The 109691-nt window shown below is 73.8% G+C and carries 110 protein-coding genes, 3 tRNA genes, 3 pseudogenes and 1 riboswitch (2 of these 117 cut by a window edge); of the genes and pseudogenes, 53 read left to right on the top strand and 63 right to left on the bottom strand.

The features are described from left to right. A protein-coding gene (locus tag OU787_RS17995) for a universal stress protein (RefSeq protein ID WP_268659983.1) crosses the window boundary here: on the bottom strand, window positions 1–257 show its 5' portion. It extends 241 nt beyond the left edge of the window; only the first 257 of its 498 coding nucleotides appear in the window; the start codon lies at window positions 255–257; the stop codon falls past the left edge of the window. A gap of 79 nt (window positions 258–336) precedes the next feature. Next, window positions 337–2423: pseudogene (locus OU787_RS17990) on the bottom strand (asparagine synthase-related protein). A 660-nt stretch (window positions 2424–3083) separates the two neighbouring features. Here OU787_RS17990 and OU787_RS17985 point away from each other — a divergent pair. The 3 genes from OU787_RS17985 (at window position 3084) to trmB (ending at window position 6692) form a co-directional block, all read left to right on the top strand. Beyond that, a complete protein-coding gene (locus OU787_RS17985; RefSeq protein ID WP_030463479.1) occupies window positions 3084–4499 on the top strand; it encodes a hypothetical protein in 1416 nt (471 codons plus the stop codon). 74 nt (window positions 4500–4573) lie between these two features. Next, window positions 4574–5806: an L-2-hydroxyglutarate oxidase gene (gene lhgO, locus OU787_RS17980; RefSeq protein ID WP_268659982.1), complete on the top strand. Its 1233-nt coding sequence runs from the start codon at window positions 4574–4576 to the stop codon at window positions 5804–5806. A 55-nt stretch (window positions 5807–5861) separates the two neighbouring features. Next, window positions 5862–6692, top strand: coding sequence for a tRNA (guanosine(46)-N7)-methyltransferase TrmB (trmB, locus tag OU787_RS17975; protein ID WP_442788490.1), 831 nt, complete (start codon window positions 5862–5864; stop codon window positions 6690–6692). Between the two features lie 38 nt (window positions 6693–6730). Here trmB and OU787_RS17970 read toward each other — a convergent pair whose 3' ends face one another. Then, on the bottom strand, window positions 6731–7258 hold the full coding sequence (locus OU787_RS17970; protein ID WP_268659981.1) for a hypothetical protein: 528 nt from the start codon (window positions 7256–7258) through the stop codon (window positions 6731–6733). A 237-nt stretch (window positions 7259–7495) separates the two neighbouring features. Between OU787_RS17970 and OU787_RS17965 the strand changes: the two genes are divergently transcribed. The 3 genes from OU787_RS17965 to OU787_RS17955 all read left to right on the top strand — a co-directional run bounded on the left by OU787_RS17965 (window position 7496) and on the right by OU787_RS17955 (window position 9126). Next, window positions 7496–8725, top strand: coding sequence for a PrsW family intramembrane metalloprotease (locus tag OU787_RS17965; protein WP_268659980.1), 1230 nt, complete (start codon window positions 7496–7498; stop codon window positions 8723–8725). A 112-nt stretch (window positions 8726–8837) separates the two neighbouring features. Continuing rightward, window positions 8838–8911, top strand: a tRNA-Met gene (locus tag OU787_RS17960). 141 nt (window positions 8912–9052) lie between these two features. Beyond that, window positions 9053–9126, top strand: a tRNA-Met gene (locus OU787_RS17955). Window positions 9127–9389: 263 nt separating this feature from the next. On the opposite strand, the gene OU787_RS17950 is transcribed toward OU787_RS17955, so the two are convergent. Then, window positions 9390–10652 (bottom strand): MFS transporter, encoded by a 1263-nt coding sequence (locus tag OU787_RS17950; RefSeq protein ID WP_268659979.1) that lies wholly within the window; start codon window positions 10650–10652, stop codon window positions 9390–9392. 89 nt (window positions 10653–10741) lie between these two features. On the opposite strand from OU787_RS17950, the gene OU787_RS17945 reads away from it, so the two are divergent. After that, on the top strand, window positions 10742–11113 hold the full coding sequence (locus tag OU787_RS17945) for a MerR family transcriptional regulator (RefSeq protein WP_030463485.1): 372 nt from the start codon (window positions 10742–10744) through the stop codon (window positions 11111–11113). Here OU787_RS17945 and OU787_RS17940 read toward each other — a convergent pair. The 3 genes from OU787_RS17940 to OU787_RS17930 form a co-directional block, all read right to left on the bottom strand. Further along, window positions 11071–11835 (bottom strand): class I SAM-dependent methyltransferase, encoded by a 765-nt coding sequence (locus OU787_RS17940; protein WP_051817780.1) that lies wholly within the window; start codon window positions 11833–11835, stop codon window positions 11071–11073. The genes OU787_RS17945 and OU787_RS17940 overlap by 43 nt on opposite strands. A 116-nt stretch (window positions 11836–11951) precedes the next feature. Beyond that, window positions 11952–12653: a sensor domain-containing protein gene (locus OU787_RS17935; RefSeq protein ID WP_268659978.1), complete on the bottom strand. Its 702-nt coding sequence runs from the start codon at window positions 12651–12653 to the stop codon at window positions 11952–11954. A gap of 117 nt (window positions 12654–12770) precedes the next feature. Beyond that, complete coding sequence (locus OU787_RS17930; RefSeq protein ID WP_268659977.1) at window positions 12771–13364, bottom strand: GNAT family N-acetyltransferase; 594 nt, start codon at window positions 13362–13364, stop codon at window positions 12771–12773. A 50-nt stretch (window positions 13365–13414) separates the two neighbouring features. Here OU787_RS17930 and OU787_RS17925 point away from each other — a divergent pair, with 50 nt between their 5' ends. Further along, window positions 13415–14227 carry a hypothetical protein gene (locus OU787_RS17925; protein ID WP_268659976.1) on the top strand — a complete coding sequence of 271 codons (813 nt, stop codon included), beginning with the start codon at window positions 13415–13417 and terminating at the stop codon, window positions 14225–14227. Between the two features lie 23 nt (window positions 14228–14250). Here OU787_RS17925 and OU787_RS17920 read toward each other — a convergent pair whose 3' ends face one another. After that, window positions 14251–15099: a helix-turn-helix domain-containing protein gene (locus tag OU787_RS17920; protein ID WP_030463489.1), complete on the bottom strand. Its 849-nt coding sequence runs from the start codon at window positions 15097–15099 to the stop codon at window positions 14251–14253. 173 nt (window positions 15100–15272) lie between these two features. On the opposite strand from OU787_RS17920, the gene OU787_RS17915 reads away from it, so the two are divergent. Continuing rightward, window positions 15273–16046 carry an SDR family oxidoreductase gene (locus OU787_RS17915; protein ID WP_268659975.1) on the top strand — a complete coding sequence of 258 codons (774 nt, stop codon included), beginning with the start codon at window positions 15273–15275 and terminating at the stop codon, window positions 16044–16046. 9 nt (window positions 16047–16055) lie between these two features. Here the strand turns inward: OU787_RS17915 and OU787_RS17910 are convergent, their stop codons facing one another. Beyond that, window positions 16056–16838, bottom strand: a complete 783-nt coding sequence (locus tag OU787_RS17910) for a M23 family metallopeptidase (RefSeq protein ID WP_268659974.1) — start codon at window positions 16836–16838, stop codon at window positions 16056–16058. Between the two features lie 10 nt (window positions 16839–16848). Beyond that, a riboswitch (cyclic di-AMP (ydaO/yuaA leader) is annotated at window positions 16849–17013 on the bottom strand. Between the two features lie 226 nt (window positions 17014–17239). Between OU787_RS17910 and OU787_RS17905 the strand changes: the two genes are divergently transcribed. The 15 genes from OU787_RS17905 to OU787_RS17835 all read left to right on the top strand — a co-directional run bounded on the left by OU787_RS17905 (window position 17240) and on the right by OU787_RS17835 (window position 30525). Continuing rightward, on the top strand, window positions 17240–17530 hold the full coding sequence (locus tag OU787_RS17905) for a YiaA/YiaB family inner membrane protein (protein ID WP_268659973.1): 291 nt from the start codon (window positions 17240–17242) through the stop codon (window positions 17528–17530). A gap of 136 nt (window positions 17531–17666) precedes the next feature. Beyond that, window positions 17667–18512, top strand: coding sequence for an alpha/beta fold hydrolase (locus tag OU787_RS17900; RefSeq protein WP_268659972.1), 846 nt, complete (start codon window positions 17667–17669; stop codon window positions 18510–18512). Next, complete coding sequence (locus tag OU787_RS17895) at window positions 18512–19096, top strand: TetR-like C-terminal domain-containing protein (RefSeq protein ID WP_268659971.1); 585 nt, start codon at window positions 18512–18514, stop codon at window positions 19094–19096. Before OU787_RS17900 ends, OU787_RS17895 begins: the two co-directional genes overlap by 1 nt. A gap of 30 nt (window positions 19097–19126) precedes the next feature. Further along, window positions 19127–19318 carry a hypothetical protein gene (locus OU787_RS17890; RefSeq protein WP_268659970.1) on the top strand — a complete coding sequence of 64 codons (192 nt, stop codon included), beginning with the start codon at window positions 19127–19129 and terminating at the stop codon, window positions 19316–19318. 178 nt (window positions 19319–19496) lie between these two features. After that, on the top strand, window positions 19497–19721 hold the full coding sequence (locus OU787_RS17885) for a hypothetical protein (RefSeq protein ID WP_268659969.1): 225 nt from the start codon (window positions 19497–19499) through the stop codon (window positions 19719–19721). Window positions 19722–19845: 124 nt separating this feature from the next. Continuing rightward, complete coding sequence (locus OU787_RS17880; protein ID WP_268659968.1) at window positions 19846–22023, top strand: SpoIIE family protein phosphatase; 2178 nt, start codon at window positions 19846–19848, stop codon at window positions 22021–22023. 103 nt (window positions 22024–22126) lie between these two features. Further along, window positions 22127–23776, top strand: coding sequence for a roadblock/LC7 domain-containing protein (locus tag OU787_RS17875; protein ID WP_268659967.1), 1650 nt, complete (start codon window positions 22127–22129; stop codon window positions 23774–23776). Next, the gene (locus OU787_RS17870) at window positions 23773–24117 is read left to right on the top strand and encodes a DUF742 domain-containing protein (RefSeq protein ID WP_030463500.1); all 345 of its coding nucleotides are present in this window, start codon (window positions 23773–23775) and stop codon (window positions 24115–24117) included. Before OU787_RS17875 ends, OU787_RS17870 begins: the two co-directional genes overlap by 4 nt. Then, window positions 24095–24691 carry a GTP-binding protein gene (locus OU787_RS17865; protein WP_268659966.1) on the top strand — a complete coding sequence of 199 codons (597 nt, stop codon included), beginning with the start codon at window positions 24095–24097 and terminating at the stop codon, window positions 24689–24691. The genes OU787_RS17870 and OU787_RS17865 overlap by 23 nt, the downstream gene beginning before the upstream one ends. Beyond that, window positions 24688–26100: a cytochrome P450 gene (locus OU787_RS17860; RefSeq protein ID WP_268659965.1), complete on the top strand. Its 1413-nt coding sequence runs from the start codon at window positions 24688–24690 to the stop codon at window positions 26098–26100. Before OU787_RS17865 ends, OU787_RS17860 begins: the two co-directional genes overlap by 4 nt. Continuing rightward, entirely contained in the window at window positions 26097–27185 is a 1089-nt protein-coding gene (locus OU787_RS17855) for a cytochrome P450 family protein (RefSeq protein ID WP_232795178.1), read from the top strand. The genes OU787_RS17860 and OU787_RS17855 overlap by 4 nt, the downstream gene beginning before the upstream one ends. 72 nt (window positions 27186–27257) lie before the next feature. Beyond that, window positions 27258–27515 carry a hypothetical protein gene (locus OU787_RS17850; protein WP_030463504.1) on the top strand — a complete coding sequence of 86 codons (258 nt, stop codon included), beginning with the start codon at window positions 27258–27260 and terminating at the stop codon, window positions 27513–27515. Window positions 27516–27617: 102 nt separating this feature from the next. After that, window positions 27618–29351: a pyruvate dehydrogenase gene (locus tag OU787_RS17845; protein ID WP_268659964.1), complete on the top strand. Its 1734-nt coding sequence runs from the start codon at window positions 27618–27620 to the stop codon at window positions 29349–29351. A 335-nt stretch (window positions 29352–29686) separates the two neighbouring features. Continuing rightward, window positions 29687–30292 (top strand): helix-turn-helix domain-containing protein, encoded by a 606-nt coding sequence (locus OU787_RS17840; protein WP_030460334.1) that lies wholly within the window; start codon window positions 29687–29689, stop codon window positions 30290–30292. A gap of 41 nt (window positions 30293–30333) precedes the next feature. Next, the gene (locus tag OU787_RS17835) at window positions 30334–30525 is read left to right on the top strand and encodes a DUF6126 family protein (protein ID WP_030460333.1); all 192 of its coding nucleotides are present in this window, start codon (window positions 30334–30336) and stop codon (window positions 30523–30525) included. Here the strand turns inward: OU787_RS17835 and pdxR are convergent. Continuing rightward, the gene (pdxR, locus tag OU787_RS17830) at window positions 30513–31943 is read right to left on the bottom strand and encodes a MocR-like pyridoxine biosynthesis transcription factor PdxR (RefSeq protein WP_268659963.1); all 1431 of its coding nucleotides are present in this window, start codon (window positions 31941–31943) and stop codon (window positions 30513–30515) included. The genes OU787_RS17835 and pdxR overlap by 13 nt on opposite strands. A gap of 49 nt (window positions 31944–31992) precedes the next feature. On the opposite strand from pdxR, the gene OU787_RS17825 reads away from it, so the two are divergent. From OU787_RS17825 to OU787_RS17800, 6 genes are all read left to right on the top strand, one after another. After that, window positions 31993–32460: a carboxymuconolactone decarboxylase family protein gene (locus tag OU787_RS17825; protein WP_051816972.1), complete on the top strand. Its 468-nt coding sequence runs from the start codon at window positions 31993–31995 to the stop codon at window positions 32458–32460. A 49-nt stretch (window positions 32461–32509) separates the two neighbouring features. Continuing rightward, complete coding sequence (locus tag OU787_RS17820; RefSeq protein WP_030460330.1) at window positions 32510–33127, top strand: SDR family oxidoreductase; 618 nt, start codon at window positions 32510–32512, stop codon at window positions 33125–33127. Window positions 33128–33182: 55 nt separating this feature from the next. Beyond that, window positions 33183–33650, top strand: a complete 468-nt coding sequence (locus OU787_RS17815) for an SRPBCC domain-containing protein (RefSeq protein ID WP_268659962.1) — start codon at window positions 33183–33185, stop codon at window positions 33648–33650. Window positions 33651–33726: 76 nt separating this feature from the next. Then, entirely contained in the window at window positions 33727–34473 is a 747-nt protein-coding gene (locus tag OU787_RS17810) for an HAD family hydrolase (protein ID WP_268659961.1), read from the top strand. Then, complete coding sequence (locus OU787_RS17805; protein WP_268659960.1) at window positions 34470–36872, top strand: glycoside hydrolase family 65 protein; 2403 nt, start codon at window positions 34470–34472, stop codon at window positions 36870–36872. Before OU787_RS17810 ends, OU787_RS17805 begins: the two co-directional genes overlap by 4 nt. Before the next feature lie 239 nt (window positions 36873–37111). Next, window positions 37112–38287 carry a S53 family peptidase gene (locus OU787_RS17800; protein WP_268659959.1) on the top strand — a complete coding sequence of 392 codons (1176 nt, stop codon included), beginning with the start codon at window positions 37112–37114 and terminating at the stop codon, window positions 38285–38287. A 205-nt stretch (window positions 38288–38492) separates the two neighbouring features. Here the strand turns inward: OU787_RS17800 and OU787_RS17795 are convergent, their stop codons facing one another. Continuing rightward, window positions 38493–39038: a GNAT family N-acetyltransferase gene (locus OU787_RS17795; RefSeq protein WP_268659958.1), complete on the bottom strand. Its 546-nt coding sequence runs from the start codon at window positions 39036–39038 to the stop codon at window positions 38493–38495. Between the two features lie 31 nt (window positions 39039–39069). Next, window positions 39070–40836, bottom strand: coding sequence for an ABC transporter ATP-binding protein (locus OU787_RS17790; RefSeq protein WP_268659957.1), 1767 nt, complete (start codon window positions 40834–40836; stop codon window positions 39070–39072). A gap of 224 nt (window positions 40837–41060) precedes the next feature. Between OU787_RS17790 and OU787_RS17785 the strand changes: the two genes are divergently transcribed. Continuing rightward, window positions 41061–41573 (top strand): SigE family RNA polymerase sigma factor, encoded by a 513-nt coding sequence (locus OU787_RS17785; protein WP_030460323.1) that lies wholly within the window; start codon window positions 41061–41063, stop codon window positions 41571–41573. Window positions 41574–41602: 29 nt separating this feature from the next. Continuing rightward, on the top strand, window positions 41603–42880 hold the full coding sequence (locus OU787_RS17780) for an LCP family protein (RefSeq protein ID WP_268659956.1): 1278 nt from the start codon (window positions 41603–41605) through the stop codon (window positions 42878–42880). A gap of 7 nt (window positions 42881–42887) precedes the next feature. Here the strand turns inward: OU787_RS17780 and OU787_RS17775 are convergent, their stop codons facing one another. Beyond that, entirely contained in the window at window positions 42888–43769 is an 882-nt protein-coding gene (locus tag OU787_RS17775; protein ID WP_268659955.1) for a phosphotransferase family protein, read from the bottom strand. Window positions 43770–44157: 388 nt separating this feature from the next. Between OU787_RS17775 and OU787_RS17770 the strand changes: the two are divergent. Together OU787_RS17770 and OU787_RS17765 are read left to right on the top strand one after the other, a co-directional pair. After that, window positions 44158–44664, top strand: a pseudogene (locus OU787_RS17770) (carbohydrate binding domain-containing protein); the annotation flags it as partial. 225 nt (window positions 44665–44889) lie between these two features. Further along, a pseudogene (locus OU787_RS17765) lies at window positions 44890–45846 on the top strand (chitinase); the annotation flags it as partial. A gap of 86 nt (window positions 45847–45932) precedes the next feature. Here the strand turns inward: OU787_RS17765 and OU787_RS17760 are convergent. The 6 genes from OU787_RS17760 to OU787_RS17735 form a co-directional block, all read right to left on the bottom strand. Beyond that, window positions 45933–46478, bottom strand: a complete 546-nt coding sequence (locus OU787_RS17760) for a hypothetical protein (RefSeq protein ID WP_268659954.1) — start codon at window positions 46476–46478, stop codon at window positions 45933–45935. Then, window positions 46475–47569 carry a helix-turn-helix domain-containing protein gene (locus OU787_RS17755; RefSeq protein WP_268659953.1) on the bottom strand — a complete coding sequence of 365 codons (1095 nt, stop codon included), beginning with the start codon at window positions 47567–47569 and terminating at the stop codon, window positions 46475–46477. The genes OU787_RS17760 and OU787_RS17755 overlap by 4 nt, the downstream gene beginning before the upstream one ends. Before the next feature lie 71 nt (window positions 47570–47640). Further along, window positions 47641–48570, bottom strand: coding sequence for a hypothetical protein (locus OU787_RS17750; protein ID WP_268659952.1), 930 nt, complete (start codon window positions 48568–48570; stop codon window positions 47641–47643). Between the two features lie 332 nt (window positions 48571–48902). Next, on the bottom strand, window positions 48903–49184 hold the full coding sequence (locus OU787_RS17745) for a hypothetical protein (protein WP_268659951.1): 282 nt from the start codon (window positions 49182–49184) through the stop codon (window positions 48903–48905). Window positions 49185–49243: 59 nt separating this feature from the next. Further along, entirely contained in the window at window positions 49244–49807 is a 564-nt protein-coding gene (locus tag OU787_RS17740; RefSeq protein ID WP_030460315.1) for a peptide deformylase, read from the bottom strand. Between the two features lie 17 nt (window positions 49808–49824). Next, a complete protein-coding gene (locus OU787_RS17735) occupies window positions 49825–50772 on the bottom strand; it encodes a helix-turn-helix domain-containing protein (protein ID WP_268659950.1) in 948 nt (315 codons plus the stop codon). Window positions 50773–50908: 136 nt separating this feature from the next. On the opposite strand from OU787_RS17735, the gene OU787_RS17730 reads away from it, so the two are divergent. From OU787_RS17730 to OU787_RS17715, 4 genes are read left to right on the top strand one after another with little or no spacing between them, the layout of a single operon-like run. Then, a complete protein-coding gene (locus OU787_RS17730) occupies window positions 50909–52060 on the top strand; it encodes a glycosyltransferase family 1 protein (protein ID WP_268659949.1) in 1152 nt (383 codons plus the stop codon). Beyond that, window positions 52057–52776 (top strand): hypothetical protein, encoded by a 720-nt coding sequence (locus OU787_RS17725; RefSeq protein ID WP_268659948.1) that lies wholly within the window; start codon window positions 52057–52059, stop codon window positions 52774–52776. The genes OU787_RS17730 and OU787_RS17725 overlap by 4 nt, the downstream gene beginning before the upstream one ends. Beyond that, a complete protein-coding gene (locus tag OU787_RS17720) occupies window positions 52773–54011 on the top strand; it encodes a hypothetical protein (RefSeq protein ID WP_268659947.1) in 1239 nt (412 codons plus the stop codon). The genes OU787_RS17725 and OU787_RS17720 overlap by 4 nt, the downstream gene beginning before the upstream one ends. Beyond that, a complete protein-coding gene (locus OU787_RS17715) occupies window positions 54008–54865 on the top strand; it encodes a hypothetical protein (protein ID WP_268659946.1) in 858 nt (285 codons plus the stop codon). Before OU787_RS17720 ends, OU787_RS17715 begins: the two co-directional genes overlap by 4 nt. On the opposite strand, the gene OU787_RS17710 is transcribed toward OU787_RS17715, so the two are convergent. The 5 genes from OU787_RS17710 to OU787_RS17690 all read right to left on the bottom strand — a co-directional run bounded on the left by OU787_RS17710 (window position 54862) and on the right by OU787_RS17690 (window position 60141). Next, window positions 54862–55404, bottom strand: a complete 543-nt coding sequence (locus tag OU787_RS17710) for an AAA family ATPase (RefSeq protein ID WP_268659945.1) — start codon at window positions 55402–55404, stop codon at window positions 54862–54864. The genes OU787_RS17715 and OU787_RS17710 overlap by 4 nt on opposite strands. Window positions 55405–55592: 188 nt before the next feature. Continuing rightward, window positions 55593–56936 (bottom strand): GH1 family beta-glucosidase, encoded by a 1344-nt coding sequence (locus OU787_RS17705; RefSeq protein WP_268659944.1) that lies wholly within the window; start codon window positions 56934–56936, stop codon window positions 55593–55595. Window positions 56937–56993: 57 nt separating this feature from the next. Then, window positions 56994–57836, bottom strand: coding sequence for a carbohydrate ABC transporter permease (locus OU787_RS17700; RefSeq protein ID WP_030460308.1), 843 nt, complete (start codon window positions 57834–57836; stop codon window positions 56994–56996). Further along, window positions 57833–58813: a carbohydrate ABC transporter permease gene (locus OU787_RS17695; RefSeq protein WP_268661883.1), complete on the bottom strand. Its 981-nt coding sequence runs from the start codon at window positions 58811–58813 to the stop codon at window positions 57833–57835. The genes OU787_RS17700 and OU787_RS17695 overlap by 4 nt, the downstream gene beginning before the upstream one ends. A gap of 17 nt (window positions 58814–58830) precedes the next feature. Continuing rightward, window positions 58831–60141 carry an ABC transporter substrate-binding protein gene (locus OU787_RS17690; protein WP_268659943.1) on the bottom strand — a complete coding sequence of 437 codons (1311 nt, stop codon included), beginning with the start codon at window positions 60139–60141 and terminating at the stop codon, window positions 58831–58833. A gap of 143 nt (window positions 60142–60284) precedes the next feature. Between OU787_RS17690 and OU787_RS17685 the strand changes: the two genes are divergently transcribed. The 6 genes from OU787_RS17685 (at window position 60285) to OU787_RS17660 (ending at window position 65393) form a co-directional block, all read left to right on the top strand. Then, complete coding sequence (locus OU787_RS17685) at window positions 60285–61514, top strand: ROK family transcriptional regulator (RefSeq protein ID WP_268659942.1); 1230 nt, start codon at window positions 60285–60287, stop codon at window positions 61512–61514. Window positions 61515–61662: 148 nt separating this feature from the next. Further along, the gene (locus OU787_RS17680) at window positions 61663–61965 is read left to right on the top strand and encodes a hypothetical protein (RefSeq protein ID WP_030460304.1); all 303 of its coding nucleotides are present in this window, start codon (window positions 61663–61665) and stop codon (window positions 61963–61965) included. A 165-nt stretch (window positions 61966–62130) separates the two neighbouring features. Then, window positions 62131–62331 carry a hypothetical protein gene (locus OU787_RS17675; protein ID WP_030460303.1) on the top strand — a complete coding sequence of 67 codons (201 nt, stop codon included), beginning with the start codon at window positions 62131–62133 and terminating at the stop codon, window positions 62329–62331. Between the two features lie 60 nt (window positions 62332–62391). Then, the gene (locus OU787_RS17670; RefSeq protein WP_268659941.1) at window positions 62392–63300 is read left to right on the top strand and encodes an AfsR/SARP family transcriptional regulator; all 909 of its coding nucleotides are present in this window, start codon (window positions 62392–62394) and stop codon (window positions 63298–63300) included. After that, window positions 63207–64247, top strand: coding sequence for an NB-ARC domain-containing protein (locus OU787_RS17665; RefSeq protein WP_442788634.1), 1041 nt, complete (start codon window positions 63207–63209; stop codon window positions 64245–64247). The genes OU787_RS17670 and OU787_RS17665 overlap by 94 nt, the downstream gene beginning before the upstream one ends. Before the next feature lie 150 nt (window positions 64248–64397). Further along, complete coding sequence (locus tag OU787_RS17660; protein WP_268659939.1) at window positions 64398–65393, top strand: helix-turn-helix domain-containing protein; 996 nt, start codon at window positions 64398–64400, stop codon at window positions 65391–65393. A 25-nt stretch (window positions 65394–65418) separates the two neighbouring features. Here OU787_RS17660 and OU787_RS17655 read toward each other — a convergent pair whose 3' ends face one another. From OU787_RS17655 to OU787_RS17560, 20 genes are all read right to left on the bottom strand, one after another. Further along, on the bottom strand, window positions 65419–67185 hold the full coding sequence (locus tag OU787_RS17655) for a DHA2 family efflux MFS transporter permease subunit (RefSeq protein ID WP_268659938.1): 1767 nt from the start codon (window positions 67183–67185) through the stop codon (window positions 65419–65421). Between the two features lie 43 nt (window positions 67186–67228). Then, a complete protein-coding gene (locus OU787_RS17650) occupies window positions 67229–68404 on the bottom strand; it encodes a hypothetical protein (protein ID WP_030460299.1) in 1176 nt (391 codons plus the stop codon). Then, window positions 68401–69036 (bottom strand): hypothetical protein, encoded by a 636-nt coding sequence (locus OU787_RS17645; RefSeq protein ID WP_198545000.1) that lies wholly within the window; start codon window positions 69034–69036, stop codon window positions 68401–68403. Before OU787_RS17645 ends, OU787_RS17650 begins: the two co-directional genes overlap by 4 nt. Before the next feature lie 707 nt (window positions 69037–69743). Beyond that, window positions 69744–72068, bottom strand: a complete 2325-nt coding sequence (locus tag OU787_RS17640) for a beta-ketoacyl-[acyl-carrier-protein] synthase family protein (RefSeq protein WP_268659937.1) — start codon at window positions 72066–72068, stop codon at window positions 69744–69746. Next, the gene (locus OU787_RS17635) at window positions 72068–73096 is read right to left on the bottom strand and encodes an aminomethyltransferase family protein (protein WP_030460296.1); all 1029 of its coding nucleotides are present in this window, start codon (window positions 73094–73096) and stop codon (window positions 72068–72070) included. Before OU787_RS17635 ends, OU787_RS17640 begins: the two co-directional genes overlap by 1 nt. A 35-nt stretch (window positions 73097–73131) precedes the next feature. Beyond that, window positions 73132–75156 (bottom strand): GNAT family N-acetyltransferase, encoded by a 2025-nt coding sequence (locus OU787_RS17630; RefSeq protein ID WP_030460295.1) that lies wholly within the window; start codon window positions 75154–75156, stop codon window positions 73132–73134. Between the two features lie 44 nt (window positions 75157–75200). Further along, the gene (fabZ, locus tag OU787_RS17625) at window positions 75201–75746 is read right to left on the bottom strand and encodes a 3-hydroxyacyl-ACP dehydratase FabZ (protein WP_232794961.1); all 546 of its coding nucleotides are present in this window, start codon (window positions 75744–75746) and stop codon (window positions 75201–75203) included. A gap of 2 nt (window positions 75747–75748) precedes the next feature. Beyond that, on the bottom strand, window positions 75749–76039 hold the full coding sequence (locus tag OU787_RS17620) for an acyl carrier protein (protein WP_030460294.1): 291 nt from the start codon (window positions 76037–76039) through the stop codon (window positions 75749–75751). Between the two features lie 54 nt (window positions 76040–76093). After that, window positions 76094–76846, bottom strand: a complete 753-nt coding sequence (gene fabG / locus OU787_RS17615; RefSeq protein WP_030460293.1) for a 3-oxoacyl-ACP reductase FabG — start codon at window positions 76844–76846, stop codon at window positions 76094–76096. Then, window positions 76843–77874 carry a 2,3-diaminopropionate biosynthesis protein SbnB gene (gene sbnB / locus OU787_RS17610; RefSeq protein ID WP_030460292.1) on the bottom strand — a complete coding sequence of 344 codons (1032 nt, stop codon included), beginning with the start codon at window positions 77872–77874 and terminating at the stop codon, window positions 76843–76845. The genes fabG and sbnB overlap by 4 nt, the downstream gene beginning before the upstream one ends. Continuing rightward, a complete protein-coding gene (sbnA, locus tag OU787_RS17605) occupies window positions 77871–78926 on the bottom strand; it encodes a 2,3-diaminopropionate biosynthesis protein SbnA (RefSeq protein ID WP_030460291.1) in 1056 nt (351 codons plus the stop codon). Before sbnA ends, sbnB begins: the two co-directional genes overlap by 4 nt. Then, a complete protein-coding gene (locus tag OU787_RS17600; protein WP_268659936.1) occupies window positions 78923–81262 on the bottom strand; it encodes a lantibiotic dehydratase in 2340 nt (779 codons plus the stop codon). Before OU787_RS17600 ends, sbnA begins: the two co-directional genes overlap by 4 nt. Beyond that, the gene (locus OU787_RS17595; RefSeq protein ID WP_268659935.1) at window positions 81259–82464 is read right to left on the bottom strand and encodes an aminotransferase-like domain-containing protein; all 1206 of its coding nucleotides are present in this window, start codon (window positions 82462–82464) and stop codon (window positions 81259–81261) included. Before OU787_RS17595 ends, OU787_RS17600 begins: the two co-directional genes overlap by 4 nt. 13 nt (window positions 82465–82477) lie before the next feature. Continuing rightward, complete coding sequence (locus OU787_RS17590; RefSeq protein ID WP_030460288.1) at window positions 82478–82720, bottom strand: acyl carrier protein; 243 nt, start codon at window positions 82718–82720, stop codon at window positions 82478–82480. Then, window positions 82701–84239, bottom strand: coding sequence for a class I adenylate-forming enzyme family protein (locus OU787_RS17585; RefSeq protein ID WP_030460287.1), 1539 nt, complete (start codon window positions 84237–84239; stop codon window positions 82701–82703). The genes OU787_RS17590 and OU787_RS17585 overlap by 20 nt, the downstream gene beginning before the upstream one ends. Beyond that, the gene (locus tag OU787_RS17580; protein WP_030460286.1) at window positions 84226–85173 is read right to left on the bottom strand and encodes an ACP S-malonyltransferase; all 948 of its coding nucleotides are present in this window, start codon (window positions 85171–85173) and stop codon (window positions 84226–84228) included. The genes OU787_RS17585 and OU787_RS17580 overlap by 14 nt, the downstream gene beginning before the upstream one ends. Window positions 85174–85263: 90 nt before the next feature. Beyond that, on the bottom strand, window positions 85264–86061 hold the full coding sequence (locus OU787_RS17575; protein WP_035955325.1) for an ABC transporter permease: 798 nt from the start codon (window positions 86059–86061) through the stop codon (window positions 85264–85266). Then, window positions 86061–87041, bottom strand: coding sequence for an ABC transporter ATP-binding protein (locus OU787_RS17570; protein WP_030460284.1), 981 nt, complete (start codon window positions 87039–87041; stop codon window positions 86061–86063). The genes OU787_RS17575 and OU787_RS17570 overlap by 1 nt, the downstream gene beginning before the upstream one ends. A gap of 207 nt (window positions 87042–87248) precedes the next feature. Further along, window positions 87249–87653: a PIN domain-containing protein gene (locus OU787_RS17565; RefSeq protein ID WP_268659934.1), complete on the bottom strand. Its 405-nt coding sequence runs from the start codon at window positions 87651–87653 to the stop codon at window positions 87249–87251. Further along, entirely contained in the window at window positions 87650–87922 is a 273-nt protein-coding gene (locus OU787_RS17560) for a type II toxin-antitoxin system Phd/YefM family antitoxin (RefSeq protein ID WP_268659933.1), read from the bottom strand. The genes OU787_RS17565 and OU787_RS17560 overlap by 4 nt, the downstream gene beginning before the upstream one ends. Window positions 87923–88113: 191 nt before the next feature. Here OU787_RS17560 and OU787_RS17555 point away from each other — a divergent pair, with 191 nt between their 5' ends. After that, the gene (locus OU787_RS17555; protein ID WP_268659932.1) at window positions 88114–88368 is read left to right on the top strand and encodes a hypothetical protein; all 255 of its coding nucleotides are present in this window, start codon (window positions 88114–88116) and stop codon (window positions 88366–88368) included. After that, complete coding sequence (locus OU787_RS17550) at window positions 88368–88760, top strand: DNA-binding protein (RefSeq protein ID WP_268659931.1); 393 nt, start codon at window positions 88368–88370, stop codon at window positions 88758–88760. The genes OU787_RS17555 and OU787_RS17550 overlap by 1 nt, the downstream gene beginning before the upstream one ends. A 23-nt stretch (window positions 88761–88783) precedes the next feature. On the opposite strand, the gene OU787_RS17545 is transcribed toward OU787_RS17550, so the two are convergent. The 3 genes from OU787_RS17545 to OU787_RS17535 form a co-directional block, all read right to left on the bottom strand. After that, entirely contained in the window at window positions 88784–90334 is a 1551-nt protein-coding gene (locus OU787_RS17545; RefSeq protein ID WP_268659930.1) for an LCP family protein, read from the bottom strand. A 466-nt stretch (window positions 90335–90800) separates the two neighbouring features. Beyond that, window positions 90801–92030, bottom strand: coding sequence for an arginine deiminase (locus tag OU787_RS17540; protein WP_268661882.1), 1230 nt, complete (start codon window positions 92028–92030; stop codon window positions 90801–90803). Window positions 92031–92147: 117 nt separating this feature from the next. Further along, window positions 92148–93506, bottom strand: a complete 1359-nt coding sequence (locus OU787_RS17535) for a basic amino acid/polyamine antiporter (protein ID WP_442788632.1) — start codon at window positions 93504–93506, stop codon at window positions 92148–92150. Window positions 93507–93765: 259 nt separating this feature from the next. Here OU787_RS17535 and OU787_RS17530 point away from each other — a divergent pair, with 259 nt between their 5' ends. Further along, window positions 93766–94938, top strand: coding sequence for a UDP-N-acetylglucosamine--N-acetylmuramyl-(pentapeptide) pyrophosphoryl-undecaprenol N-acetylglucosamine transferase (locus OU787_RS17530; protein WP_268659928.1), 1173 nt, complete (start codon window positions 93766–93768; stop codon window positions 94936–94938). Window positions 94939–95075: 137 nt separating this feature from the next. Here the strand turns inward: OU787_RS17530 and OU787_RS17525 are convergent, their stop codons facing one another. The 5 genes from OU787_RS17525 to OU787_RS17505 form a co-directional block, all read right to left on the bottom strand. Then, window positions 95076–95549: a hypothetical protein gene (locus OU787_RS17525; protein ID WP_268659927.1), complete on the bottom strand. Its 474-nt coding sequence runs from the start codon at window positions 95547–95549 to the stop codon at window positions 95076–95078. A gap of 8 nt (window positions 95550–95557) precedes the next feature. After that, on the bottom strand, window positions 95558–95884 hold the full coding sequence (locus tag OU787_RS17520; protein ID WP_268659926.1) for a ribbon-helix-helix protein, CopG family: 327 nt from the start codon (window positions 95882–95884) through the stop codon (window positions 95558–95560). Between the two features lie 270 nt (window positions 95885–96154). Continuing rightward, window positions 96155–96227 (bottom strand) — tRNA-Lys (locus OU787_RS17515). A 121-nt stretch (window positions 96228–96348) separates the two neighbouring features. Beyond that, the gene (locus OU787_RS17510; RefSeq protein ID WP_442788486.1) at window positions 96349–97020 is read right to left on the bottom strand and encodes a nucleotidyltransferase domain-containing protein; all 672 of its coding nucleotides are present in this window, start codon (window positions 97018–97020) and stop codon (window positions 96349–96351) included. Window positions 97021–97209: 189 nt separating this feature from the next. Next, window positions 97210–97824: a transglutaminase-like domain-containing protein gene (locus OU787_RS17505; protein WP_268659925.1), complete on the bottom strand. Its 615-nt coding sequence runs from the start codon at window positions 97822–97824 to the stop codon at window positions 97210–97212. A 100-nt stretch (window positions 97825–97924) separates the two neighbouring features. On the opposite strand from OU787_RS17505, the gene OU787_RS17500 reads away from it, so the two are divergent. The 4 genes from OU787_RS17500 to OU787_RS17485 all read left to right on the top strand — a co-directional run bounded on the left by OU787_RS17500 (window position 97925) and on the right by OU787_RS17485 (window position 100928). Next, window positions 97925–98692, top strand: a complete 768-nt coding sequence (locus OU787_RS17500) for an SDR family oxidoreductase (RefSeq protein WP_268659924.1) — start codon at window positions 97925–97927, stop codon at window positions 98690–98692. A 134-nt stretch (window positions 98693–98826) separates the two neighbouring features. After that, window positions 98827–99525: a tyrosine-protein phosphatase gene (locus tag OU787_RS17495; RefSeq protein WP_268659923.1), complete on the top strand. Its 699-nt coding sequence runs from the start codon at window positions 98827–98829 to the stop codon at window positions 99523–99525. After that, window positions 99522–100457 carry a phosphorothioated DNA-binding restriction endonuclease gene (locus OU787_RS17490; RefSeq protein ID WP_268659922.1) on the top strand — a complete coding sequence of 312 codons (936 nt, stop codon included), beginning with the start codon at window positions 99522–99524 and terminating at the stop codon, window positions 100455–100457. Before OU787_RS17495 ends, OU787_RS17490 begins: the two co-directional genes overlap by 4 nt. A gap of 228 nt (window positions 100458–100685) precedes the next feature. Continuing rightward, a complete protein-coding gene (locus tag OU787_RS17485; protein ID WP_327059393.1) occupies window positions 100686–100928 on the top strand; it encodes a hypothetical protein in 243 nt (80 codons plus the stop codon). 19 nt (window positions 100929–100947) lie between these two features. Here OU787_RS17485 and OU787_RS17480 read toward each other — a convergent pair whose 3' ends face one another. The 8 genes from OU787_RS17480 to OU787_RS17445 all read right to left on the bottom strand — a co-directional run bounded on the left by OU787_RS17480 (window position 100948) and on the right by OU787_RS17445 (window position 106334). Next, complete coding sequence (locus tag OU787_RS17480; protein ID WP_268659921.1) at window positions 100948–101562, bottom strand: hypothetical protein; 615 nt, start codon at window positions 101560–101562, stop codon at window positions 100948–100950. Window positions 101563–101699: 137 nt separating this feature from the next. Then, window positions 101700–101825, bottom strand: a complete 126-nt coding sequence (locus OU787_RS17475; RefSeq protein WP_268659920.1) for a hypothetical protein — start codon at window positions 101823–101825, stop codon at window positions 101700–101702. A 144-nt stretch (window positions 101826–101969) separates the two neighbouring features. Further along, complete coding sequence (locus OU787_RS17470; RefSeq protein WP_268659919.1) at window positions 101970–103106, bottom strand: 50S ribosomal protein L11 methyltransferase; 1137 nt, start codon at window positions 103104–103106, stop codon at window positions 101970–101972. A gap of 13 nt (window positions 103107–103119) precedes the next feature. Then, window positions 103120–104172, bottom strand: coding sequence for a radical SAM/SPASM domain-containing protein (locus OU787_RS17465; RefSeq protein WP_268659918.1), 1053 nt, complete (start codon window positions 104170–104172; stop codon window positions 103120–103122). A gap of 78 nt (window positions 104173–104250) precedes the next feature. Continuing rightward, window positions 104251–104763, bottom strand: a complete 513-nt coding sequence (locus OU787_RS17460; RefSeq protein WP_268659917.1) for a hypothetical protein — start codon at window positions 104761–104763, stop codon at window positions 104251–104253. A gap of 140 nt (window positions 104764–104903) precedes the next feature. Beyond that, window positions 104904–105395 carry an NUDIX domain-containing protein gene (locus OU787_RS17455; protein WP_268659916.1) on the bottom strand — a complete coding sequence of 164 codons (492 nt, stop codon included), beginning with the start codon at window positions 105393–105395 and terminating at the stop codon, window positions 104904–104906. 379 nt (window positions 105396–105774) lie between these two features. Further along, window positions 105775–105978 (bottom strand): hypothetical protein, encoded by a 204-nt coding sequence (locus OU787_RS17450; RefSeq protein WP_268659915.1) that lies wholly within the window; start codon window positions 105976–105978, stop codon window positions 105775–105777. Between the two features lie 26 nt (window positions 105979–106004). Then, entirely contained in the window at window positions 106005–106334 is a 330-nt protein-coding gene (locus OU787_RS17445) for a hypothetical protein (protein WP_268659914.1), read from the bottom strand. A gap of 160 nt (window positions 106335–106494) precedes the next feature. Here OU787_RS17445 and OU787_RS17440 point away from each other — a divergent pair, with 160 nt between their 5' ends. Together OU787_RS17440 and OU787_RS17435 are read left to right on the top strand one after the other, a co-directional pair. Then, complete coding sequence (locus OU787_RS17440) at window positions 106495–107325, top strand: helix-turn-helix domain-containing protein (protein WP_268659913.1); 831 nt, start codon at window positions 106495–106497, stop codon at window positions 107323–107325. Then, on the top strand, window positions 107322–107570 hold the full coding sequence (locus tag OU787_RS17435) for a DUF397 domain-containing protein (RefSeq protein ID WP_268659912.1): 249 nt from the start codon (window positions 107322–107324) through the stop codon (window positions 107568–107570). Before OU787_RS17440 ends, OU787_RS17435 begins: the two co-directional genes overlap by 4 nt. Before the next feature lie 65 nt (window positions 107571–107635). On the opposite strand, the gene OU787_RS17430 is transcribed toward OU787_RS17435, so the two are convergent. From OU787_RS17430 to OU787_RS17420, 3 genes are all read right to left on the bottom strand, one after another. Then, window positions 107636–108049, bottom strand: coding sequence for a hypothetical protein (locus OU787_RS17430; RefSeq protein ID WP_268659911.1), 414 nt, complete (start codon window positions 108047–108049; stop codon window positions 107636–107638). A 448-nt stretch (window positions 108050–108497) separates the two neighbouring features. Further along, window positions 108498–109289 (bottom strand): sigma-70 family RNA polymerase sigma factor, encoded by a 792-nt coding sequence (locus tag OU787_RS17425; protein ID WP_268659910.1) that lies wholly within the window; start codon window positions 109287–109289, stop codon window positions 108498–108500. A 372-nt stretch (window positions 109290–109661) separates the two neighbouring features. Beyond that, window positions 109662–109691: the final stretch of a DNA polymerase gene (locus OU787_RS17420; protein ID WP_268659909.1), read on the bottom strand. Its footprint extends 1818 nt past the window's final position; 30 of the gene's 1848 nt are visible here — the last part of the coding sequence; its start codon lies off the right edge, out of view; its stop codon occupies window positions 109662–109664.

Here is a 109691-nt window from a genome sequence, read left to right as displayed (position 1 = left end):
ACGGCCCGGCACAGGCCGTCCGCCATGCTCTCGGTCAGCCGCTCGACGCTCTCCTGGACCAGGTCGGCCATGCCGGGCGGGTAGCCGGTCGGCGAGGGGTTGACCACGGCCAGGACGTACAGCGGGAGGTGGTGCGCCTCGGCCTCGGTCATGGCGCGGTCGAGCGCCCAGAGCGCGGCGTCGGAGCCGTCGCAGCCGGTGAGGACCGCGGCGCCGGGCGGCGGCGCCTCGTACTGCACGGGGAGGGTGGCGGTCATGGCGCGCGCTCCAGGGGCCGGGGTTCCCGACGCTAGCGGGCGGGCGGGCGGCGGCGGTGCAGGCGCACCCCGGGCCGGGTCAGGTTTCCAGGGCGGTGCGGCGGGGGGCGGGCAGGCCGGTCCAGGAGGAGCCGGGGCGGCGGGCGGCCAGGCGGCGCAGCCAGAGTTCGGTGGCGACCAGGTCGGCGAGGGCGGCGAGGGTGCCGGGCGGGACGTGCTGGGCGGGGTCGGTGGCGGCGGCGAGGGTCTTGCGGGCGGCGGGGGCGTCGAGCAGTCCGGCTTCGGCGAGCAGCGGGCGGTCGAACAGGTCGGTGAGGGCGGGGGCGGCGGCGCGCAGGCCGCGGCGGGCCGGTTCGTGCGGGTCGGGGCCGGGGGCGCGGCCCCAGTCGGCGGGCAGGTCGGTGCGGCCGGCGCCGGCCAGCACGGTGGCGAGCAGGGCGTGCCGGGCGCCGGGTTGCAGGCGCAGGTCGTCGGGGAGCAGGCGGGCGGCGCGGACCACCTGGTTGTCCAGGAAGGGGGCGTGCAGGCGCTGGCCGTGCTGTTCGGTGGCGTGCACCAGGGTGCGGTAGTGGGCGGCGTGCCGGTGCAGGGCGAGGCGGGCGCGGCGGGCGCCGGGGGCCTCGGTGGGGGCGCCGTCGCGGGCGGCGGTGCGCAGGTGCTGGGCGAGGGCGGCGAGCGGTTCGTCGGCGAGCAGGTGGGCGGCCGGGCCGGGCCGGTGCCAGGTGAGGTCGGCGGCCAGGGCGCGGCCCATCGTCCGCCCCGGTACGGGTTCCTGACGGAGCGTCAGTTTCAGGGCCAGGTCGTCGAGGGCGTCGGCGTAGCGGGCGCGGGCCAGTCGGCGGGCGGCGCGCAGCACGGTGACGGGGGTGTGCAGGGTGCCGGTGAGGGCGCCGGCGGTGGCGCGGTCGGCGCCGGCCAGGGCGGCGAGCGGGGCGAGCAGGTCGAGGAGCGGCCGGAGCGGACCAGGTCGGCGAGCCGGGCGGGGTGGCCGTCGAGGACCTGGCGGGCGCCGTGGCCGGTGAGGTGGTCGGCGCCGCCGGCCCGGTGGGCGGCGGCGTACCGGGCGGCGTCCGCCAGGACCGGGCCGGGCTCGTCGGTGAGCGGCCCGGCCAGGGGGTCGGCGAGGTCGGCGTACGGGGCGGCGGGCGGGACGACCAGGTGGCGCAGGCGGGGGGCGTGGACGGCGAGGGCGAGTCCGTCGTGGTCGGCGAGGGTGACGGCGGGGACGGTCTCGGGTTCGGGCGGTTCGGCGCGGCGGGCCCAGGAGCCCTTGACGGCGCCGGTGCGGGCGGCGGGCCGTTCGGGTCCGGCGCCCGCGCCGGGGCCGCCGGGCGGCAGCGGGACGGCGGCGGCGAGCAGGGCGACGGTGGCGGAGGCGGTGCCGTAGGAGAGGTCGACGCCGAGCCGGGGCCGGTCGGCGGGCCCGGTGGCGCGGACCCGGCAGCGGACGGCCTCCAGCAGGGCGCGGGTGAGTTCGCGGACGGCGGGGGCCTCGGCGCCGCCCGGCTCGGCGGGCTGGTCGTCGTACGGGGTGCAGTCGGCGCGCCCGCCGCGGATGCCGAGCGCGTGCCCGGGCGGGACGCGGCGCACGCCCCGGTAGGGGGTGCGGTCGCCGAGCGTCTCGGGGGTCTCGGGGGTGGCGAGCCGGGCGGCCAAGTGGGCGGCGTCGACGGGGGCGCCGACCAGGTCGGCGAGCGGGAGGGCGGCGGTGGCGTAGGCGGTGCCGCCGGCGAACGGGGTGTGGAAGCCGGGCTGGGCGCCGGACAGGTCGGGCAGCAGCACGGTGGAGCGGGTGCCGGTGCGTAGCACGACGGTGTAGCTGCCGGGCCAGTGGGTGAGGTGGCGCAGCGCGCCGCCGCGGGCGGCGGCCAGGCCGTCGGCGATCTCGCGGTCGGTGGCGCCGCAGCGGCCGGCGACGGCGAGGCGCAGGGTGGCGGGGGTGTCCCGGTCGGCGCTGTCGGCGGGGTCGTGCGGGTCGAGGCCGCCGCGGACGGTGGCCGGGCCGCCGGGCCGGAGCACGGCGAGGCGCAGCTCGTCGGGGCGCCAGTCGCCGACCGCCCAGAGCGGGTTGGGGCCGCCCCAGAGCAGGGTGCCGGCGATCGGGCGGACCGCGGCGAGGGTCGGGTCGGCGGCGGTCAGGCCGCTCCAGCCGGTGAGCCACCGCATCGCGCCTCCACCTGTGGTGCTGCGGCGCGCGACGAACCACCGGGCGGACGTACGGGGTTGGCGCGCCGTCAGGAGACATCGTGCCACCGATGGGGCGGGTGAGCGCCGGGCTTGCCGGGAGGAGGGCGCACGGACCGGGCCTCCCCCTCCGGGGCCCGGACCGTGCGGGTCTCGAACTCCCGTCCGGCGCACGGGCGGTGGCGGGGCGCGGCGGTGCGGCGGAGGGACGGGTCCGCCGCGGTCCGGCCGAAGTTGGCCGAAAGCCGTCGCACGGACCGGGAGGGCATCCGCATGCCCTCCCGGACGCGCAGCTGCCCGCGGGGAATTGAGGCAGCGTTTCCCCCGGCCCGCCGGGTCCTCGGCGGCGGGCCGATCCACAGGCTTTAGCGAATCGCCCACCTGCCGCTGCGGCCAGGGAGCACGGGTGGCGCACGCGGGCACGGGACCGGAGCACGGGCGTCCGGCAACTGCCCGCGGGCCCCGCGGCGGGCCTCCGGGCGCCCGCTCCGGACGCGGCGCGTTCCCGCCAACCGGAATGCGGCCTCTTAACCGTCGGAACGCGGGCGACTACGCTAGGTGCAGCAGTCCGGTGACGCACCGCGGTTCGCCGCGGCCCGCCGCCATCCGCGCACGACGTCGCCAGGGGGTGCCACCGCCACCATGACCGTCAGCTCACGAGGGCCGAACGACCGGCTCGGGGCCCTCCTCGCGCTCGCCCAGATCAGCAACGCGGGGCTCGCCCGCCGGGTCAACGACCTGGGCGCGCAACGCGGCCTGACCCTCCGTTACGACAAGACCTCGGTGGCCCGCTGGGTGACCAAGGGCATGGTCCCGCAGCGCCCGGTGCCGCACCTGATCGCCACCGCGCTCGGCAACAAGCTCGGCCGCCCCGTCCCGCTGGAGGAGATCGGCCTCGCCGACTCGCACCCCACGCCCGAACTCGGCCTGGAGTTCCCGCGCGAGGTCCCGGAGGCGGTCCGCTCCGCCACCGAGCTGTGGCGGGTCGACCTGGACCTGCGGCGCGGCCCCGGCGGCGGCCGGTGGAGCGACAGCCTGGCCGGCACCTTCTCGGTCGCCGCGTACGCCACGCCCGTCTCGCGCTGGCTGATCACGCCCGCCGACGGCTCGGTGGCCCGCGAGGCGGTCCCCGACCTGACCGGCTACCGGGTCGGGCACACGGACGCCGCGAAGCTCCGCGAGGCCGCCCAGGAGGCCCGCCGCTGGGACTCCAAGTACGGCGGCGGCGACTGGCGCTCCTCGATGGTCCCGGAGTGCCTGCGGGTCGAGGCCGCCCCGCTGCTGCTCGCCTCGTACAGCGACGCGGTCGGCCGGGCGCTGTTCGGCGCCACCGCCGAACTGACCCGGCTGGCGGGCTGGATGGCGTTCGACACCGGCCAGCACGAGGCCGCCCAGCGCTACTACATCCAGGCCCTGCGGCTGGCCCGCGCCGCCGGGGACGTGCCGCTCGGCGGGTACGTGCTGGCCTCGATGAGCCTGCAGGCCGCCTACCGCTCCTTCCCGGACGAGGCGGTCGACCTCGCCCAGGCCGCCCTGGAGCGCAACCGGGGCCTGGCCACCGCCCGCACCATGAGCTTCTTCCACCTGGTCGAGGCCCGGGCACACGCCAAGGCCGGCAACGCCGCGGCCTGCGGCGCCGCGCTGGCCGCCGCCGAGACCGCGCTGGACCGCTCCCGCCCCGGCGACCCGGACCCGACCTGGATCGACTTCTTCGCCTACGACCGCCTCGCCGCCGACGCCGCCGAGTGCTTCCGCGACCTGGGCGTCCCGTCCAAGGTCCGGCAGTTCACCCGGGAGGCGCTGGCCCGCCCGACCGAGGGCTACGTCCGCTCGCACGGCCTGCGGCTGGTGGTCTCCGCGATGGCCGAGGCCGAAGCCGGGGACCTGGACGCCGCGGTGGCCGCCGGGGAGCGCGCGGTCGAGGTGGCCGGGCGGATCTCCTCGCACCGCAGCCGCGAGTACATGGTCGAACTGCTGCGCCGCCTGGAGCCCTACCAGAACGAGCAGCGGGTCAAGGAGCTCACCGAGCGCGCCCGCACGGTCCTGGCCACTTCCTGAACTCCCCCGCCGCCCCGGCCCGGCCGTGACACCATCCGGTCGGAGCGGTCTCACACAGCCGAGGGGTGGCCGGGTTGAAGCACGACGTCCAGGTCCTGGTGGTCGGCGGCGGCATCGTCGGCCTGTCCACCGCGTACGCGCTGACCCGCGAGCACCCCGGCACCGGCGTCGCCGTGCTGGAGAAGGAGGACGCGCTCGCCGCCCACCAGACCGGCCGCAACAGCGGGGTGATCCACAGCGGCGTCTACTACCGGCCCGGCTCGCTCAAGGCCCGGTACGCCACCGGCGGGGCCCGCGAGATGGTCGCGTTCTGCCGCGAGCAGGGCATCGCCCACGAGGTCACCGGCAAGCTGATCGTCGCCACCGACCCCGCCGAACTCCCCCGCCTCGCCGCCCTCGCCGAACGCGGCCGGGCCAACGGCATCCCGCTCACCGAGCTCGACCCGGCCGGCCTCCGCGCCCACGAGCCCGAGGTCACCGGCATCGCCGGACTGCACCTGGCCACCACCGGCATCTGCGACTACCCCGCGGTGGCCCGCCGCTACGCCGCCCTGGCGGGCGAGCGCGGGGCCGAACTGCGGCTCGGCACACCGGTCCTGGACATCGCCCGGCGCGCCGACGGCGTCACCGTCACCACCCCGCACGGCGAGATCCGCTGCGCGGTGCTGGTCAACTGCGCCGGACTGCACAGCGACCGGATCGCCCGGCTGGCCGGCGACGACCCGGGGGTGCGGATCGTCCCGTTCCGCGGCGAGTACTACGAACTGGCCGAGGGGCGACGGGAGTTGGTGCGCGGCCTGGTCTACCCCGTCCCCGACCCGGCGTTCCCGTTCCTCGGCGTCCACCTCACCCGGGGCATCCACGGCGACGTCCACGTCGGACCGAACGCGGTGCCCGCGCTGGCCCGCGAGGGCTACGACTGGCACACCCTGAACGTCCGCGACCTGGCCGAGACCGCGCGCTTCCCCGGCACCTGGACGATCGCCCGCCGGCACTGGCGCTACGAACTCGGCGAGCTGCACCGCTCGCTCTCCAAGCGCGCCTTCACCGCCGCCGTCCGCCGCCTGCTCCCCGCCGTCACCGCCGCCGACCTCGTCCCCGCCACCGCGGGCGTCCGCGCCCAGGCCGTCGCCCGCGACGGCACCCTCCTCGACGACTTCGCCTTCGCCGGCTTCGACCCCGCCGACCCGCGCTCCGCCCGCCGGGTCGTCCACGTCCTCAACGCCCCCTCCCCGGCGGCGACGGCCTCGCTCGGCATCGGCCGCGAGGTCGCCCGCCGGGCGGTGGCGGCGCTGCGGGCGGGCTGAAGGGGCGCCCGACGGAAGCCGGCTCTCGCGGGGCCTCCCTTAGACTGGTGCGATTGTGACCTCCTCCGCCCCCAGCACCCAGTTGTCCGCGTCGGCCCGGCTCTCCGCCGCCCCGGCGGCGTACCCCGCGCCGATGTACCCGCACAAGGCCACCGAGGCCCAGCACCGCGAGCAGCGGATCCGCAGCTTCCAGCCGCGCCGCGGCCGGATGACCAAGGCCCAGGCGGGCGCGCTGGACCGCGGGTGGGAGCGGTTCGGGCTGGCCATCGACGGGACTCCGCTGGACCTGCCGGAGCTGTTCGCGGGCCGTCCGGTGACGCTGGAGATCGGCTTCGGGATGGGTGACACCACGGCCGCGATGGCGGCCGCGGACCCGTCCGCGGGGATCCTCGCGGCGGACGTGCACACCCCGGGCCACGGCAACCTGCTGCAGTTCCTGGAGCGGGACGGCTCGGAGAACGTCCGGCTGGCGGCGGGCGACGCGGTGATCCTGCTGCGCGACATGCTGCCGGACGCCTCGCTGGCCGGTCTGCGGGTGTACTTCCCGGACCCGTGGCCGAAGCCGAAGCACCACAAGCGCCGCCTGGTCCAGGCGTCGTTCCTGGACCTGGTGCTGCCCCGGCTGGCCCCGGGCGCGCTGGTGCACTGCGCGACCGACTGGGAGCCGTACGCGGAGCAGATGCTGGAGGTGCTGGGGGCCTCGCCGGAGCTGGAGAACCTGCACCCGGAGGGCGACGGCTCGGGCTGGCTGGAGCCGGACGGGCACCCGGCGGGCAGCGTGCCCGGGTACGCGCCGCGGCCCGACTGGCGTCCGGTGACCAAGTTCGAGCGGGCCGGCCTGGCCAAGGGCCACGTGGTGCACGACCTGCTGTTCCGGCGCCGCTGAGCCCTGCCGGGCCCGGGCGCCGAGCCCGGGCGCCGGGCTCAGGCGGTGGCCTTGCCCGCGGCGACCAGCGCGCCGAGCGCGGTGCGCTGGACGTAGGCCAGCAGTGCGACCGTCACCGTGCTCATCACCAGCGCGAACAGCACGTGCCCGAGGGCGGTGTCGACCGCCGTGCCGAGCAGGCCGAGCACCAGGTGGCTGCCCAGCCGCAGGCCGATCAGGCCGAAGGCCACGTTGCGGGTGCCCTTGCCGCGCCACAGCAGCTTGGCGAGCTTGAGGCGCCGGCGCATCAGGGTCAGCGAGACGCCGATGTTGACGGCGGCCAGCACGACCAGCGCGGGCCAGGCCGAGGGGACGGCCCGCAGCAGGTCGAAGGCCCCGGCCAGGACGCCTTCGAAGCCGAAGAACCAGACCGGCAGCCGCATCTCCGCGACGCTCGGCCGCTCGTCGACCGGCCCCGCGACCGGCCCCGCGACCGGCTCTGCGACCGGCTCCACGACCGCGACGGTCGCTGCGGCGGGCGCCGCGAAGGTGCTGGTGGCGGCCGTCCCGAAGCCGATGCTGCCCATGGTGTCTCCCCCGTGTCGTCCCCGGCCGCCCGGTGGTCCCCCGGCGGTGTCACCACTGTGCCCGCCGGGACCGGTCGCGGCCCAGGACCTGCCGTCACCGACCCGGCATGACGGATGTCACGGGCCCGGCCGGGTGCGGTGGGCGGCATTCCGTTCTGCTGACGATCAGTCACCTTGCGGGTACGGATTGTTCCGACCACTCCCCCCGGGGCGGGGGATTCGCCTACGCTGCTGCAGGTGAGCAGTCCGCCCAGCGGCGTGCCTTCCCCCGGGCCGCCCGTAGGGGCCGCCGCCCTGGCCGCCGATTCCCCGACGCCCCCCACCGGATTTCGGTCGCTCCCGGATCCGAGCGCGCGCCGGTCCGGCGGCCTGCTCCCGGAGCGGCCGCCGCGGCCGGTGCTGAGCGGGCGGATCCCGGGTCAGCAGGGCGGCCGGGTCGCGGGCGCCGCAACGGTGTCGCTGTGGCACCGGGTGTGGCCGTTCCGCCGGCCGGCGCTCTCCTCGGCGGCACTGGCCCTGGGCCTGGCGGGTTCGGGGGTGCTGATCCTGCGCCTGGTGCAGCGGCAGACCGGGACGACCGGCCTGCTGGTCGGGCTGGGCCTGGCGCTGCTGCCGCTGCCGTTCGTGCTGGGGGCGCTGGCCTGGCTGAACCAGACCGCCCGGGTCCCGCTGCAGCACCTGCTGTTCTGCCTGGCCTGGGGGGCGTGCGCGGCGACCACGATGGCGATCCTGGCGAACGGGTGGGCGAGCGACTTCCTGATCGCCCACCAGGGGGTGCGCGGGGAGACGCTGGGCGCGGAGTTCGCCACCCCGCTGATCGAGGAACTGGCGAAGGGCGCGGCCCTGCTGGTCCTGCTGCTGCCGCTGCGGCGGCGGCACCGCTGCGAGCAGGACCGCCCGTGCGGCCGCCTGCGCCGCCTGCTGTGGCACCGGCCCGGCCGCCCCGCGCACTTCCGCCCGGCCCCGGCGGGCCGCCAGCGGGCCCGCTCCTCCCCGCGCACCCTGGCGGCGGGGACGGTGCTGGGCGGGGTGACGGCCTGCGGCTTCGCCTTCACCGAGAACGCGCTGTACCTGGGGCGGGCCTTCACCGCGGACCGGCAGGCCCGGCTGGACGCGATCGGCCAGGGCGAGGCGCCGAGCCTGCGGGACTTCGACGGCACGGTGCACACCTTCGTCCTGCGGGCCCTGCTCTCCCCGTTCGCGCACCCGCTGTTCACCGCGCTGACCGGCCTGGGCCTGGCCGTCACCCTGACCACCGGCCGCCGCTGGCTGGCCCGCCTGGGCGCCCCGCTGGGCGCCCTGCTGGCGATGGGCCTGCACGGGGCGTGGAACGCCGCCGCCGGGCTGGGCACCGACGGCTTCCTGCTGGTGTACGGGCTGGTGATGGTCCCCTGCTTCGCCGCCCTGGTCAGCTTCTCGGTCTGGGCGCAGACCCGCCGCACCCGGCAGCCGTCCGGCCCGGACTGACCCGGGCCGACCCGGACCGACCCGGACCGGCCCGGCCGCGAGCTGCCCGGACGCCCCGGCGGGAAACGGATTTCCCTTTCCCGCGGGCCTCACGTAGAGTCGTGTTCACCGACGCGGGGTGGAGCAGCTCGGTAGCTCGCTGGGCTCATAACCCAGAGGTCGCAGGTTCAAATCCTGTCCCCGCTACTCAGTAGCACGAAGGCCCGGAAGCACTGCTTCCGGGCCTTCGTCGTACCCGGCACCGGGCCCGGTCCGGGCGCCCCGGCGGGCGTCCCGCCGCCGGTGCGACACCCACCCCTCGCGGTGGGGTAGGGTGGTGTTCACCGACGCGGGGTGGAGCAGCTCGGTAGCTCGCTGGGCTCATAACCCAGAGGTCGCAGGTTCAAATCCTGTCCCCGCTACTCAGTAGCACGAAGGCCCGGAGGCATCGCCTCCGGGCCTTCGTCGTACCCGGCACCGGGCCCGGACGGAAGCCGGACGGAACGGGGTCGAATAAATCCGTTGCCTCCCCCGGCGGGCGGTGCCTATGGTGGCGGCACACTGAAAGGAGGTGATCCTGAGTTGAGTTCCTTCAGGATGCGTGAGGTGGCTGCTCGCTAGAGCCGCCCCTGCCTGTGCAGCGGTGAGGCCGTTCCGGTCTCCGGCTCAGGCTAATTCCCAGCAGTCACCCGGCCCGTGGGCTCACCGGTACATCCCCGGTGCCTCGGTCGCCGTCCCCCAGGGGGGCGGCCCGAGGAGCAGCCCACGGGCCGTCTGCGTTCCCGGGGGCGGTGGGGCGGCGCCGGGGCGGGAAGCCGTGGCGGCGGGCCAGTGCGGTGACGGCGAGGACGGGGAGCAGCAGGGCGAGGGCGGACCAGGGCAGGGTGCCCGGGCCGTGCAGGTCGAGCAGCAGTCCGCCGGTGGCGCCGCCGAGGCCCATCGCGGTGTTCCAGGTGGCGACCAGCAGGGTCTGGCCGGGTTCGCCGCCGGCGTCGGCCACCGCGGTCTGGAACAGCGGGGCGACACTGCCCCAGCCGAGGCCCCAGAGTCCGGCGGCGAGCAGCAGCGGGGGTGCGGGCAGCAGCAGGAGGACGGCGGCGGTGAGAAACGCGGCGGTGGCGGCGAGCGTGAGGTGCCGCAGCCGCCGGTCGATCAGCGTGCCGGTGGCGGCGAGTCCGGCGACGGCGGCGAGGCCGAGGACGAGCAGCAGCAGGTCGCGGCGGCCGCCCGCGCCGTAGTCGTCGAGCAGGGCGGCGACGTAGGTGTAGAGCACGTTGTGGGCGAGGACGTACGCGGCGGTGACGAACAGCACCGGCCGCACGCCGGGCCGGCGCAGCGCGGTGCGGACGGGGGCGGGGCGGCCGGGGTGGCCGGGGGCGTCGGGGACGGCGAGGGCGATCCACAGCAGCAGGGCGGCGGCGAGGGCGGCGACCAGCGCGAAGGTGGGGCGCCAGCCGAGCAGCCGGCCGGACCAGGTGCCGAGCGGGATGCCGAGGGAGAGGGCGAGCGGGACGCCGACGCCGGTGACGGCGATCGCCCGGCCGTGCAGGGCGGGCGGGGTCAACCGGCGGGCGTAGCCGACGAGTTCGGACCAGATCGCGGCGACGGCGACCCCGGCGGCGATCCGGACGGCCATGGTGAGCGGGTAGGACGGGGAGAGCGCGGTGACGGCGTCGGCCAGCAGCAGCACGGCGACGGCGGCCAGCACCAGGCGCTTGCGGGGCCAGTGGGCGGTGGCCCGGGCCAGCGGGATCGCGGACAGGCCGGTGGCCAGCGCGTAGCCGGTCAGCGACTGGCCCATCGCGGCCTCGCCGACCCGCAGGTCGCGGGCCATCTCGGGGAGGACGCCGGCGGGCAGCGCCTCGGTGACGATGCCGAGGAAGGCCGCGGTGGCGAGGGCGAGCAGCGGGGACCAGCGCAGCCGGGGTCCGGGTGGGGTGGTTGCCATGCGGGTATGGTCGAACCCTCACACCGGTGTGAGAGTCAAGTCCTTCCGGCGAACGGCCAACGGCGGACGGCAGGCAGCGGGAGGGCGCGGTGCGGATCGGCGAGCTGGCGGGCCGGACGGGGGTGGCGCCCCGGCTGCTGCGCTACTACGAGGAGCAGGGGCTGCTGAAGCCGGAGCGGTCGGCGAACGGCTACCGGGAGTACGGGGAGCCGCTGGTGGAGCGGGTCCGGCAGATCCGTTCGCTGCTGGCCTCGGGCCTGTCCACCCGGACCATCCGGACCGTGCTGCCCTGCCTGGCGGACGGCCAGTTCCACGTCCGGGACGCGGCGCCGGAGACGCTGGCGGCGCTGGAGCACGAGTACCGGCAGCTGGTGGAGCGGGCGGAGTGCCTGTCCCGCAGCCGGGACGCGGTGGGGGCCTACCTGGGTGCGGTGCGCTCGCTGCGGGCGGCCGGGCGGTAGGTGCCGGGGCGCGGCGGGCGGGCGGGGCGCAGGGTCAGGACGCGGGTGGTCGGGCCGGTGCGCAGGACGCGGCTGGCGATCCGGTGGTGGCGCAGGGCGGCGCGCAGTTCGGTCAGGTGCGGGCAGTGGCGGCCGCGTTCGTCGTGCAGCGGCAGGACCCGGACCTCGCCGTCGGGGGCGGTGACCCGGACGAGTTCGCGCAGGGCGCGGAGCTGCTCGGCGGGGCCGAAGACGGCCGGGTAGGCGAACAGCAGGTAGGAGCTGAGGGTGAGGGCGAAGGTGCCGTCGGCGAACGGGAGCCGGGGCAGGGCGGCGGCCACGTAGCGGTCGGGGTGGGCGGTGGCGTCGGCGGTGAACAGCCCGCGGGCGCGGTCCCAGCTGCGCAGGTACTTCTCGGGGCGGCGGTGGCGGTCGGCGGGCAGGTGGCGGCGGGGGTCGCGGTGGATCGCGGCGGCCATGGCCGCCCGGCCGTCGGCGGCGAGCGCGGCGAGGCGGTGCGGGCCGAGCGCGTAGCCCGGGTCGGCGGCGACCACCTCGCAGCCGAGCCCGCGGGCCTCGGCGGCGAGCGCGGCGGCCCCGCCCGGGCAGTCCAGGACGGGGCCGGGCAGGCGGCCCAGCGCGGCGCGGGTGAGGCCGAAGCAGGCGCAGTACTCGTCCAGCGGCCGGGAGGTGACCAGGACCGGCGGGCCGTCCCCGGGCCGGGGCTGGGTGGTCGGGCGCATGCGGGCCTCCGGGCGTTCGGCGGGCCCGGGGTGCGGCCCGGGCCCGTGGTCATCCGACCACGGGCCCGGGGGTGTCGCACGTCCGGTCGGCGGCGGGTGCCCGGCCGCGGGGAGGGTCAGTCGTCGGCGGAGAGCAGGGCCCGGGCGGCGAACCGGTTGATGCCGTTGAGGCCGCGGACCAGCTGCGGGGTGAGGAAGAGGATGACCAGGCCGAGCGCGCAGACGCCGGCGATCTGCCAGGGCGAGGTCAGCTCGTAGACGTGCTGGACGCCGTTCGAGTCGCGCCAGTCGGCGACCCGGTAGCCGCCCCAGGAGGTGTAGTGGCGGAACACCCACTGGTAGACCGGGAACAGGGCGAGCGCCCAGCCCAGGCAGAAGAAGGTGATCGAGAGCGTGAAGCTGAGGATCGCCCAGGGGAGCATGGCGAACTGGTGCAGCACGGCCTTCCAGCCGGGCGGGTCGGCGAGCCGGGCGGTGATCCGGCCCCAGACGCCCTCGCGGCGGACCACGACCGCCGACGGGGCGGGCAGTTCCTCGCCGATCAGGGTGCGGATCCGCAGCCGCTCGGCGGCGCCGAGGCCGCGGGCGACGGCCAGCAGCAGGGCGAGGACGGGCAGGCCGAGCATGGTGAGCGAGAGGCCGAGGCCGGCGCAGAACAGCGGGACGACCAAGGAGAAGCCGAGCACCGCCATCGGCAGCCCGCTGAGCGCGTAGCCGAACTGCCGGAAGGTGTACCGGGAGAACGGGGCGCGCCAGAACCCGGGCTGGTCGAGGGGGCCGACGGAGCGGTCGGTGGCGGGGTACGCAGCGGTGGACATCCGCGGTCCTTCGGTCGTCGGGCGGCCCCGTCGGTCGGCGGGGCCGGGCACGTGCTCCAATCTGCCGCAGCGGCCCGGACCGGGGTAATGACGCCTGCTGCCGAATCCGTGGTGGGGTTAACCCCCCGTCCCGCCCTGCGGGCCGGTCCACCCCGGGCCGGACCACGGCGGGCCGGGCCACTCGGGGGCGAGCAGCGCGTACTGCAGCGCGTCGTGCCACCGGCCGTCCCGGTGGGAGTCGGCCCGGATCCGGCCCTCGTACTGGAACCCGGCCCGTTCCAGCACCCGGACCGCGGCGGTGTTGGCGGGGTCGCAGCGGGCCGCCAGCCGGTACAGGCCCAGCGTCCCGAAGCCGAGCGCGCACAGCAGCGCGGTGGCCTCGGCCGCGTAGCCGCGGCCCCAGGTGTCGCGGCGCAGCACGCAGCCCAGCTGGGCGGCGTGCCCGTCCTCGCGGGTGAGCGCGGCCTGGCCGACCGGGTCGCCCGCCGGGTCGTCGACGGCCAGCCGGTAGTGCGTCCGGGGCTCCTCCTCGGCGGCCTCCAGGTACAGCTCCAGCTGGTCGGCGCAGTCCTCGAAGTCCCGTGGCCCGAACGGGAGGTGGCGGACGGTCTCGGGGTCGCCGTGCACGGCGTGCAGGGCGGCCGCCTCCTCCGGGGTGTGCCGGTACTCGCGCAGGGTGAGCCGGGGGCCGCGCAGCCGGAGGGTTTCCATGCCGGCCGACCCTACCCGGCGGCCGTCCGGGGACCGGCTACCGTACCGGGGTGGACGACGACGACCTGCACCTGCTGCCCCGTACCCGTGCCGCCGACCTGCTGGACTGGGCGGCCGAGGCGGGGCTCGACCCCGTCCCCGAACCGGCGGTGCGGACGGTCCTGACCCTGCTGGAGCTGGGCGGGGCCCGGCTGCACGACGGCATGCCGGAGCTCACCTCCCCCGTGCTGGAGCACCTGCTCTACGAGCAGCTCCACCTGTACGTGCAGCCGGACGGCGACCCGGCGGCCTACCCGGCGGCGGTGCGGCTGCTGATCGAGTGGCAGCGGGCGGCCCGGCGGCTGAACGCCAAGCGGGCGGAGAAGCTCCGCGCGGAGGCCGACTGGCAGGGCGAGGTGCTGCTCTCGCTGCTGCGCCGCGCCGACCTGGTGACCTGGCCCCGACTGTACGCGCTGCTGCTGCGCGCGGACGGGGTGCCGACCGACGACCCGGGCCCGGTCCGGGAGTGGCTGTCGGCGTTCCGCGAACGGCCCGAGCCGGAGCGGTTCGCGGCCTTCGACCGGGTGCCGGGCCTGGACGGGGACGGCCACTGGGACCAGCCCGGGCGGCCGCTGCTGATCGGCGTCTCCACCGACGGGGCGCGGCGGCTGCTGGAGCAGGGCCTGATGCGGCGCAGCTACCGCAACCTGGCCGAGCTGAACGCTCTCGGGCTGCCGATGCCGGCCGAACTCGCCGGCGCGTTCGAGGAGTTCGAGGAGGCGGTGGCGCAGGCCGCGATCGACCTGTGCGGCGAGTGGACCGTCCCGGGGCTGCCGCGGCTGCTGCTGGAGGAGTTCCCGGAGCTGGCCCCCGAGGAGTACTGAGGGCCCGGGGGCGGCCCCGCCGGTCAGGTGGCGGCGGGGGCGTTCCAGCCGGCCAGCAGGCGCAGGGCGTCGGCGGTGGGGGAGGCGGGTTCCACGGAGTAGACGCACAGCGTCTGGTCCGGATCGCCGGGGGCCTGGAAGGACTCGTAGGAGAAGTGCAGGTCGCCCACCAGCGGGTGGACGTAGTGCTTGGCGCCGTGGGTGCGGCGGAGCACCCGGTGGTCGTTCCACCAGGTGGTGAACTCCGGGCAGCGCAGGGTGAGTTCGCCGATCAGCTCGGCGAGCCTGCGGTCGTCGGGGTGGCGGCCGGCCTCCAGCCGGAGCATGGCCACGGTCTCGGCGGCGATCGTCGCCCAGTCGCCGACCCGTTCGCGGGCCTGCGGGTCGAGCAGGTAGTAGCGGGCCATGTTCCGGCGGGTGGCCGGGAGCGCGTCGAAGTCGGTGAGGACCTCCCGGGCGAGGCGGTTGGCGGCCAGGACGTCGGTGCGCCGGCCGAGGACGAACGCCGGGACGTGCGCCAGGGTCTCCAGCATCAGGTGCAGCCCCGGCCTGACCCGCTGCGGCCGTTCCGGGGCGCGGCGGGCCGCGTGCTCGGCGGGGAGCAGCAGGTCGGCCAGGTGCTCGCGCTCGGAGGGGTCGAGCCGCAGGGCCCGGGCCAGCGCCTGGACCACCTCGGTGGACGGGCGCCCGGCCCGGCCCTGTTCGAGGCGGGTGTAGTACTCGGTGCTGACGCCGGCCAGCCGGGCCACCTCGTCGCGGCGCAGACCGGGCACCCGCCGCACCCGGCCGTCCGCGGGCAGCCCGGTCAGCTCCGGGGCGATCGCGGCGCGCCGGGTGCGGAGGAAGTCGGCGATTTCCCTGCTGCGTTCCATGGACCAAGTGTGCGGGCTGCGGAGGTGCGCCGGCGGGCCGTGGGTGGCCCTGGCGGTACCAGTCGGCGCAGGGTCCGCCCGGGGCCGTCCGCGGGGCCGCCGGGCTGGTCTGCTGGAACTGCGGCCGGAGCCTCCGGTGCCGCAACTCCCGTTTCCTGCAAGGAAGGTCCACCATGTCCACGCTCACCTCCCTGCCCCTGGCCGGCCGCACCGCCGTGATCACCGGCGCCTCCAGCGGCATCGGCGAGGCCACCGCCGAGGAGCTCGCCGGGCTCGGTGCCCGGGTCGTCGTCCTGGCCCGCCGCGCCGAGCGGCTGGCCGCGCTGGCCGACCGGATCGAGCGGGCCGGCGGGTCCGCCCTGGCGATCGCCGCGGACGTCACCGACCGGGCCGCGGTGCGGGCGGCCGCCGACCGGGTCGCCGCCGAACTGGGCGGCGCGGACCTGCTGTTCAACAACGCCGGGGTGATGCTCCCGGCGCCGGTCGAGGAGGTGGCCGTGGACCAGTGGCAGCGGCAGATCGACCTCAACGTCTCCGGGCTGATGAACGTCATCGGCGCGTTCACCCCGCAGCTGGTCGCGGCCGCGGCCGAGCGCGGCGTCGCCGACCTGGTCAACACCTCGTCGATCGCGGCGCAGAACATCTTCCCGACCTTCGCCGTCTACTCCGCGACCAAGGCCTACGTCACCCACCTCTCGCGCCACCTGCGGGCCGAGCTGGGCGCCAAGAACGTCCGGGTCTCGACGATCGAGCCCGGCATCGTCGGGACGGAGCTCCAGGACCACGTCACCGACCGGGGCGCGCTCGACTGGCTGGCCGGTTCCAGGGAGACGGTGGAGTGGCTCGTTCCCGGCGACATCGCCAGGACGGTCGGGTTCCTGGCCGCCCTGCCGCCGCGCGTCAACCTCCAGCAGGTCACCGTCATGCCGACCGGCCAGGCGAGCTGAGGACGGCCCCTACGGCTGGAGGCCGAGCTGCCGGAGCCAGGGCAGCGGGTCGACGGGGGCGGCGCCGTCGGGGCGGACCTCGAGGTGCAGGTGCGGGCCGGTGACGTTGCCGGTGGCGCCGACCGCGCCGAGGACGGTGCCGGGGGCGACCGGGCCGGAGGCGGTGGCGATCCGGGAGAGGTGGCAGTACCAGAGCTCGGTGCCGTCGGGGAGGGTCTGGATGACCCGGTAGCCGTAGGCGCCGGACCAGCCGGCCGAGGTGACGGTGCCGCCGGTGACGGCGGTGACGGGGGTGCCGGTGCGGGCGGCGAAGTCCAGGCCGGTGTGCAGGTGGGCCCAGTGCTCCCCGGCCTGGGCGAACGGCGCGGTCAGCCGGTACCCAGCCACCGGCAGGGCGGGCGCGGACCGGTCGGACTCGGCCTCGGCCTGCCGCTCGGCGCGCTTGGCCTGGGCCTCCTGCGCGGCGGCGACCCGGGCCGACTCTTCGACCGCGGTGCGCTGCCCGTCGGCCTGCTGCAGGATGCGGGCGGCCAGGGCGAGGCCGGGGTCGGCGGCGAGCAGGCCGTCGGAGGCTTCGTCGGCGGCGGTGACGGGGGCCGGGGCCGGCGCGGCGGCGGCCTGGGCGGGGGCGGCGGCGAGGCCGGTGGCGCCGAGGGCGGCGGTCATCGCGGTGACGCCCAGCAGGGGCGCGCCGGTCCGGGTCTGACGGGGCAGCCGGTGCCGGACGGCCTCGGTCCCGACCGGGTGGTCGAGGAGCTGGGTGCCGGTGCTCTCGGTGTGGGTCGACGCCACGGGGGCGCGCTCCTTCCTTCCCTGCCGCCGACCGGGTTAGCTGACGGGTTCGGAGGTGGAAGGTCTCCTACGGTCGGGCCCAGGGCCGTTCCGATTCACCCCGGTGGAACGTGGTTCCCCGGCTCCTGGACCGGCCCCGGGGGGCAGGTCCGGATGGATTAGGCGTGGCGCACGGTGCCGCATGGTTACGGCGTTGCCGACCGCGCTGCGTTATCAAACGTTAATCCTATGGACCCCATGATTCCAAGCGCCTACCGAGGTGCAGTGAAACTTTCCTGACGCCCTATGGGCGATTTGTGACGGTTCGCCAAGGTGCTCGGTTTCGGACATGACGGACCGTGACGGGGCGGTTGAGTATCCGTACTCACGACCTCCTCCCGCCCCGGCGGGACCCTGGGCGCATGACCGCATCCGTGCCGCACCGCACCACCTCCGCCTACTACCTGCAGGCCGTCGCCTCCTTCGGGTTCGCCACCGCCGCGCTCGCCCTCGGGATCGCGTACCTCCCGGCCAGCGCCTGGATGCGCGCCTTCCTCGGGGTCGGGCTGCTGTACGTGATCACCTCCGCGTTCACGCTGGCCAAGGTGGTCCGCGACCGCCAGGACGAGGGCGCGATCACCAGCCGGGTCGACCAGGCCCGGCTGGAGAAGCTGCTCGCCGAGCACGACCCGTTCAAGGTGGACGGGATCTGAGGGCGGGGGGCGGTGGCGGGAACCGGGGCCGGGGCGGGGGGTTGACGGCTAAGGCTATTAGCCTTAGCTTTATGGCTATCGGCAGCAGCCGGGCCCGGAGAGCCCGGAGCGCCGGACGCCCGCCAGGAGGCCCGCGATGAACAGCACCCTCGGCACTACCACCCGGTACCTCGACGTCACCGGCGGCCGGATCGCCTACGACGACGCCCCCGGCGCCGGCGTCCCGGTCGTCCTGCTGCCCGGCATGCTCGACAAGCGCGCCGTCTACCGCCACCTCGCCCCGCTGCTGAGCGCCGCCGGGCACCGGGTGGTCACCATGGACCTGCGCGGCATGGGCGAGTCCTCGACCGGCTTCACCGACCACACCCCGGCCGCGATCGCCGAGGACCTGGCGGCCCTGCTGGCCCACCTGGACCTGCGCGGCGCCGTCCTGGTCGGCAGCTCGTACACCGGCGCCACCGTGGTCCGGGCCGCCGCGCTCGCCCCCGAGCGCACCGGCGGCGTGGTGCTGATCGACGCGTTCATCGAGAACCTGCCGCTGAACGGCTTCCAGAAGGCGCTGTTCGGCCTGGCCGCCCCGCTGGTCACCGCGTTCCCCGGCCTGTGGGGCACGATGCAGAAGTTCTACTACCCGGCCGGCAGCAGGCCCGCCGACTTCGAGGACTACCGGGCCGGGCTGGCCGCGATGCTCCGCGAGCCCGCCCGCAAGGCGGCGCTGCGCGGCTACCTGAAGGGCGACTCGGCGCCGGTCGGCTGGTGCGCGGCCGTCGACGTGCCCGCGCTGGTGCTGATGGGCGACCGGGACCCGGACTTCCCGAAGCCGGAGCTGGTCGCCGACCGGCAGGCCGCCGCGCTGCGCGGCCGCAAGGTGATGATCGGGGGCGCCGGCCACTACCCGATGGCCGGTCACCCGCAGGCCGTCGCCGACACCCTGCTGCCCTTCCTGGCCGAGCTGCCCGGCACCGGCGGGAGCGCCCGCTGATGCCCCGCGCCGGACTCTCCACCGCCGCCGTGGTGGACCACGCCCTCGAACTGATCGACGAGCGCGGCGCCGAGGCGCTCACCCTGGCCGCGGTCGCCGCCAGGGCGGGCGTCGCCACCCCCTCGCTGTACAAGCACGTCCCCGGGGGCCTGCCCGAGCTGCGCCGGCTGGTCGCCGTCCGCACCACCGGGGAGCTGGCCGACCACCTGGCCGCCGCCGTCCTCGGCCGCTCCCGGGACGGGGCGGTGCGCGCCCTGCTCGCCGCGTACGCCGGGTACGCGCTGAGCCACCCCCTCCGGTACGCGGCGCTGCCGCAGGTGCCGGACCCGGATCCGGGCCCGGAGCTGACCGCGGCGGCCGAGCGGCTGGTGGGCGTGCTGTTCGCGGTGCTGCGCGGCTACGGGCTGGCGGGCTCGGAGGCGGTGCACGCGGTGCGGACGCTGCGCGCCGCGGCCCACGGGTACGCCTCGTTGACCACGGCGGGGGCGTTCCAGCTCGCCGAGGGGACGGACGTCACGCTGGAGCGGCTGACCGGGGTGCTGGTCGAGGGCCTGGCCAACTGGCCCGGTGCGGAAGGCGCGTGACCTCCGGGGCGTTGCCGCGTTCTCCACGGTATGAAGAAGCGCAGCCTGCTCGCCTTTGCCTCGCTCGCCGTCGGGGTGGTCGCCTCCCTCGCCACCCCCAGCGCGCACGCCGCGCCGGAGCACCGCACCGGTCCCGGCCCGCTGAAGGACGCCGTCTCCGCCCCGGACCTGCCGGTGGAGCAGGACTCCGCGCGGGCCGCCGCGGAGCAGACCGGGCCCTGAGCCCCGCGGGGGCGCCGACCAGGGTGGGAACGCGCCGGTGGCGCGCCGTCCACACCTTTTCGCAACCTGTCCCCCACCATTCCGACACCGCCGGTGCGTAACACTGTCCTTCGGTCGGGAAGTCATACCGCGTGGAGACCTTCCACGGGTGTGGCCGACAAGCACGGAGGATCAGGACATGCCGCAGGCGACTCAGCACATCGAGCCCGGCACGGGGCTGATCCCCGCTCCCCGGACGGCGCCGGACGGCGCCCTGGGTGCCGCGCGGCCGGCGGCCGCCCCGCCGCGGGAGGGCTGGGGCAGCGCGCTGCGGCGCGGGATCGCGGTGGCGCGCGGGCTGCGCTCGCTGCGGCCGGTCGCCGCGGGCCCGCAGCGCGGGTACGGCGAGGTCGACGGCCAGTGAGGCCTCCGGGCGGGGTGTCGGAAATGCCCGTGTTGCCCGACGTGTCGTGAAAGCGGCCGGTTGCCCGGTGCGTCCATAAGATGGTCAGCACTGGCACGTCGACCGGAAGGGCCGGGCGCCTCCCATGGACCAGGACCGGAACTCCCCGCGCCGCGCCAGCCGTTCCGAGCTGCGGTGCGTGCGGGCGCTGCTCCGGGCGTCGAGCGCGGCGGAACTGCTGGCGGCGCTGCTGGCCGAGGGCCCGGCCTGGATCACCGGCGAGGGCTCGGCGCTGTACCTGCTGGACGGCGGCGGGATGCTGCGGCTGACCGCCTCGCACGAGCTGCCCGAGTGGGCGCACCGCAAGTACGGGGTGGTCGACCCGGCGAGCGGGCTGCCCGCGGCGCTGGCGCTGCGGCGGCGGGAGCCGGTGCTGCTGAGCCCGCAGCAGACCAGCGCGGACTACCCGAACACGGCGGCGGGCCTGGGCACCGGCCTGGTCGCGCTGGCGGTGCTGCCGCTGGTGGTGGACGGGGACCCGGTGGGTTCGCTGGCGCTCGCGCTGGCCCACCGCGGGGCCGTCCCGCGGCGGGACGTGGAGCTGCTGGAGACCTTCGCCGACGTGGTCGCGCACCGGCTCGCGCACCTGCTGGACCACGTGCACGCGGCCGACCCCGCCTCGGACGGGCCGCGCACCGAACTGCCTTCCCCGGACGGCGAGTTGCTGTCGCTGGCGGTGCGCTCGGCGGGGGTCGGGGCGTTCGAGCGGGACCTGGTCACCGGCGAGACGCTGTGGGACGCGCAGGCGTACCGGCTGGTGGGCCTGCCGCCGCCGGGGGCGACCGGGCGGGCGCCGGACCTGGCGGACGTGGTGCACCCGGAGGACCTGCCGGACGTGCAGGCCGCGCTGGCGGACGCGCTGGCGGTCGGCGGCCCGTACCGGATCTCGTACCGGGTGGTGCGGCCGGACGGGACGGCCTGGCAGGTGGACGAGGCCGGCGAGGTGATGCTGGACGTGCACCGGCGGCCGGTGCGGACGGCGGGGCTGCTGACCGGGCGGGAGTGGCGGCCGGGCCCGGCGGGCGGCCTCGCGGCGGCCGCGGCGGCGGGGGCCCGCTCGACCCTGCTGCTGGCGCTGACCAGGGCGCTGTCCCGGGCGGTGACGGTGCGCGAGGTGACCGCGGCGCTGACCGACGTGGCCCGGCCGGCGCTGGGCGCGGCCGGCGTGGTGCTGGACCTGGTGGACGAGGGGCGGCTGATGCCGGTGTCGCCCGCGCTGTTCGGCGGCCCGCACCGGGCGGAGCTGAACCGGCTGCACGACCTGGCGGGCGGGGTGATGGAGCACGTGCTGGCCCGGGCCACCCCGCTGTTCAGCGAGCCGGGCGGGCCGGGGCGGGGCCCGGGGGCGCCGGCCGCCTGGACGGTGCTGCCGCTGGTGGCCTCCGGGCGGCAGGTCGGCTCCTGCCTGATCACCTTCGCCACCGAGCGGTCCTTCAGCCGCGAGGACCGCACCATGTACTCGGCGTTCGCGGGCATCCTGGCGCAGTCGCTGGAGCGGGCCCGGCTGTACGACGTGCACCACGAGCGGGCCAGCGAGCTGCAGCGGGCGATGCTGCCGCGCTCGCTGCCGGTGCTGCCGGGGATCGCCTCGGCGGCGCGCTACCTGCCGTCCACCGAGGGGATGCAGATCGGCGGCGACTGGTACGACCTGCTGCGGCTGCCGGACGGCCTGGTCGGGCTGGTGATCGGCGACGTGCAGGGCCACAACGCGGAGGCCACCGCGGTGATGGGGCAGCTGCGTTCGGGCCTGTGGGCGTACGCGACGGACGGCAACGACCCGGCGGCGGCGCTGGAGCGGACCAGCCGGCTGCTGGCCGAGATGGAGACCGAGCTGTTCGCCACCTGCCTGTACGTGGTGCTGGACCCGGCGAGCGGGCTGCTGCGGGCGGCCCGGGCCGGGCACCCGCCGCCGGTGCGGATCGGGGCGGGCGGGGCGGCCGAGCTGGAGCTGCCGGGCGGCCCGCCGCTGGGGGTGCTGCCGGATGTGCGCTACCCGCCGGCGGAGGCCCGGCTGGAGCCGGGCGAGACGCTGCTGGCCTACACGGACGGGCTGGTGGAGGTCCGGGACGAGGACTACGACGAGTCGGTGCAGCGGATGCTGGGCGGGCTGGAGCTGTGGACGGCGGAGGCCGGCGGGGCCCGGCGGCTGGGGCGGCCGGAGGCGCTGGAGCGGCTGGCCGACCTGCTGACGCTGAACGTGACGGAGCGCGAAGTCCGGCAGGACGACGTGGCGTTGCTCCTGCTTCACCGGATCTCTACCTGAGCGCCGACCCGTCCCGCCCGGCTTGTCCGAAATTGACGGAATCTGAACAGCCGAAGTTGGAACCGTTCATACGCAAGTAGTAACACCACCATAAACTCCGCGTGTGACGACCACTCAATGGTGCCTGGCAGCAACCGCCTTGCTCGCCCTCTCCAGCCTCGCGGCCGCTGCCCGCTCCCGTGCCGTCACCCGGGCACTGCGCTCCCGGCTGGCCCGAAGCGAGGGCGAACTCGCGGACGTCCGGGCGCAGTTGGCCGCCGAACTGGCCGACCGCCGGGCCGGGGCCGAGGCCGCCCTGCAGGAGCAGGAGATGAACGCGGCGACCCGCCGGGCCTTCCTCAACGTGGCCCGCCGGATCCTGGTGATGGCGCACGACCAGCAGGCCGGGCTGGACGAGATGGAGCGCACCCACGACGACCCGGTGCTGCTCGACGGCCTGCTGCGGGCCGACCACGCCGCCGCCCAGCAGGCCCGCCTGGCCCAGACCCTGGCCGTGCTCTGCGGCTCCCGGGCCGGCCGGACCTGGCCCGAGCCCGTCCCGCTGGAGGACGTGGTGCGCGGCGCCCAGGGCCGGATCCTGCCGTTCCAGCGGGTGGTCGTGCACAACCGGGTGGACACCGCGGTGCTCGGCGCGGCCGCCGAGGCGCTGATCCACGCGGTGGCCGAACTGCTGGACAACGCCACCCGCTACTCGCCGCCCAGCTCGCAGGTGTACGTGACGCTGATGCCGGTGCACAACGGCGCGGTGATCGAGATCGACGACTGCGGCGTCGGGATGACCGACGTGACGGTCACCAAGGCCGCCGCCGCGCTGGCCGGCGGCGGCTCGCTGGAGGTCTCCCGGATCGGCGAGGTCCCGCAGCTGGGCCTGGCCGCCGTCGGCCGGCTCGCCCAGCAGTACGGCTTCCGGGTCACCGTGCACTCCACGCCGTCCCCGTACGGCGGCGTGCGGGTGGTGGTGCTGCTGCCGCACGCGCTGCTCACCGACCCGCTGCCGAGCGGCCTGCCCGGCACCGTCCGCCCGCCGGCCGCCGAGCCGCAGCCCCGGGCGGCCGACCCGCTGCCCGTCCGCCCGGTCTCCCCCGGACCGCGGCGGCCCAGCGGCCCGCGGTGCCGCCGCAGGGCGGCGCGCTGCCCCGCCGCACCAACCGCCGGGGCAGCGCCCCGCGCGACCCGTTCCCCGCGGAACCGGCGGTGTCGCCGCGCTCCGCACGCGAGGCCCAGGCCTTCATGTCGCTGTTCCAGAGCGGCACCGCCGACGGCCGCCTCGCCGCCCAGCAGGACCGGCGGTCCGACGCGGACCGCCCCGACGTATTCCCCGCTTCCCCCCAGGGAGACTCCCATGACGACCAACCCTGATCTCGGCTGGCTGCTGGCCGACATCGTCTCGGTACCGGAGGTCCGGCACGCCCTCGTGGTGTCCAACGACGGACTGGAGATCGGCCGCAGCGCGCAGATCGACCGGGACGACGCCGAACGGCTGGCCGCCGCCTGCTCCGGGCTGCAGTCGCTGTCCCGGGGGGTGGCTACCGGCTTCGGCGACGGCAGCACCCGGCAGATCGTCATCGAGTACGGCGGCGGCTACCTGTTCGTGGTCGCCGCCGGGGCCGGCGCGCACCTCGCAGTGGTCACCGGGGAGACGGTGGACGCGGGCCTGGTCGCCTACCAGATGCAGATGCTGGTCGGGCGGATCGGCGAGCACCTGACGGCCGCGCCCCGGCAGGAGACCACCGCCGCCGGGGACCTCCGGTGAGCCGCGGACCGGTACGCCCGTACGTCATCACCGGCGGGCGCAGCCGGGCCGGACGGAACGTGCTGGAGTTCGAGAGCCTGGTGCGGACCGTGTCGGGGGTCGCGGTCGATCCGATGGTGGTGAACCGGGAGCAGCTGGAGATCCTGGAGATCTGCCGGGAGCTGCTGTCGATCGCCGAGGTGGCAGCCCACCTCGGCCTGCCGATCAGCGTGCTGAAGGTGCTGGTGGGCGACCTGTGGGAACTGGGCGCGGTCCAGGTGCTGCCGCCCGCACGGCCGGCCGAGCGGGCACCGCTCGCCCTGATCGAGGAGGTGCTGGTTGGCCTCCGCCAGCTCCGTTGAGCCCGCCTACCTGCCGCCCGGTGTGCAGGGCGCGGTGAAGATCCTGGTCACCGGCCCGTTCGGGGTGGGCAAGACCACCCTGGTCGGGGCGCTGAGCGAGATCGACCCGCTGCGCACCGAGGAGACGATGACCGCGGCCGGCGAGGACGTGGACGACCTGACCGGGCGTCCGCACAAGTCGACCACCACGGTGGCGCTGGACTTCGGCCGGATCACGCTCAGCGGCCGGCTCGCGCTGTACCTGTTCGGCACGCCCGGGCAGCAGCGGTTCTGGCCGCTGTGGGAGGACCTGTCGCGCGGGGCGCTGGGCGCGATCGCGCTGGTCGACTCGCGGCGGATCGAGGAGTCCTTCGACGTGCTCGGGCTGCTGGAGGAGCAGCGCATCCCGTTCGCGGTGGCGGTCAACCTGTTCCCGGACACCCCGCCGTACCCGGAGGAGGAACTGCGGGCGGCGCTCGACCTGCTGCCCGGCGTGCCGATCCTGACCTGCGACGTCCGCGACGAGGGCGCCGCGCACCGCCTGCTGATCGATTTCGTCGACCACCTGCGGGTCGGCGCCCTGGAGCTGTCATGACCGTTCCCGAACACCTGGCGGCCACCGGCTGTCCCTACACCGGCCGCCCGGCCGGTGTCCCGCTGTACGGCTCGGCGCTCGTCGCCGACCCGCACGGCCTGTACGCCCGGCTGCGCGCCGAGCACGGCCCGGTCGCGCCGATCGAGCTGGAGCCCGGGGTGGAGGCGTGGCTGGTCATCGGGTACCAGGAGATGCTCGAACTGACCCGCAACGAGCAGCAGTTCTCCAAGGACTCGCGGGGCTGGCGGGTGCCCCGGGAGGGCCGGCTGCGCCCGGACTCGCACCTGGTGCCGATGACCACCTGGCGGCCCACCCTGCAGAGCGCGGACGGCGCCGAGCACCAGCGGCTGAGCACCGCGGTCGGCGACACGCTGGCCCGGATCGACCACAAGCGGCTCCGGGAGACCACCGAGGCGGCCGCGATGGCGCTGATCGAGAGCTGGGGGCCGGACGGCACCGCCGACCTGGTGGCCCAGTTCACCCGGCGGCTGCCGCTGCTGGTCTTCACCCAGCTGCTGGACCTGCCCGAGGAGGACGGTCCGCCGCTGCTGGAGCTGATCACCGGGGTGGTGGACAGCACCGCCGACTCGCAGCGCTCGGCCGCCGCGCTGGCCGGGCTGCTGGCCTCGCTGGTGCGGCGGCGGCGCGAGCGGCCCGGCGACGACCTGACCTCCTGGCTGCTGACCCACCCGGTCGGGCTGACCGACGAGGAGGTGGTGCACCACCTGGTGGTGCTGCTGGTGGCGGGCAACGAGCCGACCATCAACTGGATCGGCAACACGGTGCGGCTGCTGCTGACCGACCGCCGCTTCCGCACCAGCCTGACCGGCGGCCGGGCGACCGTCGCGGACGCCCTGGACGAGGTGCTGTGGCGCGACCCGCCGGTGCAGAACTTCCCCGGACGGTGGGCCACTTCGGACACCGTGCTGGGCGGCCAGTACATCAGCGCGGGTGACCTGCTGGTGCTCGGCCTGGCCGGGGCCAACGACGACCCGTCGGCGCACGGCCCGGACGGCCTCAGCGGCAACCGGGCCCACCTGGCCTGGGGCGCGGGCCGGCACGTCTGCCCGGCCAAGGACCCGGCCCGGCTGGTCGTGGAGACCGCGATCGAGACCCTGCTGCACTGCCTGCCGGATCTCCAACTCGCCGTTCCTGCACATGAGTTGACCTGGCGCCCGTCGCCCTGGTCGCGCGCCCTGACCAGCCTGCCGGTGCTGTACAGCGCCTTCACCCCGCCCCGCTCCGCCCCGCCCGAGAGGACCGCATGGACACCGCAGCCGCAGACCGGGTCTGCCCCTACAGACTCGACCCCGTCGGAGCCGACCAGCACGCCGAGAACCGCCGGCTCCGCGCTCTCGGACCTGCGACGCAGGTTGAGCTCCCTGGTGGGGTGGTGGTCTGGGCGGTGACCGGCCACGACGCCCTGCAGCAGTTGCTGGCCGACCCCCGGGTCGGCAAGGGCGTCGAGCACTGGTCGCTGTACCGGGAGGGCCGGCTGCCGGAGGGCTGGCCGCTGCTGACCTTCGTCACCGTCCCCGGGATGACCACCTCCGACGGTGCCGACCACCGCCGGCTGCGCGCGCTGTCCGCCCAGGCGCTCACCCCGCGCCGGATCGCCGAGCTGGCCCCGGCGATCGAGCGGCGGGTCGCCGAACTGCTGGACGGCCTGGCCGCCGCGGAGGACCCGGCGGACGGGGTGGACCTGCGCAGCCGGTTCGCCTACCCGCTGCCGATGCACGTCATCGGCCGGCTGCTGGGCCTGACCCCGGAGCAGCAGGACCGGCTGCACGAGCTGTCCGACGTCGTGGTCAGCTCCTCCGCGGCGCCCGGCGCCGGCGCCGCGGCCGCCCGCGACATCGGGGCGCTGCTGGCCGGGGTCGCCGCCGCGAAGCGGGCCGCGCCCGCCGACGACCTGACCAGCGCGCTGATCGCCGCCCGCGAGGACCAGGACCGCCTCACCGAGCCCGAGTTGATCGGCGTCCTGCTGCAGCTGGTGGTGGCGGGCCACGAGACCACCCTCAACCTGATCTGCAACGCGGTGCACGCCCTGCTCACCCACCCCGAGCAGCTGCGGCTGGTGCGGGACGGCGCGGTGCCGTGGTCCGCGGTGGTCGAGGAGACGCTGCGCTGGAACTCCCCGGTCGGCCAGTTCCCGATGCGCTACGCGCTGGAGGACATCGACCTCGGCGGGGGCGTGGTGATCCGCAAGGGCGACGGGATGCTCGCCTCGTACGCGGCCGCCGGGCGCGACCCGGAGCACTGGGCGGACCCGGACCGCTTCGACCTGACCCGCTCCCCCGTCCGGCACCTCTCGCTCGGGCACGGGCCGCACTTCTGCATCGGCTCCGCGCTGGCCCGGCTGGAGGCGGAGACCGCGCTGCGCGAGCTGTTCGCCCGCTTCCCCGGACTGCGGCCGGCCGAGGGCGCGGACCCGCGCCCGATCCCCTCGTTCGTCAGCAACGGCATCAGCAGCCTGCGCGTCCGGCTCGGCTGACGGGGCGTCGGCCGCCGCCCCCGCCGGGTCGCTCCACGTGACCGGGCGGGGGTCGGCCTCGTTGCACCTGCCATGAAGAAGCTCACCGCACTCGCCGTCCTCTCCGTGGCCGGGCTGGCGCTCGCCCAGGCCCCCGCCCAGGCCGCCCCGATCGCCTCGGCCGGCGGCCTCGGCCAGGCCCAGGGCCTGGACACCGGCTACCACGGCCCGCTGCCCTCCACCGCCGAACTGTGCCACCGCGACCTGGCCCAGTACCCGGTGGTCGGCCCGCTCACCGACTCCGCCACCGGCGCCTGCGAGGCCCTCGGCGCGACCGTCGACGGGAAGTAGCCACGCCCCGACCCCCGACGGTCAGGAGCCACACCCCGGACAGGCGAACCGCTATGGTGCGAATGTCCGTTTCTTCCGTGGTTCCTGGCGTGAGGTGATCCCGTGGGCAGCGTGGCCGACCAGATGGTGGAAGTGCTCCAGCAGGCCGGGGTCGAACGCGTCTACGGGGTGGTCGGCGACAGCCTCAACCCGGTCGTCGACGCGATCCGCCGCGCCGAGGGCATCTCCTGGGTGCACGTCAGGAACGAGGAGGCCGGGGCGTTCGCGGCCGCCGCCGAGGCCGAGCTGACCGGGCGCCTGGCGGTCTGCGCGGGCAGCTGCGGCCCCGGCAACACCCACCTCATCCAGGGCCTGTACGACGCCCAGCGCAGCGGGGTGCCCGTACTGGCCCTGGCCTCGCACATCCCGTCCGCGCAGATCGGCACCGGCTTCTTCCAGGAGACCCACCCCGAGCGGGTGTTCACCGACTGCAGCTCCTGGTGCGAGATGCTCTCCAACCCGGTCCAGCTGCCCCGGCTGCTGCGGGTCGGCATCCAGCACGCGCTCGGCTCCCCCGGCGTCTCGGTGCTGGCCTTCCCCGGCGACGTCGCCGCGCTCACCGCCCCCTCCCCCACCGGCCGCAGCAGCTTCCTCACCGAGCAGGCCGTCGCCGCCCCGCCCTGGTCCCAGGTCCAGGCCCTCGCCGAGGCGCTCAACTCCGCCCGCACGGTGACCGTCTTCGCCGGCGCGGGCGTCCGCGGCGCGCACGAGGAGCTGATGCACCTCGCCGAGGTGCTGCACGCCCCGATCGGGCACTCGCTGCGCGGCAAGGAATGGGTGCAGTACGACAACCCCTACGACGTCGGGATGAGCGGCCTGCTCGGCTACGGCGCCTGCCACGAGGCCCTGCACGAGGCCGAGTTGGTGCTGCTGCTGGGCACCGACTTCCCGTACGACTCCTTCCTCCCGCAGGCCCGCACCGTCCAGGTCGACCACGACGCGACCCGGCTCGGCCGCCGCACTCCGCTCGAACTCGCCGTGCACGGCGACGTCGCCGCCACCCTGCGGGCCGTGCTGCCGCTGCTGGAGCGCAAGACCGACCGCCGCTTCCTGGACGGCCTGCTGGACCGGCACTGCAAGGCGCTGGAGACGGTGGTCGGCGCGTACACCAGGGGCATCGAGAAGCACCGGCCGATCCACCCCGAGTACGTCGCCTCGGTCCTCGACGACGTCGCCGACCAGGACGCCGTCTTCACCGTCGACACCGGCATGTGCAACGTCTGGGCCGCCCGCTACCTCACCCCCAACGGGCGCCGCCGGGTCATCGGCTCCTTCCTGCACGGCTCGATGGCCAACGCCCTGCCGCACGCGATCGGTGCCCAACTCGCCTTCCCCGGACGGCAGGTGGTCTCGATGTCCGGCGACGGCGGGATCGGCATGCTGCTCGGCGAACTGCTCACCGTGGCGAAGTACCGGCTGCCGGTGAAGACCGTGGTGTTCAACAACGGGGCGCTCGGCATGATCAAGCTGGAGATGCTGGTCTCCGGCTACCCCGAGTCCGAGATCGACAACGGCGACGTCGACTACGCGGCGATCGCCCGTGCCTGCGGCATCGCCGCGAAGCGGGTCACCGACCCGGCGAAGGTCCGCGAGGTCCTCGCCGACGCGCTGGAACGCCCCGGCCCCGCCCTGGTCGACGTCGTCACCGACCCCAACGCCCTCTCCATCCCCCCGCACATCACCGCCGCCCAGCTCAAGGGCTTCGCCCTGGCCGCCGGCCGCACCGTCCTGACCGGCGGCGTCGGCAAGATGATCGACCTGGCGCGCTCCAACCTCCGCAACATCCCGCGCCCCTGACGGGAACCTCGGGGCAGGGGGAGGGCCCTAGCGGGCGGCCGAGGAGAGGGAGAGGAAACCGGGAAGAGGACGGCCGGGGCCGAAGGGGCCCTGGCGGGCGGCGGGGAAGGGGGCTAGGCAAGCGGCTTCGCCGGGGCAGGGAAGGTGGAGGGGAGGCCCTGGCGGGCGCAGGGTGCGGGGGCGCCCTGGCGGGCGGCCGGGGGGCGCCCTGGGGAGGGGCCGGTCGGCCCTGGTGGGGGTGGGGGGTGGGGCGGGAGGATGGGGGTGCGGGAGAGGGGGTTTGCCTGTGGGGCAAGTTTGTTGCCTCTGGGGCAGGGAGGGTGTGGACTTGCCCCATGACGGACAGCCCTCTCGGTGAGGACCAGGAAGTCGCGGGCCTCGGTGCGCGGCTGCGGGAGCAGCGGGTCTCCAGTCGGTTGACGCTGGAGGTCGCGGCGTCCCGGGTCGGACTCTCGCCAGCTTACTTGTCGCGGTTGGAGACCGGGCGGCGGCAGCCTTCGCTGCCGGTGCTGCTGGGCCTGGCCCGGGCGTACGGGACGAGCGTGGCCGAGCTGCTCGGGGAGCAGCCGGGCGAGCCGGACCCGGTGATCCGGGGCGGGCGGGTCGAGCCGGGGCGGGCCGGCGGCTGGGGGTACCGGCGGGCCGGTGCGCAGGGCCGGGCGATGCAGGCGCTGCGGGTGCACGTGCCGCCGGACACGCAGGACGCGGTGGTGCGGGTGCACCCGGGCGAGGAGTGGCTGTACGTCACCGGGGGCCGGATGCGGCTGACCCTGGGCGACCGGGTCCACCTGCTGGACGAGGGCGACTCGGCGCACTTCGACTCGATGACCCCGCACGTGATCGCCGCGGACTCGGCGGCCGGTCTCGACCTGGTCTTCGTCCACACGCTGCTGCAGAGCCCCGGCGGCGACCTGTGCCTGGGCGACGCCCCGCGCATCTAGACCGTCACACCCCCGTCCGCCACCACCGTCAGGAGACCGCCATGGCCGACACCCCGAAGCCCGCCGCCCACGCCCCCGCCCACGCCCCCGTCCCGAAGTACGCCGAGACCATCGACGCGGGCTACCGGGCCTCGAACCGGGTGTGGATCCGGGTGTGGATCTACATCGTGTCGGGCCACGTCTTCGTGGCCTTCCTGTTCCTGCTGTTCTACGTGGGCAGTCACAAGGGCTGACCGAGCAGGGTGCACAGCGCGTCGAGGGCGGCCTCGAAGGCGTGCTCGGGTGGGGTGCCGTAGCCGATCACCAGCCCGGGGGGCCGGCCGGGCGCGGGGTCCGCGCCGGGGGCGAGGCTCCAGCCCAGGGTGTTCAGGGCGAGGCCGGACTGCCGTGCGCGGTGCAGGAGTTCGTCCTCGCCGGGGCCGTCGGCGGGGAGTTCCAGGACGGCGTGCAGGCCGGCGTTCAGGCCGGTGACCCGGACGTCCGGGGCGCGGGCGGCGAGCACCTCGACCAGCCGGTCGCGGCGGCGGCGCAGCAGGTGCCGGCTGCGCCGGACGTGCCGGTCGTAGCCGCCGGAGTCGATCAGTTCGGCCAGGGTGAGCTGCTCCAGGGCGCCGCTCTGCCCGTCGGCGAGGCGCTTGTGCCGGGTGACCGGTTCGACCAGGGCGGCGGGCAGCGCCAGCCAGGCCAGCCGCAGGCCGGGGGCGAGCGACTTGGCGGCGGTGCCCGCGTACACCACCCGTTCGGGGTCGAGGGCCTGCATCGCGCCGATCGCGTGCCGGTCGTAGCGGAACTCGCCGTCGTAGTCGTCCTCCAGCAGGTAGCCGCCGGTCTGCCGGGCCCAGTCGACGGCGGCGGCCCGCCGGGAGGCCCGCAGCGGGACGCCGGTGGGGAACTGGTGGGCGGGGGTGAGCACCGCCAACCCGGCTTCGGTGCGGTCGAGTTCGGCGGTGCGGGCGCCGCCCTCGTCCAGCGGGAGCGGGCGCAGGGCCAGGCCGCGGGCGGCGATCGCGGCGTGCTGCGGGGGCAGTCCGTACTCCTCCACGGCGACCTCGGTCAGGCCGTGTTCGCGCAGCGCGGCGCAGAGCAGGCCGAGGCCCTGGAGGTAGCCGGTGCAGACCAGCAGCCGTTCCGGGTCGGTGCGCACGCCGCGGGCCCGGGCCAGGTAGCCGGCCAGGGCGCGGCGCAGTTCGATCCGGCCGCGCGGGTCGCCGTAGCCGAACGCCTCGTGCGGGGCGGCGGCCAGGGCGCGGCGGGCGGCGGAGAGCCAGGCGCTGCGCGGGAAGCGGCTGAGGTCGGGCGAGCCGGGGCGCAGGTTGTGCACGGGCGCGGGCCGGGCGTGCAGGCCGGGCGGCGGCGCGGCGGGGGACGGCTGCGGGCCGCGTTCGGCGACCACGGTGCCGGAGCCCTGGCGGGAGGCCAGCCAGCCCTCGGCGGCGAGTTGGGTGTACGCCTCGGCGACGGTGTTGCGGGCGATGCCGAGGTCGGCGGCGAGCGCCCGGGAGGACGGCAGCCGGGTGCCGGCGGTGAGCCGGCCGTCGCGGACGGCGGTGCGCAGCGCGTCCTCCAGGGCGGCGCGCAGGCCGAGGCCGCGGGTGCGTCCGGCGTCCAGGTCGAGGTGCAGGTCGCCGCCGAAAGTGGCCCAGGAATCCATCCCTCAAATGAACCACGCCGCCGGTCCACCGCGCGCCTACGGTGGCGGTATGACCGACGAATCCACCGTTCCCGCCCCTGCTCCGCGCATCCTGTTGCACCGCAGCGCCCCCGAGTTCCACCGCGCCCTGCTGGAGGCCTCCCGGGCCGCCACGGCCGGCCTGGCGGACCCGGTGGTCACCGAACTGGTCAACCTGCGCGCCTCGCAGATCAACGGCTGCGCGTTCTGCCTGGACCGGCACGCGGCCGACGCCCGGGCGAACGGCGAGCGCGAGCACCGCCTCGACACCCTGGCCGCGTGGCGGGAGACCCCGTACTTCACCGCCCGCGAGCGGGCCGCGCTGGCCCTCACCGAGTCGGTCACCCTGCTCGCCGACACGCACGTCCCGGACGAGGTGTTCGACGAGGCCGCCGAGCACTTCGCGGAGGCCGAACTGGCCCACCTGATCGGCCTGATCAGCGCGATCAACGCGCTCAACCGGGTCGGCGTGACCAGTCGGCTCACGCCGCGCCGGTAGCGCGCCCTGCGCGTGCCCGGGCCCGCGGGCCCGGGTAGCGTCGCGTTCCATGGACGTGGTGATCGCAGGTGGACACGGCAAGATCGCGCTGCGGCTCTCGAAGCTGCTCTCCGAACGGGGGGACGCGGTGGCCGGGTTGATCCGGAACCCGGCCCAGGCCGGGGACCTCGCCGAGGCGGGGGCCCGGGCGGTGGTGTGCGACCTGGAGCGGGTCTCGGCGGAGGAGCTGGCCGGGCACCTGGCCGGGGCGGACGCGGTGGTGTTCGCGGCCGGGGCCGGGCCGGGCAGCGGGGCGGCCCGGAAGGAGACCGTGGACCGGGACGGGGCGGTGCTGCTCGCGGAAGCGGCCCGGCGGGCCGGGGTGCGGCGGTACCTGCTGGTGTCCTCGATGGGGCTGGACCGGATCGGCGACCCGGAGGTCACCCCGGAGTTCGACGCCTACCTGCGGGCGAAGCAGGCCGCCGAGGAGGCGGTGAAGGAACGCCCGCTGGACTGGACGGTGCTGCGCCCGGGCGGCCTGACCGACACCCCCACCGAGCGGCACGCGCACCTCGCGCCGCCGCCGAACCGGTTCGGGCAGGTCTCCCGGGACGAGGTCGCGCACACCCTGGTGCGGCTGCTGGACGACCCGTCGACCGTCCACCAGACGCTCGAACTGACGACCTGAGCCGCGGTTGCCCGGCGCCGGGACGGGCGGGATCGTGGGGGTTGAGGTGAGTGCGATGGCCGAGATCGCCCTGCAGGTCGACGTCGCGGCCTCCCGGGAGCGCCTGCTGGCGGCGCTGGACACCCGGGAGGGGCTGGCGTCCTGGTGGACCACCGAGGTGGACCGGGACGGCGAGGACCTGCTGTTCACGGTGCCGGACACCCCGCAGCCGTTCCGGCTGCGCCGGGAGCGGGCCGATCTGGAACGGGTGGCCTGGCGCAGCGTCGGGGTGTTCCCGCCGGCCTGGCAGGGCACCACGGTGACCTGGGACTTCTTCGACCACCCGGACGGTCCGCGGCAGTCGATGCTGCTGCTGCGCCACCTCGGCTGGGCGCCGGACACCGGCCCGGCGGTGCCGGTGGCGGCCGGCCGCTGGGCGGAGCTGGTGGTGCGGTTGAAGGACTACGCGCAGAGCGGCCGCCCGCAGCCGCTGTTCGTGCCGTCCGGCCACCCGCACCCGGGGGTGCACGCGCAGGCGGAGTGAGGGCGGGCGCCGGGTGCGACGCGCCGGTCCGGAGGATGACCGGCATGGAGCGGCGCGGACGGGTGAGACTGGCTGCATGTTGGGACTTCCGGACCGCATCAAGGCCTTCCTGTTCGACCTGGACGGGGTGTTGACCCAGACCGCGAAGGTGCACGCCGCAGCGTGGAAGGACATGTTCGACGACTTCCTGCGCGCCGAGGCGGTGCGCACCGGCGGGCCGTTCGTGCCGTTCGACCCGGTCGGCGAGTACGACCGGTACGTGGACGGGCGGCCCCGGCTGGACGGCACCCGGTCGTTCCTGGCCTCGCGCGGCATCGAGCTGCCGGAGGGGGCGCCGGACGACCCGCCGGGCACCCGGACGGTCAACGGCCTGTCGAGCGCGAAGAACGCGACGGTGCTGCGGATGATCCACGAGCAGGGCGTGCAGCCGTACCCCGGGTCGGTGGCGTACCTGCACCGGCTGCGCGAACTCGGGCTGCCGCGCGCGGTGGTGTCCTCCAGCGCGAACTGCCGGGACGTGCTGCGGGCCGCCGGGATCGACGACCTGTTCGAGGTGGTGGTGGACGGGATCACCGCGGCCCGCGACCACCTGGCGGGCAAGCCCGCGCCGGACACCTTCCTGGCGGCGGCGGCGCGGCTGGGGGTGGCCCCGGAGCACGCGGTGGTGTTCGAGGACGCGCTGGCGGGCGTCGCGGCCGGACGGGCCGGCGGGTTCGGCGCGGTGGTCGGCGTGAACCGCACCGGGCAGGCCGACGCGCTGCGCGAGCACGGCGCGTCCGTCGTGGTGGACGACCTGGCGGAGTTGATCGAGGAGCGGCGATGAGCCCGTCCGAGGCGTTCACCGTCGACCCGTGGGGCATCACCGAGCACGGCCTGGACCTGCCCGGGCAGGCCCGCGCGGAGTCGGTGTTCGCGCTGTCCAACGGCCACATCGGGCTGCGCGGCAACCTGGACGAGGGCGAGCCGCACGGGCTGCCCGGCACCTACCTGAACGGCGTGTTCGAGCTGCGGCCGCTGCCGTACGCGGAGAGCGGCTACGGGTTCCCGGAGTCCGGGCAGAGCGTCATCAACATCACCAACGGCAAGCTGATCCGGCTGCTGGTCGACGACGAGCCGTTCGACCTGCGCTACGGCGAACTGCGCAGCCACCGGCGGACGTTGGACTTCCGGGACGGCATCCTGCGCCGGGAGGCCGAGTGGACCTCGCCGGCCGGGCGGACGGTGCGGGTCACCTCCGCGCGGATGGTGTCGCTGACCCAGCGGGCGGTGTGCGCCGTCGACTACACGGTGGAGGCCGTGGACGGGCCGGTGCGGATCGTGCTGCAGTCCGAGCTGGTCGCCAACGAGCAGCTGCCGGGCGGCGCGGGCGACGGCGACCCGCGGGCGGCGGCGGTGCTGGAGGCGCCGCTGGCGGCCGAGTTGCAGCACGCCGACGGCACCAAGGGCGTGCTGGTCCACCGCACCCGGTTCTCCGGGCTGCGGGTGGCCGCCGCGATGGACCACGTGATCGACGGGCCGGAGCGGATCGACACCACCGCCGAGTGCTCCGAGGACCAGGCCCGGACCACCGCCACCACGGTGCTGAACGCCGGGCAGAAGCTGCGGCTGGTCAAGTACCTGGCGTACGGCTGGTCGGCGACCCGCTCGCTGCCCGCCGTCCGGGACCAGGTGGAGGCCGCGCTGACCGCCGCCCGGTACACCGGCTGGGACGGGCTGGTGGCCGAGCAGAAGGAGTTCCTGGGCCGGTTCTGGAGCGACAACGACATCGAGCTGGAGGGCGACGTCGAACTCCAGCAGGCCGTCCGGTTCGCGCTGTTCCACGTGCTGCAGGCGGGCGCCCGCAGCGAGGAGCGGGCCATCCCCGCCAAGGGCCTGACCGGGCCCGGCTACGACGGGCACTCGTTCTGGGACACCGAGACCTTCGTGCTGCCGGTGCTCACCTACTGCCTGCCGGACGCGGTCAAGCAGGCGCTGCGCTGGCGGCACACCACGCTGCCGATGGCCCGCGAGCGGGCGGCCCAACTCGGCCTGGCCGGCGCGGTGTTCCCGTGGCGGACGATCCGCGGCGAGGAGTGCTCCGGGTACTGGCCGGCCGGCACCGCCGCGTTCCACATCGGCGCGGACATCGCGGCCGCCGCGGCGCGCTACGTCCGGGCCACCGGGGACACCGAGTTCGAGCGCACCCACGGCCTGGAGCTGCTGGTGGAGACCGCCCGGATGTGGCGCTCGCTCGGCCACCACGACGCCAAGGGCAACTTCCGGATCGAGGGCGTCACCGGCCCCGACGAGTACTCGGCGGTCGCCGACAACAACGTGTTCACCAACGTGATGGCGCAGGCCAACCTGTGGAACGCGGCGGACACCGCGCTGAAGTACCGGCACGAGTCCGGGCTGCTCGGGGTGGACACCGAGGAGGCCGCGGCCTGGCGCGACGCCGCCGACAAGATGTTCATCCCGTACGACGAGCAGATCGGCGTGCACCCGCAGGCCGACGGCTTCACCGACCACCAGATGTGGGACTTCGACACCACCCCGCCGGAGAAGTACCCGCTGCTGCTGCACTACCCGTACTTCGACCTGTACCGCAAGCAGGTCGTCAAGCAGGCCGACCTGGTGCTCGCCATGCAGGTCCGCGGCGACGTGTTCACCCCCGAGCAGAAGGCCCGCAACTTCGCCTACTACGAGCGCCTCACCGTCCGCGACTCCTCGCTCTCCGCCTGCACCCAGGCCGTCATCGCCGCCGAGGTCGGACAGCTCGACCTCGCCTACGACTACACCGCCGAAGCCGCCCTGATGGACCTGCACGACCTCGGCGGCAACACCCGCGACGGCCTGCACATGGCCTCGCTGGCCGGCGCCTGCATCGCCCTGGTGGCCGGGTTCGGCGGGCTGCGCGACCACACCGAGCAGCTCTCCTTCCGGCCCCGGCTGCCCGCCGGGCTCCAGCGGCTGTGCTTCTCGATGAACGTGCGCGAGCACCTGCTGCGGGTCGACATCACCCACGCCACCACCACGTACACGCTGCGGCGCGGCAGCGTGCTGCCGGTCCTGCACGACGACGAACCGCTGCGGGTCGAGGCCGGGAAGAGCGTCAGCCGCCCCACCGCGAAGCTCGGCGACCCCGGCGAACGCCCCACCCAGCCCCCCGGCCGGGCCCCCGCCCGGCGGCACGGCCAGGCCGGCATCAAGGTCGGGTCGGTCGACCATCTGGCCGCCGAATAGTCGCTGCGCTCGGCGCGCGTCGGTGCGCGTCGGTGCGCGTCGGCGGCCGGTGTACGCCGGTGCGCGTCGGCGCTCGGGGTACGTCGGCGGCCGGCGTTCCGGGTGTGCCCTCCCCCGGGCGGGTGACCGTACGTGTACCGATCTGACGGTGCGTCAACACTCCCTGCACCCCCGTGAACCGGCGGGTGCGGGGAGTCCGCCTTCCGCCTCCGGTTCCGACCCCTCGAACGGAGGCCCCGTTGCGCCCCCTCGCGCTCACCGCCGCCCTGCTCACCGCACTCACCGCCACCGCCGCCACCGCACCCGCCGCACCCGCCCACGCCGGGCCGCGCTGGGTGCACAGCTGCGCCGCCCCCGCCCGGGCCGACACCGCCTCCTGCGACGCGCTGCGCGTCATCGGCACCGCCGCGGCGGCGGGCGACGGCGGGTACGGGCCCGCCGAACTCCGCGCCGCGTACGGGCTGCCCGCGGACGGCGGCGGCGACGCCGTCATCGCCGTCGTCGACGCCTACGACCACCCGCGCGCCGAAGCCGACCTCGGCGTCTACCGCGACCACTACGGACTGCCCGCCTGCACCACCGACAGCGGCTGCTTCCGCAAGACCGACCAGCGCGGCGGCACCCGCCTCCCGCGCGGCAACACCGCCTGGGCCGGGGAGACCGCACTCGACCTCGCCATGGTCTCCGCGATCGCGCCGCGCGCCCGGATCCTGCTGGTCGAAGCCGACAGCGCCGCCGTCTCCGACCTCGGCGCCGCCGTCAACACCGCGGTCGCGCTCGGCGCCCAGTACGTGTCGATCAGCTGGGGCACCGCCGAGAACGCCAACGCGGCGACGTACGACAGCCGGTACTTCGACCACCCCGGCGTGGTGATCGCTGCCGCCTCCGGCGACGGCGGCTACGGCGTCAACTTCCCCGCCTCCTCCCCGCACGTGGTCGCCGTCGGCGGCACCACCCTGCGACCCGACGGCACCACCGCCCGCGGCTGGAACGAGACCGCCTGGTCCACCGGCCCCGACGAAGGCACCGCGAGCGGCTGCTCCGGCCGACTCCCCAAACCCGCCTGGCAGAACGACACCGGCTGCGACCACCGCACCGTCGCCGACGTGGCCGCCGTCGCCGACCCGGCGACCGGCGTCGCCGTCTACCAGAGCTACGGCGGAAACGGCTGGTACACCTACGGCGGCACCTCCGCCGCCGCGCCCCTCATCGCCGCGACCTACGCCCTCGCCGGACACCCCTCGGCCGGCAGCCGGCCCGCGTCCTTCCCGTACCGGCACCCGGAGGCGCTGCACGACATCACCTCCGGTGCGACGGCCTCCTGCGAACCGGCGTACCTGTGCACGGCGGGGGCGGGGTACGACGGACCGACGGGGCTCGGCAGCCCGGCGGGGGTGGGGGCGTTCCGGGAGTAGGGGCACGAGAGCGGATGGATGCGAAAGCGGGGGCGCGGGGAACTGCGCGCAGCGGAGTCGCACGTCGGTGCGGTCGCGGGACAGTGCAAGTGGCTGTCCTGCGAGGCGATCTGGCTGTGCGTGCTCGGTTGGCCGCGCAGTTCCCCGCGCCCCTGGTTTCGTACCTCCCCGCGCGCCTGGTTTCGTAGCGTCTGGCGTTACCGGGTCAGATGTCCTCGTGCCATTCGGTGCTGAGGACGCCCATCTGGACCTGGTCGTGCCAGCTGCCGGCGCGGAAGACGGCTTCGCGGCGGCGGCCCTCTTCGGTGAAGCCGGCTCGGCGGTAGGCGGCGAGGGCGCGGGTGTTGTAGCTGTTGACGGTGAGTTCGATGCGGTGGAGGCCGAGTTCGGCGAAGCCGTAGCGGATGGTGGTGCGCAGGACGTCGGTGCCGAGGCCGCGGTCCTGGTGGGGCGGGCCGATGATGATGGCGAGGGTGGCGCAGCGGTCCTTGGGGGTGGCGCCGTAGAGGGTGACGTGGCCGGCCAGGTCTCCGGTGTCGAGGGTTTCGACGGAGAGGCCGAGGTCGGTGCCGGTGTTCTGGCTCCAGGAGCGGAACATGTCGGCGAGCCGGGCTTCGGGCTGGGGGTGGACGGGGCCGGCCGACTGCTGGATGGCGAGGCCGGGTTCGCGCCACCAGGAGGTGAGTTTGGGGAGGTCGGTCTCGCGGAGTTCCCGGAGCCGGACGAGTCTGCCGCTGAGCGGGTCGGTCATGCGGGGGTGTCCTGTTCGTGGCGAGGGCGGGTCAGGCGAGCTGGGCGGCCTGCAGGCCGGCGTAGGGGCCGCCGGTGCGCAGGAGTTCGGCGTGCGAGCCGATCTCGGCGATCCGGCCGTCGTGCATGACGACGATCCGGTCGGCGCCGCGGATGGTGGACAGGCGGTGGGCGACGACGAAGACGGTGCGGCCGCGGACCAGCCGGGCGAGGGCCTGCTGGACGAGTGCCTCGGAGCGGGAGTCGAGGGCGGAGGTGGCCTCGTCGAGGATCAGGATGCGCGGGTCGCGGATCAGGGCGCGGGCGATGGCCAGGCGCTGCTTCTGGCCGCCGGACAGGCGGGCGCCGCGTTCGCCGACCACGGTGTCGAGGCCGTCGGGGAGGCGGTCGATGAACTCCAGGGCGTTGGCGTCGCGCAGGGCGGTCAGGACGGTGTCCTCGGGGACGTCCTTCATGCCGTAGGTGACGTTCTCCCGGATGCTGCCCTCGAACAGGATGGACTCCTGCGGGACGACGGAGAGGAACGTGCGGTAGGAGCGCAGGTCGAGCTCCTCCATGTCGCGGCCGTCGAGCAGGATCCGGCCCTCGGTGGGGCGCAGGAAGCCGATCACCAGGTTGAGGACGGTGGACTTGCCCGCGCCGGACGCGCCGACCAGGGCGATGGTCTCGCCGGGGCGGACCGAGAGGTCGAAGCCGGTGACGGACGGGGCGTCCGCGCCGGGGTAGCTGTGGCCGACGCCCTGGAAGTCGATCCGGCCGGTGACGGCGGCGACGTCGGCCTTGCCGGCGTTCTCCTCCAGGTCGGGGGCCTGCAGCACCTCGCCGGCCGAGCGGACCGAGGCCAGGCCCTTGCCGAGCTGCGGGGTGAGGGTGAGCAGGGTGGTGACGGAGCCGGTGAGGGAGGAGAAGTAGGCGCTGAGCATGACGACGGCGCCGGGGGTGACGTCCATCCAGCCGTAGTAGGCGACCAGTGCGGAACCGGCCAGGCAGCCGACGCCGATCGCGTTGAGCAGGATCCAGGACATCGAGCCGAAGCGGCCGTTGAGCAGGTCCAGGCGCAGGCCCTCGTCGAGGACCCGGCCCAGGGTGCGGTCGACCCGGCGCAGCGCGGTGCGCTCCAGGCCGTGCGCCCGGGTGATCGGGATCAGGGTGGTCATCTCGCCGATGCGGGAGGAGAGTTGCTCGACCTCGCGGCGGAAGGACTCGTTCTGGGTGCGCAGCCGCTCGCGCAGCCGGACCACCAGCAGGGCGCTGGCGGGGACGAGGACCAGGAAGACCGGCAGGAAGGCGGGGGTCTGGATGGCGATCACGACCAGGCCGCCGAGCAGGGTGGCGATCGCGGCGAGGCCGTTGTCGGCGGTCTGCTGGGAGGCGGTCTCGATGCCCTCGACGTCGCGGATCACCTTGGCCTGCAGGACGCCGGCGCTGACCCGGGAGTGGTAGCCGATGGAGAGCTGCTGCATCCGGTGGCACAGGGCGGAGCGCAGCCGGGTGCCCATCCGGCGGATGGAGCCGTGCATCCAGTGCACGTACAGCATGTGCAGGGGGAGGTTGAGCAGCAGGATGACCAGCAGGACGGCGGAGTTCCACCACAGCACGGATATGTCGCGGTGCTTGACCACGACGTCGACGATGTTGGCGGTGATCAGGGGCAGCAGCCAGACGGGGGCGTGCTTGGCGAAGAAGACGCCGACCGCGCCGAGCACCCGGGCGCGGTCGGGTCGGAAGAGGAAGAGCAGGGTGCGGACGGGGTGCTCGCCTCGGTAGCGGTGGCTGAGCGATCCGTCGGGCAGGGCCATGGGGGGACTCCAGTACGGGGTACGAGCAGGCGGTGCCGTCCCATCCTTCCAGCGGGCGGGGGCCCGCGGACTGTCCGCAACCGGACAGGGATACTCCGTTGTCGGACGACTTTTCGAACCGGTCCGAACGCGGGTGAAACATTGCGGGGGCCCCGGGTCGTCATAGGGCGGACCAGGTCGAGGGGAGACGGAACGTGGGCACTGCTGCCGGACGGCGGGCCGCCATGGAGGAGGAGTTCGTCGCGTTCGCCACGGCCCGGTCCGGGCAGCTCTACCGCTCCGCGTACTTCCTCACCGGCGGGGACTCCCACCTGTCGGAGGACCTGGTGCAGGACACGCTGGGGCAGATGTACGCGCACTGGCACCGGCTGCACCGGCCGAGCTGGGCCGGCCGGATCGACAACCCGGCCGGGTACGCGCAGACCGTGCTGGTGCGGGCGTACCTGACGCACCAGCGGCGGCGCAGCAGCAGCGAGCGGCCCAGCCAGGCGCTGCCGGAGCTCGCCGAGGACGGGCCGGACTCGGCGCTGCGCCTGGCCCTGGTCGAGGCGCTGGCCCAACTGCCGCCGCGGGACCGGGCGGTGGTGGTGCTCAGGTACTGGGAGGACCGCAGCGTGGAGGAGACCGCGGCGATCGTGAAGGACAGTTCGGCGGCGGTGCGGACCAGGTGCTCGCGGGCGCTGGCCAAGCTGCGCGGGCTGCTGGGCGGGGACCTGGCGGAACTGGTGGCGCGATGAACCCGGGGCGCGACGGACGGAGTGGTGCGGTGGACGGCGGGGCGAGCGGGGCGAACGGCGACGGGGAGGGGGAGTTCGAGGTGCAGTTGGGGGCGGCCTTCGGGCTGACGGGCAGCGGGCCGGGGCCGGAGGTGACGGCCCGGCTGGTCGACGGCGGACTGGCGGCCGGCCGGCGGCGCACCCGGGCCAGGCGGCGGCGCACGGTGCTGCTGGCGGGGGCGCTGACCGCGGCGGTCGCGGTCGGGGCGGGGCTGCTGACCGCGCCCCGGGACGTGCCCGGGGAGCGGACCCCGGTGGTGGAGCTGGCCCACTCCGGGCCGGACCCGGCGCCGCCGCCGCTGGCCGACGGGGTGACGGTCCTGCTGGTCGGCACCGACTCCTCGGTCGACGCCCGGGGCGAGCAGGCCCCGGACGGGCTGCGCCACGGCGACCTGCACAGCGGCGGGGCCAACCAGCTGGACGCCACCGACACCGTGATGCTGGTGCACGTCCCGGCGGGCGGCGGCGAGGTGCGGCAGCTCTCGCTGCCCCGGGACGTGCTGGTGCGGGACGGCAACGGCCACGAGGTGCCGCTGGGCCACGTCTACCTGGACGCGGAGACCGCCGAGATCCAGCGGCTGGACGCCCAGGGCCTGCCGGCGCCGGAGCTGCGCGAGCGGGGCCGGGAGGCCGGGCGGCGGGCGCTGTTCCAGGCCGTCGAGATGCTCACTCTGGTCCGGGTCAACCACTACGCGGAACTGTCGATGACCGGCTTCTACCGCACCGCCCAGGCCCTCGGCGGGATCCCGGTCTGCCTGAACCACGCCGTGGACGACCCGGCCAGCGGGGCCCGGCTGCCCGCCGGGCGGCAGGAGCTGGGGCCCGCCCAGGCGCTCGCCTTCGTCCGGCAGCGGCACGGCGTCGGCGACGGCTCCGACCTGGGGCGGACCCGGCGCGCCCAGGCGTTCCTGGCCGGCGTGGTGGAGAAGCTGCGCGGCGGCGGGGTGCTGGCCGACCCGGGGAAGCTCGGTGCGCTGTACCGGGCGATGGCCGACGAGCTGGTGGTGGACCAGGACTGGAGCCCGGTGGACTTCGTCCGCCAGGTCCCGGCGCTGGCCGCCGGGCGGGGCACCCTGACCACGCTGCCGGTGACGCGGGAGGGCACCCGGCTGCGGGCGGTGGAGGGCGCGGCCCGGCGGATCCTGGCCGACGGCGCGGAGCCGTCCGGCTCCGCCTCCCCGGCCGCGTCCGGCCCCGGTGCCACCGCCCCGGCGGCGGACCCGGGGCCGGAGCCGGTCGAGCTGGGCGGGGCGCCCTGCGTGGACTGACGATCCGTCAGCCGAGGGCGGTCCAGCCCCAGGGGCGGGGGCCGTGCTCGCCGAACAGGCAGGCCAGCCGGTAGTCGGCCTGGGCGCGGTGGCGGGGGTCGGCGCCGGACTGCTGGAGGGCGTAGCAGGTGAGCCGGAGTTCGCGGATGTCGCGGAGCACCGGGTAGCCGGGCCACTCGGTGACGTCGGCGCCGTAGGCCGCGCAGAACGCGGCGTACGTCCGGGGCGGGACGGTGCCGAAGGTGTGGCGGCCGACGGCGGTGGTGGTCAGGTCCCACTCGGCCGGGCCGAGCGCGGTGCGTTCGAAGTCCAGCAGGTGGGCGGTGGTGGCGGTGACCGCGAGGTTGCCGCTCCAGGCGTCGCCGTGCACGACGTGCGGCGGCCGGGCGGGGAGCGCGAGTTCGCGCCAGGCGGTGCGCAGGTCGTCGAGGCGGGCGTGCAGGCGGCGGCGGTCCGGGCCGTCGAGGGCGGCCGCGGCGATCCGCTCCGGGAGCCGGACGAACGGATCGAGGACGCCCAGCCCGCCCTCCGGCGGGGGCAGCCCGTGCAGGCGGCGCAGCGCGGTGGCCAACTCGACGGCGGTGCCGGGGCGGTGCGGCGGCAGCTCGTGCCAGAAGGTGGCCGGGCGGCCGCGCACGGCCAGCGGCACCGGCGGGTGGCCGAGCGGTCGGACGGCCGGCACCCGGTGCCGGTGCAGCCACCTGGCTACGGTCAACTCGCGTTCGGCGACGTGCAGTTGGCCGGGCCGACCGATCCGGGCGACCACTCCGCCGGGCAGCCGCCACAGGGTGTTCTCGCCGGCCCGGATCAGTTCGGCGCCGGCGCTCGGGCGGCCGGCGGCGGCGCAGGCCTCGGCGAGCAGGGCGGCGGCGGGGCTGCGGCAGTCCACGTCTCGGGCTCCCTCCGTTCGGCGTGCGGGGCGGGGCGGGGCGGGTCGTGCGGCGTGCGGGGGCCGGCGTGCGGGGCCGCGGCCAGTCTGCCCCGCCCGGGGGCGGGCAGGAAGGGCGTACGGGGGCACGGGGTGCGGCTCCGGCCGTTCATGCCCTCGCGGAGGGCCGGCCGGCAACTCCCGTGCTCCGGGCGGCGATCGGCGACCCTTCCCGGGAGTGGTCCAGACCCTCGCTATTGGTCCAGACCTATTGACGCCCCTTGCCCCCGCTCCTACGATCCGGCTGGGCACAACCCCCCACATGTCCCCACCTCACCCACAGCCGGGCATCGCGCCCCCACAGCGCTGGTCATGGTCATGACCAGGTGTTCGGCGGGAAGGGATCACGATGTTCCGTCGAAGGTCGTACACGCCCGTGGAGCGCGCCGCCCAGGCGCCCCGGGTCAGCCACGCCCGGTCCGGCCCGAGCGCCGCCAAGCGCACCCTGGCCGGCGTCAGCGCCGCCGCCGTGATCGGCGCCGGCCTCGCCGTGGCCGGCTCGGTCACCGCGTCCGCCGACGTCGCCAACCTGATCGCCAACCCCGGCTTCGAGAGCGGGCTCGCCAACTGGACCTGCACCGGCGGCAGCGCGATCGTCGGCAGCCCCGTGCACGGCGGCACCGCCGCGCTCCAGGCCACCCCCAGCGGCCAGGACACCGCGCAGTGCTCGCAGACCGTCAGCGTGCAGCCCAACTCGCAGTACACCCTGAGCGGCTTCGTCCAGGGCAGCTACGTCTACCTCGGCGCCACCGGCACCGGCGTGAACGCCTCCACCTGGGCCCCGGGCAACGCCTCCTACGGCCAGCTCAGCACCACCTTCTCCACCGGCGCGTCCACCACCTCGGTGACCGTCTTCGTGCACGGCTGGTACGGCCAGCCCGCGTTCTACGCCGACGACCTGGTGCTCAGCGGCCCCGGCGGCAGCGGCAGCCCGTCGCCCTCCAGCAGCGCGCCGACCTCGCAGCCGCCCACCTCGCAGCCGCCGACGTCCCAGCCCCCGACGTCCCAGCCGCCCACCTCGCAGCCCCCGACGTCCCAGCCCCCGACCTCGCAGCCGCCCACCAGCAACCCGCCCGGTGACGCCACCTGCGCGACCAAGCCCCGGCCGACCGGCAAGGTGCTCCAGGGCTACTGGGAGAACTGGGACGGCGCCTCCAACGGCGTGCACCCGGGCCTCGGCTGGACCCCGATCACCGACAGCCGGATCGCCCAGCACGGCTACAACGTCCTCAACACCGCCTTCCCGGTGATCCTCTCCGACGGCACCGTGCTCTGGCAGGACGGCATGGACACCGGCGTCAAGGTGGCCACCCCCGCCGAGATGTGCCAGGCCAAGGCCAACGGCGCGACCATCCTGATGTCGATCGGCGGCGCCGCCGCGGGCATCGACCTCAGCTCCTCCGCCGTCGCCGACAAGTTCGTGGCGACCATCGTGCCGATCCTGAAGAAGTACAACTTCGACGGCATCGACATCGACATCGAGACCGGCCTGTCCGGCAGCGGCAGCATCGGCACGCTGTCCGCCTCGCAGTCCAACCTGATCCGGATCATCGACGGCGTCCTCGCCCAGATGCCGGCCGGCTTCGGCCTCACCATGGCCCCCGAGACCGCGTACGTCACCGGCGGCAGCGTCACCTACGGCTCCATCTGGGGCTCGTACCTGCCGATCATCAAGAAGTACGTCGACAACGGCCGGCTCTGGTGGCTGAACATGCAGTACTACAACGGCTCCATGTACGGCTGCTCCGGCGACTCCTACTCGGCCGGCACCGTCCAGGGCTTCACCGCCCAGACCACCTGCCTCAACAACGGCCTGACCATCCAGGGCACCACCATCAAGGTCCCCTACGACAAGCAGGTCCCCGGCCTCCCCGCCCAGCCCGGCGCGGGCGGCGGCTACATGGCCCCCAGCCTGGTCTCCCAGGCCTACGGCTCCTACAGCGGCCAGCTGAAGGGCCTGATGACCTGGTCCCTCAACTGGGACGGCTCGAAGGGCTGGACCTTCGGCGACAACGTCAAGTCCCTCCAGGGCCGCTGACGCCCCGCCGGCACCGAAGCACCGAAGCACCGCAGGGCCCCGGGAGCACCCACCGCTCCCGGGGCCCTGCCCGCTCCACTCGGCAGTCAGAGCAGTTTCATCCGACGCACCCATGGCAGGAACCCACCGGACCCGAACGGGTAGCGTGCCCCGGTGTCGACCATCGCGTCGGCGAAGGCGTTCGCCGGGTACTCGGTGATCCGGCCTTCCCGCAGAGCATCGGCGAGGACCCGAAGCGAACCCTGGACCGGCATCCCGTGCTTCTGGGCGGCCCGGCGGGCATCCGCATCGTCGATGACCGCCGTCGCCCCGTGCACCTCGGCCCAGGCGAGGACGGTCGCTTCGCCGTGGTTCGAGCGTTCGCCGGAGACCACTTCCATCCAGCGGACCAACGCACCGAGTTCGTCGAGGCCGTCCACGTGGACCTTTTCCAGCCAGCCGAGACCCGAAATATCCAGGTTCGCGTAGACGAGCTCATCAACAACGGTTGCCGTCGTCACGTTACGGCAGAGGGTCCCCTGCCGTTCCCGAGCGAAGTCGGCCAAGAGGTCGATGCGGTCGGCCTTGATCGCATGGAACAGGGGCGAGGTGTCCCAGACCGGGATGGACGCGCCGGGCGCGGCAGTCGTCACGGGGCGGGTTCCTCCAGCCTGCGCAACGGCAGGTCATCGACGGTGATCGCGCCGTGCAACAGTTCCACCGCGCGCGGACCGGTCACGTCACCACCGGCCCAGGCGTCGAGGACGGCTCTGCGCCACTGGGGTCCGGTGGTGCCGACGGTCAGGTCTTCAACCGGCTCCGCCCCGTGCACGGAGAGAAGATCGCCGCGGGTCGGGGTGTCGGCCCGCAACTGGCGTGCCTGTGCGCTCGAAACCAGCCCGAGCCTGGCGGCCTTGTGCACGACGGCTCCCCACGAGACCCGGTACCGGGCCGCGATCTCGATGAGGAAGGTCCGCGGTCCGACGTCCTGTCCTCGGTTCCGCCACTCCTCCCGGAGGTCCGCGTCCCGGATCAGCAGTTCCTCGGCGAACCGGTCGATGAGTTCTTCCCGTTCGTCCCGGCCGGCCGCCACCGAAAGATCCGAGTGGTACTCGTCCTGAAGCAGGTGGTGTCCGAGCTCGTGCGCCGCAGTCCAACGACGTCGGCCCGGGGCCGCCCTGCCGCCCACGACAGCCACCCCGAAGCCGTCGAGAAGCAGGGAGGCCCCCTCCCCCTCCGCGTCAACGCTGAGGAGGTACAACCCGAACTGCTCTGCAACGCGTGCGACACCGCCCAGGGGCCCGCCGGGTCTGCCGATCGTTGCGCGTGCTGCCTGGGCGAGCGCTCCTGGATCGACCAGGCCCTCCGGCCTGGTGGGAGCCGGCGGAGGGACGAGGAAACCCTCTCCGATCAGCCACTGCGCGTCCCGCGCATGTGCTTCGAGAAGGGCATCGAAACGAAATCTGGCGCGGGACGCACCATCCGCGTCCTCGTCCAGGCTGTGTCGGCGCGAGACCAACGGGGCCGGCGGGCGGGTGACGAAGTGCGCAGCAGGAACGCCCAGCGCTTCCGCCAGGCGAAACAGCTCCACGGCAGAAATCTTGCGCTCGCCGGACTCGATGCGTACCAGCATGGTGCGGTCCAGACCGAGTCGTACGGCGAGCTCTCCCTGGCTCATCCCTGCGGCTCGTCGTGCTTCCGCAACTCGCTCGCCGATCTCGCTCCAGTTCCCGATCGTCTCCATGTGTGCGATTTTTGCACACCTCGGACACGAACGCGGGTCCTCCCGCCACCGACCAGGACGCGGTGCGCTCCTCAGGCCCACGGGGGCGCACCGGGGGCGACGGGTCGGGACGTTCGGAACGGCACCAGCAGCTCGGAGCGGCGGGGATTGGCAGCCCGCAGGGTCGCGCGAAGGTCGTTCCACTCAGGGGTGCCCGGCCGGACCACCGGGTGGCCGTCGGAGGTGAATCGCTTCGTGACCGGGTGCTGCTCGACGGCTGCGCGCGGACGCGGAATGACGACCGGATGCCGGGGGCGGGGCGGGTGCTCCGGGCGGGTCGGTGGTCGGCCGTCGTACGGGGCTCGCGCGCGCGGAGTGGTCACTGTCCCAACTACCTCAGCCATCCCCGTGTCCAGACGTGTGAGACGTGTCGTGTCCGCACGTGCGGACGAGCCGCTCGTCACGTGCGGACCAGTGACGTCGTCACGTGCGGACGAGTCGGTGTCCTCCGGCGGCGTCAACTCGTCCGCAGGTGCGGACGAGTGAACCTGTCCGCACTCGTCCGCACGTGAGGACGAGCAGGTGCGCACCCGCCCCCGTGCCCGCCCCTGCGCCCGCTCGTGCTCGCGCTTCTCCTGTTGCTTGACCCGCCGGGCGTCCGAACGCAGCACGTCGAGGCACCCCCGCCAGTCCGGCAGGTCGCCGAAGGGCATCAGCAGCCGGTAGCCCGCGATCCGGCCGCCCTGGTCACGCCGTAAGAAAACCAGACCCGCCGCCTCGGCGGCTTCGTAGTAGCGCTGGACCGTCTCCTTCGAGCAGCGCACGAACGCGGCGACGGTGTCCCGGGAGGGCGGCGTGCGCAGGTTGGTGCCGTCCTCGTCGGCCATGTCGCCGAGGTACAGCAGGAACCCGGTGAAGTCACCGGAGAGGGAGCGCCATTGCGACTGCCCCCGGGAGGCCCGGGGGATCTGCTTGACCCACCGGTTCCGCAGACCGTTGCGCCAGGCCAGCCGGACGGACACGGACGCGTCCCGGCGGGGCGGGGTGGTGACGGTGGTGGTGACGGAGCACATGCGCGTACGCCTTTCCGGGCAATGGCCCAGGCGTACGGAGTCGATCGGCTAGACTCCGAATGCGCCTCCCGCCATACGCCTTGGGGGGCTCGGGCCGCTCCGGGATTTTCCGCCAAGAAAATTTCGCCCGGACCGGCCATGGTTGATTGATCCCTCGGATGCTACATCCGAGGGATCATCCATTTCACCTCGCCCGCAAAGCAATTGACCAGCAGTCAGAAAATAGGATTGCGCCCCATTCCCCTCCCGCCGAAATAATCCGATGAACGGGCGGGAGTGAATTATTCGAATGCGGCCGCTCGTTCGTTGATTTCCTCCGCACCGGCCGTTCCCCGCAACCAGTGGAGCCGGGCCCGCATGTCGTTAACGGCGTCCCGGATTTTGACCGACCTGATGCCGTCCGCACAGTCGAGGAAGTCACACCAGGAGGCGAGCGCGCCGTCCACGTCGTCCTGCCACAGGCGAACGGCCCCGAGGTCGGCGAGAACGATCGCACGGGTACGGCGGCGGTCGAGGCCGTGGATGTCGAGCGCCGCGAGCGCGTACGCGCTGGAAGCGGCCATGAACTCTCGGTGATCCACCACGTCCCTCCGGCTCAGCTCGATGACGGAGTCCGCGATTCTCAGTAGTTCCAGGTGGAACCGGTGCCCCGGTACTCCTCGACGGGGATGGGGTGGACGCCGGGCTGCATCCGGTCGGTGTAGAGCAGGCCGTCGAGGTGGTCGATCTCGTGGGCGATGAGTCGGGCCAGGCCCCGTTCGTAGACCATCGCGGTCTCGGCGCCGTCGGGGCCGGTAGTGGTGACTTCGATCCACAGCGGGCGGGGAACCAGGCCGCGGACGTCGAAGAAGCTGAGGCAGCCCTCGTACTGCTCGTCCGTCTCTGCGGAGGCGGCGGTGACGCGGGGGTTGAGGAGGACGATCGGGGCGGCGTCCGGGGTGGGCGGGAGGACGAGGGCCGCTGCGCGATCGATGCCGATCTGGGGGGCGGCGAGGCCCATGCCCTTGGCGAAGGAGTGGACGCGGCCGATGTGCTCGACGGCGGCGAAGAGCAGGTCGACGGCGGATCGGACGGCGTCGTGCTCGGCAGGCAGGTCGAACGGAACGGACGGCCGGTGGAGGATGTCGGCTCCCTGCTGGACGACACCGAGGTTCTGCATGTGCTGGCTGGGCCGCACCTCGATCACCTGAACTCCTTGGTGGGTTACCGCTGGTGGGGGTTACGGAACCGCCATTCGAGGCGGAAGCGGGCGTGCAGGGCCGGATCGTCCGTCGACCATTCGTAGATTCTCCGACCGGTGCTGTCCCGGCGTTCGGGAGCGGTCCGCAGGGGCACTGACTCGGCGGTCATCGAAGTCTCCGTGCCCCAGACCACCGGGTCGAGGCCGGCCGGAAAGTCGAGACGGACCAAGAGGTGCTCGGTGGGCAGGCGAACCGCGCGCTGGAACCAGTGGCCCCACTTGCCTTCGGTGACGCTGTAGGCGTACTCGATCCACGTCGCGTCGCCCGGATAGAGGGGGAAGCGGCCGTCCTCGTTCTCGAACATCAGCCACACTTCCTTGAAGGCGTCGCGGTCGTGCTTGGCCTGCCAGCGCATCGCCTCGCCCCGGCACTCGGCGGTGAGCGCCAACTCTCCCCAGGTGAGCGGGTGTTCGCGATAGTGGGCGTTGGAGCGCTCGGGTTCGCCGGGGTAGCGGTCGACGGAGATCCGGATCAGGTAGCGGGTGATCGGCTCGCCTCCGGTGTTGCGCAGGCGGCGGCGCATGGTGAGCCGGTAGACGCCGTCGTCGAAGCGGAGTCGGGCTTCGTCGTGCTCGACGACCAGGGCGGAGCCGGAGGCGTACGGCTGCTCGGCCCGGCGCGGGGCCGGGGGAACGGCCTGGGGGCGGGTGCGGAGGCGGACGCCGTCGAACTCCGTCCAGCGGCGCCAGACGGCCTTGCCGGCGTTCAGGACCTCGTCGGCGAGGCGGGCGAACTCCTCGGTCGGCCGGTGGCGGCCGGACTCGATGTGGCTGACGTAGGACGGATCGAAGCCCATCTTTCCGGCCAGGCTCCGCATGGACAGGCCGCGGACCTCGCGCCAGTAGGACACCTCGGCGGCGAACGCCTCGGCGGCCTGCTCGACCGGATCGGTTTCGGTCGCCTCGGTCATCCCGCCGCTCGCCCCCGATGAGTGATGAATGAACCGTGAGTGATGGTAGTTCAGCATCCCGTCACCGGCCCAGCCCCCGCTGTCCTGGTTCCCGCAGCCGCCCGTCCGGGCGGCGCGAGGAGAGGGAGAAGCCCTGATGCCGAAGGTGCTGTACCTGCTCAACATCTCCAACCCGGACCGGCTGTCGGCCGACTCCGGCTGGGTGGTGGCCGACACCCTGCTGCCCGCCCTGGTCGACGCCGGCGCGAGCACGGTGTTCGCCGCCCCTGCCCCGGTGACCGATGCGCGGGTGGGCTTCGAGGAGACCCCGGTTCCCGGCACGAAGTACCGGGCCCGCTTCGACGGCGACACCGCCGCCCTCACCGGCCTGCTGCAACGCGTGCGCCCGGACGTGGTGGTGGCCAACCAGGTCGAGTCCGCGCCGCTGGTGCGGGCGGCGATGCTGGAGGCCGGCAGCGGCGCGGTCCTCGCGGGTTACTGCCACTACCTGCCGTTCTCCTTCGCCCGCACCGAACTGCTGCTGGACCCGTCACTGGACGACGGCGGCCTCGGCCACCCGGTGCTGCTGACCTTCCTGGCCGGCGTCGCGGCCCTGGACCGGGTCCTGGTGCACTCCGGGACCGCCGCCCGCTGGCTCACCGACGCGGCCGGGCGGGCCGGGCTGGAGATCGGCGAGCGGCTGCGGATCGTGCCGCCGCCCCGCGATCCTGCCCTCGTCCGCGAGGACACCCCTGACCCGCCGCAGGGCGGGACGGCGACGGCCGTGTACAACCACCGCCTGTACGCCCACTACGGCACCCAGGAGTTCCTGCGCCTGGCCGTCGAACTGGCTTCGCCCGCACTGCGGTTGACGGTGATGGATCTGTTCGGCAACCGGCGCCCGGGCTGCACCGCCCTGGACGACAGCCCCGAGCGCTTCCGCAACGCGCTGGCCGGGCTACCGGGTGTCGAGGTGGTCTCCGACGGCGGTGACCGGGCCCGCTACCGGGAGGTGCTGGCCGCCGCGCACTTCGGGATCGCGCCGTACCGGCCGTCCTGCCCGTGGTCGCTTTCGGTCGTCGACTGCCAGGGCATGGGCCTTCCGGTGATCTCCCCGCGCATGGGGTGGATGGCCGAACACATCCACCCCGACCTGCTCTTCGACACCCCGGCCGAGGCCGCGAAGACCACCGCCCGGCTCATCGGCGACCCCGCGTTCTACGCCGAGCACTCCACCTTCGCCAAGGCGTCCACCGAGGCCATGGCCCCCGCCGTGATCGCCGCCCGCTACCTGGAGGCCCTCGCGTGACCGGCGCCGGCTTGGACGCGGTGTTCCTGTCCTTCGACGAGCCGCTGGCCTCCGTCCTGCACGCCCGCACCGAACGGGTGCTGGGCCGTCCGGTCAAGCGCCTGCACGGCGTCCACGGGATGCGCCGCGCGTACGGGCTGTGCGCCCGACTCGTGGACACGGAGGCGTTCTTCCTCGGCGACGGCGACTTCGAGATCGACGAGCACTTCGATCCGGCCGCCGTCGCCCCGCTCGCCGAAGGGGTGGCGATGCGGGTGTGGCAGGCCGTCAACCCGGTCAACGGCCTCACCTACGGCTACGGCGGCATGAAGCTGATCCGTACCGCCGCCCTGCTGGAGATGGGCGAGGCGTTCGACGTGCTCGCCGCGCTGCCGGGGAAGGTGGAGTTCGCCAAGGCCGTCGCCGGGATCACCCGGTTCGACCAGAGCCCCTTCCACGCCTGGAAGGCGGGTTTCCGCGAGTGCGCGATGCTCACCCGCGGCTGCGAGTACGGCACCGCCCCGGCGGACGCCCACTTCCGGATCGCCTCCTGGACCGACCGGGGCCAGGGACCGTACGGCGAGTGGGCGGTGCTCGGCGCCCGCGAGGGCGTCTCCTTCGCCGATGCCGGGCACCGCGCCGAGCCGGCCGGCTTCGACCTGATCAACGACCCCGCCTGGCTGCACCGCCGCTTCCACCAGGCGCACGGCACCGCCCTCCCGGCAGGCACCCGGTGAGCGGTCGGCGACCGCTGGTACTGATCGAGCCGCGCGGGGCCGGGCACTCCCCGCGCGTGCTCGCCGACCTCGCCGCAGCGGTCTCCGGCCGCGCGCTGGCGGTCCTGCTCGGCGGCACCGACCACGACACCGCCGCCGCCATCGCCTCCACCGGCGCCCGGCTGGTCGTGCGGCCCTCCGGCGCCCCCGCCCGCGTCCTGTGGGCGGCGGCCCGCACCGCCGACTGCCTGGCCGCTGCGGGGATCCGAGCGACCCGGGCCCTTCGGCTGCCCCGACGGGTCCGGCGGGTGCCGCACCAGGGCGTCCTGCTGGCCCGCTGTCTGGCCGAGGCCGCCCACCTCGCCACCGCCCGCGCCGTACTCGCGGACGAACCACCTGGCGCGGTGGTCGTGCTGACCGCCGGCGAAGCCCTGCACCACACCACCGCCCGCCTCGGCCGACTTCCGCACCTGCGGTTCGTCCACGAGGTCGCCACCGTCCCCGCCCGCTTCCTCCAGTGCCTCGACCGCCCCGGCGGGCCCGCAGTACGGGTGCTGTGCCCGACCGAGGCCGTCCGGGCCGACGTCCAGGCCAACGCGCCCCGCGTACCCGTACGGGTGCGCGCGTTCGCGGTCCTCGGGGCCGCGCCCCCGCCAGACGAACGGGAGCGGGAGGTGGCCCGGACCGTGTTTGGCATCCCACCGGGCGAGCAGGCTCTCGCACTGGTGGGCGGCTGGTGGCCGCACAAGGACATCCCCACCGTCGCCGCCGCGCTCGGCCTGATCGACCGGCCGGTGCACCTGCTGGTTGCGGGGCACCCTCTGGACGCCGCCCTGCTGAAGGAAATCGGGGCGCTCTGGCACGTGCGGCTGCACGTCCTTGAACGCCGAGCGGAGGAGGCGGAGGTCCGGGCCGTGTACGCGGCCGCCGACCTGGCCCTGGTCTCCCGCCGCCGCGCTGTGGCCAAGGAGTCTGGCCTGGTCGTGGACGCCGTCCGCCACCACATCCCGCTGCTGGCCTCCGACCACGACCCCGACCTCACCCGCGCGCTGGACGGCTGCGGCTGGGCCCGGCTGTTCACCGCCGAAGACCCCGAGGACCTCGCGCACGCCCTCGACACCGCCCACCTCAAGGCGCCCCGCAGACCGGGCCCCGCCGACGCCCGCGCGCTCGGCCTGCCCACCGCCCGGGAGCAGGCCGCCCACCTCGCCGACACCTGGACCCGGCTGACCGCCGAAGGAGACCCGAAGCGATGACCCTGTCCGTCCCGCCGCTGATCTCGGTGATCGGCCCCGTCGAACCCGAGCTGCTGGCCGCGTTCACCGCCCACTACCGGGCGCTCGGCGTCGCCCGCTTCCACCTGGCCTTCCACTTCCCCGACCACGTCACCGCCGACCTCCGCCAGGCCCTCCACGCTGCCTGCGGCAACCTCGGGATCGTTGCGGAGATCACCAGCACCGGGCCGTGGCACGAGAGCGTCAACGGCGCCCTGCGCGACGAACTCCGCCGCCGGGCCGGGGACGGCTGGCACCTGCTCGCCGACTCCGACGAACTCCAGACCTACCCGTTGGGCGTCACCGCCGCCGTCGCCCGCGCGGAGGCCGAGCGCACCGGCGCCGTCCGCGGGCTGATGCTCGATCGGGTCAGCTCCGACGGTTCCCTCACCGGCTTCGACCCCGCCACCGGTCTGGATGCGGCGTATCCGCTCGGCGGGTTCGTCACTCACCGCGTGGTCCGCGGCGACCCCCGGAAGATCGTCCTCGCGCACTCGTCCGTGCCGGTCGCCGCCGGCAACCACCGCGCCCCCGGCCACCGGCCGGTCAACCGGCCCCCGGTCGTGGTGCACCACTTCAAGTGGCGAGACGGTGTCGCCGACGACGTCCGACGCCGGGCCGAGCACTCCGCCAGCGGGGCCTGGCAGACCCTCGGCCCGTCCCGCCACAGCGAGGCCCAGCGGGTCCTCGCCCACCTGGAGCGGCACGGCGGCCGGATCGGCGTTCAGGCGCTGGGACTGCGGCCGGTCACCCTCGCCGCCGTTCCCGAGTGGTGGGCGAAGGAGGCCCAGCACATCGTGGACACCTGGCGCCCGCCCACCAGGCCGCTCGGCTAGAACGAGCCGGGCTCGACGGTCTCCTCGCCCTCGCCGTCGGGGACGTCGAACCGCTGGTAGAAGTCGTCCAACGCGTCGGCCGTCACGGTCAGCGCGTTGGCGTCCTCACGGCGGTTGCGCTCCTCCAGCCGCCGCAGCAACTCGGCCTTGGGCACCGGGAAGTACAGCAGTCGCCACCGCCCGCCCGCCTCGGTGACCAGCTTCTTCCACTCTTCGCGGTCCCGCCGCAGCCACAGCCCGTGGTCGAGCACCACGTCCGTCCCGGCGCCGACCAGCTCGACCAGGCGCTCGCGGACCTCCCCGACCACCGGGGCCTCCAGCTCGAAGTACCGGTGCTCGGGGTAGTCCACCCCGTAGCGGCCGTACCTGGCGTGCACCAGCTCGTCCACCGACAGCCGCACCGCCCCCGACGGCTCCAACACCCGGGTGGCATAGGTCGTCTTCCCCGAACCGGTCAACCCGACCAGCAGGAAGACGGTCGGTGTGTGGTAGGCAGGATCGGGCGTCCGCGGCGCTGCCCCGAAATCGTTCTCCTTCACGCACTCATCGTCCTCTGCGTCCGGGTGGCGTGGAGACCGTCGAGAGGAAACCGTCCGGGTTCTGATCGGGTAGATCGGATCTACGTAGATGCGATCCACCCGTGCGGAGAGCGGCGGCCGGACGACAAGAGGCAGGGCCCCGGGAGTGAGCGGGTGCTCCCGGGGCCCTGCGGGGTGGTCGGTCGGGGTCAGGCGCGGGCGCGGTGGGCGGCGATGAGTTGGGAGTAGCGTTCGCCGCTGGTCTTGAGGGTGCGGACCTGGGTGTCGTAGTCGACGTGGACGAGGCCGAAGCGCTTGTCGTAGCCGTAGGCCCACTCGAAGTTGTCGAGCAGGGACCAGGCGAAGTAGCCGGCCAGCGGGGCGCCCTTGGCGACGGCGCGGGCGCAGGCGGCGAGGTGGGCTTCGAGGTAGGCGGTGCGTTCGGGGTCGTCGACGCGGCCGTCGGCGGTGACGGTGTCGCGGTAGGCGGAGCCGTTCTCGGTCACGTAGATCTCGCGGACGCCGTAGTCCTCGGTGAGGCGCAGCAGCAGTTCCTCGATGCCGGGGGCGTGCACCTCCCAGTCCATGGCGGTGCGCTCGGGGTTGGGGCCGGGCACCTGGCGGAAGCCCGGGACGGGGCCGGTGGGGTCGTCGGCGACGATCTGGCGGAAGTAGTAGTTCAGGCCGATCCAGTCGAGCGGGGCCGAGATGAGCTCCATGTCCCCGTCCTGGACGGGGAGTTCGACGCCGTAGAGGTCGAGCATGTCCTGCGGGTAGCCGCGGCCGAGGACCGGGTCGAGCCACCAGCGGTTGATGTGGCCGTCGGCGCGCAGGGCGGCGGCGAGGTCGGCGTCGGACTGCGAGGCGGGCTCGATGGTGGAGAGGTTGTTGACGATGCCGATCCGGGCGCCGGGGACGGCGGCGCGCAGCGCCTGGACGGCGAGGCCGTGGCCGAGGTGCAGGTGGTAGGAGGTGCGGACGGCGGCGGTGAGGTCGGTGAGGCCGGGGGCCATCTTGCCTTCGAGGTGGCCGATCCAGGAGGAGCAGAGCGGCTCGTTGAGGGTGCACCAGTCGCGGACCCGGTCGCCGAGGCGTTCGGCGACCACGGCGGCGTACTCGGCGAAGCGCTCGGCGGTGGCGCGCTCGGGCCAGCCGCCGCGGTCCTGCTGGGCCTGCGGGAGGTCCCAGTGGTAGAGGGTGGGGAACGGGGTGAGGCCGCGCTCCAGCATGCCGTCGACCAGGCGGTCGTAGAAGTCGAGGCCGGCCGCGTTGACCTTGCCGTCGGCGAGCGGGACGACCCGGGGCCAGGCGATGGAGAAGCGGTAGGCGTCCAGGCCGAGCGAGGCGGCCAGGTCGAGGTCCTGGGGCCAGCGGTGGTAGTGGTCGCAGGCGGTGTCGCCGGTGTCGCCGTTGTCGACCTTGCCGGGGGTGTGCGAGAAGGTGTCCCAGATCGACGGCGCGCGGCCGTCGGTGCTCGCGGCGCCCTCGATCTGGTAGGCGGCGGTGGCGGCGCCCCAGCGGAAGTTGGCCGGCAGCGCGTCGAGGTGGTTCACGGGGTGGTCCTTTCGAGGGTGAGGGGGCGGGCGGCCTGACGGCTCGTCAGCGGTGCGTCACTTGACGGCACCGGCGGTCAGACCGGCCACCAGGTAGCGCTGCAGCAGCAGGAATCCGGCGACCACGGGGAGGCTGACGACCAGCGAGGCGGCCATCACCTGGTTCCAGTAGACGTCGGTCTGGGTGGCGTACCCCTGGAGCCCGACGGCCAGCGTGCGGGTCTGGTCGTTGGTCATGACGGAGGCGAACAGCACCTCGCCCCAGGCGGTCATGAAGGCGTACACGGCGACCGCGATGATGCCGGGCAGCGCGGCGGGGACGATGATCTGCACCAGGGTGCGGATCGGGCCGCAGCCGTCGACCGCGGCGGCCTCGTCGAGGTCGCGCGGGATGGAGTCCAGGTACCCGGCCAGCATCCAGATCGAGAACGGCAGCGAGAAGGTCAGGTAGGTGAGGATCAGGCCGCCGCGGCTGCCGTAGAGCGCGATGCCGGTGGAGTTGCCGATGTTGACGAAGATCAGGAACAGCGGCAGCAGGAACAGGATGCCGGGGAACATCTGGGTGGACAGCACGGTGATCGTGAAGATCTTCTTGCCGCGGAAGCGGTAGCGGCTCACCGCGTAGCCGGCCAGCAGCGCGATCAGCACGGACAGGGCGGTGGCCGAGCCCGCGACGATCAGCGAGTTGGTGAAGTACTTGGCCAGCGGGACGGTCGTCCAGATGTCGATGTACGGCCGGAGGGTCAGGTGGCTGGGCAGCCAGCGCCACGGGCCCTGGACGTCCTGCAGCGGCTTGAGCGAGGAGCTGAGCATCACCGCGACCGGGGTCAGGGTGAAGACGGCCAGCACCAGCAGCACGATCCGGCGCAGCCAGCGGAAGGAGGCGGGCGGGTTGATCATTCTGCGTCCCCCCGACGGCGGTTGGTGGCGAACAGGTAGACCGCGGTCACCAGCAGCAGGAAGAGCAGCAGCAGGACCGACATCGCCGAGCCCTGGCCGAAGTTCCAGGTGATGAAGGAGGACTGGTAGATGTGGATCGAGATCAGGTCGGCGGCCTGCGGGGCGGACTTGCCGAACAGCACGAACGGCGTGTTGAAGTCGTTGAAGGTCCACAGGAAGAGGACCAGCACCAGCACCAGGTTGACCGGGCGCAGCGAGGGCAGGGTGATCCGGCGGATCTGCTGCCAGACGCCGGCGCCGTCGAGCGCGGCGGCCTCGTAGAGCTCGCGCGGGATGTTCTGCAGGCCCGCGGTGAGGGTGAGGAAGGCGAACGGCCAGGACTTCCAGACCGAGACGGTCAGCAGCGCCCAGAAGCTGTTGTCGCCGATCAGCCAGAACGGCTTGTCGCCGGTCAGGTGGAGCTGGTCGTGCAGGACGTGGTTGATCAGGCCGGTGTCCCGCTGGAACATGAACGACCAGGTGATCACGGCGGCGAACACCGGCAGCGCGTACGGCAGCATGAACGCCGCGCGCAGCAGTCCGCGGCCGCGGAAGGCGTCCTGGGTGAAGATCGAGGCGGTGACGCCGATCAGCCAGGACAGGCCGACCGAGAGCACGGTGAAGGCGCAGGTCACCCAGAACGAGTGCAGCAGCGCCTTGCCGACCGGGGCGTCGAACTCCAGCGCCACCTTGAAGTTGTCGAAGCCGGACCAGGGCGCCGAGCCCCAGTCGCGGATGAAGAACTGGGTGAGCTGCTTGAACGCCATCACGATGCCGGTGACCATCGGCACCAGGTGGATCAGCAGTTCGGCCAGCAGGGCCGGGAGCAGCAGCAGGTAGGGCAGGGCGCTGCGCCCGAACTTCTCGCGGATGCGCCGGCGGGCGGGGGCCGCCCCCTGCGGGGCGGCCTCCTGACCGGCGGTCTGACGGTCGATCACTTTCTCGGGCACGTTCGTCAGCTCGCCGGCATCTGCTGCTGGGCCTTGGACAGCTCGTCCTTGACCGTGGCCTCGGTGACCGGCTTGCCCGCGGCGGCGGACGCCAGCAGGTTCTTCACGGCGGTGCCGATCAGGGTCTCGAACTGGCTCTCGGTGGGGACCTGCGGGAGCGGCGCGGCGCTCTTCTGCAGGACGCCCGCGAGGGTCTGCAGCTCGGGGGTGGCGAAGGCGGCGTCGGACTGGGCGGCCTTGACCGGCGGGAGCGAGCCGTAGGTGCCGTTGAGGGTCTTCTGCTCCTCGTCGCTGGTCATGAACTTCACGAAGTTCAGGGCGCCGTCGAGGTTCTTGGTGTTCTTGAAGACCGCGAGGTTGATGCCGGCCACCATCGAGGTGGTGGCCTTGTCGCCGGTGGCGCCGGCCGGGGCCGGGACCGGGACGACGCCGTAGTCGTCGGGGTTCATGCCGTGCGACTTGAGGTTGGCGCCCGCGGACTGCCACATCAGCATGGCGGCCTTGCCGGTGGCGAAGTCGGTCACCGACTGGTTGGCGGCGTACTCGGCGTTGCCGGGGGCGGCGATCTTGTCGTTGGCGATGAAGTCGACGTACTGCTTGACCGCGGCGACCGCCTCCGGGCTGTCGAACTGCGGCTTGCCGGAGGCGTCGTAGAAGCCGGTGCCGTGCTGCATGCCCAGGGTGAAGGCGTGGTGGACGTTCTCCGAGACGTTGCCGCCCTCGATCGCCAGGCCGTACTTGTCGCCCGAGGTGAGCTTCTTGCCGTCCGCGACCAGTTCCTCCCAGGTGGCGGGCGGGGTGGCGATGCCGGCCGCCTGGAACAGCTTCTTGTTGTAGTAGAGGCCGTAGGCCATCGAGTACAGCGGGACGGCCGCCGGGTCCTTGCCCTTGGCGCCGGCCGAGGCGATGGTCGACTCCAGGAAGCGGTCCTTGCCGCCGATCTTGTCGAAGGCGGCCTGGTCGAACGGGAGCAGCGCGCCGGTCGCCTGGAGGGAGGCGGACCAGGTGTTGCCGATGTTCAGCACGTCCGGGCCCTGGCCGGAGGCGGTGGCGGCCAGGATTCTGTTCAGCAGGTCGGACCAGGGGATGACCTCGAGGTTGACCTTGATGCCGGTCTGCTGCTCGAACTTCTTCAGCTCGGGCTCCAGCACCTGCTTGTCGTTCTCCAGGCTGCTGCCCTGGTTGGAGGCCCAGTAGGTGAGGGTCTTCGGGCTGGAGTTGCTGCCGCTGCCGCTGTCGCCGCCGCCGCAGGCGGAGGCGGTCAGGACGATCGCGGCGGTCAGGGCGAGGGCGGCGGAGATCCGGTGGGTGCGCATGGGAGGAGCCCCTCTCGGGCTGTCGTCTCGTGGGGGTGAAGCAGCAGCACGGAGCGCTTACTTCACGCCGAGATTTAACGTCTGAGAAAAGTAGACGTCAAGAGGCGCGACCGCGTAGATTCTGCAACGAAGAAGGGACACCGATGACACCCCGAGGCAAGCAGACCGTCCGCGACCTGCGCCGGAGCAGCCGCTCCACGCTCCTGCGGCACCTGTACTTCCACGGTCCGCTGAGCCGCCAGGAGCTGGGCACCGCGACCGGACTGAGCGCCGGATCGGTCAGCAACGTGACGGGCGAGTTGCTCGCCGACGGCCTGATCGAGGAGTGCGGGTCGGTCGAGTCCGACGGCGGCCGCCCGCGCATCCTGCTCCGGGTCACCCCCGGCCAGGCCCACCTGGTCGGCATCGACATCGGCGAGACCCAGGTCCGGGTCACCCTGTTCGACCTCGCGCTCACCGAACTCGCCTCCGCCGACCAGCCGCTGCTCGCCGCGCACGACCCCGAGCGGGTGGTCCGGATGATCGCCGGCGGCCTCGACCAGGTGCTCGCCGCGGCCGGCGTCCCGGCCGAGAGCGTGCTCGGCATCGGCATCGGCGTCCCCGGCATCGTCGAGCAGGGCACCGGCCCCGACCCCGGCGCCGGCATCGTCGTGCACGGCCAGACCTTCGACTGGGACGCCGTCCCGTTCGGCCGGATGCTGCGCGAGCACACCGCGCTGCCGCTGTACGTCGACAACGGCGCCAAGACCCTCGGCCAGGCCGAGATGTGGTTCGGCGCCGGCCGCGGCAGCCGGCACGCCGTGGTCGCCCTGTTCGGCTCCGGCGTCGGCGCCTGCGTGATCGCCGACGGCGCCCGCTTCCGCGGCGCCACCAGCTCGGCCGGCGAGTGGGGCCACACCAAGGTGCACGTCGGCGGCCGCCGCTGCCGGTGCGGCTCGCGCGGCTGTCTGGAGGCGTACGTCGGCGCCGAGGCGCTGGTCGAGCGCTGGGACGGCACCGTGCCCGGCACCAGCGAGAAGGCCGGCCTGGCGGCCCTGCTGCGGGCCGCCGAGGACGGGCAGCCCGCCGCCGTCGAACTGCTGGACGAGGCCGCGGAGTTGCTCGGCGCGTCGATCGCCGACCTGGTCAACCTGTTCAACCCCGAGCGGATCGTCATCGGCGGCTGGGCCGGCCTGCTGCTCGGCCCCCGGCTGCTGCCCGCGATCGGCGAGGCCGCCACCCGCTACGCCCTCTCCTACCCCCGCTCCCGCACCACCATCACCCTCTCCGACCTCGGCCCGGACGCGGTGACGCTCGGCGCGGCCACCCTGCCGCTGACGCATTTCCTGGACAGCGGCGGCGAAATGCCCGACCACCTCGCCGCGGCCGTCTGACCCCCCGGCTCCCCTTTTCCCTCCGGTCCCACTCGTACCGCACATCCCGTCCGCTCGAGAATCGCTCGAGCGGACGCTTTATGCCACGGCATAAAGCGACCAGCCGGAAGTCGTTCGGGTACTTAGAGGCGGGACCGAAGATGGAAGCATGTATCTGGTTCACGCGAGGTTGCGCATGCCGGCCGGCGGTGGAGTGCCCCCCGGCCTGGCCGAGATGATCCACGCCCACGCCCGGGAGGCGGACGCGCTGGAGCACGTCAGCGTCCACGGGGAGGAGTCCGGCGAGGTCACCGTGGGGGTGTTCAGCCTGGCCGCCGGACTGGCCGAGGCCGAGGAGCGGGCCGCCGACCTGCTGGTGCGGGCCGTCGACCTGGAGCCGCAGCTGGCCGGCTCCGCCGTGCTGTCGGTGGGCGCGGCCCTGGTTCCGGGCCCCTGGTGGGACTTCGACTGAGGCCGGTGTGGACGGCTTAGGTCAGTGCATGTTCCGTCCAGCCGACCCCTGTTCCCTCCCGCTCCCGGGAGGCGCACAGTAGAGATGTCGGCGGGAGCGAGAGCCCCGGCCAGGAGCCCCGGGAAAGAATCCCGGGAAAGCCCACCAATTTCCGAGGAGAATTCCGTGCTGGTCACCCGTGTCTCCAAGTTCGCCGCTTCCGTGGTCGTCACCGTCGCCGCCCTGACCGTTTCGGCCGGCGCCGTGGAATTCTCCGGAAACGTCGCGGACGGCGCCGGGACCGTCCAGGTCGACCCGACCCCGACCGCCACCGCCACCCCGCACCCGGGCGTCTCCCCGCAGGGCGACGTCACCTGGGGCGGCTGAGCCGGCCGGGCACGGCAGCGCACGACCACAGACCGATCGCATTCACGGGGGTGAAGGACGATGGAATTCCTGGTGCTGGGCGCCCTGGAGGCCCGCGAGAGCGGTGTCCCCGTGGACGTCCGGGGCATGCGGCAGCAGAGACTCCTGGCGCTGCTGCTGCTGAACGTCGGCCGGGTGGTGCCGATGGACTTCCTGGTGGACGAGCTCTGGGAGGACCCGCCGACCTCGGCCCGCCCCCAGGTGCACAACGCCATCCGGGACCTGAGACGGGTGCTCGCCGCGGGCGAGCACCGGCTGGTGACGGCCGACGTCGGCTACCGGCTGGCCGCCCCGGAGGACGCGGTGGACGCCAACCGGTTCGCCCGCAAGGTCCGGGAGGCCCGGACCGCCGAACGGGACGGACGGTTCGCCGAGGCGATCCGGCTGCTGCAGTCCGCCGTCGACCTGTGGCGCGGCGAGGCCTTCGCGGGCATCCACTGCCCGGCGGTGACCAGCGCCGCGGTGAAGCTGAACGAGCAGCGGATCGCCGCCGTCGAGGACCTGATGGCGCTGCGCCTGAAGGTCGGTGAAACCTCCTCCCTGGTGGGCGAGTTGACCGCGCTGCTGGCCGAGTACCCGCTGCGCGACTCGCTGCGCCGCAGCCTGATGACCGCGCTGTGCCGCAGCGGCCGGCAGGCCGACGCGCTGGCCGTCTACGACGAGGGACGGCGCTTCCTGGCCACCGAACTGGGCCTGGAGCCCAGCCCCGGGCTGCGCGCCCTGCACGCCGAGATCCTGGCCGACGGGCCCGGCGTGCACGGCGCCGCCGCCGCCCCGTCCGAGCCGCCCGCGCCGCGACCCGCCCGGGTGCAGGAACCGCCGGGCGGCCCAACTGCCTGCCGCACGACCTGGCCGACTTCACCGGCCGGACCGCCGAGTCCGCCCTGCTGCTGGAGGCGGTCGGCCGGCGGGCCCCGGGCGCCCCGCTGATGCTGGCGGTCGACGGGATGGGCGGCGTCGGCAAGACCACCCTGGCGGTGCGGATCGCCCACCAGCTGACCGGGCAGTTCCCGGACGGCCAGTTCTTCGCCGCGCTGGACGGCTTCGACGAGTCCCGGCCCCCGGTGCCGCCGATCCAGGCGCTGGCCGCGCTGCTGCGCGCCGACGGCCTGCGGCCCGAGGAGGTCCCGGCCTCGCTGGAGGAGCGCAGCGCGCTGTGGCGGGCCCGACTGGCCGGCCGGCGCTGCCTGCTGGTGCTGGACGACGCCGCGGACAGCGCCCAGGTCCGCCCGCTGCTGCCGGGCGCCGGGGAGACCCTGGTGCTGGTGACCGGACGGCGCAAGCTCAGCGCCCTGGACGGGTCGGTGGCGCTGCCGCTGGACGTGCTGCCGCCGTCCGACGCGGTCGAGCTGCTGGCCCGGGTGGCCGGCCGGGCCAGGGTGGCCCGGGAGCCCGCCCGGGCCGCCGAGGCCGTCGCGCTCTGCGGGCACCTGCCGCTGGCGGTGCGGATCGCCGCGACCCGGCTGCGCGACCGCCCGGCCTGGACGGTCGCCGACCTGGTCGCGCGGCTGGCCGACCCGGCCCGGCGGGCCCGCTGCCTGCGCACCGCGGACCGGGACCTGATGGTGCTGCTGCGCGCCTCCTACCAGTACCTGGACCGGGCGCAGCAGCGCTTCTCCCGACTGATGAGCCGGCAGGCCGCGGGCAGCTTCGACCTCCAGCGGGCGGCGGCGCTGACCGGCCTGAGCCCGGACGAGGCCGAAGGTTTCCTGGACGTCCTGCTCGAACACAACCTGCTGCGGCAGGATCCGTCCGCGCTCTTCTCCTTCCACAGCCTGCTCCGTGACTGTGCGTCGGCGCTTCCCGAGCCCCCGGCGGAGCCGCTTGTCGAGGTCACCGAGCTGGTCGGGCAGCTGCTGATGTCGGCTGCCGTCTGACCGTCCGTCAGGAGGTGTACGGTCGGTGAACTCCCGTGCGTTGGCCGGACATCTTTCCGGAACATGACGGTCAGTGCGTGGTTGCCCCGCATCAGTAAGCTCTGAGTCCGAGCAAACGTTACTGGCGCTGATCGAGACGGGGATCGATTCATGCTGGACGCACTGGGACTCGACACCGAGGCCGAATCCATCTACCGCCGGATGCTGGCCGAGCCGCAGTCCGGAGTCGCCGCACTGGCCTGGTCACTGGGCCTCACCGAGGAGAGAGTCCGCCACGGGCTCGACCGGTTGAGCGAACTGGCCCTGGTGCAGCCGTCCGCCCGGGAGGGCATCGGGTTCCGGGCGGTCGGCCCGGAGACCGCGATGGAGGTGCTGCTGGCCCGCCAGCAGGCCGAACTCGCCGCCCAGCAACTGCGGGTGGAAGCCTCCCGGGCCGCCGCCGCGCAGCTGATCGCGGAGTGCTCGGCGCTGCGGCCCACCGCGACCGACGCCGCCTCCGAGCAGCTCAGCGGACCGGAGGCGATCCGCGAGCGGCTGGCCGAACTGGCCGGCTCGGTCCGCCAGGAGGTGGCCACCTTCGCCCCCGGCGGCGCGCACTCCGAGGAGGACCTGCGGGCCAGCCGGCAGCCGAACGCCGCCCTGCTGGAGCGCGGGGTGCAGATGCGCACCGTCTACCTGGACAGCGTCCGCAACCACCGGCCCACCCTGGACCACGTGACCTGGCTGAACCTGCACGGCGGCCAGGTCCGGACGGTCCCCGAACTCCCCATCCGCATGATCATCTTCGACCGGCAGCAGGCCGTGCTGCCGATCGACACCGAGGACGCCCGGGCCGGCGCCGTGGTGCTGCGCGGCGCCGGCACGGTGGCCGCGCTGTACGCCCTGTTCCAGGGCGTCTGGGACAACGCGATCCCGGTCGGCGACCTCCCCAAGTGCGACGCCGACGAGATGCCTCCGCAGGAGCTCGCCGTCCTCAAGATGCTCGCCCAGGGCCACACCGACGAGGCGATCGCCAAGCGGCTGGGCGTCTCCCCGCGCACCGCCCGCCGGTTCGCCGCCAACCTGATGGAACGGCTCGACGCCCGCAGCCGCTTCGAGGCCGGGGTGCACGCCGTCCAGGACGGCTGGCTCCCCGCCACGCGCTGACCGCGGGCGTCGCGCTGACGCACCGTCAGTTCGCCGCCTGCTGCTGGCGCTTCTCCCGGCGGTCCGCCAGGAGCAGCGCCAGCGCGGGCAGCAGGGTCACCCCGTAGACCCCCAGCAGCCAGCCGAAGGAGTGCGCGAACGCCGCCGGCACCATGCCGCGGTGCGCCTTCGCCGAGTCGGTCAGCACCACCGTGACCACCGCGATGGCCAGCGCGCCGCCGATCCGCTGGGTCAGGTTGAGCTGCGAGGAGGCGTCCGGGATGGACTCCTGCCGGATCGACTGGAACGCCCGGGTCATCGTCGGCACGATGGTCAGACCGGTGCCCAGGCCGCGCACCACCAGGCTGGCGCAGATCAGCGGGTACGCGGTGGTGCCGGTCAGGCCGGTCATCGGCACCGTCGCCAGCATGGTCAGGCCGATGCCGATCAGCACCGTCGCCCCGCCGCCGATCTTCCGCAGCAGCACCCGGGACAGCCAGGCCGCCGTCACCACGCCCAGGCCGCCGACCGACATCAGCAGACCGGTGTTCACCGCCGACTCGCCGCGCGCCGACTCGAAGTACAGCGGGATCAGCATCATCGGCGAGTACAGCACGAAGCCCAGGCAGAAGATGTTCACCACCGCGGTCGCGTACACCGGGATCCTGAACAGCCGCAGGTCCAGCAGCGGCGCCTTCGCCCGCAGTTCGCGCACCACGAAGACCACCGTGCCCAGCACCGCCAGGCCCACCGGCACCAGCAGCGCCGCGGCCGCCCGCGCCCCGTGCTCGGCGTACTCGTGGATCGCCAGCACCGTGGAGACCGTCGCCGTCGCCGAGGACACCAGGCCCAGCACGTCCAGCGGCCGGGCACTGCCGGCCGGCGGCGCGTCCTTGCGCACCCAGCGCAGCGCGGCCGCCAGCAGCACCGCGCAGAACGGGATGTTCACCACGTACACCGCCGACCAGCCGCCCCAGCCCACCAGCAGGCCGCCGATGGTCGGGCCCAGCAGCGGGCCGATCAGCATCACCGAACCGTTCAGCGCCTGCACCCGGCCCAGGTGCTCGCGCGGCACCCCGCGGGTCAGCAGGATCGTCGACACCGGCGTCAGCACACCGGCCGCCGCGCCCGAGATGCCGCGCGCCGCGATCAGCTGGTCCAGCGACTGCGCGGCCGCGCAGCCCAGCGAACCCAGCGCGAACAGCGTCACCGCGGCGGCGAACACCCGCTTCGTCCCGAACCGGGTGGCCAGCCAGCCGGTCGCCGGCATCACGGCCGCCAGCGCCAGCAGGTAGGCCGTCACCACCCACTGCACCTGGTTGATGCCGCCGAACCGGGCCGTGGTCTCCTGCATCGAGACGTTGACGATGGTGGTGTCCAGCAGCGCGATGAAACCGCCGGCCATGGCGATCACCATGGTGAACAGCGCGGCCTTCGACGGCGCCTCGGCGGGGGGCGCCGACTGCTCGGGGGCGGGAGCGGGAGCGGGAGCAGGGGCGGTGGCCTCGGCCGGGGTGGCCGCGGGCTGCTCCTCGACCGCGACGGCGGCCTTCGGGTCGGGCTGCGCAACCGGCTTCGGAGTCGCTTGCGGGGACGGGGACTTGGCGCTCTGGGCCTTGGGCTTGGCCGTGGTCTTGGCTGCGGCGGGCTTGGCCGTGGTCTTGGCTGCGGCGGGCTTGGCCGTGGTCTTGGCGGCCGTGGTCTTGGTGGCGGTGGGCTTGGCGGCGGTGGCGGGCTTGCGGGCCGGGGCCGGCTTGCGGCGGGCCTTGCCCTTGGCCGCGTTCACCGTGGTGCGGGCGGGTGTGGTGGGCATCTTCGCGGGTCCTTCATCAGCGGGGAGAGGAGGATGGGCCGGGTCAGTCGACCGCGAGCAGGGCGCGCTCGACCTCGTCCAGCACGGCTTCGGCGGCCGGTCGGGCGTCCGGGCGGTTGCGGCAGGACAGGGTGAGCTCGGTGCGGTCGTCGATCTGACAGGTGCTCAGGAACATTTCGGCGTACGGGACGAGCATCGGCAGGGTGTAGTACCCGGTGGGGCGGAAGTGCGCGGTGCGGTACAGCTCGGTGTCGATCCGGCCGTGGTCGGTGAGGATCGCGGTGCACGGGAAGCGGCTGCCGTCCAGCTCCTGGGCCTCGCGCAGCGAGTTGGCGAACGGGTTGTTGCGCAGGAAGTCCCGTTCCAGGGAGGCGACTTCGCGCTTGCGGAGCATGGCGGCGAGCAGCTGGCTGTGCAGCCGGTTCCAGCGGTCCTCGCGGTGCAGGTCGAGCACCAGCTGGGAGGTCAGGTTGGCGGTGGAGCGCACCTCGCGGTCGTGCCGGCGCAGGTCCACCGGGATGATCAGCCGCCCGGTGTCGGTGGCCAGCAGCCGGGAGACGGCCGCGCCGACCCGGGCGGTCACCGCGGACGGGGTCGCGGCGACCGAGCGGCGCAGCCACAGCGCGGTGCCGTCGGCCTCGCCCTGCCCGAGGATCGCCGGGAAGCCGGCCACCCGGGCCGGGACGGGCGCCGCCGGGACGGGGGCGGCGGCGGCCCGGAAGTGCGTGTCGTCGACGGTGGAGTCGGCGCCGACCGGCTGCTCGCCGCGCAGCGCCCGGAACAGGTCCTCGATCCAGTGCCGCAGCCCGCGGCCGTCCGTGACGATGTGGCTGGCCCGCACCACCAGCCGGGTCACCGGCCCCTCGGACAGGCCGAGTTCGCAGACCGGGCCGGCCACCACGTCCAGGTCGCGGTGGAAGAACGGGTGCGTGAACCCGGCGTCGGCGGGCAGCACGGTGACCGGCGGGAGGGCGGCGTCGTCGGCCCGCCAGTTCGGGCCCTTGCGGCGCACCGCGAGACCGGGGTTGGCGGCGGTGGACTCCCGTACCGCGTCGGCGAGTTCGGCCGCGTCGAGCCGGCCGGTGCCCTCGATCACCATTTGGATCAGCTGCGGGGTGCCGGTGGCGTTGGCGTTCAGGTAGCCGCGCTCGATCTGGGAGATCCGCCGGGCGTAGGACCTCCCCGGCGCGGCGGCAGTGGCAGTGGCGGTGGCGGTCATGCGGCGGGCTCCAGGGTCGGGGTGGCGGTGCGGACGGGCTGGGCGGCGGGGTCCGGCTGCCACCACCAGCGGACCCGGGCGGGGGCGTCGGTGGCCAGGGCCAGTTGCAGGCCGTCGCCGAGGTCGGCGGAGCGGACCAGGTAGCCGACGTTGGTGGGGCGCCAGCCCGGCCGCCAGTCCGGCAGCCGGACCCCGGCGAAGGTCTCCTTGCGGATGTGCGACGCCTTGATCAGCGCCTCGCACTCGGCGAAGTCCCGCATGGTGGCGGGCTCGCCGTCCGGCCGGCCGAGCAGCGCGCCCAGCCACTGCATGGCGAACGGCCGGTCCCGGTGGTCCTGCAGGTCCACCCCGACGGTCTGCCCGGACACCAGCGCCACCGTCGAGTACGCGGCGCAGTGCGCGACCGAGGCGGTCAGGCCCAACTCCGGTACGCTCCACCGCCGGTGCTCGTCCCGGGCCAGCTCGCGGGGCGACAGCCGGACCCCGTGCAGGTCGGCCACCGCCTGGGCGATCAGCCACCGGCCGGCGTCGTTCAGCCGGTGGCCCATCCGGTCCCGGGGCAGCCGCGGATGGTGGGTGACCAGGCAGTCCACGATCGCCTCCAGCACTCCCGCCGGGGTCCGCTCCGCCACGACGGCCGGAGCGGCCGCGGGAGTGGAAGCGGTGGGGGCACCGGGGGCGGCGAGGAGGGCCGGACCCGGCCGCCCCCCGCCCACCAGCCGGGCGGTGGCCCGGCGCGCGGTGAGACAGGCCCCGGCCAACCGGCGGCCGACGCCACCGGCCCCGGGACCACCGGCGACAGAGCCGTCCCCCGCCGACGGCCCTCCCGCCGGGGGCAGGGCCGCGGGCACCGGAGCGGGCTGCTGCTCCGACCGGGCCCCCGGCCGGCCGGCCGGACCGCCGTCGGCAGACCCGGCCGACTCGACCGACCCGGCCCACTCGGCCGTCGACGACTGTTCTGACGGAGCGGGTCGACCACCCCGCCGAACCCCCGCCGGGGTCCGGAAGGCAGCTTCGCCCGCCGGGGCCGACTGTCGTTCCGGCCGAGCGGCCGCCGGGCTTCCACCGGCCCGGCCAACCGCCAACGGGCTCTCACCCGGAGCGAGTTGGCTGCCCGGCCGGGCCACCGCCGAGTTGCTCGCCGACGACCGTCCCGCCGGGTCTCCACCGGCCGTCCCGGCCGTCCCGTCCGCCGGTGGCCGTCCGGCCCGGGCGGGTCGGCCGTCCGGCTGCGGGTCCGCCGGGTGGCGGGTGGCGGCGTGGAGGGCCGGGCCGAGGTGGAGGGACCAGCTGGCGGTGAGGGCGGAGGTGGGGGGCGGGGGTGTCCGTCGGGGGGTCATCAGGCCCTCGCGTCGAACACCGCGGCGGCGTAGGAGCCGCCGTAGGCGAAGCTGGAGAGCAGGAGGCGTCCGGCGGGGGCGTCGCCCGCGAGGGCGGCGACCAGGCCGAGGGCGCCGGCGGAGCCGTAGGTCTCGCCGAGTTGGGCCTTGGGGGTGCGGGTGGGGCGTTCGGCGAGGCCGGCCAGGTCGAGGGCGCGGCGCTGGGCGAGGTCGACCAGGCGGTAGCCGGAGGCGGCGGAGACCACGGTGTCGATCTGCTCGGGGGTGCTGTCGGCTTCGGCGAGGGCGGCGCGCAGGGCGCGGGCCCAGGCTTCGCCGTCGCGGCCGATCCGGCCGATGCCGGCCGCCTCGCCGGAGGCCCCGAAGCCGCGGACGTCCGCCAGGACGTTCGCGCCGCGGGCGGCGGCGGAGGCCTCGGATTCGAGCAGGATCGCGGCGGCGCCCTCGGAGAGGACGGTGCCGGTGCCGCCGCCGGGGACGACGTGCGGGGTCTTCGCGTAGCCGGGCAGCCGGGCCTGGGTGGCGAGGGCCTGGGCGGGGAACTCGTCGGCGACCACGACCATGATCCGGTCGGCCATGCCGCGGGCGATGACCCGGGCGGCGAGCTGCAGGGCGAGGACCGAGGAGGTGCCGCCGTTGGCGATGGTGGCGGTGTAGCCGCGGTAGCGGTGCAGCATCGCGACGTGGCCGGCGGCGGCGTTGACGACGGTGTTGGCGAACATCGCCGGGTTGGCGCCGGTGATGCCCTGTTCCAGCACGCCCTGGTGGAAGTTGAGGACGGAGGTGACGGGGCCGTAGCCGGTGGCGAAGACGATGCCGGTGCCCTCGGCCTCGGCCCGGGAGGGCTTGCCGTGGCGGTCGTACAGGTCGCCGACGGCGCCGGCGGCGAGCACGCCGAGCGGGTCCATCCGGCGGGCCTTGCTGGGGTTGAGCCGCTTGGTGACGGCCTTGACGTCGATCCGGCCGATCGGGCGCTCGCCGATCCCGGCGACCTCTTCGAGGGTGTCGAAGCCGATCCGGCCCTCGGCGAGGGCGGCGGTCAGTTCGGCGGTGGAGCCGGCCGAGCCGGCCAGGCCGGCCACGCCGGTGACCACGACGTGGTGCACGGGCTGGGTGTGCCGGGCCGAACGGGCGGGCCGGCCGGGCTTGTTGAGGACGACGGTGGCGTTGTTGCCGCCGAACGCGAAGGAGTTGGAGGCGACCACCTCGAGCGGCGCGGGCCGCCCGTTGTCGGGGACGATGTCCAGGCCGAACGGGGAGGCGGTGCCGCGGGTGTTGACGGTCGGCGGGATGACGCCCCGGTCGATGGCCATGGTGGAGACGATCGCCTCGACCGCGCCGGCCGCGCCCAGGGTGTGGCCGAGCATCGACTTGGTGGAGCTGGCGGGCGGCAGTTCGGTGCCGAACAGCAGCTTCACGGCCTTGGGCTCGGACACGTCGTTGGCGGGGGTGCCGGTGCCGTGCAGGTTGACGTAGTCGACGTCCTGCGGTTCGAGGCCGGCGGTCCGGAGGGCCTGGGCCATCGCGGCGGCCGCGCCCTTGCCGCTCGGGTCGGGGGCGGTCTGGTGGTAGCCGTCGCAGGAGAGGCCGTAGCCGCCGAGTTCGGCGAGCGGGGCGGCGCCGCGGGCGGCGGCCCGTTCGACCGACTCCAGGACCATGAAGCCCGCGCCCTCGCCGAGGGTGAGCCCGGTGGAGGCGGACATCGGCGCGCACGGCTCGGGGTCGAGCGCGCCGAGGGCGGAGAAGCCGTACGCGGAGAGTTCGGCCAGCGGGTCGACGCCGCCGCAGATGACGTGGTCGACCTCGCCCTTCCAGAGCAGTTCGGCGGCGTAGCCGAGGGCCACGGCGCTGGCCGCGCAGGCGTTGGAGAGCACGATCCGCGGGCCGCGCAGGTCGAACTCGGCGGCGATGTAGTCGCCGACGCACGGGAGTTGGGAGGCGGCGGCGGCCGGGGCGTCCAGCTCGCCGTCCTTGACCAGGCCGCGGTGGACGTTCTCCAGGGTCGGCATCGCGCCGAGGCTGGAGCCGACCACCACGGCGACCCGGTCGCGGTCCACGGTGTCCAGGTCGAGGCCGGAGGTGCGCAGGGCCTCGCGGATCGCGGTGGCGGCCAGCGCGTAGCAGCGGTCGAGGTCGGCGGGCTGCTCGGCGGTGACCATGCTGGCCCAGTCGGTGAGCAGCTCGGTGGTGTCGAACAGGGTGTTGGTCTTGATGCCGGAGACGCCCTGGGAGATGGCGGCCCAGCTCTTCTCGACGTCGTCGCCGGCGCCGGTGATCAGGCCGAGCCCGGTGAGGGCGATGCGTTCGGTGGTGGTGTCGGTCATCAGTGGATCCGGGTGGTGAGGGAGCGGGCGATGACGCGGGGCTGGGTGACGGTGCGCAGCGGGGTCTCGGCGGCGTCGCCGGCGGCGAGCTCCAGGCCGGGGACCCAGAACGGGGCGTCCAGCAGGGCGACGACCAGTTCCTCCTCGGCGTTGGCGGAGGGGGCCTGCCAGACGACGGTGCCGACCTGCTGCCCGCCCGCGGTGACCGGGGTGCCGGCCGGGACGACGGCGCCGGCCGGGGCGGCCAGGGCGGTGGTCTTGGCGGTCTCGGAGGTGGGCTTGACCAGTTCCTCGGAGCCCTGGAACTCGCCGATCCGGTTCCAGTCGACCATCCAGGCCAGGTCGGCCTCGTGCACCGGCAGCCCGCCGAAGCCGGCCGCGTAGACGGACATCCCGGCCTCGGCCTGGACCCGGGCGAGGCCCTGCTCGCCGACCTCGGCGCCGTCCTCGGCGGTGACCGCGTCGAGGACCGCGGCGTGGGCGGCCTCGGGGGCGTTGGAGAGCAGCAGGTAGCCGTACTCGCCGGTGGTGCCGACCCGGGCGAGGTGGGCCAGCGCGGCGGGCTCGCCGGGGACGGCGGACTCGGTGACGCCGTGCAGGGTCAGGCCGGAGATGTCGAACTCGACGAACTTGGCGGCGGCGGCCCAGGCGTGCGGGCCCTCGAAGGCGCTGGCGCCCCAGCCCTCGGGGGCGACCTCGACGGTGGCGTCGGCGGGGGCGTCGACGGCCTCCAGGTAGGCGGTGAGCTGCTCAGCGGTGACGGGGGTGCGGGGCAGCAGCCAGGAGTCGTCGCCGATCTCGAAGTGCAGCAGGACGGCGAACGGGGTGCCGTCGGTGTTCAGCGCCAGGGCCTCGCGGACGGTGTCCGGCTCGACGTACTCGCTGGACTTGGCCAGGAACAGGTCGAGGAACTCGTAGCGGTCGCCGCCGGAGACGCGGACCAGCGGGGCGGTGATCCGGTAGGCGCCGATGGCGGTGCGGACGGTGGTGTAGTCGTCCTGCGCGGTGCGGGCGGGGGCGGTGGTCATGGTCGTTCGGTGTCCTTTCGAGGGGTGACTGTGTGTCAGATCGCGGGTGCGGGGTGGACGGACAGCTGCCAGGCGGCTTCGGTGCCGGTCGCGGCGCAGCCGATCAGCAGTCCGGAGGTGGTGGTGCGCAGGACGATCTCCTGGCTGCCGGGGCCGCCCGCGGGGGCGACGTGCAGCCAGTGGCCGCTGCTGAGCCGGACTGCGGCGGCGGCGGCCCAGACCTGCCGGAAGCCGGCGCTGTCCAGCTCGCGGCGGGTGCCGGCGGAGTCGAGCACCACGGCGGTGTCGGCCGGGGTGTCGGGGGTGAGCCACAGGACGGTCTCCTCGTCCGCGCCGGGGGCGTGGACGTCGATCCGGACCGGCCGGGCGCACTGCTCGGGGGCGGTGACCTCCCAGCTGATCCGCTCCTGCGGGGCGGCCAGGCCGAGCGGGTGCTTCTGCTCCCAGGCGGGTTCGGTCGGGACGCCCCAGCCGAGGCCGGTGGCGAGGCTGTGCCGGTGGTGCTCGCGGGTGACCCACGCTCCGGCGCTCCAGCGCGGGTTGCAGCCGAAGGGCCGGGTGCGGGGGGCGGGGCTGCGCAGCACCTTGGTGCCGTCCTCGGTCCAGCCGGTGATCCCGCCGGCCGCCGCCTTGACGGTCAACTTGCGCTGTCCGTCGAGGAGTCGGGCGTCCGCGACCGGTCGGGTCGCGACGGGGCGGGGGCCGGTGGCGAGCTCGGTGCGCAGGCGGGCGGTGCCGTCGGCGTCGGGCTCCAGGTGGCGTTCGACCAGGGTGGTGGTGATCAGCCGGACGGGGTGGCCGGCCGGGAGTTCCACCCGGTTGGTGCCGTCGGTCCAGGCGAGGGCGCTGCCGGCCGGGGCGGTGCGGGCGGCCGCGACCACCTCGGAGGTGTCGCGGACGCCGAGGCCGGTGCCGATCGGGTGCTGTTCGGCGGTGCCGTCGGGGCCGGTCAGGGTGAAGTCGCCCTGGCGCAGTCCGACGGTCTGGAAGATCCGGCCGGGCCGGGTGGTGTAGCTGAACTCCTGGTGCAGCACCCCCTGGTGCAGGGTGAGGGTGCCGGTGACCAGGTTGCCGCCGGTGCGCTCGGAGACCCGCACGCCGTGTTCGACGGGCTCGATCTCCAGCTCCCGGGCCTGGCCCTCGCGCCAGCCGGCCGAGCGGTCGGCCTCGGCGCTGGGCCAGGTGGAGACGAACACCGGCCCGTGGTGGCCCTCGGCGTGCACGGTGAGGGTGCCTTCGGCGGCGTCCAGTTCGGCGGTCAGGCCGCGGTCGCCGAAGCGGTGCGGCTGCCCGTCGCCGGGGGCCTTGACCTGGTAGGGCGGTTCGGCGATCCGCAGCTGCCGGGTGGTGTCGTCGGGGCCGGTGAGGGCCGCGTCGAGCATCAGGCCGCGGTCCACGTCGATGGTGGCGGTGAGCTTGAAGGCGCCGAGGGCCAGAGCGTAGGCGACGGTCCGGATCCCGTCCACCATCCGTACGTCGGAACGGAGTTCGCCGTCCCGGCCGTCGGTGACGTTGCCGAAGCTGCTGAGCTTGCCGAGCTCCGCCACGGCCTCGGGGCCGAGGTCGTGGAAGACGCTGCGCAGGATCAGCGGGATGTAGTTGTGCAGTTCGACGTTGCCGTCCTCGCCGGGGACGGTCTCGCCGACCGAGACGCAGCCGACCCGCCGGTAGAGCTTGAAGGCGACGGTGTTGGCCGGGTTGACGGTGAGGCGCAGCACCAGGCAGCCGCAGCGCATCATCCATTCGACGGCCTCGGTGAACAGCCGTCCGGTGATGACGCCGTTGCGGTAGGCCGGGGCGACGAAGAACATGTCGGCGATCAGTTCGCCGGCCCGGGCGGAGCGCCGTCCGGTGCTGTGGAACAGCCCGAAGGTGCCCACCACGCGGCCGTCCTCGGTCGCGATCAGGAAGGTCGCGGTGTCGCGTTCGGCGAGTTCGCGCTCCAGTTCGGCGCCGGTGATTCCGCCCGCCACCGGGTTGGGGTTGTCGCGGTGCCGGTTGTACAGCTCGGCGATGTCATGCGCGTCGCCCTCCTGGTAGGGGCGGATCGTGATGGACATGGCACACCTCCTTGTCTGTGCTGGTCCGCTGGGGTGACGCCGGGTCAGCCCTTGCGTTCGGTGGTGACGATCAGCGAGCCGGCGGCGGCGAGTTCGGTGCCGACCGAGGCCCGGACCGAGACCGAGCGCAGGCCGCCGAGCTTCTGGCCGAGCTTGGCCTCCAGGGTGAGCTGGTCGCCGGGGACGACCAGCCGGGAGAACTTCATCGAGCTGATCGAGCCGAGGTAGCCGACGCTGGCCGACGGGTCGGCGGGCTCCTCCCCGGCGGCGGGGGCCGGGGCCTCCAGCAGTTCGGCGACGTAGACCACGGCGACCAGCTGGGCCATCGCCTCGACGATCATCACGCCGGGCATGATCGAGTGGTCGGGGTAGTGGCCGGCGAAGAACGGCTCGTTCACCGAGACGCTCTTGACGCCGCGTCCGGAGACGCCGGGGACCACGTCGTAGGCGCGGTCGATCATCAGCATCGGCCAGCGGTGCGGGAGCATCCGCTTGATGTCGTCGGAGGAGTAGGCGAAGGTCTTCGGCTTCTCCCGGCCGGCCGCCTTGGCGGCGGCCGCGGCCCTGGCGGGGGCGGGGGCGGTGGTCACGGTCAGACCTCGCGGGCTTCGATGAAGTCGACCAGGGCGTTGATGGAGCCGAAGGCCTCGAAGTCGTCGTCGCTGATCAGCACGTCGTACTCGTTGTTGATCATGACGACGATCTCCAGGGTGTCCAGCGAGTCCATCTCCAGGCCGCGGCCGAACAGCGGCTGGTTGTCGGAGACGACCTCGGCCTCGGCGTCCAGGCCCAGGCGCTCGATGATCATCGACTTGATCTTCAGGTTCTTCTCCAGGCGCTGCTCGGCCTGGGTCCGGACGTCCTCGAAGGTGGCGGTGGACATGGTGGGGCTTCCTCTCGGTGGGAGTTGATGGAACTTCAGTTCGAACGGAGGGGGCTAGCTGTAGAGCATCCCGCCGTCGACGGTGAGCACCTTGGCGGTGATGTACGAGGCCGCCGGGCTGGCCAGGAAGACCGCCGCCTGCGCGACCTCCTCCGGGGTGCCCATCCGGCCCAGCGGGATCGCCGCCGCGGCCTCCTTCAGCTGGGCCCGGGGCACCTTCTTCACCATGTCGGTGTCGATGAAGCCCGGCGCGACCACGTTGACCCGGATGCCCTTCGGCGCGCCCTCGTAGGCGAGCGTCTTGGCCATCGCGATCACCCCGCCCTTGGAGGCGGCGTAGTTGGCCTGGCCGACCCGGCCGGCGATGCCGGAGGTGGAGGCGATGAAGACGATCGAGCCGCCGGAGGCGTACATCTGCTTGGTGGCCTCGCGGGCGGTCAGGAACGCGCCCGTCAGGTTGGTGGAGATCACCTCCTGCCACTTGGCGGCGCTCATCGCCGCGAAGTGGCCGTCGGCGGTGATGCCCGAGTTGAGGACCGCGACGTCCACCCCGCCCCAGGCGGTGCGGATCTCCTTGTACATCGCGGTGACCTGCGCCTCGTCCGAGACGTCGGCCTTGACCAGCAGGGCGCGGCGGCCCAGGCCCTCGATCTTCTCCGCCAGCTGCTCGGCCTTCCCGGCGCTGGAGCGGTAGTTGAGCGCGACGTCGCAGCCGTGCTCGGCGAGCTGGAGGGCGATGGCGGCGCCGATGCCGCGGGAGGCGCCGGTGACGACGGCCCGGGTGCCCTCGGGGAAGAGACCGGTCATGCCGCGCTCCCGGTGAGGTTGGAGGTGACCTTGTGGGTGCCGGGGTCGAAGCCCTCGGCCTCGGTGCCGAGCCCGGCCTTCTCGGCGGCGTTCAGCACCGCCTCGGCGACGGCCAGGTCGAGCACCCCGAGGCCGAACGGGGAGAACACCACGGTGCGGGCGTCGGCGGGGAGTCCGGCGGTGCCGTCGAGCAGCGCGCCGATCTCGGCGGTGACGAAGCGGCGGTGGCCGGCCTGCTGCTCGGCCTTGTGCAGCGAGGTCTGCTCGCGGATCGCGTGGTCGGCGTCGTCGACCACGTTGACCGCGCCGAGCACCGAGCCGACCGACAGGTCGCGCAGCGACAGGTGCAGCACCACCTGGCCGTGCGGGCGCTGCGGGTGGTCGGCGAGGTCGAGCCAGTACGAGGAGTCGGTGGTGGCGATCGACACCGTGTCGGCGGTCAGCACCTGGCCGAGCGCGGCGGCCCGGAAGGACAGGTGCGGGTACTCGGCGGCCAGTTCGGCGGCGAACACCTCGGCCCGCTCCGGGAAGGCGTCCTGCAGCAGGACGGTCTCCAGCTCCTCGTGCACCTGGTCGAGGAAGTGCACCACCCGCTGGTTGATGGTGCCGCAGCCGACCAGGCCGACCGTGCGGACCTCGCGCCCGGCGTTCAGCAGGCCGGAGGCGAGCGCCGCGCCGGCCGCGGTGCGCACCGCGGAGATCTGGCTGCCCTCCATCAGGGCGAGCGGGTAGCCGGACTCCAGGTCGTTCAGGATGCACAGCGAACTGGCGCGCTGCATCCCGCGCTTGACGTTCTCCGGGAAGGACGAGATCCACTTCAGGCCCATCACCGGGGCCGGGCCGCCGAGGTAGGCGGGCAGCGCGATGATCCGCGAGTCGGAGCGGTGCAGCGGGCGCAGGAAGGTCGAGAAGGGGAGGTCGGACTTGCCCTGGCCGTGCAGCACGTAGGCGTTGCGGACCAGGTCGACGACGGTGGCGTCGAGGCCCGCCAGGGCGGTCCGGACGTCCTCCCGGCCGAGGATCCTCATATCGTTTCTCTCTCTTGCTCGGTGGGCGGCAGGTACTGCCGGAGGTAGGACTCGACCCACTGGTCGTCGTAGATGGTGTCGAGGTAGCGGTCGCCGCCGTCCGGGAGCACCGCCACGCAGGTGGAGCCGGGCTCGATCCAGGAGGCGGACTGCCCGATCGCGGCGATCACCGCGCCGGAGGAGCCGCCGGCCAGGATCGACTCCTCGGCGAGCAGGCTGCGGCAGCCGCGGATGCACTCCGAGTCGGTCACCTTGACCACCCGGTCGGCCAGGCCCGGCCTGAGCAGGGCGGGGACGACGGCCGCGCCGTGGCCGGGGATGGTGCGCTTGTGGGAGGACTCCCAGGGCTCCGGCGGGCCGAAGATCACGCTGCCGACGGCGTCCACCGCGACCACCCGGGTGGGCAGTTGCTGGTCGTGCAGGTACTCGGCGCAGCCGCGCAGGGTGCCGGTGGTGCCGGCCGCCAGGAACAGGTAGTCGGGGGCGGCGGGCAGCGCCTCGACGATCTCGCGCATGGTGCCGTGGTGGGCCCGCGCGTTGTCCTCGTTGGCGTACTGGTTGGGCCACCAGGCGTCGGGGACGGTGTCCAGCAGGTGCCGGACCCGGGCGATCCGGGCCGGCAGGTACTCGCCGGTGGCGGGGTCGCGGTGCTCGACCACCTCCACCTTGGCGCCGTAGGCCCGCATGATGGCGAGGTTCTGCGGGGTGGTGCGCGGGTCGACCACGATGACCAGGCCGAGCCGGTGGAAGTTGCACAGCTGGGCGAGCGCGATGCCCAGGTTCCCGGAGGAGGACTCCACCACGGTGGAGACGCCCGGGACGATCCGCCCGGTGGCGATCGCCTGCTCGACCATCGACTTGGCGGCGCGGTCCTTGACGGAGCCGCCGGGGTTGAACCGCTCGCACTTGGCGTACACCTGGAAGCGGGCGGGCGGGAAGAGTCGGTCCAGCGCCACCAGCGGGGTTCCGCCGATCGTGGCGACGATGTCGGGGTCCGACGGCCGGTGCGGGCGGGCCCGCACCGTGGCGCCGTCGGGGACGAGCACGGTCATTGGGGCACCTCTCGGCTGATCTGGAGCCGCAGCTCACTGACGTAGCGCTCGCCGTCGGCGTCGGGCAGCCAGGACTCCTCGGTGGCCGGCAGCGGCTCGCTGACGGTCACCCCGGCGTCCGGGTCGGCCTGCAGCGCCCGGCGGACGAGGTTGGCGAAGGAGAGCACCAGCGCGGGGCTGGTGAAGTCGACCAGGGAGGGCTTGGTCTCCTCGGGGAACTTGACGAAGGCCCGGTCGGGCAGGCCCCGCGCGGCCACCCAGCGGCGCACCGCCAGGTAGTCGCGGTGCCGGTCGGCCTTGGGCGCCAGCTCCACGCCCCGGGCCGGCAGCCGCCAGGTCTCCCGGAACAGCACCAGGCCGTCGAGGGTGACCCGGGGGGCGTGCGGGCGGTCCAGGCCGATCTTGAAGGCGTCGCAGGCGATGATCGAGATCAGTACGGCGAGCAGTTCGGACAGCGAGCGGGAGCGGCCGTCGGCGGTGGTCGCGGTGACGGTGCCGTCCTGCTCGGCGAGCGTGATGGAGACCGCGGGCTCGATCCGGCCGCGCTGGTCGAACGGGGCGCGGGTGAAGCCGATCAGCCGGTCGCCCTCGCCGATCGGGGCGGGCACCATGCGGCCGCTGTTGCGCTTCCAGCCGACCGGGAGCAGCGGCACCAGGCGTTCGGCGCCGATCACCCGGTTGACCTTGTCGCGCACCGAGCCGCCGCCGGCCGTCCAGTCCAGGAAGGGCAGGTCGAGGGTGGCCAGGCAGGCGTGCATCTCGCCGAGCACCACCAGGTGCTCGCCCGCGTTGACGGCGTCGACCGAGCGGGCCACCACCTGGAGGTCGGGGCTGTGCACGGCCAGGTGCGGGGAGCGCACCGGCCCGGTGGCGAACACCTCGCGGACCCGGCCGGCGATCCGGTCGACCGCCAGGTCGACCCGGGTGGCGCCCTCGGGCACCTCCCCGATCACCTCGCGCCACTTCAGGGCGAGTTCCCGGACGGCCTGCTGCACGGGGTGGTCGTGCTCGCCCCAGAACAGCGCCAGGGTCTGCGGCCAGACGTCGGCCAGGGTGACGGCGGCGCCGGCGGGCAGCCGGCCGGCGGCCTTGCGGACGAAGCCGGCCACCTCGGCCTCGACGAGTTCGGCGAGCCGGTTGCCGAACCAGTCGGCGGCGTCGGCGACCAGGGCGAGCGGGCGGGCGATGCCGTCCAGGAAGTCCCGGCCGAGCTCCATCCGGCAGTCCCGCAGCGCGTCCTGGTAGCTGAGGGTGCGTCCGGCGTACGCCTTGCCCTCCTCGCGGGAGGCGGCCTGGCCGGTCACCTCGACGAAGCGGGCGTCCAGCGCGTCCAGCGCCTCGACCAGCTGCTCGGCGGTCCGGGCCCGGTGCACGGCGTCCTTGAGCCGGGCGAGTTCGGTGAGCACCGCGTCGTAGCGGACGAACAGGGCGGGGTCGCCGATCGCGTCGACCCGGCGGCGCAGCACCTCCTCGGCCCGGACGTCGACCGGGATGTTGGCGTCCCAGCCGAGCACCCGCTGGCGCAGCAGCCGGCCCAGCGCCTTCTCGACCCGCTGGCGGGCGGTGGCGGCGTCCCAGCCGTGCTCGGCGACCAGCAGGTCGGTGAGCTGCTCGGCGTTGCGGTCGCCGTCGGCGAGCCGCAGCAGCTGGGCCTCCTCGGGGCGCAGCCGCAGCACCTTGCGGGTGGGGAGCACCAGCTGCTCGCCGTCCAGGTGGACGTCGGGGCGCAGCATCGGCGGGAACCACCAGCGGGCGCCGGGCTGTTCGGCCATCCAGTCGGCGACCGCGGCGACCGTCCAGCGTTCCAGGGCGGTGTGCGAGGCGGCGACCAGGGCGGGGCCGTTCTCGATGGCGATGGCGCGGTCGGTGCGGCCGACGCCGATCCAGGCGGCGGGCCCGAAGAAGCCGATGGTGTCGGCCTTGGCGCAGTAGCGCAGCCAGTACATGGCGAGGGTGCGTTCGCGCTGGCGGCGCTTGGTCTCCTTGCCGCCGGGGGCGGCCAGCGAGTCGAGGATCCGGAAGACGGTGCGGTTCTGCCAGGCGATGGCCAGGCGGAGCTTGGGGTCGGTGGCGAGGGCGGCGAGGGCGGTGCCCTCGCGGTCCACGTCGGCGGTGTAGGCGGTGCGGAACTCCTCCTCGGTGGCGTCGCCGGCGGCGAGGGCGGCGGCCGCGGCCGGGGCGCGGGTGCCGCCGACCAGGTCGAGGCCGGAGACCGGGAAGCCGGCGTTGCGGAGCAGTCCGACGCTCCAGACCTTCCAGTCGGTGCCGGCCAGCCGGTGGTGCGGGCCGAAGTCCGCCCAGTCGGTGCCGGCGGCCTCGACGGCGGGCGCGGTCATCCGGCCACCTCCGACAACTCGCGCTCCGCCGAAGGGGTTTCGGTGAGGGCGGCGGCGAGCCGGCCGATGCCCTCGGTGATCTTCTTGCGGGGCACGTTGCTGAAGCACAGCCGCAGGCCGTCGGCGTGCTCGCCGTCGATCGAGAAGTGGCCGCCGGGGACGACCGAGACGCCGCGGGCGGCGGCGGCCAGCGCGTACGGTCCGGCGTCGGCCCGGTCGCGGTGGCGCAGCCACAGGTAGAAGCCGCCGTCGGGGCGCTGCCACTGCCAGGGGCTGTCCGCGCCGAGTTCGGCGTCCAGCGCGTCGGCCATCAGGGCGCAGCGCTCGCGGTAGCTGTCCCGGTAGCGGTCGATCAGGTCGGTCCAGCCGGAGCGGGCGTAGTGGGCGGCCAGCGCGCCCTGGGCGAGCGCGGAGGGCGAGAGCGAGATGATCTCGGCGACCCGGGCCAGGTCGTACCGCAGGTGCTCGGGGGCGGCGATCCAGCCGGAGCGCAGGCCGGGCGCGAAGATCTTGGAGAACGTCCCGAGGTAGACCACCTGCTGCGGGTCGAGGGCCTGGAACAGGGTGGTGGTGGTGCCGTCGAAGCCGAGCAGCCCGTACGGGTTGTCCTCGACCAGCAGCAGGTCGAGCTCGCGGCAGGCGGCGAGGATCTCGGTGCGGCGCGGGACGGCGAGGGTGGCGCCGGTCGGGTTCTGGAAGGTCGGGTTGGTGTAGAGCAGCCGGACGGTGTGCCCGGCGGCGCGCAGGGCGGCGACGTCGCGGCGCAGCTGCTGCGGGTCGAGGCCGTCGGCGTCCTCGGCGGCGGCGTGCGGCAGCAGGCCGGCGGTGCGGAACGCGGCGGTGGCGCCGGGGTAGGCCGGGGTCTGCACCAGGATGGTGTCACCGGGGCTGCCGAGGGCCAGCGCGACGGCGGTCAGGCCCATCTGCGAGCCGCTGGTGGGGATCAGGTTGCCGGCGTCGGCGTGGCCGTCCTCCCGGGCCATCAGGTCGGCGACGGCGGGGACGAGGGCCTTGGCGACGTGCGGGGTGGTGTACTGCAGGGCGAGCTTGCCGCCGAGCCGCACGAGCCGGGCGAGCTGGGCGGATATCTCGGCGAGCGGCAGGACGTCCAGGTCGGGCAGGCCGCCGGCCAGCGAGATCACGTCCGCGCCCCGTTCGAACAGCTTCGGCATCTCGGCCGGGGGTCTGGTGTCGGTCCACATGGCTGTCGGTCCCTCAGATCCCGGCCGGGGCGGCGGTCCGGGTGTGCACGTAGCGCAGCAGGCCGGCCGGGGAGGCGAGCGCCGGGTCGGCGAGGGCGTCGGGGTCGACCTCGAAGCCGAACTCCTCCTCGATCGCCATCAGCAGGGCGATGGTGTGCAGGGAGTCGACGCCCAGGTCCACCAGCGGGGTCTCGGAGTCGGTGACCTGCACGGAGCAGGTCCGCTCGACGAGCTGGTCAAACTGCGACTGGTTCATGGCTGCTCCTCGGGGATGCGGTGGTCTGCGGGGCGGTGCTCGCGGTCGGCTCGTCGGCGGCCCCGGCGGCTTCGACCAGGCGTTTGGCGGCGGCCCGGTCGGGCTTGCCGTTGGCGGTGAGCGGGACGGTGGTGATCGGGACGACCCGGTCGGGCATCCGGCTGTGGTCGAGCCGGTCGGCCAGCAGGGCGCGGACCCGCTCGGGCGGGAGGGTGCCGTGCACGGCCAGCAGCAGCGGGGCGCCCTCGGGCTCGGGGCGCAGCGCGACGGCGGCGCTGACGCCGGGGATCCGCTCGGCGGCGTCCTCGACCTCGGTGAGGGCGATCCGCATGCCGCGGCGCTTGACGATGTCGTCGTCGCGGCCGACGAAGTACAGCCGGCCGTCCTCGTCGAGCCAGCCCTTGTCGCCGGTGCGCAGTTCCAGGGTGCCGTCGGGGCGGCGGACGAACCGGCTCTGCTCCTCGATCGGGATGCCCCAGTAGCCGGCCATCACGGTGGGTCCGGTGACGGTGATCTCGCCGGTCTCCCGGGGGCCGAGCTCGGTGCCGTCGGCGGCCAGGATCCGGATCCGGTCGCCGGGGATGGCCGGGCCGACCGAGTCGGGGTGGGCGGCGTACTCGTCGGGGTCGAGGATGGAGATCCGCTTGCACTCGGTCATGCCGTACATCGAGGCGAACTCGGAGCCGGGGAACAGCTCCAGCAGTTCGGCGGTGACGGCCCGGCCGGGGCGGGCGCCGGTGTTGGTGAACAGCCGGACCTTCGTGGGCCGGTGCAGCTTGCCCTGCAGCAGGGTGAGGATCTGGGCCAGCGAGGGCACCAGCGGGACGACGGTGACGCCGGTGCGCTCGATCAGCCGGAGCAGTCCGCGGTCCTCGCTGCGCCGGGCCAGTACCAGGGTGGCGCCGACCAGGGCGGACATCAGGGCCTGGTAGAGGCCGTAGTCGAAGGAGAGCGGCAGCCGGCACAGCACCACGTCCCGCTCCTGGTAGCCGAGGCAGGCGTGGACGGCGTCGACGGCGGCGAGGATCTGGCGGTGCGGGCAGACCACGCCCTTGGGGCGGCCGGTGGTGCCGGAGGTGTAGATCAGCAGCGCCACCGCGTCCTCGTCGACCTCGGCCCGGTACGGGTCCGGGGCGGTGGCCAGCACCTGCTCCCAGGCCGGTTCGACCTCGACGGTGCGGGCGGCCCGGCGGCCGGCCGCCGGGCGGCAGAGGGCGAGGACGGCGCCGCTGTCGGCGACGATGTGGTCGATCTGGTGGTCGGTCAGCTCCGGGTGGACCGGGACGAAGACGGCGCCGGCCCGCAGGGTGGCCCAGAACAGGGCCAGGAAGGCCCGGTCGTTGCCCCCGGCGTACACCACCCGGTCGCCGGGGGCGACGCCCTGGGCGCGCAGCCAGCCGACGGCGCGCTCCACGGCGGTGCCCAGTGCGCGGTAGTCCAGGGTGCCCTGGGCGTCGATCACGGCGGGGTGCTCGGCCCGCTCGCCGAGCGGGTACTCCAGCAGGTCAGACACCGGCATGGGCGGACGCTCCTCGGCCGGCGGGGGCGGCCAGCCGCTCCCGGGCCCGGGTGACGTCCCGGGCGGTGGTGACGGACAGCACTTCGAGTTCGGGGTGCTGGCGCTTGAGGATGCTCGCCAGCGTCTTGGCGGGCGGCAGCGACACCGTCAACTCCGGTGCCACGGACGAGAGCTGGTGCAGGCACAGGTCCCAGCGGACCGGGCTGACCACCTGCCGGACCAGCCGGCGGCGGATCTCGTCCGGGTCGCTGACGCCCGCGCCGTCGGCGTTGGAGAGCAGCAGCTGGGACGGCCGGGCGAACGGCACCCGGGCGGCGGCCTCCTCGAAGGACTGCCGGGCCGACTCCATGTACGGGGTGTGGAAGGCGCCGGCGACGCTGAGCCGCTTGACGGTGGCGCCGGCCGGCGGGGCGGCGGCGAGCTGGTCGAGGGTGTCGGCCAGGCCGGCCGCGACGATCTGGCCGGGGCCGTTGAAGGTCGCCGCATACAGGCCCAACTCGCCTATTCGGTCCAGGACTTCGCCCTGCTCGCCGCCGACCACGGCGGCCATCGAGGTGGGCGCCTCGGTGCAGGCCACCGCCATCGCCCGGCCGCGGACGGCGGCCAGTCGGACGGCGTCGGCGGGGCTCAGCACCCCGGCGTAGACCGCGGCGGTGAGTTCGCCGACCGAGTGGCCGGCCGCCACCGCCGCGCCGTCCGGGACGGCGTCGTGCAGGGCGTGGTGGGCGAGCAGTCCGGCGGCCACCAGGAGCGGCTGGGTGTGCTCGGTGCGGGCGATCTCGGCGGCCGGGGCCTTGGTGCCGAGCTGGACCAGGTCGACGTCGGCGGCCTCGGACCAGGCCCGCACCCGCTCGGCGGTGGCCGGGTCGCGCAGCCAGGCGGCCAGCAGGCCCGGGGTCTGGGAGCCCTGGCCCGGCGCGATGAATGCGAACATGTGTTCTAACCCCCTTTCGGGTGGGGCCCGCGCCCGGGTGGCGGGCGCCGGATTGCTTGGGTGGACGGTGCGGACGGGACTCCGGACGCGCTACGGGCGGCCGGTGGACTTGCGGAAGCGGCGGACCGCCAGGAACGAGAACCCGGCGAACCAGGCCAGCAGGTTGAACACCGCGCCGGCCACGCTGGAGTGCTCCCCGTGGAAGGAGAAGCCGTCGTTCAGCGGGTACCGGGCCAGCGTCGCCACCCCGTACATCGGGGTGTAGCGGGAGACCTCCAGCATGGTGCCGCTGAGCGGGATGAACAGGTTGCCCAGGAAGGCCAGCGCGGTCATGGTCAGGCCCGGCATGTGCATCACCACGTCGGGCTTCATCGCCAGGCCCATCCCGATGCCGAGCGCGGCGAACACCGCGGACCCGACCCAGGCCACCAGCAGCGAGACCACCCACACGTTCGCGTCGGCGTGCGCCCCCGTCAGGGTGCCCAGCACCCCCACGATGGCGACCGGCACACCGGCCATCAGCACCGAGCACAGCACCTTGACCAGCAGGTAGCCGGGCGGGGTGAGCGGGCTCATGGCGATGGTCCGCATCCAGCCGACCGACTTCTCCACCGAGATGGTGGCGGCCGAGCTGACCGCCGCGGTGGCCGCGCCGTACACCGCCTGGCCGATCATCATCCAGGCCGCGAAGTTGCCGTGCGGCAGGCTCGCCCCGCCGGACGGGGCGGTGCGGAACAGCGCCAGGTACAGCACCGCGGGCAGCAGCACCGTGAAGATCGTGGTCTGGCGGTTGAAGCGCCGGCGCAGCTCGTACCGGACGAAGGTCGGGTTCACCCCGTTGAAGACCGAGGTGCGGGCGGCGGCGGGCGCCGGGACGGCGGCGGCCATCAGACGTTCTCCTTGCTGGCGGTACGGGCCGCACGGGCCTCACGGGCTTGCTCGGTGATGGCCAGGAAGGCCTCCTCCAGGCTGCGCGGCGCCACCTCGACGTCCCGGGCCTGGGTCTCGCCGACCAGCACCCGCAGCAGCGCGTCCGAGTCGGTGCAGGTGAAGTAGGTGCGGTCGCCGCGCACGGTGCTGGAGCGCACCCCCGGCGTCCGGGAGACCAGTCCGGCCTCGTACGGGCTGAGCACCGCCGAGACGGTCCGGCCGCTGGTCGCCGCGCGGATCGAGGAGGCCGAGCCGTCGGCCACCACCACGCCCTTGTCGACCATCACCACGCGGTCGGCGAACTGGTCCGCCTCCTCCATGTAGTGGGTGGCGAACATGACCGTCATGCCGCGCGCCGCGTCCTCCCGGACGGCCGCCCAGAAGTCCCGCCGGGCCACCACGTCCATGCCGGCCGTGGGCTCGTCCAGCACCAGGAAGTCCGGCCGGGACAGCAGCGCCAGCGCGAACCGCAGCCGCTGCTGCTCACCGCCCGAGCAGGCCGCCACCCGGCGGGAACGCAGCTCGGTGATGTCCGCCCGGGCCATGCAGCGCTCCGGGTCCGCACCCGGGTGCAGCGAGGCCAGCATGTGCACCGTCGCCTCGACCGTCAGGTCCGGCAGCAGCCCGCCGGACTGCAGCACCGCCGCCACCCGGCCCGCCCGCACGGCCTGCTCCGGGTCCGTCCCGAACAGCCGCACCTCTCCTTCGTCCGGGCGGGTCAGCCCGAGCAGCATGTCGATCGAAGTGGTCTTGCCGGCGCCGTTCGGCCCGAGGAACGCCACCACCTCGCCCCGCCGAATCCGCAGATCCAGCCCGTTCACCGCGGTGAACACCTCGCCCTTGGCATTGCTGAACCGCTTGACGACACTGGTCAGTTCAGCCGCCAGGGGGTCGGACGCCGTCCCCCTCGGCTCCGTTCGGTTCTGGTAATCGATCATCATCCGAGTCCTCACGATTCGGCGGAGGTTCGCCTCTTTGTGAGCACCACTCTCCTGGCCGCCCCTATCCCCCCGAACCGACCCGCCTATCGGCCCCCTATCCCCTCCCGCACCCGCCCGCCGGGGCCCCGCCCCCAGCCGCCCCGACACGCCGGAGGCGGCACCCCGACCGCTCCGGGGCACCGCCTCCGACCAGCACCGTCACCGTCAGACCCCGACGACCTCCACCCCGGCCTCCAGCCCCCGGAAGTCGTCGACGTTGCGGGTGTACAGCGGCAGCCCGTGCGCGGCGGCCGTGGCCGCGATCATCAGGTCCGTCCGGCGCGGCCGCGGGTTCCGGTTCGCCCGGACGGTGAGCGCGACCAGGGTGCCGAACCGCCGGGCCGCCTCCCGGTCGAACGGGAGCGCGGCGAACTCCGCCTCCACGTCCGCCAGTCGCTGCGCCCGCGCCATCATCTCGACCGGGTCGCCCGCCAGGGCCACTCCCTGGGCCAGCTCCGCGAACACCACGGTGGAGACCGCCGCCTCCAGCGGCAGCGACTCCGGGTCGATCGACGGAAGGTCGATCACCACGCAGGTGTCCAGCATCCCGCGCACCCTGCGACCGCTCATCCGCGTTCCTCCGGCCCGTCGCCGACCCGGTCCTCGCCGCCGAAGAACTCGTCCGCCTCCGCCCGCATCCGCGCGGCGTCGACCGCCGGGGCACCGCCCCACTTGCGCCGGAGCTCGTCGACCGGCACGAACCGCCGACGCGAACCGAGCGGGCGCACCTCGGCGATCTCGGTCCCGTTCCGGGTGACGTGGTAGGTCTCGCCCGCCTCGACGTCGTCCAGCACCGCCTTGGACCGGGCGGCGAGCTCCCGCTGCGTGATGGTCTTCATCCTCCCAGCGTAATACGACGCATGACAGTGCGCTACGCCCGCGCTCCCCCGGCGGCGACCCGGTCGGCCGGGTGGCTGCGGTCGACGAGGGCGTCACCGCCCACCGCCCCCTGCCACGGTCCGACCTCCGAGCGCGCCGCCGGCCGGCATCTCGCCCCGAACGTCATCCCACCTCCGGTAGGATGGATGGCATGAGCGGTAGCAAGAAGTACTCGGTCAGCCTCCCCGAAGACCTGGCCGAGACCGTGCGCAGCCAGGTGGGCCCCGGGGGGTTCTCGGCGTACGTCGCGGAGGCGCTGGAGCAGCGGGTGGCCATGGACCGGCTGCGCGAGATCGTCGACGACTTCGAGACCGACAACGAACCGCTCACCCGCGAGGAGATCGACGCGGCCCGCGCGGTCCTACGCCACCACGGCCGCTCCTCCGCCGACAACGCGGCAGCCTGATGCCCGGCACGCTCCTGCTCGACAGCGAGGGCCTCTCCCGCCTCTACCTGAAGGACCGCCGGGTCGCCGCGCTCGTTCAGGCCGCCACCGAGGAAGGCGTCCGGATCGGCACCACGGCGATGACCGTCATCGAGGCGGACTACGCACGCATCCACCCGGCCCGCATCCGCTGGGCCCTCTCCCGCATCGACGTCCACGGTGTCACCCGCGAAGTGGGTGACCGGGCGGCAGCGCTGCTCCGCGAGCACGGTCTGCACGGCCACAAGTACGCGATCGACGCCGCACTCGCCGCGATCGCCCGCTCCGTTCCCGGGCCGGTCACCGTCCTCACTTCCGACCCGGAGGACCTGACGCTGCTCTGCGGTCCCCAGGTCGTGGTCGTCGGCCTCTGAACCCGCCGCCGCCCGACGCCCCGTCAGGGTGCCGACAGCGGTACGTCCTTGCTGCGGTCGAACGCCTGGACGGGCGTCATGGGGCCCTTGTAACCGGGCAGTTCGACGGTGCCCTCGTGGCCGACCTTGGCGCAGCCGCTGGTGTCGTCGGCGGTGGAGGCGTCGGCGCCCTTCAGGAGGGTCTTCGGGTCGGCGGGGGGTGCGGACGGGGCGGTGCCGCCGGTCCCGGACGGGTAGCTGGTGCCGGTGGTCCAGTCGGCGCCGATCAGCAGCTCGATCGAGCTGCCCTTCCCGGCCTGGACGGCGCTCGCGGGCAGTCCCAGGGCGGCCGCGACCTGCTGGGCCTCGGCCTCCTTGCCCGCGGGGTGGGTGACCGTGGTGTGCTCGGCGGTGGTGCTCGGCCCGGTGTCGGTGCCCTTGGCGAAGCCGTCCTGCCGGAGCGCGTCGACGAGCGCCTTGGCCCGTCCGGTGACGCCGGTGCCGTTGCGCACCACGACGGTGATCCCGCTCCGGTCCGGTCCGGTCGCGGCCGGGGGCGCCGACGACGGCGCGGACGGGGCGGCGGGCGCGGACGGGGCGGTGGAGGCGGCCTCGCCGGGCTGCGGGCCGCCGCTGAGCGACTGGTCGTTCCCGATCGCCCGGAACAGCTCGGTCGCACCCGGGCCGATCAGCCGCCGGCTGTCGTTCGCCGGGTCGTGGATGATCTGCATGGTGGTGAAGGTGATCCGCTCGGACGGCACCTTGCTGATGTCCTGGCCGAGGCCGACCAGTTTGGTGATGCCGTCCAGCCCGGGGTCGACGGTGAGCGCCTTGGTGGCGGCGTCGGCGAGCGAGAGCAGCTTGCCCGGGTCGGTGAGCGTCCCGGCGCCCTTCAGCTGGCGGACCATCGAGCCGAGGAACAGGTGCTGGGCCGAGGACCGGCCGGTGTCGGTGCCGTCGCCGAAGCCGTGCCGGGTGCGGACGAACTGCAGCGCCGCCATGCCCTGCAGGGTGTGCTCCCCCTTGGTGAGCCGCAGGTGCGAGTACGGGTCGTACACGTTGTCGCTGACGCACACCGGGACGCCGCCCACCGCGTCCGACATCTTGATCACGCCGGTGAAGTTGACCTGCACGAAGTGGTCGATCGGGAGGTCGGTGAGCTTGCGGACGGCCGCCACGGTGCAGCCGGGGCCGCCCTGCAGGGTGGAGTTGATCATGCCGCGCTGCGCCTTGAAGACGGACTTGCCGGCCTTGTCCTTGCAGCCGGGCAGGTCGGTCACCAGGTCGCGCGGGATGCTCATCACGGTCGCGTTGCTGCGGTCCGCGGAGACGTGCAGCAGCAGGTTGACGTCGGCGTTGGCGCCGCCGCCGCAGTCGCCGCCGATCTGGCAGTCCTCCGGGTTGTCGCGCGAGTCGGAGCCGATCACCAGCACGTTGATCGGGGTGCGGCCGAAGGCGTCCGGCACCTCCTTCCCGGCGTCGCCCTCCTCGCCCGCGAACAGCGGCGCGTTCTGGATGTTGGCGTTCAGCCGGTAGTACAGGTAGCCGCCCGCGCCGGTGGCCAGCACCACCGCCCCGGCCGCCGTCCACAGCACCGCCTTCTGCCAGCGCCGCAGCCGCCGCCGGCCCCGCCGCCCCTGCCGCCGGGCCGCCTCCCGCCGCGCGGCCCGGCCCCCGGACCCGGCGCCCGGCTCCCCGTCCGACCCACCGCCTGGCCCGCCGCCCGGTATGCCGTCGGGCCCGCCGCCACCCGGTGCGCCGTCCGCCGCCCCGCCCGGTGCGCCGTCCGCCCGCCGACGGGCTCCCGGCCCGGCGTTCCCGGCCTGTCCGCGTATCACATCGCACCCCCGTGACCCGGCCGTTCCGGGTTGTCACCCCTATAGATGCACGGCCGGCACCGCATGTTTCACGGGTTTTCCGAACACTTCGCCGAACACTTCCCGCCACCCCCTCCCGCTCGCCCGCCGGGCCGTCAGGAACCCGGCACCCGGCACCCGGCACCCGGCACCCGGCACCCGGCACCCGGCACCCGGCGGGATCCCACCGGGTTCCCACCGCCCGTCAGAAGCCCGCGGGATCGCGGACCAGCGGGCAGGTCATGCAGTGCCCGCCCCCGCGCCCGCGGCCGAGTTCCGCGCCGACGATGGTGACCACCTCGATGCCGGCCGCGCGCAGCAGCGCGTTGGTGGTGGTGTTGCGGTCGTAGGTGACCACCACGCCGGGTTCGAGCGCCACCGCGTTGTTGCCGCTGTCCCACTGCTGGCGCTCGGAGGCGTAGACGTCGCCGCCGGTGCCGATCACCCGGAGCGCGGGCAGGCCGAGCGCCTCGGCGACCACCGCGGTGAACGCCCGGGAGCCCTCGTCCACCACCTCGACGCCGGGGGCGCGGTCGGTGGGGTAGAGCGAGAAGGCGTGCACCCGGTCCATGATCGCCGGGTAGAGGGTGACGGTCTCCCGGTCGGCGAAGGTGAAGACGGTGTCCAGGTGCATCGCGGAGCGCAGCCTGGGCATCCCGGCGACCACCACCCGGCGGGCCGCGCCCGCGGCGAACAGCGCGGCGGCGACCTGGGTGATCGCCTGCCGGGAGGTGCGTTCGCTCATGCCCATCAGCACCAGGCCGTTGCCGACCGGCATGACGTCGCCGCCCTCGAAGGTGGACTGGCCCCAGTCCCGTTCGGGGTCGCCCCACCAGACGGTGGCGCCCGCGAAGTCCGGGTGGAAGGCGTACACCGCCTTCATCAGCAGCGTCTCGTCGTGCCGGGCGGGCCAGTACAGCGGGTTGAGCGTGACGCCGCCGTACAGCCAGCAGGTGGTGTCGCGGGTGTAGAGGGTGTTGGGCAGCGGCGGCATCAGGTACTCGCGCACGCCGGTGGCCTCCCGGGCCAGCGCCAGGTAGCCGGAGCGGAACTCGCCGGGCAGGTCGGCGGTGGCCAGGCCGCCGACCAGGGACTCGGCGAGCGCCGCCGGGTCCAGGGTCTCCAGGTAGCCGCGGGTGCCGTCGACCAGCCCCAGCCCGACCTGGTCGGGGACGATCTTGCGGTCCAGCAGCCAGTCCCGGGCGCCGGGCACGGCCATGGTCTGCGCCAGCAGGTCGTGCAGTTCGACCACCTCGACGCCGCGCCCGGTCAGCTCGGCCACGAAACCGGCGTGGTCGCGCTGGGCGTTCTCCACCCACATCACGTCGTCGAACAGCAGGTCGGCGGCGTTGCCGGGGGTCAGCCGCCGGTGCGCGAGCCCCGGCCGGCAGACCAGCACCTTGCGCAGCCGACCGACCTCGGAGTGGACACCCATCGCAGTCGTCACAGCAGTCCTTTCACAGCACGGCGGACACCGGCCGCTCCGGCGCCCGGAGGACGTCGACCGTCCCCGCGTTCCCCGGGCACCGGCCGTCCCGGCGCCCGGCGGGTCTCACAGGCTGATCCACCCGGCCGCCAGCGCCACCACGCCCAGCACCGCACCGGCCGCGGACACCGCCAGCACCACCGCCTCGCGCGGCGAGAACAGCCGGCGGCCCTGCTCGCGGCGGGCCATCACGAACAGCACGGTGGCGGGCGCGTAGACGATGAACGACACCAGCAGGTACGTCCAGCCCGCCGCGTACACCAGGAACGCGGTGTAGCCGGTGGCCAGGCCCGCCACCAGCAGCGCGCCCGTCCCCGAGCGGTCCTGCCGGGCCACCCGCACCGCGTAGCCGGCCGCCAGCAGGTACGGGATCAGGCTGAGCGTGCTGGTCAGGTCGAGCGCGAAGTCGAAGGCGTCGTCGGAGAAGACCGTGACCACCAGCATCACCTGCGACAGCGCGGTGGTCAGCAGCAGCGCGGGCACCGGCACGTCCCGGCCGGTGGTGCGGGCCAGGAAGCGCGGCATGTCCTCGTCCTTGGCGGCGACGAACAGCACCTCGGCGGCCATCAGCGTCCACGCCAGGTACGCGCCCAGCACCGAGACGATCAGCCCGACGCTGACCAGCACCTTCCCCCAGGTGCCGACCGCCGCCTCCAGCACGCCCGCCATCGAGGGCTGCCGCAGCGCGGCGATCTCGCTCATCGGCAGCAGGCCGTAGGAGACCACCGTGACCGAGGCGAACACCGCGAAGACGCTCAGGAAGCCGAGCACGGTGGCCCGGCCGACGTCCGAACGCCGCCTCGCGTGCCGGGAGTAGACGCTGGCGCCCTCCACCCCGAGGAAGACGAACACGGTGGCCAGCATCGTCCCGTGCACCTGGTCGTACAGCGAGCCCGCGTAGGAGGCGCCCCGGAAGTTGGCGGCGAACACGTCCGCCTTGAAGCAGAACAGCGCCAGCACCACGAACACCAGGATCGGCACCAGCTTGGCCACCGTGACGACCCGGTTGATCATCGCGGCCTCCCGCACGCCGCGCCGCACCAGCAGGAAGAACCCCCACAGCCCGGCCGAGGAAAGCACCACCGCGAACGCGGTGTCCCCGTCCCCGAGCGCCGGGACCAGCGCCCCGACCGTCGACATGATCAGCACCCAGTACGTCACGTTGCCGACGCAGGCGCTGGCCCAGTAGCCGAACGCCGAGAAGAAGCCCAGGTACTCGCCGAAACCCGCCTTCGCGTACGCGTACACGCCCGCGTCCAGCTCCGGCCGCCGCACCGCCAGCGCCTGGAACACCAGCGCCAGCATCAGCATGCCCGTCCCGGCGATCAGCCAGGACACCAGCGCGCCCAGCACCCCGGTCTCCTGCGCGAACCGCCCCGGCAGCGAGAACACGCCCGCGCCGACCATCGAGCCGACCACCAGCATGGTCAGCGTCCGCAGCGTCAACTTCGCCGTGCCGACCGCCGGTTCCCGGACCGCCTCCTCCGCCACCACCCGCGCCACTCCCTCCCGCTGACCGCTCCGCCCGGCCGCCGCCCGGCCGCCGCCGCGGGCGGAACGCTACCAATCCGGCGCCCCCTTTGCCCCGTTATGCCCGCTCCCGCGCGCCACCCCTCCCCCGCCCGGCCGTAGCCTGATGACCCGTCAACCCTCAACCCGCCGACACCGACCCCAGGAGATCCACATGGCACCCACGCACCAGGGCGGACCACTGCGACTGGTGGTCACCGGCGGCGGCACCGGCGGGCACACCTACCCCGCGCTGACGGCGGTCCGGGCGCTGCAGGAGCGGCTGGCCGCGCAGGGGCGGACGGTCGAGGTGCTCTGGATCGGCACCGCCGCCGGCCTGGAGGCCCGGGTCGCGCCCGCCGAGGGCATCCGCTTCGCCCCGGTCGCCACCGGCAAGATCCGCCGCTCCTCCAACCCGCTGAAACTGCTCTCCCCGGCGAACGTCCGCGACATGTGCCGGGTCCCGCTGGGCGCCTGGCAGGCCCGCGCGCTGATCACCGAGTTCCGGCCGGACGTCGTCCTGGCCACCGGCGGGTACGTCGCGGTGCCGGTCGGGCTCGCCGCCCGCTCCTGCCGGGTCCCGCTGGTGGTGCACGAGCAGACGGTCCGCCTCGGCCTGGCCAACCGGCTGCTCGCCCGCGCCGCCACCCGGGTCGCCGTCTCCTCCGAGTCGACGCTCCCCCTGCTCCCGAAGTCCGCCCGCCCCACCGCCGCCGTCACCGGCAACCCGGTCCGCCCCGCCGTCCTGGCCGGCCACCCCGACAAGGCCGTCGCCGCCCTGGGCCTGGACGGCTTCGACCGCACCCTGCCCACCGTCTACGTCACCGGCGGCGCCCAGGGCTCCGCGCAGATCAACACCCTCGTCTCCGCCACCCTCCCCTGGCTCCTCGACCGGGCCAACGTCATCCACCAGTGCGGCCCCGCCAACGAGCCCGCCCTGCGCGCCCACGCCGAAGCCCTCCCGCCCCGGCTGGCCGCCCGCTACCTCCTGACCGGCTACCTCGGCGCCGAACTCCCCGACGTCCTGGCCCTCGCCGACCTCGTGGTCAGCCGCAGCGGCGCCGGCACCCTCGCCGAACTCACCGCCCTCGGCAAGGCCGCCGTCCTCATCCCCCTCGCCTCCTCCGCCGGCAACGAACAGGCCCACAACGCCACCCACCTCCACCGGTCCGGCGCCGCCACCGCCCTCCTCGCCCCCGTCACCCCCGACCACCTCCGCACCGCCCTCACCCCCCTGCTCGCCGACCCCCACCACCGCCAAACCATGGCCACCCACTCCCGCCACCACGGCCGCCCCGACGCAGCCCAACACCTGGTCGACGTCCTCCTCACCACCGCCACCCCCTGACCCGACGCACGCATCCAGCCCGCGGACGTCGAAGGCGAGGACTCGGTGACCCGCGGCGGGTCGGTCGAGCGAACGTGAAAGTGCCCCAACCCGGGGCAGGAAGCCAGGACATCGACCGTTCCGGTCCGAGCCCGGGATCAGATCTGGACCACGTGAACGTCCTGGGCGTCCAACGCCTTCAGGTAAGCCGTGAGGTCAGCCGGGTCGCTGGTGAAGACCACAGCACTGCCGTGCCGGGCCGCAGTCAGCGCGACCAGGGCGTCCGCGGCGTCCGGGCGCTTCTTCGGAGGCAACTCCGCCGCACCGAGCACGCTGCCGATACGCTGCCACTCCGCCAGATCCGGCCCGGTCGCACACATGATGCAGACCGTCTGTCCGGCAGGAGTGGGACGCATCGCCAGGGCCGAGCTCCGCGCCTGGGGCACCGTGCAGTCCTTGAGGACTGCGGCCATGGCGTGCACAGTGGCGGGACTCGGCCGCCACACCTGGGCGAGCACCGACCCGAGCACGACCGCACGATGCGGTGTGCCCTTGAGACCGGCGTGCAGCCGTACCGCCTTGGGCTTCCGGTCAGCGAGCGCGATCAGCATGCCGGTGTCGTAGACCGGCACCCGCACGATCACGTGGCGTTGCCCGGACGGGCCGCAGGAGCATCCGCGCCATAGATGAGCTCCATCGCCTCCGCGACCTCCCGGCGCTCCTCCTCCGTGAGGTCCTCATCGACGACGTCGGGCAGCGGAGGCAGTTCAGCGGCCTCCGCCTCCGCTGCGGCGATCACCGCGTCGATCCGCGCGAACTGCGCCTCAGCGGCTTCCGCCTCGGCCATCTGCCGGGTAGCAGCGTTGACGAGATAGGCCGAAACATCCAGGCCTGCACGCTCGGCGTGCTCCCGGATGCGCTCGGCATGATCGCGGTCGAGGCTGATGCTGATCCTGGTCTTGGCCATGCAGTCAGTGTATGACGCGTATTACGGCCAGCCAAGCGCCTTCCGCCCGACGACCACCATCAGGACACCCCCTCCGGTCCGGGCTCCGAGACTCGCTCGCCGCCCCGAAAACACATGTCCCCGAAACAAAGAGCCACGCGACCACTCCCCTGACAGCACGTCAGCACACCCGCTCACGCACGCACCCGCAAAAAGCACGACAGCACCCGGGCAAGCGGATCAGCCCGGGTGCTGCGGCAGTCAGAGGCGGTGTGATCGCCTCGCATCAGGTGGGCCGCCAGGGGTTCGAACCCTGAACCTACGGATTAAAAGTCCGCAGCTCTGCCAATTGAGCTAGCGGCCCGCGGCAGGCGTGGACCGGGTGGGACAGCGCCTGCCGGGGTGATCCTACCTGGTGCCCGGTGGGGGAGGGCCAGCGGATTGCCGGGCGGGTCGCGGGGGGCGGCGGGGAAGCCGACGGAGGGTCAGGGGGTGGGGAGGTGGGCGGCGCGGACCCGGTGCAGCCAGGCTTCGGCGGGGCGTTCGTCGGGGGCCGCGGGGAGGGTGCCGGGGCGGTCGAAGCGGGCCGCGGCGTCGGCGAGCAGGGCGGTGGCGTCCTCGGGGCGGTCGGCGTAGCGCTCGCCGAGGGCGCGGACGTGCTCGGGGTCGGGGAGCCGGATCTCCAACTGCCCGGTCTCGTGCAGGCCGACGCCCTGGCGGACCAGCCGGACCAGGTGCCGGGCGTGCTTGGCGGCCCTGGCCCGGCCCGCCGGGTCGGTGCGGTCGCGGGCGGCGAGCTTGCGCAACTGCTGGTCGGCGTAGCCCAGGTAGGCGCGGCGGACCGCCGGACCGGACAGGAAGGACTCCCGCAACCCGATCAGCTCCTCGCCGAGCGGCGTCCGAACCTCGTACAACTCCCCTGGCAGCCAGACGAGTTCGGTGGCGGTCGGGTTGCCGTTGAGCGCCAGCCGGCACCACTTGGCGGCCTCGTGCAGCGTCCGGTCCGGGGCGGTGGTGACGTGCGACTCGACGGGCCGGTGCAGGCCGTGGAAGGCCACGGTGGGCGCGGCGAACAGCCCGAGCCGGTCGAGGTCGGAGCCGGCGTGCGCCAGCCCGTACGCGGTGGAGCCGACGATGCCGGAGAGCAGGACGTTCACGGGCGACGCCTCCTCGGCGGGCGCGGACGGACAGGGGCGGAAGTGGACCGGATCGGCCGGAAGCAGCCCCGAAACGGTCAGGAGCGGCCGGGAAAGGACCGCCCCCGCAGTCTCGCCCGCCGCGCCCCGCCCGCGCGAACGATTTCCACCCGCCGACCGCCCCGCCCCGCCCCCACGCGCACCGAACCCTCAGTCCCCGTCCGGCAGTTCGAGCGGCAGGTAGCCGTACCCGACCGACCCCGGCACGCCGTCGCGCAGGCCGTCCAGCAGTTCCCGCGGCGGCGTCGCGTACACGGTGGTGTAGTGGTGCTCGCCGAGTGCCGGGTCGTTGGCCCAGGCGGGCCGCTCCTCGGCGGGGGTGGTGGCGAAGTGCCCGTCCGCGCCGTTCCGGTTGCCCCGGCCGTCCAGCCGGACCCACCACGAACTGCCGGGCAGCAGAACGCCGTTGAGCCCGTGCAGCACGTCGAGCTTCTGGTAGCACAGGCCGGCCGGGATGCCGTTGGCGCGCAGCAGGGCGGCGAGCAGGTGCGACTTGCCGTGGCAGATCGCGTTGCCGGCGGCGAGCACGTCGGAGGCCCGGTAGGCGGCCGACCAGTGGCCGACGTCCGCCGAGTGGTCGATCCGGTCCCGGACGTGCTCGAACACCGCCTCGGCGGTCCGCACCGGGTCGGCCCGCCGCAGTTCGGCGGCGAGGGCGACGATCGCGGGGTGGTCGTGGTCGACGACGGCGTCGGCGGCGAGGTAGGCGGCCAGGTCCGGCCGGTCGGTGCGCAGCGGGCCGTGGGGGGAGACGGAGAGGTCCATGGCAGCGATGCTCGACCGCCGACTGCACGGCCCGCAAAGGGGTTTCACCCGGTGGGATAGCGTCGGCGGCAACACCGTCGTGGACGAAGGAGCGGTCGGCATGACCCAGCAGGACATGGCGCAGGACGAGGTGCTGGTGGTCACCGGCGGCGGTCGCGGCATCGGCGCGGCCACCGCGCTGCTCGCCGCCGGACGCGGCTACAAGGTGTGCGTCAACTACCGCAGCGACCAGGAGTCGGCGGACGCCGTGGTGGCGCGGATCCGCTCCGCGGGCGGCACCGCGATCGCCGTCCGCGCGGACGTCTCGCACACCGCCGGGGTGACCGCGCTGTTCGACACCGTCGACCGCGAACTCGGCACCCTCACCGCGCTGGTGAACAACGCGGGCACGCTGGAGAAGCAGAGCCGGCTGGACGAACTCGACGAGGGCCGGCTGAACCGGATCTGGGCGGCCAACATCACCGGCCCGTTCCTGTGCGCGGCCGCGGCGGTCCGCCGGATGTCCACCCGGTACGGCGGCCGGGGCGGGGCGATCGTCAACGTCGGCTCGGCGGCGTCCCGGCTGGGCTCGCCGAACGAGTACGTCGACTACGCGGCGTCCAAGGGCGCGCTGGACTCGATGACCACCGGGCTGTCGCTGGAGGTCGCGGCCGAGGGCATCCGGGTCAACGCCGTCCGCCCGGGCCTGATCCACACCGGCATCCACGCCCTGGGCGGCGAGCCCGGCCGGGTCGACCGGATCGGCCCCAACCTCCCGATGGGGCGCGGCGGACAGCCCGAGGAGATCGCCGAGGCGATCCTCTACCTGCTCTCCCCCGCCGCCTCGTACGTCACCGGCGCCTTCCTGGACGCGGCCGGCGGCCGCTGACCGCACCACCCTTCCCACCGCCGGGCCATCCCACCGCCCACCCACCCCGCCGCCGAACCGGTACCAGCCCGCGCCGGTACCGGTTCGGTGAACGCCCCGGCCCGGCGTCGGCCCCTGCCCCTACCGTGGAGCGCATGACCGAGACCGAGATCGCCGCCGCGCCGTTCCTCGACATCCCCGACGTCCCCAACCTCCGCGACGCCGGGGCCGGCGTCTACCGCCCCGGGCTGCTCTACCGCTCGGCCACCCTCAACCACCTCACCGACGAGGGCCTGCGGCGCTTCGCGGAACTCGGCATCCGCACCGTCCTGGACCTGCGCAGCACCCCCGAGGTCGCCCAGTACCCGGACCGCCTGCCCGACGGCGTCGACTACCTGCACCTGCCGATGCTGCCCGACCCGGCCACCACAGACCGGCTCTGGCCCGAGGACCAGGCCGCGCTCTACCCGTTCATGGCCGAGACCGGCGGCATCGCCCTCGCCGCCGCCGTCCGCGCCCTGGCCAACGGCGCCCCGCTGCTGGTGCACTGCGCCGTCGGCAAGGACCGCACCGGCCTGACCATCGCCGTCCTGCAGACCCTGGCCGGCCTCCCGCTCGACGCCGTCACCGCCGACTTCCTCCGCTCCAACGCCGGCCTCGGCCTCGACCGCGGCCCCGTCCCCTACACCGACGCCGCCGGAGTCGAACGCCTCTCCCGCCCCGTCGAAGCCGCCCACCTGCACGCCGCCCTCGACCACGCCACCACCCGCCACGGCTCCCTCACCGCCTACCTCCGCAACCACGGCGCCACCGACCCCGACCTCACCACCCTCCGCACCCTGGGCCCGGCGTGACGACACTCCACCAGCCGCTCACCGAACCCGAACTGCTGGCCGCCCTGCGCACGTTGAACCGGTCCGGCCTGCGCGGGGGCGGTCGCGCCCCGCACAAGCCGCTGCTGCTGCTCTGGCTGGTCGACCGGTTCGCCGCGTCCGGCAACAGCGAGACCCGGTACGAGGAGGTCGCGGAGCCGGTCGGCCGGCTGATCGCCCAGTACACCGCTGCCGTCTCGACCCCCGACGACGAACGCGCCGCCCTGCCGTTCCGGCTGCTGGAGGCCGAACTGTGGGCGGCCACCGACGCGTTCTCCCAGCCGCTGCCGGAGCAAGCGAGCCACCGCCGACTGCTCGACCTGGGTGCCCGCGGCCGCCTGCGCCCGGCGGTCGAGGAACTGCTGGGCGACCGGCGCGTCCTGGACCGGGTCCGCACCCTGCTGCTCGCCGAGGCGATCGGCAGCGACACCGGCAGCGACAGTGACCCCGGCACCGGCAGCGCCCTGGAGCAGTCCGTCCGGGACGCCCTGCCGCCCGCCGAACCCCGGTACCGGCAGGAGACCCGGCGGGTCCGCGACAGCCGGTTCGCCCGCGCGGTCCTCCCGCTGTACGGGAACGCCTGCGCCGTCTGCGGGTTCAGCGGCCGGATCGGTCCGGCCCCGGTGGGCGTGGAGGCCGCCCACGTCCACGCCCACGCCGACGGCGGGCCGGACGTGGTGCAGAACGGCATCGCCCTGTGCGCCCTGCACCACGCCCTGTTCGACCAGGGCGTGCTCGGGCTGACCGAACACCTGACGATCATGGTCTCGCCGCACTTCACCCACACCGGTGACCACCGGGGCCCCGCGGTCACCGCTCTCGCGGGCCTCCCGGTCCGGCTCCCCGCCGACCCCGGGCACCGGCTCGCCCCGCAGTACGTCGCCTGGCACACCGAGCACGTCTTCCGGCACTGACCGCGCCCGCCCCGTCCGACCCCGCCCGAGTGCCCCAACCGCCGTTCCCCGTCCGGTGGGCGGCTCGTTAGGAGCGTTACCGTGGGCAGTGCGCCCACCGGCGCGCCCACCGGCGCCCCGCCGGAACGCCCGGTCCGCTACCCGCCGTCCACCGCCCCACCGCTCACCGCCCCATCACCCGTCGCCCCACCGCCACCCGCCGTGATCCGTCGTGAAGGAGTCCGTCCCATGGCCCGTTTCCCCGCCACCGCCGCCGTCGCCGCCACCGGGCTGATCGGCGGGTACGCGACCGCCCGGTTCAGTGGGCGGCGGGAGTGGGGCGGGGCCGTGCTGGCGGCGGCCGGGGCGACGGCCGCGGTGCGCTGGGGGCGGCGTTCGGGTGCGCCCGCCGCGGCGGGGCTGACCGCGCTGTACCTGGCCGCGTTCGGCGGCTCGCACCCATGGACTAAGGAACACACACTATGTGTCTAGTAGGGCTGTGAAGTGAGCGCTACGCCACGGCGCCGGTGAGCGTCTGTGCGCCCGGGTAGCTGTAACCGGTGTCGGGGAGCCCCGCCGAAGCGGCCTCAAGCGCCTTCCGCCGGGCGTCTTGCTGCTCAGCCTCCCAGCGGAGCACGTACAGCGGCACCACACGACCAGCGGCCGGACGGGGGTCTTCCAGCGGGCTTCCGGCGGTCTGAGCCACGGTGCGGCGGGTCTGCTGGGCACGAACCTGCCTAACCCGCATCTCCAGTTCGTCCGTCCGCCGGGTCACAGTGGCACGGCTGTAGTCGGTCGGGGGCTTGCGGAGCTTGGTGCCCGGCTTGATCTTGAGTGCCAACGCGCGGGCCGGAACTGGCGGGCGGTTGGGGGTGGCCGGTCGAACGGCGGGGGTCGTGGGGGCGGGCTGTGCCTCGTGGTCGATCTGAGCCCAGCCCGCGCGGCGCTGTCCGCGAAGCTCAATCACGTACGGCTCTATCGGCCGGTCTCCGGCCCGGTGACGGCCGGTCGGCTCGTCGCCAGAAAGCACCCATGCCACGGCAAACGCCACAGCCAGGCAAAATACCCAGACAATCGCCCAGGCGCTAAAGTTCGTCATGTCGGAGCCCTCCACGGCTTCGGCCATGCCCCGGGGGTGTTACCAGCACCCGCCGGGGTCTCTGTTTTGTTGTGAGTCGAACGGTATTCGCGGGTGGCGAATCTGTCCACCCGTCAGCCCCGTCCGCTCCGGCGGTGAGCCGGAACGAACGGGACCTTCGAGCCCTACCAGGGGCGCCAGCGGGACGGCTTCGGCTCCGGCGCCGGCTCATACCCGGGCGACTTCGCGGCGTCCACGTTGGACACGCCCCGGCCTTCCGCCTTCTCCATGGCCAGCTCCCCCCGGTGCATGGCCTCTTCCTTGGACCGGGCGCGTACGGTGGCCTTAACCGGCTTCTGAACCCGGTTCGGGTCGCGGACGAGCCCGGTCGTCTGCCACGTGCTTTCTCCGTCCCCGGATTCCTCCGGTTCCTTCGACCTTCCCCACGCCATGGATCACGTCCCGATCGTTGCCGCCCACCGGCCCCGGGACAGGCGGATCGTGCCGTCCGGGTCGATTCGGGCCTTGCTGCCGTACAGGGGAAGTCCGCCTTCGACTTCGCGCCAGTTCCGAATCCGCTCCAGGTCTTCCCAGAGCCGACGCGGCCCGCTCTGGTGAACCGTCGGCGGCTCGAAGCGCTCAGCCTCCGCCCGTGCCCACGATCCGTCAGGGTGCACGAGGTAGGCCGTGCGCTTCCCGGGTCGCTCTTCGAAGTCGATTTCCACGCCCGGCGTGTTGATCGTGAGCATGGACCAGACTTCCCAGTTGTTGCGGATATCCGCGACCGGGTACCGGTACCCCTTGACCTCTTCGCCTTCGCCTTCCCGGGCCGCGCGGAACAGGTGCTCCAGGGTCGGCGGGTAGGTCGGACCGTGGCGGGTGGTCATGAAGCCCGCCCAGTCTCGTTCGATCACGCCGGAGGCGCCGCCGTCCGCGTCCTTCCAGGCGGTCAGGATCAGGGCCGTGTCGGCGATGGTGGTCACGAGCCGTCCACCACGGCGGAGTGCCTGGAGCCACGAGGCCGGAACGGGGCGGGCGGACACCGTGGCAACGATCCGGTCGTAACTCCCGGGGATCGGCCCCGTGGCGTCCAGGGTCAGGAACTCCGGGTGCAGCCCCATGCCGTTGAGACGGACCTTCGCCGCGGCGGTCAGGTATTCGTCCACGTCCACGCTCGTCACGTGGTTGTCGCCCACCCTCAGGGAGGCAATCGCGGTCAGCCCGCCGGCCCCGGTGCCGATATCCAGCACGTGGTGTTCGGCGTTGATCCGGGCGTGCCGCAGCATCTTGACCACCAGCGCCGTGAGCGTGGCGGAACTCGTGGTGCGGCCGGTCGGAATGTCGTCCGGCGTGGCATGGTCCGCGTGGAGTCCGCCAACGCTGGTGACGACGGATTCGTGACCGTAGGCCCGTCGCGCCCACAAGTCCGGGTCCTTCTCGCCGACCTGGAGTCGCCAGCTCCCACCTTCGGCGGGCTCCCACCATCGCGGCACCAACAGGTGTCGGGGCACCTCTGCGACCGGCCTTCGCCACCGGGAATCCGGGTCGGTCGTCTGTGCGGCCAGTTCCGCCGCGTACTTCTGCCAGTCCATGTGTGAATCCTGCCTAGTACTTCGGGGCGCACGCTTCGGTGTTCGCGGGAGAACAGTCGTTGCTGTCGTTCGGCGGGCAGCCGCCCAGCAGCACGGGGACGGCGGAGAATTGCGGAACGCACTTCGGCGGGGAGTAGCCGGGGCTGCAACCGTCGCTGTCGTTGGGCGGGCAGCCTCCCAGCGACACGGGAGCGAAGCCGTACGCCGGGCCGCATGCCTCCGTGTTCGCGGGGCTGCAATCGTTGCTGTCGTTCGGCGGGCACCCCTTCATCGTGGCCTTCGGCGGGATGCTGGCAGCCACCTTCGCCCACTGGGGGCTTTCCAGGACGGCCCGGAGCCCGCCGGGGTCCTTGACGTTGCCGCCTTCCAGCCACCGGCCGATGACGCACGGGGCAACGGTTCCGTCGGGGAGGATGGCCAGCCGTCCGCGGGCGCAGTTGCCGCACAGCGCGTTCATGGTCGGCGGCTGACCGTTGCTGGCCCGTCCAACCCCCCGGGCATCGTCCAGGGTGATCGCCTGGACTCCCAACGCGCGCAGCTCGTGAACGGCCAACTCCTCAAGCTGTCCGTCGTGGCAGCGGACGACTCCGGCCCGGATCGGGATACCGCTCTCGATGGCCTTGACGATGTTGGCCCGGGTCTTCGCGTGGCTTCCCGGCTTGTTGGTCACCCGGTCGTGCTCGCCGGCGTTGACGGAGTAGTACGAGGTGGCCAGCCGGACGCCGGGGCGGGAGAGGGTTTCCCAGCCCTTGCCGGTGATGTGGAAGAGGTTGGAGAAGACCTCAACTTCCCGCTCCAGGCTCAGGGCGTGGTCCACGAGGTCCCGCCAGCCCGGGAACGCCGTCGGTTCCCCGCCGATCAACTGAACGGCCCTGATACCGAGTTCGGCGCACTCGGTGATCACCGTCTTCCAGTCGTCCAGGGTCATCGTGCCGTGGGGCACCTCCGGGCCGGAGTTGTTGAAGCAGTGGTCGCACCGGAGCTGACACGTGTTGGTCAACTCCAGTTCGGCGGAGTGGGGCACGTTGAGTACGCGGCTTTGCGGGAGTTCCATGAGCGCGGTCACTGGTGGTTCCCTTCGGTGATGGGTGCGGCTACCGGACCAACGGCCCGGTACGGATGGCGAGTTGGGTGCGCGGTTCGGTCAGTACGGCTCCAACGGCACGATGCGGACGAAGGACGCGCGGCACGGCCGTTCTTCCGGGTGCTGGTGGCCGGTGATGACGCCTTCCACCAGTTCCACGGGCCGCCCGCACCCCTTCGACGGGCAGGTAATCAACGTCGTGTCGCCCACGTAGGAGGGGCTGCACTGAGTAAGGGTCCAGGTGTAGTCAGGGACGGCGCCGGCCTGTCGTGCCGCGTTCGTCCGGGCCTCTTCGAAGGCACCCGCAATCTGAGGCATGGACGAGCTGGTGAGTGCCGCGTTCACCCACCCCGGAAACGTGGGGTCGGTGACCTGGAGAAACCACTTCCCGCCCTCCGCCCGGGTCGCGCGGTAGGTCTTCCCGGGAAACTCGGTGAACTCCTGCGGAACTTCCCCGAGTTGGCTCAGGGCTTGTAGTGCCGTCTGTAGCGCTCTCCAGGCTTCCGCGATCACCGGCGCCCGGTCGGGCTGGCGGTCGGGCTGGCGGGCGCGCTTGCGTCGGTGCTGGGCCACTCTGGTCACATTCTGTCGTTGTGGTGCTGCCCCGCCCCGGTCGTCCGGTCTGACCGTTGCCCGTCACCGGGGCGGGGGGTGGTGTCCCGTCCTGAGGCTTGATTCCCGAACTCCTCAGGACGGGGGCTTGTGGGCGGGGTCTATACCCCGGCGGGCTGGCCATGGACGAGCAGCGGCAAGCCACCAACGGGCCGGTCCAGGACGCGGAGAGCTTCGATCACCCGTCCCGGGTCGTCGGCGGTCTGGTAGGTGATCTCCGCGGGGTCGATCCACTCCGCGCGGACGGCGCCGCTTTCCTGGACGAGTCCGGCGGTCACACGGGCGGCCTTGAAGTCCGGCAGCGCGGGCACCCCGAAGACGAAGACGAGCCCTTCGGCGTCCTCACCTTCCGCGGGAACGTGGTCCACGGCCACGATCCGCCAACAGTCCGTGACAATCCCGGACTGCATGAACGTGAACCGCATCGCGGCCTCGTGGGGTGCCTCGTTGGGTTCCGCGAAGCCGCCGGGGAGACTGAGCTTGCCGCTTCCCCCCGCCGCTTCCACCATGAGGACGCGCCCCTTGGAGTTGCGAACGAGCGCGCGGCTGTCGATCCAGCGGCCCGGCGGGTTGGTGGCGTTGGCAGGGGTCAACGCTGCACTCCTTCCAGGGAGTTGAGCGGCCTACCCCGACCCGTGGGGAGGGGGAGCCCCGTCGTCATGACGTGGGTCGGGGCAGGCGGACTAAGGGGGGCGGTGGAACGACCAGCGGCCACACCACGACTCCAGCGGCGGAGAAAGGTGCGCACTCGAAGGGCTTTCGCGCCCGGAGCCGTCCACCGCTCCACGTGGTGGTTGATGAGTGCTTGCCGACACCAGCGGCACGCCCAGATGACGAGCGGCTTGCCGTCAACGGTGAGGTCCCCGACTTCGGTCACCTCTCGGACGAGTTCGCACTTGAAGCACGTTCCGGGCGCCCAGATGATGCCCGGGACGCGCGGGGGAAGAACGCCGGTCTCGAAGGTCAGCACCGTCACGGCGTCTCCCGCTGGTGTCGGCGCTCCGCGGCACGGCGCATGAACGGTTCGGACGCGGAAACGCCCGTCATCGTGGACGCGGCGAAGACCAGCAGGAAGACAAGCACCTTCACCGACCCCACCGCTTCGGGGATCAGTAGGGTGACCGCCTGTGCCAGTCCGGCACTGACGAGCACGACAACCACGGTCGCAACCACCACGTCCAGCGGTCTCGACTCCGGCGGCCTCACGAGACGTCCCGGTGCGGAAGTCGGGAGTCGGTGAGGTTAGAGTCCCGGTTGCGCTCCCGAAGCCGCGCCTCAAGCTCCGTCGGTCCCTTCGTGATCCACTCCGGGGGAACGCGCCACTCCGGCCCCCCACGGAGCGGCCGGAGGTGAACGGCGCCCGCGAAGAAGTCCATGAACACCCCGACCCGCTTGGTTCGCGCGTCGGTGACCAGCTCCCCGCGCTCCGTCGGCTTGTAGGGCTCCGCCGGCGGTATCGGGGCGGACGAGACCCGAACCAGTCCGTCAAGGGACCACTCGTCGGGGTCGCTGGGGGTCTGAGGTGCAGTCATGGGGCTTTCTCCGTACGGCTGTTCGGCTCCGCTCGTCTTCACCGTGAGTGGTCCCAACGTCGCACGGCGGCGCTACCCTTGGAAGCGGCGGCATGTCCTCAGACCCTTTGAGGACGTGCGGCGTGTCCACAAACCGCACCGACGGCACGGGGTGTCAGCGATGGCCGCTCAAGAACGCGCTCTCCAGCCTGAGCGGTCCGTTCGGGACCTCTTCGGTTACGAGCTTCGGGAAGCCCGGAAGCGTCTCGGGCTGTCGCTCGTCGCCCTTTCGAAGCTGACCACGTACAGCAAGACCCATCTCGGGAACATCGAGACGGCTGACAGAGAGATCCCGCCGGACCTACCCGCCATGCTGGACAAGCACCTTGGCACGGGCGGGCTCTTCGGCCGGCTCTACCGGCTCGTACATCTGGAGAGCTTCCCGAACTGGTCGCGGCGCTTCATGGAGTTGGAGCAACTGGCCTCCTACATGCGGAAGTACGTCGCGGGTAGCTTCCCGGGCTTGTGGCAGACGGCGGAGTACGGTCGCGCGGCCATCCGGTTAGGTCGTCCCCGGGCGGACGAAGAAGAGGTTGAACGGCTGTGGGCAGCCCGCGCCGCGCGACAAGAGATGCTGTCGGGTGATCTTCCGCCGTTCCTGTGGGTGGTGCTGGACGAAGCCGTTGTCCGCCGGTGGATCGGCGGGCCTGAGGTGATGTACCGGCAGATTGAGCACGTCCTCAACATCAGCCGGGGTCCGAACGCTGTCGTCCAGGTACTACCGTTCAACACGGGCGGTCACGGAGCGATGGGCGGTTCGATAACCCTGCTGGACTTCCTGGACGCACCCCGGGTTGCCTACCTTGAAGGCGCCGTCTCCGGTCAACTCCTGGAGTCCCCGGAGGAAGTGCACAAAAACGCCCTAACATACGATCTCGTGCAAGCGGCAGCACTGCCGCCACAGGAGTCGCAAGAGTGGCTTCTGCGCGCCATGGAGGAGATCCGAGCATGACCACCGCGCACCCCCCATCCATCACCGACGTGGACGCGCAGCGGGCGGAGTGGTTCAAGTCCAGTTACAGCACCAACAACGGTGAAGGTGACTGTGTTGAAATCTCCGGCACCTTCACCGCGTCCCACGGCGTGATCCTCGTTCGAGACAGCAAGGACCCGAACGGCCCGTTCCTGCGCATCCCTGCTACCGGGTGGGCCGCCTTCGCGGAAGCCGCCGCACAAGGTGACTTCGGCGAACTCTGAGCCCCCTCCGACCCGGAGGCCCCGCTACTCGCTGGTGAAGTAGCGGGGTCTCCGCATGTTCGGACCTACGCGGCTGCTGCTCTCTCCGCGCCGTCCTCACCGTTCGCCAGCTCGTCCAGCAGCGCCGGCAGCCACCCGTGTTCGCCCCACTCACAGCCGGTGAACACGTCCCACTGCCTGTACTGCCCCAACTGGTCACTCCAGACCCATTCGGCCATGCCCACCAGCCGACCGGATCGAACTTCCCGCGCTTCCAGACGGAAGGACGGGTAACGCTTCGTGAAGGTGCGGAAGGTTCGCGCCGTCCGCATGCCCTCACTCCTCAGCACGCCGTGCAAGTCCTCACACGCCGTGATCTCCAGACCCCCCAGCATGACGACCGGCTCCGGGCACGGCTCCCACGTGACCAGCTCCGGGCTCATGTTGTTGGGCACGCTAACCGTAATGCTCGCCACGTAGGGCACCGGGTGCGTCACCATGCGTAGATATTAGGCCAAGCGTTCGAGCTGCGGAAGGGGATATTCCGTGAAGATGTTTACTGACGAACCATCAGTCAAACGAGGCGCCGGAAGGCCCAGCCGTACACATACAAGGACGCTTGACCAGCGGAACGGTTGCAACCCACTTTTTTGATCATGGGCATGTCTTGACCATGGCTTAACAAAAAACGGGCAAAGAAAAATGACCGCCCACCGTCACGTTGGGTGACGGCAGGCGGCCGGTAGTCGCCTAGAACATACTCACGTGAGTATGTTCCTTCTGGGCTGGCGAAAGCCCGGAGGTGAGCGCGCGTACTCGGTGACCGCTGACGACCACAGTCGAAACGGTCCGTCCGGAGGCGTCGCGCAAGTGAAGGTCGAAGGTGTCCCCGGTGACCCGGGTCGCGGTGATGGTCCCGCCGTCCTCAGTCTCGAAGATCAGCACGCTTCACGCCCCGATCACGTACATGTCGGCGAACGCAGCGCGCCCCTTCGCGCGGGTCTGGCGGATCTGCGAGTACTCCATGCCGATATCCGCGGCAAGTTCCTTGTCGTTCTCCGTGCCGTAGAAGGGCACCGGGGCAATCCCGAAGGTGGCCTTGAGGACGCGGCGCTGACGGGCGCCCATCATGCCGAGCACGGTGTGAACGCGCTGACGGATGAAACGCCGCCGCGCGTCGTCCAGGTCCCGGGGCTCCACGAGGTCCGCCGGAACGTCCAGCTCGTCCGCCAGTCGGTCCGCAAGGGTCTCCCCTTCGGTGCCGGCTATCGGGGCGTCCAGGTAGTCCACGCCCATCCAGGCGAGACGGGCCGCGTTGGCTTGCTCCCGGGAGAGCTTCCGGCCGTTGGGGAGCCCGACCGTGCACACCCGCTCAGCAAGGTACGGATCTCCCCCGGCCACGCGAAGAGCGGCTTCGAAGTCCTTCGCTGCCTGAGAGCTGGCGCCCTTGCGGGTCTCCGTCCGGCGGTGGTCGGAGAGCACTCCCTTGATGGTGGTGTCCACGTAGGCGAAGAACTCCGCGACGGTCTCCCCTTCGAAGCGCTGGAGCGCCAGCCAGACAGCGGTACGGGCTTCCTGCGCCATGTCCTCCGCGAGATGCGGGTTGGGCTCGTAGCTGATCGTGGCGTACTTGCTGGCCAACTGGAGAACGCGCTCTTCGGTGGCTTCGATGACGGCCGTGACCGCCGACAGCTCGTTGTTCTTCGCGTCCTGAATCTGGGCAGGGGTCAGCGAAATCAAGGGGACCGCTCCGGGGTGCTAGGTGAAGTTGCACCCCGTCTGGAGAGCAACGGTCACCCGGAGCGGGCGTTTTTCGGCATGCCGAAGTGAGCGCGGGCATGCGTCATGGATTCGCGGCGAACTGGCCTTGCGTACCCCGTTCCGGGCTAGCAGGACGGGGGCTTGCGCATGGCCTTCGTCGTTGCGTGGGTGTCGAAACTACGTAGGCATTCGGACACCAACAACGGCGATTCTTGCGGGCAAAGACGCCCGAATTGGGGCATCAAGGCCGGGGCGGAACGGGACCGTTAACGGGCTCATTCCTGGAGCGGAGAGGAATGAGCCCGTCGTGATTCGGTCGTGATCGGGAACATACTCACGTGAGTATGTTCGTCAGAAGTCGGCGCCGTAGAGGCTGCCCCA

Origin of the sequence: Kitasatospora sp. YST-16, assembly GCF_026802215.1 — a bacterium.
Taxonomy (GTDB): Bacteria; Actinomycetota; Actinomycetes; order Streptomycetales; family Streptomycetaceae; genus Kitasatospora; species Kitasatospora cineracea.
Note: the sequence above shows the minus strand (reverse complement) of the source record. Positions and strands in the feature narration are given on the sequence as shown.

What these genes read in the sequence shown, in the direction of transcription:
- OU787_RS17850 (WP_030463504.1), top strand. Translation starts at nt 27,258, where the DNA reads ATGAAGAAGCTCACCGCACTCGCCGTCCTCTCCGTGGCCGGGCTGGCG.
- OU787_RS17795 (WP_268659958.1), bottom strand. Translation starts at nt 39,038, where the DNA reads ATGACCGACCCGCTCAGCGGCAGACTCGTCCGGCTCCGGGAACTCCGC.
- OU787_RS17950 (WP_268659979.1), bottom strand. Translation starts at nt 10,652, where the DNA reads ATGGCAACCACCCCACCCGGACCCCGGCTGCGCTGGTCCCCGCTGCTC.
- OU787_RS17445 (WP_268659914.1), bottom strand. Translation starts at nt 106,334, where the DNA reads ATGACTGCACCTCAGACCCCCAGCGACCCCGACGAGTGGTCCCTTGAC.
- OU787_RS17820 (WP_030460330.1), top strand. Translation starts at nt 32,510, where the DNA reads ATGGACGTGGTGATCGCAGGTGGACACGGCAAGATCGCGCTGCGGCTC.
- sbnB (WP_030460292.1), bottom strand. Translation starts at nt 77,874, where the DNA reads ATGAGGATCCTCGGCCGGGAGGACGTCCGGACCGCCCTGGCGGGCCTC.
- OU787_RS17685 (WP_268659942.1), top strand. Translation starts at nt 60,285, where the DNA reads ATGACACCCCGAGGCAAGCAGACCGTCCGCGACCTGCGCCGGAGCAGC.
- OU787_RS17970 (WP_268659981.1), bottom strand. Translation starts at nt 7,258, where the DNA reads ATGGGCAGCATCGGCTTCGGGACGGCCGCCACCAGCACCTTCGCGGCG.
- OU787_RS17815 (WP_268659962.1), top strand. Translation starts at nt 33,183, where the DNA reads ATGGCCGAGATCGCCCTGCAGGTCGACGTCGCGGCCTCCCGGGAGCGC.
- OU787_RS17895 (WP_268659971.1), top strand. Translation starts at nt 18,512, where the DNA reads ATGCCCCGCGCCGGACTCTCCACCGCCGCCGTGGTGGACCACGCCCTC.
- OU787_RS17805 (WP_268659960.1), top strand. Translation starts at nt 34,470, where the DNA reads ATGAGCCCGTCCGAGGCGTTCACCGTCGACCCGTGGGGCATCACCGAG.
- OU787_RS17985 (WP_030463479.1), top strand. Translation starts at nt 3,084, where the DNA reads ATGACCGTCAGCTCACGAGGGCCGAACGACCGGCTCGGGGCCCTCCTC.
- OU787_RS17660 (WP_268659939.1), top strand. Translation starts at nt 64,398, where the DNA reads ATGCTGGACGCACTGGGACTCGACACCGAGGCCGAATCCATCTACCGC.
- OU787_RS17430 (WP_268659911.1), bottom strand. Translation starts at nt 108,049, where the DNA reads ATGGTGACGCACCCGGTGCCCTACGTGGCGAGCATTACGGTTAGCGTG.
- OU787_RS17680 (WP_030460304.1), top strand. Translation starts at nt 61,663, where the DNA reads ATGTATCTGGTTCACGCGAGGTTGCGCATGCCGGCCGGCGGTGGAGTG.
- OU787_RS17470 (WP_268659919.1), bottom strand. Translation starts at nt 103,106, where the DNA reads ATGGACTGGCAGAAGTACGCGGCGGAACTGGCCGCACAGACGACCGAC.
- OU787_RS17930 (WP_268659977.1), bottom strand. Translation starts at nt 13,364, where the DNA reads ATGGAAACCCTCCGGCTGCGCGGCCCCCGGCTCACCCTGCGCGAGTAC.
- OU787_RS17690 (WP_268659943.1), bottom strand. Translation starts at nt 60,141, where the DNA reads ATGCGCACCCACCGGATCTCCGCCGCCCTCGCCCTGACCGCCGCGATC.
- OU787_RS17890 (WP_268659970.1), top strand. Translation starts at nt 19,127, where the DNA reads ATGAAGAAGCGCAGCCTGCTCGCCTTTGCCTCGCTCGCCGTCGGGGTG.
- OU787_RS17590 (WP_030460288.1), bottom strand. Translation starts at nt 82,720, where the DNA reads ATGAACCAGTCGCAGTTTGACCAGCTCGTCGAGCGGACCTGCTCCGTG.
- OU787_RS17550 (WP_268659931.1), top strand. Translation starts at nt 88,368, where the DNA reads ATGCCCGGCACGCTCCTGCTCGACAGCGAGGGCCTCTCCCGCCTCTAC.
- OU787_RS17885 (WP_268659969.1), top strand. Translation starts at nt 19,497, where the DNA reads ATGCCGCAGGCGACTCAGCACATCGAGCCCGGCACGGGGCTGATCCCC.
- OU787_RS17485 (WP_327059393.1), top strand. Translation starts at nt 100,686, where the DNA reads ATGGCCCGTTTCCCCGCCACCGCCGCCGTCGCCGCCACCGGGCTGATC.
- OU787_RS17540 (WP_268661882.1), bottom strand. Translation starts at nt 92,030, where the DNA reads ATGGGTGTCCACTCCGAGGTCGGTCGGCTGCGCAAGGTGCTGGTCTGC.
- sbnA (WP_030460291.1), bottom strand. Translation starts at nt 78,926, where the DNA reads ATGACCGTGCTCGTCCCCGACGGCGCCACGGTGCGGGCCCGCCCGCAC.
- OU787_RS17630 (WP_030460295.1), bottom strand. Translation starts at nt 75,156, where the DNA reads ATGTCCATCACGATCCGCCCCTACCAGGAGGGCGACGCGCATGACATC.
- OU787_RS17715 (WP_268659946.1), top strand. Translation starts at nt 54,008, where the DNA reads ATGACCCTGTCCGTCCCGCCGCTGATCTCGGTGATCGGCCCCGTCGAA.
- OU787_RS17440 (WP_268659913.1), top strand. Translation starts at nt 106,495, where the DNA reads ATGGCCGCTCAAGAACGCGCTCTCCAGCCTGAGCGGTCCGTTCGGGAC.
- OU787_RS17500 (WP_268659924.1), top strand. Translation starts at nt 97,925, where the DNA reads ATGACCCAGCAGGACATGGCGCAGGACGAGGTGCTGGTGGTCACCGGC.
- OU787_RS17785 (WP_030460323.1), top strand. Translation starts at nt 41,061, where the DNA reads ATGGAGGAGGAGTTCGTCGCGTTCGCCACGGCCCGGTCCGGGCAGCTC.
- OU787_RS17520 (WP_268659926.1), bottom strand. Translation starts at nt 95,884, where the DNA reads ATGGCCAAGACCAGGATCAGCATCAGCCTCGACCGCGATCATGCCGAG.
- OU787_RS17560 (WP_268659933.1), bottom strand. Translation starts at nt 87,922, where the DNA reads ATGAAGACCATCACGCAGCGGGAGCTCGCCGCCCGGTCCAAGGCGGTG.
- OU787_RS17905 (WP_268659973.1), top strand. Translation starts at nt 17,240, where the DNA reads ATGACCGCATCCGTGCCGCACCGCACCACCTCCGCCTACTACCTGCAG.
- OU787_RS17810 (WP_268659961.1), top strand. Translation starts at nt 33,727, where the DNA reads ATGTTGGGACTTCCGGACCGCATCAAGGCCTTCCTGTTCGACCTGGAC.
- OU787_RS17735 (WP_268659950.1), bottom strand. Translation starts at nt 50,772, where the DNA reads ATGACCGAGGCGACCGAAACCGATCCGGTCGAGCAGGCCGCCGAGGCG.
- OU787_RS17835 (WP_030460333.1), top strand. Translation starts at nt 30,334, where the DNA reads ATGGCCGACACCCCGAAGCCCGCCGCCCACGCCCCCGCCCACGCCCCC.
- OU787_RS17635 (WP_030460296.1), bottom strand. Translation starts at nt 73,096, where the DNA reads ATGACCACCGCCCCCGCCCGCACCGCGCAGGACGACTACACCACCGTC.
- OU787_RS17935 (WP_268659978.1), bottom strand. Translation starts at nt 12,653, where the DNA reads ATGTCCACCGCTGCGTACCCCGCCACCGACCGCTCCGTCGGCCCCCTC.
- OU787_RS17435 (WP_268659912.1), top strand. Translation starts at nt 107,322, where the DNA reads ATGACCACCGCGCACCCCCCATCCATCACCGACGTGGACGCGCAGCGG.
- OU787_RS17880 (WP_268659968.1), top strand. Translation starts at nt 19,846, where the DNA reads ATGGACCAGGACCGGAACTCCCCGCGCCGCGCCAGCCGTTCCGAGCTG.
- OU787_RS17495 (WP_268659923.1), top strand. Translation starts at nt 98,827, where the DNA reads ATGACCGAGACCGAGATCGCCGCCGCGCCGTTCCTCGACATCCCCGAC.
- OU787_RS17640 (WP_268659937.1), bottom strand. Translation starts at nt 72,068, where the DNA reads ATGACCGACACCACCACCGAACGCATCGCCCTCACCGGGCTCGGCCTG.
- OU787_RS17790 (WP_268659957.1), bottom strand. Translation starts at nt 40,836, where the DNA reads ATGGCCCTGCCCGACGGATCGCTCAGCCACCGCTACCGAGGCGAGCAC.
- OU787_RS17915 (WP_268659975.1), top strand. Translation starts at nt 15,273, where the DNA reads ATGTCCACGCTCACCTCCCTGCCCCTGGCCGGCCGCACCGCCGTGATC.
- OU787_RS17840 (WP_030460334.1), top strand. Translation starts at nt 29,687, where the DNA reads ATGACGGACAGCCCTCTCGGTGAGGACCAGGAAGTCGCGGGCCTCGGT.
- OU787_RS17565 (WP_268659934.1), bottom strand. Translation starts at nt 87,653, where the DNA reads ATGAGCGGTCGCAGGGTGCGCGGGATGCTGGACACCTGCGTGGTGATC.
- OU787_RS17655 (WP_268659938.1), bottom strand. Translation starts at nt 67,185, where the DNA reads ATGCCCACCACACCCGCCCGCACCACGGTGAACGCGGCCAAGGGCAAG.
- OU787_RS17920 (WP_030463489.1), bottom strand. Translation starts at nt 15,099, where the DNA reads ATGGAACGCAGCAGGGAAATCGCCGACTTCCTCCGCACCCGGCGCGCC.
- pdxR (WP_268659963.1), bottom strand. Translation starts at nt 31,943, where the DNA reads ATGGATTCCTGGGCCACTTTCGGCGGCGACCTGCACCTCGACCTGGAC.
- OU787_RS17570 (WP_030460284.1), bottom strand. Translation starts at nt 87,041, where the DNA reads ATGATCGATTACCAGAACCGAACGGAGCCGAGGGGGACGGCGTCCGAC.
- OU787_RS17535 (WP_442788632.1), bottom strand. Translation starts at nt 93,506, where the DNA reads ATGCTGGTGGTCGGCTCGATGGTCGGCGCGGGCGTGTTCTCGCTGCCG.
- OU787_RS17585 (WP_030460287.1), bottom strand. Translation starts at nt 84,239, where the DNA reads ATGCCGGTGTCTGACCTGCTGGAGTACCCGCTCGGCGAGCGGGCCGAG.
- OU787_RS17505 (WP_268659925.1), bottom strand. Translation starts at nt 97,824, where the DNA reads ATGGACCTCTCCGTCTCCCCCCACGGCCCGCTGCGCACCGACCGGCCG.
- OU787_RS17555 (WP_268659932.1), top strand. Translation starts at nt 88,114, where the DNA reads ATGAGCGGTAGCAAGAAGTACTCGGTCAGCCTCCCCGAAGACCTGGCC.
- OU787_RS17755 (WP_268659953.1), bottom strand. Translation starts at nt 47,569, where the DNA reads ATGGAGACGATCGGGAACTGGAGCGAGATCGGCGAGCGAGTTGCGGAA.
- fabG (WP_030460293.1), bottom strand. Translation starts at nt 76,846, where the DNA reads ATGACCGGTCTCTTCCCCGAGGGCACCCGGGCCGTCGTCACCGGCGCC.
- OU787_RS17530 (WP_268659928.1), top strand. Translation starts at nt 93,766, where the DNA reads ATGGCACCCACGCACCAGGGCGGACCACTGCGACTGGTGGTCACCGGC.
- OU787_RS17670 (WP_268659941.1), top strand. Translation starts at nt 62,392, where the DNA reads ATGGAATTCCTGGTGCTGGGCGCCCTGGAGGCCCGCGAGAGCGGTGTC.
- OU787_RS17745 (WP_268659951.1), bottom strand. Translation starts at nt 49,184, where the DNA reads ATGGCCGCTTCCAGCGCGTACGCGCTCGCGGCGCTCGACATCCACGGC.
- OU787_RS17650 (WP_030460299.1), bottom strand. Translation starts at nt 68,404, where the DNA reads ATGACCGCCACCGCCACTGCCACTGCCGCCGCGCCGGGGAGGTCCTAC.
- OU787_RS17595 (WP_268659935.1), bottom strand. Translation starts at nt 82,464, where the DNA reads ATGTGGACCGACACCAGACCCCCGGCCGAGATGCCGAAGCTGTTCGAA.
- OU787_RS17575 (WP_035955325.1), bottom strand. Translation starts at nt 86,061, where the DNA reads ATGGCCGCCGCCGTCCCGGCGCCCGCCGCCGCCCGCACCTCGGTCTTC.
- OU787_RS17620 (WP_030460294.1), bottom strand. Translation starts at nt 76,039, where the DNA reads ATGTCCACCGCCACCTTCGAGGACGTCCGGACCCAGGCCGAGCAGCGC.
- OU787_RS17860 (WP_268659965.1), top strand. Translation starts at nt 24,688, where the DNA reads ATGACCGTTCCCGAACACCTGGCGGCCACCGGCTGTCCCTACACCGGC.
- OU787_RS17480 (WP_268659921.1), bottom strand. Translation starts at nt 101,562, where the DNA reads ATGGCCGAAGCCGTGGAGGGCTCCGACATGACGAACTTTAGCGCCTGG.
- OU787_RS17700 (WP_030460308.1), bottom strand. Translation starts at nt 57,836, where the DNA reads ATGATCAACCCGCCCGCCTCCTTCCGCTGGCTGCGCCGGATCGTGCTG.
- OU787_RS17730 (WP_268659949.1), top strand. Translation starts at nt 50,909, where the DNA reads ATGCCGAAGGTGCTGTACCTGCTCAACATCTCCAACCCGGACCGGCTG.
- OU787_RS17580 (WP_030460286.1), bottom strand. Translation starts at nt 85,173, where the DNA reads ATGTTCGCATTCATCGCGCCGGGCCAGGGCTCCCAGACCCCGGGCCTG.
- OU787_RS17900 (WP_268659972.1), top strand. Translation starts at nt 17,667, where the DNA reads ATGAACAGCACCCTCGGCACTACCACCCGGTACCTCGACGTCACCGGC.
- OU787_RS17600 (WP_268659936.1), bottom strand. Translation starts at nt 81,262, where the DNA reads ATGACCGCGCCCGCCGTCGAGGCCGCCGGCACCGACTGGGCGGACTTC.
- OU787_RS17825 (WP_051816972.1), top strand. Translation starts at nt 31,993, where the DNA reads ATGACCGACGAATCCACCGTTCCCGCCCCTGCTCCGCGCATCCTGTTG.
- OU787_RS17475 (WP_268659920.1), bottom strand. Translation starts at nt 101,825, where the DNA reads ATGCACCGGGGGGAGCTGGCCATGGAGAAGGCGGAAGGCCGGGGCGTG.
- OU787_RS17940 (WP_051817780.1), bottom strand. Translation starts at nt 11,835, where the DNA reads ATGCGCCCGACCACCCAGCCCCGGCCCGGGGACGGCCCGCCGGTCCTG.